The 115343-nt window shown below is 65.8% G+C and carries 100 protein-coding genes, 1 tRNA gene, 1 rRNA gene, 2 pseudogenes and 1 other annotated feature (1 of these 105 running past the window's edge); of the genes and pseudogenes, 57 read left to right on the forward strand and 47 right to left on the reverse strand.

Annotated elements, in window-relative coordinates; all coding sequences use genetic code 11:
- The 5 genes from rrf to U1739_RS17110 form a co-directional block, all read left to right on the forward strand.
- A 5S ribosomal RNA gene (rrf, locus tag U1739_RS17090) occupies positions 1-96 on the forward strand; the annotation flags it as partial.
- An 89-nt stretch (positions 97-185) separates the two neighbouring features.
- Positions 186-262 (forward strand) — tRNA-Met (locus U1739_RS17095).
- 543 nt (positions 263-805) lie between these two features.
- Positions 806-1822, forward strand: coding sequence for an amidohydrolase family protein (locus U1739_RS17100; protein ID WP_332709797.1), 1017 nt, complete (start codon positions 806-808; stop codon positions 1820-1822).
- 126 nt (positions 1823-1948) lie between these two features.
- Positions 1949-4291, forward strand: a complete 2343-nt coding sequence (locus U1739_RS17105; protein ID WP_332709798.1) for a TonB-dependent receptor — start codon at positions 1949-1951, stop codon at positions 4289-4291.
- The gene (locus U1739_RS17110; RefSeq protein WP_332709799.1) at positions 4291-5481 is read left to right on the forward strand and encodes an MFS transporter; all 1191 of its coding nucleotides are present in this window, start codon (positions 4291-4293) and stop codon (positions 5479-5481) included. Before U1739_RS17105 ends, U1739_RS17110 begins: the two co-directional genes overlap by 1 nt.
- Here U1739_RS17110 and U1739_RS17115 read toward each other — a convergent pair.
- Positions 5478-6395 (reverse strand): LysR family transcriptional regulator, encoded by a 918-nt coding sequence (locus tag U1739_RS17115; protein WP_332709800.1) that lies wholly within the window; start codon positions 6393-6395, stop codon positions 5478-5480. The genes U1739_RS17110 and U1739_RS17115 overlap by 4 nt on opposite strands.
- A gap of 155 nt (positions 6396-6550) precedes the next feature.
- Between U1739_RS17115 and U1739_RS17120 the strand changes: the two genes are divergently transcribed.
- Positions 6551-7741, forward strand: coding sequence for an MFS transporter (locus U1739_RS17120; RefSeq protein WP_332709801.1), 1191 nt, complete (start codon positions 6551-6553; stop codon positions 7739-7741).
- Positions 7742-7756: 15 nt separating this feature from the next.
- On the opposite strand, the gene U1739_RS17125 is transcribed toward U1739_RS17120, so the two are convergent.
- The 5 genes from U1739_RS17125 to U1739_RS17145 are packed head-to-tail and all read right to left on the reverse strand — an operon-like array spanning position 7757 to position 12686.
- Positions 7757-8701, reverse strand: a complete 945-nt coding sequence (locus U1739_RS17125) for a fumarylacetoacetate hydrolase family protein (RefSeq protein WP_332709802.1) — start codon at positions 8699-8701, stop codon at positions 7757-7759.
- Positions 8702-8705: 4 nt separating this feature from the next.
- Entirely contained in the window at positions 8706-9485 is a 780-nt protein-coding gene (locus U1739_RS17130) for a cyclase family protein (RefSeq protein ID WP_332709803.1), read from the reverse strand.
- Positions 9482-10639, reverse strand: coding sequence for an alpha/beta hydrolase family protein (locus U1739_RS17135; RefSeq protein ID WP_332709804.1), 1158 nt, complete (start codon positions 10637-10639; stop codon positions 9482-9484). Before U1739_RS17135 ends, U1739_RS17130 begins: the two co-directional genes overlap by 4 nt.
- A gap of 6 nt (positions 10640-10645) precedes the next feature.
- A complete protein-coding gene (locus U1739_RS17140) occupies positions 10646-11548 on the reverse strand; it encodes a VOC family protein (protein ID WP_332709805.1) in 903 nt (300 codons plus the stop codon).
- 22 nt (positions 11549-11570) lie between these two features.
- Positions 11571-12686, reverse strand: a complete 1116-nt coding sequence (locus U1739_RS17145) for an FAD-dependent oxidoreductase (RefSeq protein WP_332709806.1) — start codon at positions 12684-12686, stop codon at positions 11571-11573.
- Between the two features lie 435 nt (positions 12687-13121).
- Between U1739_RS17145 and U1739_RS17150 the strand changes: the two genes are divergently transcribed.
- Together U1739_RS17150 and U1739_RS17155 are read left to right on the forward strand one after the other, a co-directional pair.
- Positions 13122-14249, forward strand: coding sequence for a cobalamin-independent methionine synthase II family protein (locus U1739_RS17150; protein ID WP_332710021.1), 1128 nt, complete (start codon positions 13122-13124; stop codon positions 14247-14249).
- Positions 14246-14638: a nuclear transport factor 2 family protein gene (locus U1739_RS17155; RefSeq protein ID WP_332709807.1), complete on the forward strand. Its 393-nt coding sequence runs from the start codon at positions 14246-14248 to the stop codon at positions 14636-14638. Before U1739_RS17150 ends, U1739_RS17155 begins: the two co-directional genes overlap by 4 nt.
- Before the next feature lie 15 nt (positions 14639-14653).
- On the opposite strand, the gene U1739_RS17160 is transcribed toward U1739_RS17155, so the two are convergent.
- The 5 genes from U1739_RS17160 to U1739_RS17180 are packed head-to-tail and all read right to left on the reverse strand — an operon-like array spanning position 14654 to position 18341.
- Positions 14654-15541: a class III extradiol dioxygenase subunit beta gene (locus tag U1739_RS17160; protein WP_332709808.1), complete on the reverse strand. Its 888-nt coding sequence runs from the start codon at positions 15539-15541 to the stop codon at positions 14654-14656.
- Complete coding sequence (gene ligA / locus U1739_RS17165) at positions 15541-15951, reverse strand: protocatechuate 4,5-dioxygenase subunit alpha (protein WP_332709809.1); 411 nt, start codon at positions 15949-15951, stop codon at positions 15541-15543. The genes U1739_RS17160 and ligA overlap by 1 nt, the downstream gene beginning before the upstream one ends.
- Positions 15948-16568 carry a dihydroneopterin aldolase gene (locus tag U1739_RS17170; RefSeq protein ID WP_332709810.1) on the reverse strand — a complete coding sequence of 207 codons (621 nt, stop codon included), beginning with the start codon at positions 16566-16568 and terminating at the stop codon, positions 15948-15950. The genes ligA and U1739_RS17170 overlap by 4 nt, the downstream gene beginning before the upstream one ends.
- 19 nt (positions 16569-16587) lie before the next feature.
- Complete coding sequence (purU, locus tag U1739_RS17175; RefSeq protein WP_332709811.1) at positions 16588-17439, reverse strand: formyltetrahydrofolate deformylase; 852 nt, start codon at positions 17437-17439, stop codon at positions 16588-16590.
- Entirely contained in the window at positions 17436-18341 is a 906-nt protein-coding gene (locus U1739_RS17180; RefSeq protein WP_332709812.1) for a methylenetetrahydrofolate reductase, read from the reverse strand. The genes purU and U1739_RS17180 overlap by 4 nt, the downstream gene beginning before the upstream one ends.
- Positions 18342-18421: 80 nt before the next feature.
- Here U1739_RS17180 and U1739_RS17185 point away from each other — a divergent pair, with 80 nt between their 5' ends.
- Both U1739_RS17185 and desA read left to right on the forward strand, forming a co-directional pair.
- Entirely contained in the window at positions 18422-19174 is a 753-nt protein-coding gene (locus U1739_RS17185; protein ID WP_332709813.1) for an alpha/beta fold hydrolase, read from the forward strand.
- Positions 19174-20571, forward strand: a complete 1398-nt coding sequence (gene desA, locus U1739_RS17190) for a syringate O-demethylase (RefSeq protein ID WP_332709814.1) — start codon at positions 19174-19176, stop codon at positions 20569-20571. The genes U1739_RS17185 and desA overlap by 1 nt, the downstream gene beginning before the upstream one ends.
- A gap of 55 nt (positions 20572-20626) precedes the next feature.
- Here desA and U1739_RS17195 read toward each other — a convergent pair whose 3' ends face one another.
- Entirely contained in the window at positions 20627-21370 is a 744-nt protein-coding gene (locus U1739_RS17195; RefSeq protein ID WP_332709815.1) for an IclR family transcriptional regulator, read from the reverse strand.
- Between the two features lie 196 nt (positions 21371-21566).
- Between U1739_RS17195 and U1739_RS21255 the strand changes: the two genes are divergently transcribed.
- Positions 21567-21893 (forward strand): hypothetical protein, encoded by a 327-nt coding sequence (locus U1739_RS21255; RefSeq protein WP_443025591.1) that lies wholly within the window; start codon positions 21567-21569, stop codon positions 21891-21893.
- 910 nt (positions 21894-22803) lie between these two features.
- Here U1739_RS21255 and U1739_RS17205 read toward each other — a convergent pair.
- The gene (locus tag U1739_RS17205; RefSeq protein WP_332709816.1) at positions 22804-23760 is read right to left on the reverse strand and encodes a site-specific integrase; all 957 of its coding nucleotides are present in this window, start codon (positions 23758-23760) and stop codon (positions 22804-22806) included.
- 509 nt (positions 23761-24269) lie between these two features.
- Here U1739_RS17205 and U1739_RS17210 point away from each other — a divergent pair.
- Positions 24270-25382, forward strand: a complete 1113-nt coding sequence (locus U1739_RS17210; RefSeq protein ID WP_332709817.1) for an alpha/beta fold hydrolase — start codon at positions 24270-24272, stop codon at positions 25380-25382.
- On the opposite strand, the gene U1739_RS17215 is transcribed toward U1739_RS17210, so the two are convergent.
- Positions 25324-25845 (reverse strand): YybH family protein, encoded by a 522-nt coding sequence (locus tag U1739_RS17215; protein ID WP_332709818.1) that lies wholly within the window; start codon positions 25843-25845, stop codon positions 25324-25326. The two genes, U1739_RS17210 and U1739_RS17215, sit on opposite strands and share 59 nt — an antisense overlap.
- 366 nt (positions 25846-26211) lie before the next feature.
- On the opposite strand from U1739_RS17215, the gene U1739_RS17220 reads away from it, so the two are divergent.
- The gene (locus tag U1739_RS17220) at positions 26212-27054 is read left to right on the forward strand and encodes a formate/nitrite transporter family protein (RefSeq protein WP_332709819.1); all 843 of its coding nucleotides are present in this window, start codon (positions 26212-26214) and stop codon (positions 27052-27054) included.
- A 37-nt stretch (positions 27055-27091) separates the two neighbouring features.
- On the opposite strand, the gene U1739_RS17225 is transcribed toward U1739_RS17220, so the two are convergent.
- A complete protein-coding gene (locus tag U1739_RS17225; protein ID WP_332709820.1) occupies positions 27092-27898 on the reverse strand; it encodes an intradiol ring-cleavage dioxygenase in 807 nt (268 codons plus the stop codon).
- 335 nt (positions 27899-28233) lie between these two features.
- Here U1739_RS17225 and U1739_RS17230 point away from each other — a divergent pair, with 335 nt between their 5' ends.
- The 7 genes from U1739_RS17230 (at position 28234) to U1739_RS17260 (ending at position 37315) form a co-directional block, all read left to right on the forward strand.
- On the forward strand, positions 28234-30633 hold the full coding sequence (locus U1739_RS17230; RefSeq protein ID WP_332709821.1) for a TonB-dependent receptor: 2400 nt from the start codon (positions 28234-28236) through the stop codon (positions 30631-30633).
- 9 nt (positions 30634-30642) lie between these two features.
- Complete coding sequence (locus tag U1739_RS17235) at positions 30643-31872, forward strand: parallel beta-helix domain-containing protein (protein ID WP_332709822.1); 1230 nt, start codon at positions 30643-30645, stop codon at positions 31870-31872.
- Positions 31873-32051: 179 nt separating this feature from the next.
- Entirely contained in the window at positions 32052-33191 is a 1140-nt protein-coding gene (locus tag U1739_RS17240) for an SO2930 family diheme c-type cytochrome (RefSeq protein ID WP_332709823.1), read from the forward strand.
- Complete coding sequence (locus tag U1739_RS17245) at positions 33188-34441, forward strand: D-arabinono-1,4-lactone oxidase (protein WP_332709824.1); 1254 nt, start codon at positions 33188-33190, stop codon at positions 34439-34441. Before U1739_RS17240 ends, U1739_RS17245 begins: the two co-directional genes overlap by 4 nt.
- Entirely contained in the window at positions 34441-35583 is a 1143-nt protein-coding gene (locus tag U1739_RS17250) for a DSD1 family PLP-dependent enzyme (RefSeq protein ID WP_332709825.1), read from the forward strand. The genes U1739_RS17245 and U1739_RS17250 overlap by 1 nt, the downstream gene beginning before the upstream one ends.
- A complete protein-coding gene (locus U1739_RS17255) occupies positions 35550-36701 on the forward strand; it encodes a hypothetical protein (protein ID WP_332709826.1) in 1152 nt (383 codons plus the stop codon). The genes U1739_RS17250 and U1739_RS17255 overlap by 34 nt, the downstream gene beginning before the upstream one ends.
- The gene (locus tag U1739_RS17260) at positions 36698-37315 is read left to right on the forward strand and encodes a TetR/AcrR family transcriptional regulator (RefSeq protein WP_332709827.1); all 618 of its coding nucleotides are present in this window, start codon (positions 36698-36700) and stop codon (positions 37313-37315) included. Before U1739_RS17255 ends, U1739_RS17260 begins: the two co-directional genes overlap by 4 nt.
- A gap of 98 nt (positions 37316-37413) precedes the next feature.
- Here the strand turns inward: U1739_RS17260 and U1739_RS17265 are convergent, their stop codons facing one another.
- The gene (locus U1739_RS17265) at positions 37414-38139 is read right to left on the reverse strand and encodes a FadR/GntR family transcriptional regulator (RefSeq protein ID WP_332709828.1); all 726 of its coding nucleotides are present in this window, start codon (positions 38137-38139) and stop codon (positions 37414-37416) included.
- 151 nt (positions 38140-38290) lie between these two features.
- On the opposite strand from U1739_RS17265, the gene U1739_RS17270 reads away from it, so the two are divergent.
- The 11 genes and pseudogenes from U1739_RS17270 to U1739_RS21265 all read left to right on the forward strand — a co-directional run bounded on the left by U1739_RS17270 (position 38291) and on the right by U1739_RS21265 (position 50668).
- On the forward strand, positions 38291-39277 hold the full coding sequence (locus tag U1739_RS17270) for an aldo/keto reductase (RefSeq protein WP_332709829.1): 987 nt from the start codon (positions 38291-38293) through the stop codon (positions 39275-39277).
- 304 nt (positions 39278-39581) lie between these two features.
- Complete coding sequence (locus tag U1739_RS17275) at positions 39582-40448, forward strand: AfsR/SARP family transcriptional regulator (RefSeq protein ID WP_332709830.1); 867 nt, start codon at positions 39582-39584, stop codon at positions 40446-40448.
- A 197-nt stretch (positions 40449-40645) separates the two neighbouring features.
- Positions 40646-40858, forward strand: a complete 213-nt coding sequence (locus U1739_RS17280; protein WP_332709831.1) for a hypothetical protein — start codon at positions 40646-40648, stop codon at positions 40856-40858.
- Positions 40859-40904: 46 nt separating this feature from the next.
- The gene (locus U1739_RS17285) at positions 40905-41927 is read left to right on the forward strand and encodes a hypothetical protein (protein ID WP_332709832.1); all 1023 of its coding nucleotides are present in this window, start codon (positions 40905-40907) and stop codon (positions 41925-41927) included.
- The gene (locus U1739_RS17290; RefSeq protein ID WP_332709833.1) at positions 41920-42372 is read left to right on the forward strand and encodes a hypothetical protein; all 453 of its coding nucleotides are present in this window, start codon (positions 41920-41922) and stop codon (positions 42370-42372) included. Before U1739_RS17285 ends, U1739_RS17290 begins: the two co-directional genes overlap by 8 nt.
- Before the next feature lie 31 nt (positions 42373-42403).
- Positions 42404-42991 carry a hypothetical protein gene (locus U1739_RS17295; protein WP_332709834.1) on the forward strand — a complete coding sequence of 196 codons (588 nt, stop codon included), beginning with the start codon at positions 42404-42406 and terminating at the stop codon, positions 42989-42991.
- Positions 42992-43022: 31 nt separating this feature from the next.
- Positions 43023-43484, forward strand: coding sequence for a hypothetical protein (locus tag U1739_RS17300; protein WP_332709835.1), 462 nt, complete (start codon positions 43023-43025; stop codon positions 43482-43484).
- Positions 43485-43505: 21 nt separating this feature from the next.
- Entirely contained in the window at positions 43506-47978 is a 4473-nt protein-coding gene (locus U1739_RS17305) for a S8 family serine peptidase (RefSeq protein ID WP_332709836.1), read from the forward strand.
- Position 47979: 1 nt separating this feature from the next.
- Positions 47980-48390: a hypothetical protein gene (locus U1739_RS17310; RefSeq protein WP_332709837.1), complete on the forward strand. Its 411-nt coding sequence runs from the start codon at positions 47980-47982 to the stop codon at positions 48388-48390.
- A gap of 361 nt (positions 48391-48751) precedes the next feature.
- Positions 48752-49063: pseudogene (locus U1739_RS21260) on the forward strand (peptidoglycan-binding domain-containing protein); the annotation flags it as partial.
- 321 nt (positions 49064-49384) lie between these two features.
- Positions 49385-50668, forward strand: coding sequence for a phospholipase D-like domain-containing protein (locus U1739_RS21265; protein WP_443025599.1), 1284 nt, complete (start codon positions 49385-49387; stop codon positions 50666-50668).
- A 40-nt stretch (positions 50669-50708) separates the two neighbouring features.
- On the opposite strand, the gene U1739_RS17320 is transcribed toward U1739_RS21265, so the two are convergent.
- The 10 genes from U1739_RS17320 to U1739_RS17365 form a co-directional block, all read right to left on the reverse strand.
- Positions 50709-51392 (reverse strand): response regulator transcription factor, encoded by a 684-nt coding sequence (locus U1739_RS17320; RefSeq protein ID WP_332709839.1) that lies wholly within the window; start codon positions 51390-51392, stop codon positions 50709-50711.
- Complete coding sequence (locus tag U1739_RS17325; protein WP_332709840.1) at positions 51392-54064, reverse strand: DUF4118 domain-containing protein; 2673 nt, start codon at positions 54062-54064, stop codon at positions 51392-51394. The genes U1739_RS17320 and U1739_RS17325 overlap by 1 nt, the downstream gene beginning before the upstream one ends.
- The gene (gene kdpC, locus U1739_RS17330) at positions 54061-54639 is read right to left on the reverse strand and encodes a potassium-transporting ATPase subunit KdpC (RefSeq protein ID WP_332709841.1); all 579 of its coding nucleotides are present in this window, start codon (positions 54637-54639) and stop codon (positions 54061-54063) included. The genes U1739_RS17325 and kdpC overlap by 4 nt, the downstream gene beginning before the upstream one ends.
- A gap of 69 nt (positions 54640-54708) precedes the next feature.
- Positions 54709-56745, reverse strand: coding sequence for a potassium-transporting ATPase subunit KdpB (kdpB, locus tag U1739_RS17335; protein WP_332709842.1), 2037 nt, complete (start codon positions 56743-56745; stop codon positions 54709-54711).
- Between the two features lie 14 nt (positions 56746-56759).
- Entirely contained in the window at positions 56760-58463 is a 1704-nt protein-coding gene (kdpA, locus tag U1739_RS17340; RefSeq protein WP_332709843.1) for a potassium-transporting ATPase subunit KdpA, read from the reverse strand.
- Positions 58464-58479: 16 nt separating this feature from the next.
- Positions 58480-58569 carry a K(+)-transporting ATPase subunit F gene (kdpF, locus tag U1739_RS17345; RefSeq protein ID WP_039095929.1) on the reverse strand — a complete coding sequence of 30 codons (90 nt, stop codon included), beginning with the start codon at positions 58567-58569 and terminating at the stop codon, positions 58480-58482.
- Between the two features lie 118 nt (positions 58570-58687).
- The gene (locus U1739_RS17350) at positions 58688-59548 is read right to left on the reverse strand and encodes a TorF family putative porin (RefSeq protein ID WP_332709844.1); all 861 of its coding nucleotides are present in this window, start codon (positions 59546-59548) and stop codon (positions 58688-58690) included.
- A 156-nt stretch (positions 59549-59704) separates the two neighbouring features.
- Positions 59705-61087 (reverse strand): PepSY-associated TM helix domain-containing protein, encoded by a 1383-nt coding sequence (locus U1739_RS17355; protein WP_332709845.1) that lies wholly within the window; start codon positions 61085-61087, stop codon positions 59705-59707.
- A 15-nt stretch (positions 61088-61102) separates the two neighbouring features.
- Complete coding sequence (locus tag U1739_RS17360; RefSeq protein ID WP_332709847.1) at positions 61103-63274, reverse strand: TonB-dependent receptor; 2172 nt, start codon at positions 63272-63274, stop codon at positions 61103-61105.
- 135 nt (positions 63275-63409) lie between these two features.
- Entirely contained in the window at positions 63410-63814 is a 405-nt protein-coding gene (locus tag U1739_RS17365) for a DUF2946 family protein (RefSeq protein ID WP_332709848.1), read from the reverse strand.
- 156 nt (positions 63815-63970) lie between these two features.
- Positions 63971-64026: a sequence feature (sul1 is cis-regulatory element that is thought to sense ions involved in sulfur or methionine metabolism; They are found in Alphaproteobacteria), on the forward strand.
- Positions 64027-64092: 66 nt separating this feature from the next.
- Between U1739_RS17365 and U1739_RS17370 the strand changes: the two genes are divergently transcribed.
- Positions 64093-65556, forward strand: a complete 1464-nt coding sequence (locus U1739_RS17370; protein WP_332709850.1) for a SulP family inorganic anion transporter — start codon at positions 64093-64095, stop codon at positions 65554-65556.
- Here the strand turns inward: U1739_RS17370 and dapF are convergent.
- The gene (gene dapF, locus U1739_RS17375; RefSeq protein ID WP_332709851.1) at positions 65503-66480 is read right to left on the reverse strand and encodes a diaminopimelate epimerase; all 978 of its coding nucleotides are present in this window, start codon (positions 66478-66480) and stop codon (positions 65503-65505) included. The genes U1739_RS17370 and dapF overlap by 54 nt on opposite strands.
- A 67-nt stretch (positions 66481-66547) precedes the next feature.
- Entirely contained in the window at positions 66548-67621 is a 1074-nt protein-coding gene (locus tag U1739_RS17380) for a DUF2855 family protein (protein ID WP_332709852.1), read from the reverse strand.
- 237 nt (positions 67622-67858) lie between these two features.
- On the opposite strand from U1739_RS17380, the gene U1739_RS17385 reads away from it, so the two are divergent.
- From U1739_RS17385 to U1739_RS17420, 8 genes and pseudogenes are all read left to right on the forward strand, one after another.
- Positions 67859-68374, forward strand: a complete 516-nt coding sequence (locus U1739_RS17385; protein ID WP_332709853.1) for a hypothetical protein — start codon at positions 67859-67861, stop codon at positions 68372-68374.
- Positions 68371-69691 (forward strand): annotated as a pseudogene (locus U1739_RS17390) (DNA-packaging protein). The gene U1739_RS17385 and the pseudogene U1739_RS17390 overlap by 4 nt, the downstream one beginning before the upstream one ends.
- A 46-nt stretch (positions 69692-69737) precedes the next feature.
- Entirely contained in the window at positions 69738-70019 is a 282-nt protein-coding gene (locus tag U1739_RS17395; protein ID WP_332709854.1) for a hypothetical protein, read from the forward strand.
- Positions 70020-70090: 71 nt separating this feature from the next.
- Complete coding sequence (locus U1739_RS17400) at positions 70091-70774, forward strand: spermidine synthase (protein ID WP_332709855.1); 684 nt, start codon at positions 70091-70093, stop codon at positions 70772-70774.
- Positions 70775-70967: 193 nt separating this feature from the next.
- Positions 70968-71351, forward strand: coding sequence for a hypothetical protein (locus U1739_RS17405; RefSeq protein ID WP_332709856.1), 384 nt, complete (start codon positions 70968-70970; stop codon positions 71349-71351).
- Positions 71257-72042, forward strand: a complete 786-nt coding sequence (locus tag U1739_RS17410) for a GTA baseplate fiber-binding domain-containing protein (protein ID WP_332709857.1) — start codon at positions 71257-71259, stop codon at positions 72040-72042. The genes U1739_RS17405 and U1739_RS17410 overlap by 95 nt, the downstream gene beginning before the upstream one ends.
- 11 nt (positions 72043-72053) lie before the next feature.
- Entirely contained in the window at positions 72054-72554 is a 501-nt protein-coding gene (locus U1739_RS17415) for a DUF2793 domain-containing protein (RefSeq protein WP_332709859.1), read from the forward strand.
- A 119-nt stretch (positions 72555-72673) separates the two neighbouring features.
- Positions 72674-73807 (forward strand): OmpA family protein, encoded by a 1134-nt coding sequence (locus tag U1739_RS17420; RefSeq protein ID WP_332709861.1) that lies wholly within the window; start codon positions 72674-72676, stop codon positions 73805-73807.
- Positions 73808-74081: 274 nt separating this feature from the next.
- Here U1739_RS17420 and U1739_RS17425 read toward each other — a convergent pair whose 3' ends face one another.
- From U1739_RS17425 to U1739_RS17440, 4 genes are all read right to left on the reverse strand, one after another.
- Complete coding sequence (locus U1739_RS17425; protein WP_332709862.1) at positions 74082-74597, reverse strand: phosphoribosyltransferase; 516 nt, start codon at positions 74595-74597, stop codon at positions 74082-74084.
- Complete coding sequence (locus U1739_RS17430; RefSeq protein ID WP_332709863.1) at positions 74594-75607, reverse strand: adenosine deaminase; 1014 nt, start codon at positions 75605-75607, stop codon at positions 74594-74596. The genes U1739_RS17425 and U1739_RS17430 overlap by 4 nt, the downstream gene beginning before the upstream one ends.
- Positions 75608-75646: 39 nt before the next feature.
- Positions 75647-76051 (reverse strand): DUF2147 domain-containing protein, encoded by a 405-nt coding sequence (locus tag U1739_RS17435; protein ID WP_332709865.1) that lies wholly within the window; start codon positions 76049-76051, stop codon positions 75647-75649.
- Between the two features lie 67 nt (positions 76052-76118).
- The gene (locus tag U1739_RS17440) at positions 76119-77444 is read right to left on the reverse strand and encodes a cystathionine gamma-synthase family protein (RefSeq protein WP_332709866.1); all 1326 of its coding nucleotides are present in this window, start codon (positions 77442-77444) and stop codon (positions 76119-76121) included.
- Positions 77445-77641: 197 nt separating this feature from the next.
- Here U1739_RS17440 and U1739_RS17445 point away from each other — a divergent pair, with 197 nt between their 5' ends.
- Positions 77642-78778, forward strand: a complete 1137-nt coding sequence (locus U1739_RS17445; protein ID WP_332709867.1) for an N-acetylmuramoyl-L-alanine amidase — start codon at positions 77642-77644, stop codon at positions 78776-78778.
- An 8-nt stretch (positions 78779-78786) separates the two neighbouring features.
- On the opposite strand, the gene pgeF is transcribed toward U1739_RS17445, so the two are convergent.
- From pgeF to lgt, 4 genes are all read right to left on the reverse strand, one after another.
- Positions 78787-79557 carry a peptidoglycan editing factor PgeF gene (pgeF, locus tag U1739_RS17450; protein WP_332709868.1) on the reverse strand — a complete coding sequence of 257 codons (771 nt, stop codon included), beginning with the start codon at positions 79555-79557 and terminating at the stop codon, positions 78787-78789.
- Positions 79554-80063 carry a GNAT family N-acetyltransferase gene (locus U1739_RS17455; protein ID WP_332709869.1) on the reverse strand — a complete coding sequence of 170 codons (510 nt, stop codon included), beginning with the start codon at positions 80061-80063 and terminating at the stop codon, positions 79554-79556. Before U1739_RS17455 ends, pgeF begins: the two co-directional genes overlap by 4 nt.
- Positions 80060-81166, reverse strand: coding sequence for a class I SAM-dependent methyltransferase (locus tag U1739_RS17460; protein ID WP_443025593.1), 1107 nt, complete (start codon positions 81164-81166; stop codon positions 80060-80062). The genes U1739_RS17455 and U1739_RS17460 overlap by 4 nt, the downstream gene beginning before the upstream one ends.
- 116 nt (positions 81167-81282) lie before the next feature.
- Positions 81283-82182, reverse strand: coding sequence for a prolipoprotein diacylglyceryl transferase (gene lgt / locus U1739_RS17465; RefSeq protein ID WP_443025594.1), 900 nt, complete (start codon positions 82180-82182; stop codon positions 81283-81285).
- 38 nt (positions 82183-82220) lie between these two features.
- On the opposite strand from lgt, the gene U1739_RS17470 reads away from it, so the two are divergent.
- The 4 genes from U1739_RS17470 (at position 82221) to phbB (ending at position 88022) form a co-directional block, all read left to right on the forward strand.
- Positions 82221-83915: a class I adenylate-forming enzyme family protein gene (locus tag U1739_RS17470; protein WP_332709871.1), complete on the forward strand. Its 1695-nt coding sequence runs from the start codon at positions 82221-82223 to the stop codon at positions 83913-83915.
- A gap of 103 nt (positions 83916-84018) precedes the next feature.
- The gene (locus tag U1739_RS17475; protein WP_332709873.1) at positions 84019-86256 is read left to right on the forward strand and encodes a xanthine dehydrogenase family protein molybdopterin-binding subunit; all 2238 of its coding nucleotides are present in this window, start codon (positions 84019-84021) and stop codon (positions 86254-86256) included.
- On the forward strand, positions 86253-87260 hold the full coding sequence (gene hemH / locus U1739_RS17480) for a ferrochelatase (protein ID WP_332709875.1): 1008 nt from the start codon (positions 86253-86255) through the stop codon (positions 87258-87260). Before U1739_RS17475 ends, hemH begins: the two co-directional genes overlap by 4 nt.
- Positions 87261-87299: 39 nt before the next feature.
- Complete coding sequence (phbB, locus tag U1739_RS17485) at positions 87300-88022, forward strand: acetoacetyl-CoA reductase (protein WP_332709876.1); 723 nt, start codon at positions 87300-87302, stop codon at positions 88020-88022.
- Positions 88023-88472: 450 nt separating this feature from the next.
- Here phbB and U1739_RS17490 read toward each other — a convergent pair whose 3' ends face one another.
- Positions 88473-88859, reverse strand: coding sequence for a glycine zipper 2TM domain-containing protein (locus U1739_RS17490; protein ID WP_332709878.1), 387 nt, complete (start codon positions 88857-88859; stop codon positions 88473-88475).
- Positions 88860-89011: 152 nt separating this feature from the next.
- Between U1739_RS17490 and U1739_RS17495 the strand changes: the two genes are divergently transcribed.
- Entirely contained in the window at positions 89012-90004 is a 993-nt protein-coding gene (locus U1739_RS17495) for an esterase-like activity of phytase family protein (protein WP_332709880.1), read from the forward strand.
- 62 nt (positions 90005-90066) lie between these two features.
- Here U1739_RS17495 and rpmB read toward each other — a convergent pair whose 3' ends face one another.
- Positions 90067-90360: a 50S ribosomal protein L28 gene (gene rpmB, locus U1739_RS17500; RefSeq protein ID WP_261293278.1), complete on the reverse strand. Its 294-nt coding sequence runs from the start codon at positions 90358-90360 to the stop codon at positions 90067-90069.
- A gap of 164 nt (positions 90361-90524) precedes the next feature.
- On the opposite strand from rpmB, the gene U1739_RS17505 reads away from it, so the two are divergent.
- Together U1739_RS17505 and U1739_RS17510 are read left to right on the forward strand one after the other, a co-directional pair.
- Positions 90525-90800 (forward strand): hypothetical protein, encoded by a 276-nt coding sequence (locus tag U1739_RS17505; RefSeq protein WP_332709881.1) that lies wholly within the window; start codon positions 90525-90527, stop codon positions 90798-90800.
- A gap of 55 nt (positions 90801-90855) precedes the next feature.
- Positions 90856-91308: a nucleoside deaminase gene (locus U1739_RS17510; protein WP_332709883.1), complete on the forward strand. Its 453-nt coding sequence runs from the start codon at positions 90856-90858 to the stop codon at positions 91306-91308.
- A gap of 136 nt (positions 91309-91444) precedes the next feature.
- Here U1739_RS17510 and U1739_RS17515 read toward each other — a convergent pair whose 3' ends face one another.
- Entirely contained in the window at positions 91445-92116 is a 672-nt protein-coding gene (locus tag U1739_RS17515; protein ID WP_332709884.1) for a YiaD family glycine zipper/OmpA-like lipoprotein, read from the reverse strand.
- 154 nt (positions 92117-92270) lie between these two features.
- On the opposite strand from U1739_RS17515, the gene U1739_RS17520 reads away from it, so the two are divergent.
- Positions 92271-93587 carry a hemolysin family protein gene (locus U1739_RS17520; RefSeq protein WP_332709885.1) on the forward strand — a complete coding sequence of 439 codons (1317 nt, stop codon included), beginning with the start codon at positions 92271-92273 and terminating at the stop codon, positions 93585-93587.
- Positions 93588-93739: 152 nt separating this feature from the next.
- On the opposite strand, the gene U1739_RS17525 is transcribed toward U1739_RS17520, so the two are convergent.
- From U1739_RS17525 to purD, 3 genes are all read right to left on the reverse strand, one after another.
- Positions 93740-94531 (reverse strand): FkbM family methyltransferase, encoded by a 792-nt coding sequence (locus tag U1739_RS17525; RefSeq protein WP_332709886.1) that lies wholly within the window; start codon positions 94529-94531, stop codon positions 93740-93742.
- A 70-nt stretch (positions 94532-94601) separates the two neighbouring features.
- Positions 94602-95189: a helix-hairpin-helix domain-containing protein gene (locus U1739_RS17530; RefSeq protein ID WP_332709887.1), complete on the reverse strand. Its 588-nt coding sequence runs from the start codon at positions 95187-95189 to the stop codon at positions 94602-94604.
- A 114-nt stretch (positions 95190-95303) separates the two neighbouring features.
- A complete protein-coding gene (gene purD, locus U1739_RS17535; RefSeq protein WP_332709888.1) occupies positions 95304-96566 on the reverse strand; it encodes a phosphoribosylamine--glycine ligase in 1263 nt (420 codons plus the stop codon).
- Here purD and xseA point away from each other — a divergent pair.
- Genes xseA through U1739_RS17550 form a run of 3 tightly spaced genes read left to right on the forward strand, consistent with a single transcriptional unit; the run spans position 96565 to position 99042 of the window.
- Positions 96565-97932 carry an exodeoxyribonuclease VII large subunit gene (xseA, locus tag U1739_RS17540; protein ID WP_332709889.1) on the forward strand — a complete coding sequence of 456 codons (1368 nt, stop codon included), beginning with the start codon at positions 96565-96567 and terminating at the stop codon, positions 97930-97932. The genes purD and xseA overlap by 2 nt on opposite strands.
- A 13-nt stretch (positions 97933-97945) precedes the next feature.
- Entirely contained in the window at positions 97946-98149 is a 204-nt protein-coding gene (locus tag U1739_RS17545; RefSeq protein ID WP_332709891.1) for a DUF2093 domain-containing protein, read from the forward strand.
- On the forward strand, positions 98149-99042 hold the full coding sequence (locus U1739_RS17550; RefSeq protein ID WP_332709893.1) for a M23 family metallopeptidase: 894 nt from the start codon (positions 98149-98151) through the stop codon (positions 99040-99042). The genes U1739_RS17545 and U1739_RS17550 overlap by 1 nt, the downstream gene beginning before the upstream one ends.
- Before the next feature lie 12 nt (positions 99043-99054).
- Here U1739_RS17550 and U1739_RS17555 read toward each other — a convergent pair whose 3' ends face one another.
- A complete protein-coding gene (locus U1739_RS17555; RefSeq protein WP_332709895.1) occupies positions 99055-100203 on the reverse strand; it encodes an aspartyl/asparaginyl beta-hydroxylase domain-containing protein in 1149 nt (382 codons plus the stop codon).
- A 6-nt stretch (positions 100204-100209) separates the two neighbouring features.
- Complete coding sequence (locus U1739_RS17560; RefSeq protein WP_332709896.1) at positions 100210-100854, reverse strand: hypothetical protein; 645 nt, start codon at positions 100852-100854, stop codon at positions 100210-100212.
- 62 nt (positions 100855-100916) lie between these two features.
- On the opposite strand from U1739_RS17560, the gene U1739_RS17565 reads away from it, so the two are divergent.
- From U1739_RS17565 to U1739_RS17575, 3 genes are all read left to right on the forward strand, one after another.
- Positions 100917-104030 (forward strand): TonB-dependent receptor domain-containing protein, encoded by a 3114-nt coding sequence (locus tag U1739_RS17565; RefSeq protein ID WP_332709897.1) that lies wholly within the window; start codon positions 100917-100919, stop codon positions 104028-104030.
- Positions 104031-104237: 207 nt separating this feature from the next.
- Positions 104238-105659 (forward strand): putative 2OG-Fe(II) oxygenase, encoded by a 1422-nt coding sequence (locus U1739_RS17570; protein ID WP_332709898.1) that lies wholly within the window; start codon positions 104238-104240, stop codon positions 105657-105659.
- On the forward strand, positions 105656-107539 hold the full coding sequence (locus tag U1739_RS17575; RefSeq protein ID WP_332709899.1) for a tetratricopeptide repeat-containing sulfotransferase family protein: 1884 nt from the start codon (positions 105656-105658) through the stop codon (positions 107537-107539). Before U1739_RS17570 ends, U1739_RS17575 begins: the two co-directional genes overlap by 4 nt.
- A gap of 13 nt (positions 107540-107552) precedes the next feature.
- On the opposite strand, the gene U1739_RS17580 is transcribed toward U1739_RS17575, so the two are convergent.
- Genes U1739_RS17580 through clpB form a run of 3 tightly spaced genes read right to left on the reverse strand, consistent with a single transcriptional unit; the run spans position 107553 to position 110750 of the window.
- Positions 107553-107816 carry a hypothetical protein gene (locus tag U1739_RS17580; RefSeq protein ID WP_332709900.1) on the reverse strand — a complete coding sequence of 88 codons (264 nt, stop codon included), beginning with the start codon at positions 107814-107816 and terminating at the stop codon, positions 107553-107555.
- Between the two features lie 28 nt (positions 107817-107844).
- A complete protein-coding gene (locus U1739_RS17585) occupies positions 107845-108117 on the reverse strand; it encodes a hypothetical protein (protein ID WP_332709901.1) in 273 nt (90 codons plus the stop codon).
- 50 nt (positions 108118-108167) lie between these two features.
- The gene (gene clpB / locus U1739_RS17590; protein WP_332709902.1) at positions 108168-110750 is read right to left on the reverse strand and encodes an ATP-dependent chaperone ClpB; all 2583 of its coding nucleotides are present in this window, start codon (positions 110748-110750) and stop codon (positions 108168-108170) included.
- A 212-nt stretch (positions 110751-110962) separates the two neighbouring features.
- Between clpB and U1739_RS17595 the strand changes: the two genes are divergently transcribed.
- Together U1739_RS17595 and U1739_RS17600 are read left to right on the forward strand one after the other, a co-directional pair.
- Positions 110963-113131 carry a penicillin acylase family protein gene (locus tag U1739_RS17595; protein WP_443025595.1) on the forward strand — a complete coding sequence of 723 codons (2169 nt, stop codon included), beginning with the start codon at positions 110963-110965 and terminating at the stop codon, positions 113129-113131.
- A 211-nt stretch (positions 113132-113342) separates the two neighbouring features.
- Positions 113343-115343 carry the 5' portion of a M16 family metallopeptidase gene (locus U1739_RS17600; protein WP_332709903.1) on the forward strand. Its footprint extends 834 nt past the window's final position, so only the first 2001 of its 2835 coding nucleotides appear in the window; it begins with the start codon at positions 113343-113345; its stop codon lies off the right edge, out of view.

Here is a 115343-nt window from a genome sequence, read left to right on the forward strand (position 1 = left end):
GTGCCCCACCCGATCCCATCTCGAACTCGGCCGTGAAACCTGACTGCGCCAATGGTACTATCGCTTAAGCGATGGAAGAGTAGGTCGTCGCCAGGCATTGTAGCCGGTGCTCGAACAGCATCATGGTTTAGAAGAACCCATTCACATGTCATACCCCCTGCTACCCAGCAGGCGGCGTACCGTGGCGCGGGGTGGAGCAGCCCGGTAGCTCGTCAGGCTCATAACCTGAAGGTCACAGGTTCAAATCCTGTCCCCGCAACCATCGGTATCCCGCTAGTCCAAAGACTTAGCGGGATTTTTTGCGTCTGGGTTCCGCGGTCTGAAATAGCAATGTAAGCACTGCGGAAGCAAGAGGGCGAGTATTCCTGCGTAAATCTTCGCGGAACGCATTTTGCTGGCATCGCGTCGATCACTCGACAATTGCGGCTGCGGCAGGCAGGCGCATCACGCCCAACGCTTGGTTGCCGCCACGCATGTCACACTCGGCTTGGAACATGGCAAGTTCACTCGGAGCAGAGATTGCATATTTGCCCGCCGACGTGGACTTCAAGCCCGATCCCGTGGCGCTGGAATGGACGGACTGAGCGCGGGGCAGTGCAGACCTTCCTGAGGCTTGTTGGACCTGTTTGACTGATCAAAGCGGGACTACCACCGCCGATCTGGCATCGTTTGCGGTGGTCTCGGTCGACGTCAAACGATGAAGCAGGTGTTAATTGAGCGTAATGCGCTTATGATATTCAAAATGGCTGGAGATCAGTAGAGTGACATGGGCCTTGGTGAGATGACGTCCGATCGAGAGCCTCAAGTGCAAGTGGTACACCGCAACGGACGCTACCTTACGCTAGACATGCATTGTCACCTCGGGGTTAGCGCCGCCGATGCGTTGGTTCAGGCAAGCTATCCCGGACCACCCCCCGGCATCCATGATTTCACCAGCCCGCAGACTGGTGCCGTGAACCGCGCGCAGTTCGCGGCGATCAGCTGCAAACTATACGGGGTGGACGAACGCCTTGCCGACATGGACCGGCTAGGCATCGACATGCAGGCGATCTCGCCCAGCCCTGGGCAGTATTTCTATTTCACCGATATCGATGTCGGGCGATCCGCCGCCCGACTGGTCAATGATGGCATCGCCGAGGCAGTCGCGTCCCATCCCGACAGGCTGGTCGGGATGGGCACGGTGCCGTTGCAGGATGTCGATCAGGCGATCGTCGAGATGCGCCGCTGCGTGCGCGAACTCGACCTGCGCGGGATCGAGATCAGTTCCAACGTCAACGGGCGCGATCTGCACGATCCGCTCTTCCGGCCGTTCTTCGCCGCCGCCGAGGAACTCGGCATCCTGCTCTTCCTCCATCCGCTCGGCTTCACGCATGCCAACCGGATGAGCGAATATTACTTTAACAACCTGATTGGCAATCCGCTCGAATCGACGCTGGCGGTCGGGCATCTGATCTTTGGTGGTGTGCTCGATCGCTATCCCGGGCTGCGCATCTGCGTAGCGCATGGCGGTGGCTATCTGCCGAGCTATTGGGGGCGGATGGATCATGGGTGGCGCGCGCGCGCCGATTGCCGCGCCGATTGCCAGCATCCGCCGTCGAGCTATCTGAAGAGATTGTGGTTCGACACGTTGGTGTTCGACCCCGACGAACTCGAATCACTCGCGCGGACGCATGGCGCGGACCGGCTATGCATGGGCAGCGATTATCCGTTCGACATGTCCGAACCCGATCCGATCGGCTTTCACGCTTTGCTCGGCGAGGAAGACCGCGAACGCATCCTCGGGCGCAACGCGGCCGCATTACTAGGGCTCATGGACGGCTGAACACAAACGACGACATTCGCGCAAGCAATCGAGCGCGGTTATCGTTACGGATCAGATATATCGATTTTGCTTAGCTGTCGCCAATGCCTATTCCCTTCTCAAATAATAAGTCCTGGGAGGGGATACATGAAGAAAACTTTGCTCTGCGGCATCGCTGCGACCGCGCTGATCATATCGTCCAACGCTGTCGCGCAGACCGTCGCCGGGGAGCCACCGGTCACTACCGGACAGCCGGCCGCGGATCAGTCGAACGCAGCCGACACGCAATTGTCCGAAGCGGGCATCGGCGACATCGTCGTCACCGCGCAACGTCGCTCCGAAACGCTCCAGCGCGCGGCGATCGCCGCTAATGCGGTAAGCGGTGAGCAACTCGTTCGCGCCGGCGTCTCCGATGCGACACAGCTGACCAAACTGATCCCGGCGTTGACGGTACAGCCGGTCGGCATCTCGTCGAGCTTCTTCATCCGTGGCGTCGGTGCGACGGCGATCAACTCGTTCCAGGAAAACGCCGTGGCCTTCTCGGTCGGCGGCATATTCTACGCGCGTCCCACCGCCCCCGCCGGGTCGTTCTTCGATCTCGACCGGATCGAGGTGCTGAAAGGCCCGCAGGGTACGCTATACGGTCGCAACGCCACCGGCGGCGCGATCAATTTGATCCCGCGTCGTCCGCGGCTTGGCGACTTCAGCGGCGACATGACCGCCGAATATGGCAATTACGATTCCAAGAAGATCCAGGGCGGGGTCAACATCCCGATCGGCAAGATCGCCGCGTTGCGCCTTGCCGGCCAGGTCGTCGATCGCGACGGTTATTATTCCGATGGCTATGACGATGAAAAGGTCGAGACGTTCCGCGGGTCGCTGCTGATCGAACCAAGCGACCGCTTCTCGATGCTGTTTATGGCCGATTATACGCATCAGGGTGGCAAGGGCGTCGGCGCGGCTTTGGTCGCATCACCGGTCACGCCCAACGTCCCCAATCTGCGCGACCGTGTCGGGGGCGCCGATCCCCAGATCACCGCCTTGCTGCAGCAGCTGACGGTCAACACGTTCCGGTTCGTTCCGCCATTCTCGTTCCTGTCGCCCGATGCGCTACGCAACTCTGTGACGGTGCCGCGCGGTGATGGTTTCCAGGACAGCAGCTTCTGGGGTGCCTCGCTCACTACCACCGGCGATCTCGGTTTCGCGTCGCTGACCACGATTCTGGCTTACCGCAAGAGCAAGCCCGACATCCTGACCTACGCACCCGGCTTCCCCGGGCGTTTCACCGAAAATGACGACCAGATGTCGGCCGAGGTGCGGTTGGCGTCGCAGGGCGGCGGCCCGCTGCAATATGTGCTCGGCGGGTTCTTCTTTCACGAGCAGCAGGACGGCTATAACAATTACAACCAGGGCATCCTTGCCAACACCGAATATTTCCCGCGGCTGAAGACCACCAGTCAGGCGGTGTTCGGACAGCTGACCTATTCCGTCGCGGATACGTTCCGGATCGTCGGCGGTGGGCGATATACCAAGGAAATGAAGACGCTGACCGGTTCGACCCGGAATACTAGCTTCTTCGTCCCCAATCCGCCCAGCGTGCCGATCAACGGCGATCTCGATTTCAGCAAATTTACCTGGAAGGCGGGGGTCGAATGGGACGTCGCGCCGCGCTCGCTGATCTACGCGAACGTTGCGACCGGGTTCAAGGCGGGCGGTTTCTACCCTTCCGCCGGTACCAACACCTATCGCCCGGAAACGCTCACCGCCTACACCTTGGGTTCCAAGAACCGCTTCCTGAACAATAAGCTGCAGGTGAATCTCGAGGCGTTCTACTGGAAATACAACGATCAGCAGATCAGCTATGTCGGCCCGATCGAGTCGACCCCGGGCAATTTCGCGCAGGCCGGCGTAACGGTCAATGCGGGCCGTGCGCGGATGTACGGTGCCGAGATCGACCTGTTGTTCCAGCCGACTTCGTCCGACACGTTCGGTGCGACCGTCCAATATCTCAACGCGCGCTATGAAAGCCTGGTCTATAACGCGATCTCGACCAGCGGCGCACCGCTCGTCACGTCGTGCGCAGTACGCAACGACACGCGCACCGCGGCGCCACCGACGCGCTTGTTCGTCGTCGATTGCTCGGGCAAGCCAGGCGTGTTTTCGCCCAAATGGACTGCCAACGTGAATTACGAGCATCGCTTCACGATCGGCAACTATGGACTGACCGCCGGCGCGCGCACGCGCCTCGAAAGCTCGGCCTGGCTCAATCTCGACTATCTCGACTATCAGCGCCGCGACGCGTCGATGACCTCGGATGCGTACATCACGCTAAGCCCGACGGGCGAAAGCTGGTCGCTGACCGGGTTCGTCAACAATATCGAGGATAACGCGGTGTTTGCGGGCGGGCTGACGCGTCCGATCATCAACGCCTCGTTGCTGACGCTGCGTCCGCCGCGCACCTACGGCGCACGGGTCGGCTTCCGCTTCTGATGCGGCAGCCCAGTGAGTTTCGCCGCGGCTGGCCAGTCGTGCTGGTCGCGGCTTCCGGCGTCGGGTTGGGGATTGCGGGCCTGCTGACCTACACGGCGGGGATTTTCGCCAACGATCTGCGCGGCGCGATCGGGCTGTCGCGCACCGATCTCGGCTGGGCATTTTTCCTGTCGACCGTCGCGCTCGCGCTCGCCCTGCCGTTGACCGGCTGGCTGATCGACCGCTTCGGCGCGCGCGGCCCCGCCGCCGCCGGGTCGCTTGCGCTGTCTGCGGGCTTCCTAGCGCTAGGCACGTCTGTCCATTCGGTCGCCGGCTATATCGTGGTGATGGCGGCGATCGGGTTCTTCGCCGCCTGTTCCGCCCCCGTGGCCTATACCCGCGCGATAAGCGGCGCGTTCGATCGCTCGCGTGGTCTCGCCCTCGGCCTCACGCAGCTCGGCATCGGCGTGTCGGCAATGGCGGTGCCACCGATCCTCGCTCAGATCGTCGCCACGCATGGCTGGCAGTCGGGCTATCTCGTCCTGTCCGGGCTTGCGCTGCTCGGGATCATCCCTGCGCTGTCGCTGCCGCCCAAGTCGCGCGATCCGATCCGGCCCCAGGGCGCCGACGTCGCCGGCACGCTCCGGTCGCGCGAGTTCATCCTGTTGCTCGCCGCGTTCGGGATGATGGCGCTGGCCTTTGCCGGATTGTTGCCGCACTTCGTGCCGATGCTGCGCGATGCCGGGGTCGATGCGCAACGCGCCGGGCTGATCGCCGGCGTGATCGGCGCTTCGGTGATCGTCAGCCGGGTGATCGTCGGCTGGCTTGCCGACCGGATCGAGGCCGCCTGGCTCGCCGCGGTCTGTTGCTGTATCTGCGCGCTCGGTTGCCTGACGCTCGCCTCGCAAGGCGCGACCTTCGCGTGGCTCGGTGCGATCGCGCTCGGCACCGCGATGGGCGCGGAGGCCGACCTGATCGGCTATATGACCGCGCGGCGCTTCGGCGTGGCGGGCTATGGTCGGCTCTATGCCGTGCAATATGCCAGCTTCATGCTGATGGCCGGGCTCAGCCCGTTATGGGTCGGCGCGCTGGCGGACAATAAAGGCGGTTACGCAACCGCGTTGGTCGTTGCGGCGATCGGCCTTGTGCTCGCGGCCGTAATCTTCCTGTACCTGCCCGCCTCGAAGCCCCGCGCCGCACCCGCTAATTAGGCCGTTCCGGTCGGCACCGCCGCCACGCTCCTGAATTCGCCGACGAGCCAGGCGATCCCGGCATCGTTGGCGCGCGCTGCATGATATTGCACCATTTCATGCAGCACTGGCATGTCGAACGGCAACGGCTGCAGTTTCAGATCGAACGGCGCGGAGTATGCCACCGCCAGCCGTTCCTGCAGTACTGCGATCCGGTTGGTATGCTGCAGCATCATCGGCACGCCGGAAAAGGTCGACGACGTCACCTCGATCCGCCGTCGATCCCGAAACGGCAGCAAGTGTCGCTCGGCAAACGCGATCGCCCGGCCTGCGCCGATGCTCACTGCAATATGCCCCAGCGACAGGAAGGTATCGAGGTCGATCGGCATATTCATCGCCGGGTTGCCGCTCCAGCCGACCACCACATGTCGTTCGTCCAGCAACGGGAAAGACGGGTGAGACGGGGAAACATATTCCTCCGGGCTCACGATCAGGTCTATTTCGCCGGATTCAAACTGAGCAATGCTTTGTGGCCCCGTCGGCCCAACATCCATGCTGATATGCGGCGCCCGCTCGTGCAGGTTGCGCAGCACCGGCGCGATCAGCACCGATTGGATGTAATCCGATGCGTTGACGCGAAATCGTCGTCGCGAGGTCGCCGGGTCGAAACCGCTCGATGTGTCGATCAGCAACTCCGCTTTGTCGAGCAACGCGCGTGCGATCGGCCAAAGCGTCTCGGCATAGGCGGTGGGTATCATCCGGCGACCGACTAGGACGAGCAACTCGTCGCCAAAATAGTCGCGCAACCGTGCCAAGGCCGCGCTCACCGCCGGCTGGCTCAGGTTCAGCCGCAGCGCGGTTCGCGATACGCTGCGTTCGTCGAGCAGCGTATCAAGCGCAACGACCAAGTTGAGATCGAGACCCTTGAACCGCATGGTACGCCTTGAATAACTTCTGGTGATAGATCGTGATCAGTCTAATCGATTTCACTGACCAGTGGCAAGATTCTAGTTATGGGATGACCGAGCAGGTCAAATCACAAGATCGCCCGACAGAGACGGCGACGCGTTCGACACAGGGGATAGGCATCGTGGATATCGCAGCATCTCGGGACGGCACTGCCACTAGCCAGGCGGGAACGCGCCATGGCGTGATCCTGATGGCGGCGGCGATCATGCCCGCCATGGCGATCATCTCGCTTGTCCCGGTCCTGCCGCTGCTGCTGCGCGAATTCGCCGCTGTTCCCGGATCGTCCGTGCTGGTGCCGATCGCGATGACCGTGCCGGCCTTGTGCGTTGCGATCTTCTCTCCCGCTGCCGGGTGGCTGGCCGATCGTGTCGGGCGCAAATGGCTGCTCGTTACGGCATTGCTGCTGTACAGCGTGATCGGCGTGGTCCCGTTCTTCCTTCACGATCTGCACTGGATCGTCGCGTTTCGGGTGTTGCTCGGGCTGACCGAGGCCGCGATCACCACCGTGGCTACGACCTTGCTTGGCGATTATTACACCGGCGAGCGGCGCGAACGATGGATCGCGATCCAGACGGCGGTGGTCAGTTTCAGTGCGATCGTGCTGATCGCCGCCGGTGGCGTCTTGGGAGAAATCTTCGCGTCGCGCGGACCGTTCCTGTTGTATCTGCTCGCGCTCCCGATCGCCGTGGCATCCGCGATATCGTTGTTCGAGCCCGCGCTGCCAAAGTCATCGTCGGACGACAGCGCCTTTCCGTTCGCGCGCGTCATGCCGATCGTGGCGATCACGCTCGGCGCCGCCTTGCTGTTCTACACGATGCTGATCGAACTCGGACCGATCCTTGAAACCGCCGGCACGGTTTCGCCGGCGGCGATCGGCGGGGCAGGGGCGGCGGCCAATCTTGGCGTCGTAGTCGGCTCTCTGTTGTTTCGTCGCTATGCCTCGGCGAACCGCATGACCTTGCTCGCTGGCGGATTCGGACTAGCGGCGATCGGCTATCTCGGCGTGTCGCAAGCCGCAGGGCTCTGGACGATCGCATCGTTCGCCGTCGTCAGCTGCGTCGGCGGCGGCATCCTGCTGCCGACTTTGCTCACTTGGGTGTTGCAGATCTTGCCGCCCAATTGCCGTGGTCGCGGCACCGGCCTGTGGAGCGGGACCTTTTTCCTCGCGCAGTTTCTCGCTCCGTTGATCGCAGTCGCCTTGTCGCAGGCGACCGGTGGGCTGAAACCGGCATTGGCGATATTGGGGTTGGGTGCCGCCTGCGCGGTGCTCGCCGCGATCCTGTCCCGCCGCCGGTCGGCCGTTACCGGCTGAACCGCAGGCAGGGCGTCAGGCGCGTACGACGCGTTGTTCGATCACACCGAACGGCGCGCTGCCATCGGATCGCCGGCCTTCCATGCGGACGGTATCGCCGAAGCGCATGAATTCCGTCTTAGGTGCGCCGCCATCGACGATCTCGATCCCGCGCCGCTCGGCGATGCAGGTCGATCCGATCTCGCGGTAATTGGAATTCGATACGGTGCCCGATCCGATGATCGTCCCCGCCGGCAGGGCACGCGTGCGTGCGGCGTGCGCGATCAGCCGGTGGAACCCGAACGACATGCTCGTGCCGTTGGGCGCGCCGAAACGTTCGCCGTTCCAATCGACCAGCAGGTCTAGGCATACGCGCCCGTCGCGCCATTGATCGCCCAGTTCGTCCGGGGTCACCGCGATCGGCGCCATGCTGCAGGCGGGCTTGGCCTGCACCCAGCCGAACCCGGTCTTCATCTCCGGCCCGGCCAACGCGCGCAGCGACCAGTCGTTGATCTGCACGATCAGCCGGATATGCCCCAGCGCGTCCTCGGGCGAGGTGCCCATCGGTACCGCATCGACCACCACCCCGAACTCGCCTTCGAAATCGACCCCGAGATCCTCGGACGGTACCGGGATATCGTCATGCGGGCCGTAGAACCGATCAGACATGCCCTGGTACATCAACGGCACGTCCGAATGGTCCGGCGCGTTGCCGAACACCTGTTTCATCAGCTCGCCGTGGCTTTCAAACGCCGATCCATCGAGCCATTGCCACGCGCGCGGCAACGGTGCCGCCAGCATCGTGCTGTCCAGCGTATCGGGAAACTCGTTCTGCGCGCGGCAGACGTCGGCCAGCGCATCCCATCGTTCGATCAGCTCTTGCAGCGTGGCGGCGGGGGCCGCCGCGCACCGCGTGCCGTCTGGGGAGACGAGCACCAGCCGACCATCGGGCGTGCCGTCGCGCAGCGTGGCGAACTTCATCGTGTCAGTCCTCGAAAATGGCGACGGCGCGCGTCCAGCCGGCTGATCCGCGCTTCACCTTGGCGGGGAAGCACGACACGGTGAACCCGAAGTCGGGCAACTGCTCCAAATTGGTCAGCTTTTCCATGTGGCAGTAACCGATCTCGCGACCGGCCTTGTGGCCTTCCCAGATCAGCGACGTATCGCCCGTCTCGGCGACCTTGCGTGCGGTGTGCGCGAACGGCGCATCCCAGCTCCATGCGTCCGTGCCGGTCACGCGGATGCCGCGTGTCGTCAGGTACATCGTCGCTTCATACCCCATGCCGCAGCCCGACCCCAGAAAGTCAGGGCCGCCCATCGCCGCGCCCGCCGCGGTGTTGACCAGCACGATATCCAGCGGTTGCAGGGTGTAGCCGATCCGCGTGAGCTCGGCCTCGATATCCGCCGCGGTCGCGACATAGCCGTTCGGCAGATGCCGGAAATCCAGCTTCACGCCGGGGCGGAAGCACCAGTCGAGCGGCACTTCCTCGATCGTCATGGCCGGTTCGCCATTGTTCATCGTCGGATGATAATGCCACGGCGCATCCAGGTGCGTCCCGTTATGCGTCGTCAGCGTCAGCGTCTCTGACGCCGCGAACCCCAGCCCGCCGGGCAGTTCCTCGGCCTTGAGGCCGGGGAAGAAGCTGTGCATCTCCGCCACCGTCTCGGCATGGTTCTGATACGAAATCGTCGGCCGCATGAACGGCGGATCGGTGACGATGTCGGGATCGATCGTGATCGACAGGTCGAGGAAGCGGCGCGTCACTGGCTGCGCCCGCCCAGGGTGTCGGCGAACCAGTCGGCGATGTAATCGCGGCCAAAGCTCATATTGTCCGCCCCGACATGCTCGACACCGCCTTCGCGATCGGTGAACAGCTTGAGTTCGCGGCGCGGCGAATTGACCAGCTGATCGTAGCAATCGTGCGCGTAGTTGACGCCGATCTGGCGATCGTTCGCGCCGTGGGTAACCAGGAAGGGCACCTTGATCCGGTCCATATGGCCGTTCAGGTTCATATCAGCCGATTTCTCGAGGAAATCCGCCATGTCCGTCGCGCCGAACGCCCAGGTAACGTGCGCCCAGTAATGCGGGATGGGGTTCTCCCCCTCGCGCTTCATGCGCTTGTCCTGCACTTCGCGCCAATTGTGATTGGCACCCCACACCGCGCCACTGGCGAAGCGCGGTTCGTAGGCGACCGCGCGCGGCGCGAAATGCCCGCCGAGCGATATCCCGGTCATGCCGATGCGCGCGGCATCGACCTCGGGGCGCGCTTCCAGCCAGTCGACCGCTTTCGACGCCCAATGCTCGCTATGCGGATCGACCGGCAGGTCCTGCAATCGCAGCGCTTCGCCCGATCCCGGCTGATCGACGCACAATGTCGATATGCCGCGTCGTGCCAGCGCTTCGGGCAGGCGCGACCAGAACAGCAGTTCCTTGCAGCTGTCGAGGCCGTTGCAATAGACCACCACGGGGTGCGGGCCATCGCCCGGCGCTTGCGTGTACAGCGCGGGCATGGTGCCTGCATTCAACGGAATGTCGACGCGTTGCCGCGGCAGGCTGCCGAGAAAAGTCGACTTCTCGAACGTAGCCAGTGCCTTGGCATAGGTATCTTTGCGGCCGGGATGGCCGTGACCCTGCATGCGTTCCGCCACGAGCAGGTACAACGCCGCGCGCTCCAGCTTGTCCGACGCCGAAAAGCCCCGGCCGCGCGCCTCGTCCTCCTCGGCCAGGCCGATCAACTGGTCCGCCTTGGCGACCCACTGCGCCATGAATTGCGGCGTCCCGGTATCCGCGCCGCTTGCGGCGGCCTCGCGGATCGGCTGACACATATCGACGATCTCGCCGATCTGCGCGCCGCTTTCGAGCGCCATCGCGACCGACAGGTTCCAGATATAATTCGGGAAATATTCGAAAAGTGCCACGTGCTGTTACACCTTTGCCGCCTGGAAGAGACCCGGATCGGCGGCGGGATGCGGCATCGTCTGCGGTCCACCGACCCCGACGCCCCATTGGTCCATCACTTGCGGGCCGGGAATATGCACTTGCGCTTCGTGCGTATCGAAGTCGACGTCCTCCAGTTCGGAGGTATACTCCACCGCAAAGCCGCCGGGCGTGGTGAAATAGCTGAACGTGTTGTTGCCCGCGGTGTGCCGTCCCGGACCCCATAGGATATTGGTGCCCTGTTTGCGCAGCCGGTTGATCCCGCGCATCATGTCGTCGACCGTCAGCACGTCGTAGGCGACATGGTTGAGGCAAGGCGGCCCCGGCAGGAAAGCGATGCGATGATGCGCTTCGTTACAGCGCAGGAACGCCATGAAATCACCGAGCCAGTCGCTCAGCTTGAACCCCAGCACATCGATGAAGAACTGCACCATCGCCTTGTGATCGGGCGAGTGCAGCACGATGTGGCTGATCTTCTGCGGTACTGCATCCCACCGCGCCATGTCGCGACGGTCGCCGCTGGCTACATCGCTCGATACCTCGAAGGGTAGGCCGTCGGGGGAGAAGAAGCGGAAACCATAGCCACCACCCGCCGTCGCCAGGTCGCGCGGTGCGAAGATCACCCGGCATCCCGCGGCGACGACATTGTCGTGCAGGGCATCGACGCTCGATCGGCTGTCGGTGGCAAGCCCGATCACATCGATACGCATCGTCTCGTCCTGGCGCAGGCGGACCACGTGGTGCTCGTCATCGCCCTGCGCCTTGAAATAGACCATGCCGTCCTGCGACGGCACCGGCTGCAGGCCCCACACGTCGCTGTAGAACCGCGCCTCGGCCTCCAGATCCGGCATTGCGTAGCCAATGTAGCGGATGTCAGTAACTCTACTCATTACATATCCTCGTTTTGATGGCTCAAATCGGCTGCGAGACGATCGCGAACATTTCGCGCGTTGCCGTGGCGTTATCGACGGGTGCGGATTTGCCGAGCTGTCCATGGCAGATCGCCAGACTCGACCGGACGATATAGGCGCACCGATCGCAGCGCCGATCGCGGTACGCGGTGAACGCCTGCTCGGGCGTGTCGTGCCGCGCGAGTTCTGCCGCCAGTACGATCGAATCCTCGATCGCCATGCCCGCCCCCTGCCCGAGATGCGGCGTGGTGGCATGGACGGCATCGCCGAGCAGTACGACCCGACCACGATGCCATGGCCCCTCCAGCATCAGGGTCTCGAGCGGGCGGTACACCACGCCGTCGTCATCGGTGATCGCCTCGGCGAGATCGCGAACGGTCTGCGGTGCCTGCGCGAGCGTGGCACGCATCCGCGCCGCCAATCCCGCGCGGGCGTAACGGGGATTATCCGGCTCCGCGGTGGTAACGAACATGTAGATCTGGTCTTCGCTCATCGGCACGAGCCCGATCCCGATCGGGCCGTTATAGGCTTGCAGCGCATCATGACCGGCAGGGCGCGGCAGATTGTAGCGCCATACGGCCTGGCCGGTGAACGCCGGTCTTGCCGCATCGGGAAACAGGGTTGCCCGCGTCTGGGAATGGACACCGTCGGCGGCGACCACGATGTCGAACGTGCGTCGTGTCCCGTCGGACAGGGTCACTTCGACGCAATCGCCGCGGTCCTCTATGGCGGAAGCGGTGACGCCGAGCAAGATCTCCACCCCGTCGGTCCGTACGCGGTCGGCCAAGACCTTGTGTAGCGCCGGACGTGCGATACCGACATTGGCGGGATAGCCCTCGACCAGGTTCGGCGACGGGACGCGCGCCACCTTGATGCCATCGGGCGTGAAGATCTCCACGTGATCGAAGCCGCATGCAGCGCCGAGATACGTGTCGATCAGGTCGAGATCGCTCATCGCACGGATCACGTTGGACTGTTGGATGATCCCAACGCCGTAGACCGACCAAGACGGATCGCGTTCGATCACCGTTACGGCAAACCCCTCGCGCCGTAGCGCGATCGCCGCGGTCAGCCCTCCGATACCGCCGCCAATAACGAGGGTCGCGAGCTCCTTCATCTTCCCAAAAGTCCCGTCGCGCTAAGCGAAACCGCGTCGATCGGCATCCGGCATCCCCTTACAAATCTAGCACTCTGGTGCTGTTCGGCATCTTTCTACGCGTGCTTGAGCGATACAGGAAATGAGTTTATCTGATGCCGTTCTATCAGGTTTTATAATCCAAAACGATCGTGGCACGATGTGGAATCAAGCCGCATCACGGTGCAAGGGGGTCGGGGAATGGTCTCCGATCGGTGTTCGAGCGCCAAGGAGTTTCGAAGCTTGGTCGATCGGTCGGCGCGGCCATTTCCCGGGTCTGCTGCCGAACCCCACGGCAGAGACGTCGGAAGCGTCGCGCACTTGATGGTTGCCCGCGCCCTGCGGGCAATACCAGCTTTCCAAAATCTATGTCTGCTGTGCTAGGCAGATGATCCGCCGATCCACGGAGTTGACATGATCCCAATCGCTACGACCCATGTCGGCAGTTTGCCGCGCGGTAACGAATTGACGCCGCTTTTGCGCGCACGCGACCAGGGGGAGCCCTATGACGTGGAGGCATTCGATCGGATCGTGCAGACGGCCGTGAACGACGCGGTCGCCGCGCAAATCGCCGCGGGCGTCACCGTGGTGAGCGACGGCGAACTCGGCAAGATCGGCTATTCCACCTACATGATCGAGCGGCTCTCGGGCTTTGGCGGCCATGTCGATCGCAAGCCGGCGCTCGATCTAGCGCCGCTCCCCGAGCTCCGTGCCAAACTTGCCCACATCATGGGCGACCAGGATTTCGTCCGCGCATCCTGTATCGGCGCGGTGAAGCTGGTGAGCCTGCAGCCGCTGGAAGACGACATCCGACGCTTCCGAACCGCGCTCGATCGGCACGGCGAGGCGCCGCGCGGCTTCATGAATTCGGCCTCGCCCGGGTTAATCACCGCCTTTCAGAAGAATGCGTATTACCCCAATCACGAAGCATATCTCGCTGACCTGGTAACGGCGATGCGCCCGGAGTACGAAACGATCGTCGCTGCCGGCTTCGAACTGCAACTCGATTGCCCCGACTTGGCGATGTCGCGCCACACCGGTTATCAGGAGATGGACGATCCCGAGTTCCTCGCCACGATTGAAGCCAATGTCGAGGCACTCAACGCCGCCACGGCAGGGATCGCGCCGGAGCGGATGCGGATGCATGTGTGCTGGGGCAATTACGAGGGGCCGCACGATCACGACGTTCCGTTAGAAAAGATCATTCAGATCGTGCTGAAGGCGAAGCCCAGGACGATCCTATTTGAGGCCGCGAACCCCCGGCATGAGCATGAATGGAAGGTGTGGCGCGACGCCGGCGTGCCCGACGACAAGATCCTCGCGCCAGGGATGATCGACACCTGTTCGAACTATCTCGAGCATCCCGAACTGGTGGCGCAACGGATCGAGCGCTTTGCCGCGATCGTCGGGGCAGACCGCGTGATCGCCAGCACCGACTGCGGGTTTGGTACGTTTGCGGGATACGGCAAGATCGATCCCGCCGTCGCCTGGGCCAAGCTGCGCGCGCTGCGGGACGGTGCGGACATCGCCGGCGCGCGGTTGTGACGCCAGACGCCCTGCGTGCGGCCGAATGGGATTGCACCCGACTGGTGCATCTCTACGCCAATCTCGTTGATCAGGCGCGTTGGGCGGAGGTGGCCGCGCTCTATGTGGCCGATGGCCGGATGACGCGTCCTACGGCGCCGGACCTCCCCGTCGTCGGCCGTGACGCGATCCTCGCCGCGTTCGAGGCGCGACCGCCGCGCGTGACGCGGCATATTTGCTCGAACGTGGTCATCGAACTGGTGAGCGACCGCAGTGCGCGCGGCAACAGCGCAATGCTGTTGTTCAGTGCTGCCGACAAACCGCCGTTGGTCGGCGGCTTCGAGGATTCCTTTGTCCGGGTCGACGAAGGCTGGCGTTTCGCCGAGCGGCGGGGAACGCTGACCTTCTGATCTCGACCCGGCCGGCTATGCGACTGCCGTGGCGCCGCTGCCAACCATGTCGTACCCCTCGCCATTGTCCGGTCGCAGCACCATGTGGCCGATCGCCGTATTGCTGCAGGGCACGTGGTAATGGCGATGCAGCGCACGAGCGCGCTTGCCCAGTGCGCCGCGCATGACCAGCCACATCACCATCTCGATCCCTTCGGAGCCGGTTTCCTGCAGATATTCCAGGTGCGGAATGTGGCGCAGCGCATCGGTATCGCCGGACAGCCGATCGAGAAAGCCATTGTCCCATTCCTGGTTGATCAGTCCCGCGCGCGGCCCCTGCAACTGGTGGCTCATGCCGCCCGTGCCCCACACCTGGACGTTGAGGTCTTCCTCGAAGCTCTCCACCGCACGCGCGATCGCTTCGCCCAGCGCCCAGCAGCGATTGCCCGACGGCGGCGGGTAGGTGACGACGTTGACGGCGACGGGAATTACCTTGACCGGCCAGGCATCGGGCCGGCCGTACATCATCGACAAGGGCACGGTGAGGCCGTGATCGACATCCATCTCGTTGATGATGGTCATGTCGAATTCGTCAAGGATCAGGCTCTGCGCGATGTGCCAGGCGAGATCGGGATGGCCGACGACATCGGGCACGGGGCGGGGGCCCCAGCCTTCGTCGGCCGATTTGTAGCTTTCGCCGCAGCCGATCGCGAAGGTCGGAATGATCTTCATGTCGAACGCCGAGGCATGGTCGTTATAGACCAGGATCACGACATCCGGTTTCTCGCGCTGTTCCCAGGCGCGCGTCCATTCATAGCCGGCGAAGATCGGGCCGAAATAGGAGTCGGTATCCTTGTGCTGGTCGGTGGCGACACCGAGCAGGGGCACGTGGCTGGAGGCCACACCGGCAGTGATACGAGCCATCAGCGTTTGTCCTTGATCGAGCGGAGACCCACCGGGCTACGGCCGCCGGCGAGCATCATCTGGGTATATTCGTCGAAATTCATGTCGGTCATCGTCGATACCGCGCGGGCGAAAGGGATGCCGTCGGTCGAGAACAGCTTGGCGAGGAAATAGACGTTGCCGCCGAGATCGAGGCAGCGATTGTATTCGCGCGCCAGCACGGCCTGTTTCTGATCCTCGGTCATCGGCCATCGATCGAGATAGGCGCGCTCGTCGGCCTTGAAGCTTTCGCGGTTCTCGGCCTTCATCAGGCTCATAGCGAACTGGTTGAGATGATAGCCGGCGCGGGCGCGTTTGGCGGTGAACACGCGCGTGCCCGGGATATCGTCGAACGCCGCGAGATAGGCCTTCATGTCGATCGGCTGCGTCATCCGGTTTCTCCCTGCATCATACTGATCTTGTCGAAGCGCGGCGCGGTTCGCCGATCCAGCGTCAATTCGGCGGTCCATTCGCCCGAGCCGGAGTCCAGCGCGACGCTGGATGCCTCCACCCCGCGCAGCGTTTGTACGAACTGATCGACCATGCCGGCGAGCACCCGCTGCGCGGCCGGGTTTATGCCCGGCTGGAAGGCGAAGCGAAAGGTGCCGAGGCTGTCTGTCGCCAATACCGTCCTGAACGGCAGGATCTGTGCGCTGGGTTGCCGCTGGACGACGACCGTGGTGACCGCCGTCCCCGCCGCCAGCGCCTGTGGCTTGACGACCTCGACGCTCACGCTGGCGACCGCGCCCAGCGTAAGACAGGCGAGGCCAAGCTGCCGGGCATAGTCCTCGATCAGATCGATATGGCTGTCCGCGAGCCGCTGGGCGGCGCTGGCGATGCGACGATAATCAACCGTATCTTCGAGCCGATCCGCCCTGCTGGCATCAAGCCGGGCTTCGACGCAGACGATCAGCGGCTGGCGCCGTCCATATTCGTGTGGCTCGACACCGATCAGCGCATCGATGGCCAGATCGCGAACGGCGACGAGGATGGTCGTAGGGGTGGTCATGCCGCGGCGTGGATCGCGGTCATCGGAACACGACGGTACGCGTGCCGTTCAGCAGCACGCGGTCATCGACATGCCAGGCGACCGCCGCCGCCAGCACGCGCCGCTCGATATCGCGGCCCTTGCGCACCAGATCCTCTGCGCTGTCGGCATGGCTGATCGGCTCGACATCCTGCGCGATGATCGGCCCTTCGTCGAGATCGCCGGTGACGTAATGCGCGGTCGCGCCGATCATCTTCACGCCGCGATCATAGGCCTGGTGATACGGCTTGGCGCCCTTGAAGCCGGGCAGGAAGCTGTGATGGATGTTGATGCAGCGGCCCGACAGGAAGCCCGCGAGATCGTCCGACAGGATCTGCATGTAGCGCGCGAGCACCACGAGGTCGGCGCGCGTATCGGTCACCAGGGCCTTGATCGCGGCCTCCTGCTCGGCCTTGATATCGCGCGTGACGGGCAGATAATGATAGGGGATGTCGCCGATCATCGTGGTGCGCAGCGCTTCCGGCGGGTGGTTGGAGACGATGCCGACCACGTCCATCGGCAGCTCTCCGATGCGGTGGCGATAAAGCAGATCGCCGAGGCAATGATCGAACCGCGAGACCATCAGCAGCACGCGCTTGCGGGCGGCGGCTTCGCGCAGCGTCCAGGCGTGGCCGATCTGGTCGGCCGATCCGGCAAGCGCCGCGCGCAACGCTTCGCCACGCGCGCTATCGGCCAGGTCGAACGCGACGCGCATGAAGAAGCGGTCGGTCTGCGGGTCGTTGAACTGCTGCGCGTCGGTGATGTTCCCGCCATGCTCGGCGATCATCCCGGCGACCAGAGCAACCAGCCCGGGCCGGTCGTCGCAGGCGAGTTTTAGAACATGGCCGGTCATTGCGACACTCCTGGATGCAGCGTGGTGCCGGGACGGTGGGTGTCGGCATAGCCGTTGATCCACCCGACCGTCTTGTCGAGCCCGCCAAAGGGATAGAAATGCAGCCGTACGGGGCCGTGCGCGCGGGTCAATCCGCGGGCAAGCGCATCAACCAATCTGTCCGGCCCGGCCGACCCGAGCAATTGGCCGATCGACAGGCCGTAGCGTGCCATCACCGCGGCCGACGCGCCGACCCCGCAACGCGCGGCATAGCGCAGCAGCGTCTTGATGCCGGCCGGCCCGGGCACGCCGATGCGCACCGGCACATCGATGCCGCGCGCGCGTAGCTCGGTCAGCCAGCGCAGGAACGGGGCGGCGTCGAAGCCGAACTGGGTGACGATCAGCGTCGCCATGCCGCGCGCGGTAAGCTCGTCACGCTTGCGCTCCAGCGCGGCCCAGCGTGCGGCTTCGTCCATCGCCGGATGATCTTCGGGATGGCCGGCAATGCCGATCGCGCGAATCCCGTGGCGCTCGAATATCCCGGTCTGCAGCAGCGACAGCGTATCGGCGAAGGGCCCGGCGGGCGTCGGTGTATCGCCGGCGACCAGGAACATGCGCGTCACCTTGGCCTCGGCGACGGTGCGCGCGACGATCTGTTCCAGCTCGTCATGCGAGCCGATCCGGCGGGCGGAGAGATGCGGCATCGGCTCGAAACCGAGCGCGCGCACTTCAGCCGCGGCGGCGATTCGGTTGTTCATCGATTCGCCGGGCAAGAAGGTAATGGCGATCGGCGTTTCCGGCGCGATGCGCGCTGCCGCGCTGCGCAGGGCGAGGCGATCCTTCGCCGTCATCTCGAGCGAATAGCCATCGGCCATGTCGGTCGCCACCGTGTCCCAGCGAGGGTGGATGATCGGCAATTCCATGGAATCCTCCCGTGGCCTTATCGACCTAGCTCCCGCTTTTCCTCTAGCCCCGATCGCTCAATTCACATAGACGAAAATTCATGTACAAGAATATCGCAACAGGAGCAGCCCCGGAGCCGATCGTTTTGCTCCCTGGCCTGCTGTGCGATGCGCGCATTTTCCGTGGGCAGCTTGCCGCATTCGACACGGCGGTGATGGCACCGGATTATGGCGATCTCGACGATCTCGGGGCGATGGCGGAACGGGTATTGGCGCACGCCCCGGGGCGCTTCGCGATGCTGGGTCATTCGATGGGGGGGCGCGTCGCGCTGGAGGTGTGGCGTCGTGCGCCGCAGCGGGTCGGGCGGCTCGCGTTGGTCAGCACCGGCGTACACCCGCGCCGCGCGGGCGAGCAGGAAAAGCGCCACGCATTGCGCGATCTCGGGCGGACGCAGGGCATTGCCGCGCTGGTCGATGCCTGGTTGCCGCCGATGCTTGGCATGGCGACCGCGCAAGATGCCGGGCTGGTCGCGCGACTGGCCGACATGTGCCGCGCTGCCGGCATGGCACGGTACGAAGCGCAGGAAGCGGCGTTGCTTGCCCGGCCCGAGGTGCTGCACCTGCTGCCGACGATCGATTGCCCGGTGCTGGTGATGGTCGGTAGCGAGGATCGCTGGAGTCCGCCGGAACAGCATCGCGCGATCGCTGCCGCGATCCCTCACGCGGCACTGGTGGTGATCGACGGCGCCGGCCACATGGTGCCGGCCGAAGCGCCGATTGCCGTCAACGACGCCCTTGGCGACTGGCTCGAACGGCCAACGGCCAAGATCAATAATACGCAAAGGAGAGCATGATGACCGATACGAGCCTGCAATCGCTTCTCGACCAAAGCGGCAATATCGTCGAGCTGCTGCGCAATCAGCAGACCGGCCCCAACGTCTACCCCGGCGTGCCGGCGGAATATTCCAATTGGCGCGACGAGCAGATGGCCTGGGCGAACAAGGCGGTGCTGTTCAACCAGTCCTTCCATATGGTCGATCTGCTGGTCGAGGGGCTGGATGCGTTCGCCATGCTCAACCATCTGGGCGTCAACAGCTTCAAGAATTTCGTGCCCGATCGCGCCAAGCAGTTCGTCCCGGTGACGCCCGACGGCTATGTCATCGGCGACGTGATCCTGTTCTATCTTGACGAGAACCGCTTCAACCTGGTCGGCCGCGCGCCGGTGATCGAATGGGTCGAATTTCACGCGGCGACCGGCGACTGGAACGTGACGGTGTCGCGCGACGAGCGCACCGCGGTGCGCCCCGATCCGGAAAATCGTCGCTCGTATCGCTTCCAGTTGCAGGGGCCGAACGCGATGGCGGTGCTGGAAGCGGCGATGGGCGAGACGCCGCCGGACCTGAAATTCTTCCACATGACGCGCCTCACGATCGCCGGTCGCGAAGTACGCGCGCTGCGCCACGGCATGGCGGGGCAGCCGGGCTACGAGCTGTTCGGGCCTTGGGCGGATTACGATATCGTGCGAGACGCGCTGATCGCGGCAGGCAAGGATCACGGGCTGACGTTGGTCGGTGGCCGCACCTATTCGTCGAACACGATCGAATCAGGCTGGATTCCGTCGCCGCTGCCGGCGACCTATACCGGTGAGGGGACACGCGCATTTCGCGAATGGCTCGGCGTCAACAGCTATGAAGCCAGGGCCTCGATCGGCGGCAGCTATGTCCCGAACAGCGTCGAGGGCTATTACCTGACGCCGTGGGATCTGGGCTACGGCCCGTTCGTCAAGTTCGACCACGACTTTATCGGTCGCGAGGCGCTGGAGCGGATGGCGGGCGAGCCGCATCGCAAGAAGGTGACGCTGGCGCTCGACAACGAGGATCTGCTGCGCGTTCTCTCGTCGCAATATACCAAGCAGGATCGCGCCAAATATATGGAGTTCCCGTCGGCGGTCTATTCGATGCACCCGTTCGACCGGGTGGAAAAGGATGGTGGACTGGTCGGTGTATCAACGTGGATCTCCTATAGCGCCAATGAAGGCCGCATGTTGACGCTTGCGATGCTTGATGCGGACCATGCCGAACCCGGCACGGAAGTGACCTTGGTATGGGGCGAGCCGAATGGCGGTACGCGGAAGCCGACGGTCGAACGTCACGTCCAGACCACGATCCGCGCGGTGGTCGCCTCGGTGCCCTATTCTGAAGTTGCCCGTGACAGCTACGCAGACAGCTGGCGCAACCGCCAGCCCGCTTGATCACACCGACGCCGGGTGGTCGAGGCCACCCGGCGCCTGGCGACCATTGGCGGTGCTAGCGCGCGAGCAATCCGGCAGTGGTGATCAACAACTCCGCGACCCGCTGCTCGACCACTGAATTGAAACGTGCACTGGGAATGGCTACGGCGAGCGCGCCGACCGTTTCGCCGTCGATCGCAACGGCGCGAGCTACACCCTGAATGCCCGGCGTACTTTCTTCGCGGGTCCGGGCGATCCCGGCCGTGCGAATGACGGCTATTTCTCGACGTAGCGCGGCCGCGTCCGTGATTGTCGCGGCCGTGTAACGCGGAAGATCGGAGGTGGCGAGAAACGCTTCGACACTCTCATCTGGCATATTCGCAAGCATCGCCTTGCCAGCCGAAAAGCAATGTAGCGGCGTGCGGCTACCAGTCTGAACTGCATAGCGCAGTGCATGGTCGCTGGTCTCCGTAACGATCGCCTCCATCTCCCAGCCTCGTTGCACGAAGAACGATACCGTCTCGTTCAGCTGTAGGCGCAGCGAGCGGACGAGTGGCGCAACGCGCTCAGCCACAGGAAAGGCGCGGCTGCGCGCGCGCAGCCGGTCGAGGCCAGGGCCAGCGACGTGCAACCGTCCGTCGCGCGACAAGTAGCCACGATCCACCAGCGTCGTAAGCAGGTAAGACAAGCTGCTCACAGGAATCGCAAGTGCGGCGGATATCTCCTGCGCTGTCACTGCCTGATCGCGAGCGACGACAAATTCAATGATATCGAGTGTGCGCGTTGCTGACTTGACGTGCGGGGAGCTAATATCGGCCATACGCCCAAGCTTAGCGCAAAAGCGGCGTTTGGCGCCATCATGGCTTCGTCAAAGAAAATGCCGCCGTCGTGAGGGGTGTGTCAGACCAAATGCACCGGACGTTAGGCGGGCCCGAGTAGGTATCAGCATGCCCCGTCCCCGCAAGCCCGCCAGCTCGTTCCGCTGCTACAGCTCGTCGCCCTAGGCGATCCGGATCGTGGTGATGCTGAATGTTCGTTTCCCACTGTCGCTGGGCAACGTGGAGGACCTGCTGTTTGAGCGCGGCATCGACATTTGCCATGAGACGGTGCGGATGGGCCAACAACCGGATCGAGAACAGTCACCTGCCGTTCCGACGACGAGAGGGGGCAATGATCAGGTTAGGTGTTTGAAGTTGTTACAGAAGTTCGCCAGCGTCCACGCCAACGTACACAATAACTTCAATCGCGAACGCCATCTCGTCGACCGCCAGACCTACAAGGAACACCGCTCAGCTGCGCTGCCTAAGCGGGGTCAGATCGCGCAGCTAGGCGGCTGCACTTAACGAACGAAATGCATCGTGAGGAGCGGTTCGCTTTAGGCTAACAGCCCCATTGCTGCGAGGCTGACCCATCTAGTTTCGATAGCTTGGGACGCGTCCCCGTCGGATCGATCATAACCCCATATGTCGTCCCACTCACACTCGAGATAATGGCAAACGGCCGCGAGGGTCTAGTCCCGTTCGCCACCTTTCATATGGAGGGGCTGTGGGATTCGGAGGGTACGCAGATGACCGATGCGTTCTGCCGCGCGCTGGGCGATCCGGCGATGCCGGTCCGCGGGACACCGTGGTAGATCATCCGGCTGATGTCGGCGTTCGTGCCGACGATCCGCGAGGTGCTGGAAATGAAGTATCTGGGGGATCAGCCGGTTAGACTGTCGAATGACCGTCTCGAGGCCGTGCTAGGGCACCAACCGCGCACCCCATTGAATAATGCCGTTCGCACGACGCTCGAGGGTAGTCCAGCGCCGACCGAGCCTCCCAACCACGGAAGCGATAAACCACCCCGGTGCTTACTCACCTTTTCGAAGCATTGCGCTGAACCGCCTGGTTACGGTATGTTCTTTGTATGTTCCAATCCGTGCGTCTTTCCTTGGCTTTGGAGTTCGTCGCGACCCCGGCCGAGTGGCAGTGGTTCGGCCCGATGGTCGCGCGGGGAACGTATCACTACGATATCGATGGCTGGCCTGCTTTTTCAGTAGGTCAGATCCAACAGTACAAATCACTGTGGAACGAGTTGGCTGGGCGCGCTCTCGTAAAGCTTCAGGATGGCGATTGGACCGCTGAGGGCGTCAGTCCGGCCCACGGCGTTCTGCCTGTCCCGATCCATACCAGCTTGTGGGACTACCTACGGATCGTAGACCGCATGGACGAGGCCGGAGGCAGCGGGTTTCGCTTTATCGCGCTCACCGTCTCAAGCAGTGCGACAACAAAGGTCGCCGTGAGTCAGGCTTCTAAAGCGACGCTGCGGCGCCAACTCACCGACTGGATACGCGAGTACGCAAAAAAAGCATGCGGTCCGGTTCTGAGTGATGAAATGAAGGCCGCAGCTCGCGCGGCGTTCGTCGGGTGCTTTATGCCCAAGGAGCTTGCCGATCATCGGCAAGCTCTGTCCGGCAGCCACGGCAACTGATGCATAGGTATGGCGCAGGTCATGGAGGCGCACATCGTTAAGACCAGCACGAGCGCGAACACGTCGCCAGAACGGCTGCAGATCCGACAGCGGTTTGCCGGGAAGGGTGCCCTGGATCACGTGCGGATTGAATGGGTCGCGGCTGAGTGCGGCAAGAGCATCAACTGCGGCCTTTCCAAGATGTACGGCCTTCGCGCCGGTCTTGGAATCTGGTAATCTAAGCACGCAGGCAGAAAGATCGACATACTCCCAGCGCAACTTCATGATCTCGTTAAGGCGGCAGCCCGTCAGCACGAGCAGACGAACCGCGGCAATGACCTCCTCGACGCGCAGGCGGCCAAGGGCGGGGAGAATGAAGCGTTTGAGGTTGCGCCGATACTCCTTTGCGGTGCTTTCCTTCACCCGTACCGATATGTGCTCGCGATCGAAGCGTTCGGACAATTCGCGCAGGGTGATTGCCTCCCGCCGGTGCTTGCGGTCTTCAGCAGGGTCGCTGCCTGCCCGCACTGCGGCAAGCGCCTGAACCGCAAGATGACGCGCCTGTTCGGGAGTCAGGATGCCGTGTGCGCCGAGCGTCACACGACGGGATCGCGTGCCGACGCGGTATTGTATTAGGTAGCTTCGCCGTCCTGACGGCAGGATTCTGATGCCGAACCCCGCTATGTCGCCATCCCAGATCATGTACTCGGTCGCACGAACGTCCGCGCTCTCCACCAGCCGCTTCGACAATTTAGCCATCGTGATCTCCTGCTACCGTGCATCACAGCCCCCCCGGCTCCGGCAGCATGGCGGAAGCAAGAGGGCGCGCGTCGCAGCGAAATGCTGCGCGGGTCAGTCAGGCCCTGATCGCGCCGACAGTCAACTAAGTCTCTGAAAACGCGAGAAACAAGGAACGTCTGCGTAGTTGAGGGTACTCGCTGCAACAGCACTCATAACCTGAAGGTCACAGGTTCAAATCCTGTCCCCGCAACCATCGATACACACACAACAACCGTCTCAGGAAAACCTGCGACGGTTTTTTTGTGCACTTTTTGCGCAGCTCTAGAGCGGCATTGCGCTTGATGTCCGCTGCTTCGCGGCAGTGGTAACGACCTGTCCGGCATTGGTCTGCGGACCGTCAGCGCCACCCGAGGCATGCGTGATCGCTGCAATACCGTGCGCTTTGATAATCAATCGCGTTGATAGAAGTTGCTCAAGCAGTGCGAAGGCCGCTTGGCAGTGTAATCGCGACCGGGCACAACGCGGCCATGATTTCATTACTTATCCTGCTGGCAGCCCAGGCCACGGCGCCGGCATCGCCGACACCACTTGCCGCCTCTGTACCGCAGCCTATGGCGAAACGGCGCTGGCCGACGCGCGAAGGCAATTTCGAGATCCGGGACTTTCGCTTCGCCTCGGGCGAGACGCTGCAACGGCTTCGCCTCCATTATACGACGCTGGGCCGGCCACACCGCAACGCCCGCGGGGAGATCGACAATGCCGTGATGGTGCTTCACGGCACCGGCGGAAGCGGCAAGCAGTTCCTCGTGCCGCAATTTGCCGACGAGCTGTACGGCCCGGGACAACCGCTCGACATCCGCCGCTATTGGATCATCCTGCCCGACGGGATCGGCCACGGCCAGTCTTCCAAGCCGTCGGACGGGCTACGCATGAAATTCCCGCGCTACGATTATGCCGACATGGTCGAGGCGCAATATCGCTTGTTGCACGACGGGCTCGGCATTCGCCAGATGCGCCTGATCATGGGTACGTCGATGGGCTGCATGCACGGGCTGATGTGGGGGGAAACATATCCTGATTTCGCCCGCGCGCTGATGCCGCTCGCCTGCGAACCGCTGCCGATTGCCGGACTCAACCGCATGTGGCGGCAGCTGCTGATCGACGGGATCAAGGCTGATCCGGCCTGGGCCGGCGGCGACTACAAAGCGCAGCCGCTGCAGGGGCTGCGCACGGCGCAGACCGCATTGTTCATCGCCGGCGCCGCGCCGCTCAACCTGCAGGCGCTCTATCCGACGCGCGACGGAGCGGCCGCGTTCGTCCAGGATCGCGTTGCCAAGGCATTGCCAACGCTCGATGCCAACGACCTGATCTACCAGGTAGACGCGTCGCGCACCTATGACCCGTCACAACGGCTCGGCGCGATCACCGCGCCGGTCGTGTGGATCAATTCCGCAGACGATTTCATCAACCCGCGCAATCTCGACTATCCGGCGCAGGCGGTGCGACGCATGAAGAATGCACGGTTCCGGCTCATCCCCGAGACGCCCGACACGCACGGCCATGGCACGCACACCTGGGCGGTCAATTGGAAAGCGGATCTTGCCGATCTGTTGGCGCGGACGGCGACGCCGGAGGGGTAGGCGCGACCGGCTTGCTTGGTACGTCATACGCGGAGACATGGTTGAGGGTGATCAGCCAGCGCCCCTTGATCTTGCGGAACAGTCGCGTGTTGACGCCCTCTGCTGCATGTCCCGGCCGTTCGAGATGGTAGCGACCGACCAGCATCGCGGCGTCGGCGGACAGCAAGTCCACTTTCATGTCGTAGAAATGCAGCGTGCCGCGGGTCTCGGGCGATGCGCCATAGTCGCGCACATAATGATCGAGCGTGCCTTGCCAGCCATCCTGGAATTTGCCGCCAGAGGCGAAGACCACATCGGGATTGCGGAACCCCGCCATGTAGCCGCGGAAGTCGCCGCGATTCCAGGCTTGCTCCATCTTCGCAATGACCGACAGGATGGCAGCACGATCTTGCACGGCCCCGGCGGATGCAGGCGCTGCCAGGCACAGCGCGGCGGGGGCAACGAAAAGCTGGAGCATTTTCATCCAGGCATCAAACGCGAGGGGCGGCGGCAGATCAAGCGCATTGTAGGAAAAGCAGAAGAGGAGCTCGGGCTGCGCCCGGCGGCTCGAATGCGGCCGCCATTCTTACTCCATGTTAACAATGGTCTCGAGCGCACGTCTAGGGTGCGAACAGCAGGCGTTGAGTCGCTTCTAGAGCGTTCTGCTGAGTAATGGCGGCCCGCCTGGTATGGCTCGATCCGGGCGGGCCGTTTCATCGCGGGCTTGGGCGTACAACGTCGCGCGCGATATGACACGATATGTCCGGCCTTTGGCGCGAGGGTATCGATGCGCCGTGCGCCCATGAGCCGCCATACTGCGTTGTCCGCGCGAATTGCCCGGGGATGATTGATGGTCGACGACACGAATAAAGAAGCCAAGCCGGTCGACGGCTTGTCCGCTGACGAGATCGACGCCGTGGCCCAGCGCAAGGCCGGATCCGCAAAAGTCGTCCACGAAGTCATTCGCCTCCAGGGTGACGAAGAGCTTGATCGGCCGCTCGCATCGCTGATCTTTTCCGGCTTTGCGGCGGGCGTTGCGATCAGTGCCTCAATTCTGACGGAGGCAGCGATCGCCGCGCGGCTGCCGGATGCCCCGTGGCGCGAGCTCGTCGTCGGGTTCGGCTATACGGTCGGTTTCGTGCTGGTCATCCTGGGCAACCTGCAGCTGTTCACCGAGACGACGGTCACCGCCGTGCTGCCGGTCGCCACGCATCCGACGCGGCGCAATGTAGGGCGCATGCTGCGGTTATGGGCGGCCGTGCTCGTGGCCAACATGGCGGGCACGTTCCTGGTGGCGGTGCTCATGGCGCATCAATTGATCCTCTCCGCCGACCATCTGAAGGCGGCGATCGAACTGTCGCGAACCGCGCTCGACCATCCCCCCATGGAGGTGCTGCTGCTGGGCATGCCGGCCGGGTTTCTCGTCGCGACGATCGCGTGGATATTGCCGAATGCGCGCGGCGGCGAGTTTTGGATCGTGGTGCTTATTACCTATGCCATCGCGATCGGTGGATTCAGCCATGTCGTGGCCGGTTCGGGCGAGGCGTGGCTGCTCGCCTTGTCGGGTGGGACGAGCTTTGCCTCCGCCATCGGCGGCTTCATTCTTCCGGCCTTGCTCGGCAACATCATTGGCGGCACCGGCCTGTTCACCGTCCTGGCGCATGGCCAGGTGCGCCCAGAGATCGAGGAGTAGCGGCAAATCCGCGGCCCGGAACTAATCTCCCCGCCGGTCACATCGACGTTGGGCGTGGCGGGCCGCCGGGGCCCATCGGATGATCGGCCCGCACCGCATCGGACAGTAGCGCCACTACCCGCTTTTCCCCTTGCAAGGCTTGCGGCACCGGTGGCGGCCCATGTCGTCCTCCCGGACCTCCGGCAAAACCGTCGGGGCCATGCCTGGGGCCAGCGCCCGCTTGTCCTGGCGGCCCTGGGGGTGGCCCTCCGGGACCGCCGAAATGATCGCGTGGCGGCGTGGCGGCGCGATCCACCCGAACGGTGAGCGTCACCAGATACCGGCCCTTGGCTTCACGGACGCTTCCCTCGACGGTGTCGCCGGCTGCAATGGCGATGCCGTCGCTCGAGTTGAGCGTGTCGCGCAGTTCGTCGCGACGATAGGCCGACACCTGGCTGTACAGGAACTCGCTCAGCGTATCGGGAAGGAAGAATTGCGAGGTTAGGTTGGTTCGCGCACCGTGCCTGACCTTGAAATGGATATGCGTGGTGCGGCCCCGATACCAGCCGGGATAGATGCTGTGGAACAGCGCGACACCGTCCGCATCGACCGGCTGCACACCGCGCAGGAACGTCGCTTCCTGCAGCTTTGTCATGGCCTGCGTGCCGGGCTGGTCGAACCCGGAATAGGCACCTTGAGCGTTGCAATGCCAGATATCGACCAGGGCATCGATGTAGGGCCGACCCGCCTCGTCGATCACGCTGAAGCGAATGTCGACGGGAATGCCGGGCAGGCCCTCGGTAATGTCGGCGCGCAACAGGTTCAGCGGAAGATAATAGGGACCTTCGGTGGCCTGCGCCGTCATCGGCGGCAGCGGTCCGACGACACATTCTGGCCCAGGAGACGCAGCGGACGTCCGGGCCGGCAACGACGCCATACCGGCGCCGACCATAGCGGAAGCGAGCAGGCGCCGGCGGTCGAGATTCGGCGGAAAGGAGGATGTGGAATCGCTCATGGCGTCGCTTAACGAGATGCCGATTGCAGGTAGATTTCGGGAATTTTTCAATTGGCCGCATTGCCGGTTGTGAAATGCGCCTGGCAACCCCTTTTTGCGGGTTGAAGACCGTTCCTAAAAAAAAGATAGCATCCGCTATTTTTGATGATAGCTTCTCCCATCGTTACTGCGGTGGGGAGCAGGAAATGGCGAAACTATATGCGGGGTTGATGGCCGGAACGGCCGTTTTGTGGAGCGTGCCGGCAGCGGCGCAGGTCGCCGCGGCGGGGGCACCGGCGGAAACCGATGCGGCGCCCGATCCGGGCCAATTGACCGAAATCGTCGTCACTGCGCAGCGCCGGGAACAATCGCTGCAGCAGGTGCCGATCAGCGTTACCGCCTTCAACGCCGCCAGCATCGCCGCGCTGAGCGCCGAGACGATCGGCGATCTCGACACTTTCACGCCGGGGCTGACGATCACCGATACGTCGGTGACGCAGCCCTCGTTTACAATCCGCGGCGTGCAGACCGACGATTTCGGCATCGGCACCGATCCGTCGGTCGGCATTTTCGTCGATGGCATCTATTCCGGGCGATCGGGATCGTCGCTGATCTTCTTCAACGATGTGCAGCGGGTGGAAGTGCTCAAAGGGCCACAGGGCACTTTGTTCGGCCGCAACACATCGGGCGGGGCGATCTCGATCATCACCAACAAGCCGACCGACACGCGCTCGCTCAGCGGCACGATCCAGGTCGGCAATTACAAAAAGGTGCGCGCCGACGCGACCGTCAACCTGCCGCTTACCGATACGTTATACCTGCGGCTGAACGGTGTTTCCAATTACCGCGACGGCTATCTGAAGGATGCGCTGACCGGCGAACGGCGCGAGCGCGAGAACAACAAGTCCGCGCGTGCGGCGCTGCGTTGGGCACCGACCGACGCGACCGATTTCGTGCTCGCTTATGATCATGACGATACCAACAAGGACGGCCCGTTCGCGATCGGCATCAGCGATTTCGCGCTGAGCAACGATCCGCGCGGGCCATTCACCAACGACGTGATCGACGACAAGGAAACGCGCGTGTTGAACGCGGTATCGTTCACCGCGACGCATCACACGGGCCCGCTGACCTTCACCAGCATCAGTTCGTTCAAGCGTTTCGAGACGCACAATCGCGAGGATGAGGACGGGACGTCCGATCCGACGCGCTATTTCGATACCGAGAATATCGAGCGCAACAGCAGCGTGTATCAGGAACTGCGGGTCGGCTTCGACGATGATCGTTTGAGCGCGATCGCCGGCGCGAGCTATTTCCACGAGCGTGGGCGGCAGACCAGTGCGGTGACGTTTCTGAGCGATTCGGTTGATCGGTTGCTCGGCGTGGTGGCCGATTTTCCGGTGTTCACGATCCTGAACACGTTCGGCGGGCTGCCGGTATTCGGGCAGACCTTTCGCGAGGACATGAACAACCGCGCTGCCAACGATTCCTACGCGGTGTTCGGCGACGCGACCTACAAGATCACCGATCAGCTGAGCCTGACCGCCGGCATCCGCTACACGCATGATCGCAAGGTGTTCACCTGGACCAATGGCGGGTTCATCTCGCCGGGGCTCGATGCGATCGTCGCGCCCGGCGGCCTGTATAACGCGATCATCGGCGTCGATGCCTTTCCCGCCGATGCGGGGATCAGCGTCGGCGATTTCCTGCGCCAGGATTTCATCATCGGGCCCAACGGGCTGGTCTTCGATGTCGGCGCGCTGGAGAACGTGCCGTTCACCAGGCGGGAAACATTCAAGGACGTCTCGCCGCGCTTCGTCGTCCAATATGATCTGAACAGCGACACGCATCTCTATGCCTCCGCGTCGCGCGGCTACAAGGCGGGCGGGTTCAATTCGACCGAGATCAACTCGTTCTTCGCGCCGGAGAATGTGTGGAATTTCGAGGGCGGCTTCAAATCGGAACTGTTCGATCGCCGCGTGCGGTTCAACGCCTCGGGCTATTATTTCAAGTATAAGAACCGGCAGTCGATCAGCCTCGAACAGGTTGGCAGCGAGCTGCCGCAATATGTCACCCGATCGGGGGATTCGAAGGCCTACGGCGTCGATCTGGAAACGCAGTTCGTCGTGTCGCCCGATCTTACGCTCGGGCTGACCGCCGGAGCGATCGATTCGACCTGGGTGAAGCGGATCGAACAGGAACGGAATCTGGCGGGACAACCGACCGGCGAGCCCAAGTTCCGCGGCGTGGCCAGCGGGCATTACAAGCATGATATCGGCGCCGGCAGCATCTTCGCGGATGCGAGCTACAGCTATACGACCAAGCAGCGCATCAACGACGCGACGCGCTTCACCGATGCCGCGATCGCGCCGTTCGTCGATTTCTCGAAGCTCGATCGGCTGCGCTCGGCGCGCAACATCGTCAATGCGCGGATCGGCTGGCGCTCGCCGGGCGATCATGTGTCGATCGCCGCTTATGCCGAGAACCTACTCAACAACAAATATTACCGTACGCTCAACACGATTTCGGCCGATATCTTCCAGACGCCCTATGTGCGCGCGGAGCGGCCGGGGTTCTACGGGGTGGAACTGGGCTTTCGTTTCTAGGAGAGACAAATGCGCAAGATACTTGCCACAATGAGCTGTGTCGCCGGGATGGCCTTGCTTGCCGGCTGCGGGCCGAAGACCGATGCGCAGGGCTTCGTGATCGATCCCGAATTCGAGAAAAACCTGCAAGCCAAGCTGCTCGATGCGAAGCCCGGCAGCGTGGTCGAGATTCCGGCGGGCAAATACGCGCTGAGCCGCAGCCTCAGCCTGACCGCCAATGGCGTGACGGTGAAGGGCGCGGGCATGGACAAGACCATCCTGTCCTTTGCCAAGGCCACGTCGGGGGCGGAGGGCATGCTCGTCACTGGCGATGATTTCACCATCCAGGATCTGGCGTTCGAGGACACCAAGGGCGATGCGCTGAAGATCAACGGCACCAAGAATGCAGTGATGCGCCGCGTGCGGGCGGAATGGACCGGCGGCTCGAAGACCAGCAACGGCGCTTACGGCCTGTATCCGGTGCAGGTCACCAACGTGCTGATCGAGGGCGCGGTGGTGAAGGGCGCGTCGGATGCCGGCATCTATGTCGGCCAATCGCGCAACATCATCGTCCGCGACAATCGCGCCGAGGGCAATGTCGCCGGGATCGAGATCGAGAATTCGAGCGATGCCGACGTCTATGGCAACACCACCACCGGCAATACCGGCGGGATCCTGGTGTTCAACATGCCCAACCTGCCGGTGCCGGGCAGCAAGACGCGGGTCTACAAGAACAACGTCACGGCCAACAACCACGCCAATTTCGGCGCCAAGGGTAGCGCGGTCAGCTCGGTGCCGCCGGGCTCCGGGGTGATCGTCAATTCCAACGACCAAGTCGAGATTTTCGACAATGACGTGAAGGACAACAAGACCGGCAACGTGCTCATTTCGAGCTATTACTCGACCGGCTTCGACACCAAGAAGGGCATCGCCGACGCCTATGATCCGTATCCTGAAAATATCTACGTTACGGGCAATCGCTTTGCGGGCGGCGGTGACGATCCGGGCGGCCGGTTTGAACCGCTGAAAGCGCTGGGCGGCGGGCGCTTGCCGGATGTGCTGTGGGATGGCTTCACCAATCCAAAGCTGAAGAGCGCCGGCATCTGCGTGCAGAACGGCGTGGCCAAGCTGCTCAATGTCGATGGGCCAGGCAAGTTCGCCAAGGCGCGGATCGACACGACGGTGAATTGCGCGCCGGCCACGCGCCTGCCGCCGATCGTGCTGCCAGCGGCGATGACCAAGGATAGCGGCACATCGTGAGCCAGATTGTGTGTGCGTACTGCCCCTCTTCGGACTACCCCGGCGCACGCCGGGGCCCAGTCGCGAAGGTCGCCGTAACAAGGCGCAGCGGTCGTTACCGGCTGGTCCGCGACTGGGCCCCGGCGTTCGCCGGGGAAGCAAGTAGATTTGCTAGGCTGCTGTTTGCGGCGATACTTGCCGTGCTCGTGACAGCCTGCAGCACCGCGCCCCGCGACGTCACGTTCCACGCCGAAGACAATCCCGCCAAGCTCTCCGATTGGGGCCTGTTCACACTCTCTGCCGGCCGCATGGTGCCGCAGGCGGGCATGGTCACCTATGAACTGAACGCACCCTTGTTCAGCGATTACGCGCAAAAATGGCGCACCATCTGGATGCCCAAGGGGGTTGCGGCGCACTATGATCCGGACAGCTGGTTCGATTTCCCGGTCGGTACGATCGTCACCAAGACCTTCTATTATTCCACCCCTGCCGGCATCGCCGGACCGCAAACCAGCAGCGCCGTGCTCAAGGTAACGCCCGCCACCTACCAGACCGGCGTGACTGGGCTCGACCTCTCCCATGTTCGCCTGATCGAAACGCGCTTGCTGGTGAAGCGCGCCAGCGGCTGGATCGCGCTGCCTTATGTGTGGAATGCCGAGGGCACCGAGGCCACGCTGGAGCGCACCGGTGCCGATATCCCGCTGACCCTTGTCGACGGCACACAAAAGAGCGCCTTCAACTATGCCGTGCCCAATCAGAACCAGTGTGCTGGTTGTCACGCGCAGGATTATCGCACCCGTGCGATCAATCCGATCGGCCTCAAGGCACGCCATCTCAACCGCGATTTCCCCGGCGAAGGCGGCGAGATCAATCAACTGCGTCGGCTGGTGGCGCTTAACTATCTGACCAGCGCGCCGGGGCAGGGCGCGCCCCGCAATGCCGATTGGCATGACAACACGGCCGGCACCGCCGGCACTGCCGCCGAAGCGCGCTCGTACCTCGATATAAATTGCAGCCATTGCCATAACCAGGAGGGCGCGGCGCGCACCTCGGGACTGTGGCTCGACGCCAAGACGATCGACCCGCGCGTGCTCGGCATGTGCAAGCCGCCGGTCGCCGCCGGGCGTGGCACCGGGGATCGTCCGTTCGATGTCGTGCCCGGTCAGCCGGATCGCTCGATCCTGCCGTACCGGATGGCCAGCACCGATCCCGGCGTGATGATGCCCGAGCTCGGCCGTGCCCTCGCGCATCGCGAGGGGGTCGATCTGGTGATCCGCTACATCACCACGCTGAAGGGCGCGTGCAATGCGGATGACGGTACGCAGGTAGCGCTACGATGAGCTGGTCGAACTGGTCCGGCAGCGTGCGAACAGCAGCGCCCGTGCTGCGCCCGGCAACCGAGGAAGCGCTGGCCGCTACCATCCGCAGCGCCTCCAGCGTCCGCGCGGTCGGGGCCGGCCATTCCTTCATGCCGCTTGGCGAGTCCGACGGGATCATCGTCAGCCTGGAGGACATGGCCGGCACGCTGACCGTCGCGCCTGATCGGCGCACTGCGCGTATTCCGGCCGGCTGGAGCATCAAGAAGCTCACCGCCGCCTTGTTCGAGGAGGGACTGGCGCTATCCAATCAGGGGGACGTTAATCCGCAGTCGTTGGCCGGCGCGATGGCCACGGGCACGCATGGCACGGGCAAGGATCTGGGCAATCTTTCGACTTTCGCGCGGGGCTTCCGCCTGATCGGCGCGGATGGAACCGCCACTTGGTGCGACACGGAGACCAACGCCGATCTGTTCCAGGCACAACGCCTGTCGCTCGGCCTGTTCGGGGTGGCGACCGAGATCATTGCCGAAGTGGTGCCGGCTTTTCATCTGTCCGAACGGATCGAAAAGAAGCCGTGGGGCGAGATCCGCGAACGCTATGACGAGCTGGTGCGCCAGCAACGCCATGTCGAATTCTGGTTCTTTCCGCATGCCGACAGCGTGATTCTGAAGACGCTGGAGTTGACCGACCCGTGCGATCCGCCGCTCTCCACCACCGATCTCGAGGAAGCGACGTTTCGCCGCCTGCTCAATGTCGGCGCGCTGATCCCACCGCTCGTGCCGACTCTGCAACGGCTGATGATGAAGACCGAGATGAACGGCCGCCGCCGCGGGCCCGCGCACGCCATCTTCCCGTCCGATCGCACGATCCGCTTCGAGGAGATGGAATATGAAATGCCCCGCGCGGTCGGGCTCGACACGTTGGACGAACTGGTCGGCTGGATCCGCCGCAAGCGCCTGCCGGTATCTTTCCCGTTCGAGTTTCGCATCGTCGCGCCTGATGATATCTGGATCAGCCCGATGAACGCCGGGCCGGTCGCGGCGATTTCGATGCACCAATATGCCAAGATGCCGTGGCGCAAATTGTTCGTGGAAGCGGAAGCGATCTTCCGTGCCGCCGGCGGTCGCCCGCATTGGGCCAAGCGCCACACGTTGACGCGTGCCGATGTCGATACGCTGTATCCGATGGCCGAACGCTATCGCGACGTGCGGCGCGTGGCTGACCCGGCAGGCAAGTTCCTCAACCCCCATTTGGCGGAGCTGTTTTCCTGATGGACGATCTCGAATTGCACGCGCACATGATCGGCCAGCAGGGCTCGCGCGCCGCGCTCAACACGCCGGTGCTGGTGGTGGATCTCGACCAACTCGATCGCAATATCGCCGCGATGCAGGCGCTGGTTGCCGCCCGCGGCGTGGCGCTGCGCCCGCATGGCAAGACGCACAAGAGCGTCGATATCGCCCGGCGGCAGATCGCCGCTGGCGCGGTCGGCCTGTGCTGCGCCAAGATCGGCGAGGCGGAAGTGTTTGCCGATGGCGGCATCTCCGGCCTGTTGATTACCTCGCCCGTCGCCGCCCCGGCAGCGATCGTCCGACTGGCCGCGCTTGCCGGCCGGAGCCCGGGCTTGATGGCGGCGGTCGACAATCCCGATGTGGTGGCCCGCCTTCAGCAGGCCTTGGCCGAGGCCGGCACCTCGCTCGACGTGGTGATCGATGTCGATCCCGGCATCCGCCGCACCGGCGTCGCATCCCCGCAGGCGGCGGTCGAACTGGCCGAGGCGATTGGCGTCGCCGACAATATCACGCTGCGCGGCGTGCAATATTATTGTGGCATACAGCAGCATGTCGAGGATTATGCCGCCCGCCATGCTGCGATCGTCGAGCGTACCGCCTATCTGCGCAGCGTGATCGACGCGCTGACCGTCGCCGGCTTCGCACCGGACATCGTCACCGGATCGGGCACCGGCACGCACCATATCGATCTTGAGCTCGGCCTGTTCACGGAGCTGCAGGCCGGCTCCTATGTTTTCATGGACAAGCAATATCTCGATTGTGACCTGACCGGCGGTGGCGTGACCCCGTTCGAACCGTCGTTGGCGGTCGATGCCCGTGTGGTCAGCGCCAATCACGATGGCCTGGTGACGATCGACGCCGGCTTCAAATCGCTGTCGACCGATGGCGGTGCGGCGCAGGTAAGCGCTGGGGCGGCGGCGGCGACGATGTTCATGTTCATGGGCGACGAGCACGCCGCGCTGATCGCGCCCGGCATCGGCAATGCGCTCCGCCCTGGGGACCCCATCAGCTTGACGGTGCCGCACTGCGACCCGACGGTGAACCTGTACGACCATTACCATATCGTGCGCGACGGTACCTTGGTCGAGATATGGCCGGTCAGCGCGCGCGGACGCGCCCGTTGAGCCTGCGCGCCGGTCAGGTCGCGGCCGTTCTGGTCGTCGGCGTGATCGGCGTGCTGATCCCGGGGCTGCAGCCGCAATTGCTCGGTGCGCTGGCAGTGGAGGGCAAGCTTTCGGTGGCGGCGTTGGGTGGGCTCGCCACGGTCGAGCTGCTGGCCATGGGCATCGCCGCGGGGGCGGCGGGGTTCGTTCTGCCAGTCACGCGTTTGCGCGCCATCGCCGTGGTGGCGTTGCTGGCGACGGGGCTGCTCGATCTGGCCACGCCACAGGTCGGCGGCGGGGGCATCTTCGCCGCGCGGGTCGGCGCGGGCCTGGGGGAGGGAGTGCTGATCTGGATCGCGATCGGCTTCATCGTGCGGACGACGCGGCCCGAACGTTGGTCGGGCATCTATCTCGCGGTGCAAACGCTGGCGCAGTTCGCCTTGGCGAGCCTGATCGGTTTCTACGCCGCCGGCAGTCTCGGGGGTTTCACGGCGCTCGGCGTCGTGACGCTGGCCGGCATTGCCGCCGTCCGTTGGCTACCTACTGCTTATGCACCACTCACCGGTGATGCCGACACTGGCGGCAGGCCCGCCCCGCGTGGCCTGCTCGCTCTGGCCGGCGTGTTGTTGTATCTCGCGTTCATCGTCGCCGTCTGGGTCTATGTCGAACCGCTGGGCTTGCAGCGTGGCCTGTCCCCCGCAACCGTTCACTTGATCGCGCCCTTGTCACTGGCGATGCAAGTACTGGGCGCTGGCGCTGCGACCTTGCTTGCGGGGCGTTTGCCGCCGCGGCTGACGATCATCGTCGTCGGCCTGATCAATCTGGCTTTGCTCGCGGTCATGGCGACGCCGCCCTCGCCCGCCTTGTTCGTCGCGGCGACCGCGCTGTTCGGCTTCCTGTGGCTGTTCGCCATGCCGTTCCAGGTGCCCGTGCTGATCGCAGCCGATCCCACGCGCCGTGCGGCGTCGCTGATCGGCGGCGCGCAATTGGTCGGCTCGGGTCTTGGCCCGGTGCTCGCGGGCCTGCTGGTCGGGGAGGGGGATATCGCATCGGTGCTCGGCTTCGGCGCCGTGAGTCTTGTGCTTGGCGTGTTGGCGCTGGTCGTCGCGGGGTCGCTGCGCCATAGCCCCCGCGCATGACCACCGCCCTCGCCCTCAAACGCTCGCAGCCGAAGCAGGAGCGCGCCCAGGCCACCTATGAACGGCTGCTCGATGTGGCCGGCGCGTTGCTGGGCGAGGTCGGGCTCGACCGGATAACGACCAATCTGATCTGCGCGCGCGCCGGGCTCACCCCGCCGGCGCTCTACCGCTATTTCGACGACAAATATGCCGTGCTCGAAGCGCTCGGCCGGCGCCTGATGATGCGGCAGAACGCCGTGCTCGAGCAATGGATCGCGCGCCATGTCGATCACGGCCTTGCTGCGCTGCGCGACGGGATCGAGCAATTGCTGCGCGAGACGGCGGCGGTCACGCAGTCCGAACCGGGCGCGGTGTGGATCCTGCGCGCGCTGCACGCGACTCCGCAACTGGTCCATGTCCGGCTGGAGTCGCACCGTCACGTCACCGATAAACTGGTCGCCGCTTATGCGCGGCATCTGCCTGAGGTCGATCGCGTCGAGCTATGGCAGCGGCTGCGCCTGTCGGTCGAGCTCGGCTTTGCCGCCGACGAAATGCTGCAGGAGGAGACGCGTATCTCGCCGGAATTCGCGATGCGCCGCGTCGCCGCGCTGCTTCGCGCGGACCTGACCGACTGACCGTGGCGATGCGCCTGGCGCAAGTGGCGCCGGTTCCTCCGACCGGCACGAAGGGCTGCCGTCACGTCAGGGCAATAGCTTGGGTCGGGGGCGGGTGGCTACTCGCCTGCAATCAATTCCAGCACGTCACCAATAATCCGCCGCATGGCAACCCGCGCACCCGCCATGTCACGCGCGGCAATGGCATCCGCCACGGCAGCGTGGTGGGGGATGTTGGCGTTGCGGCCTTTGATGCGGTTGGTGAAGCGGATCGACGTGCGCAGCGCCGTGGACACCACCGACTGGAATTGCCCGTAAAACGGATTTTTCGACGCGCGCAGGATGGCGAGGTGGAAGGCAATATCGGCATCCAGCGGATCATCCTCGCCAGCTTCCGCCGCCGCCATCCGCGCCAGTCCGGCCTGGATCGCGGCAATATCCGCGGCATCATGGAACTGCGCCGCCAACGCCGCCGCCTCGGGCTCGATGGCGATGCGCAACTGATTGAACTGGCGCAGTAATTCGACCGAGAACTTGCGTTCGAGCAGCCAACGCAGCACATCCGGATCGAACAGGTTCCAATTGCCCGCCGGCTGCACGATAGTGCCCTGGCGCGGTCGCGCGCTAACCAGGCCCTTGGCAGTAAGCATCTTGACCGCTTCACGCGTCACCGACCGGCTGACGCCATAGGCCTTGGCGATCTCCGCCTCGGTCGGGAACGGTCGCTGTTCGTAGCGCCCGGTGACGATCGCGCGGCCCAACGTATCGAGCATGCCGTGGGTCAGATTTCGCCCCAGATCGGCCGGGTTGGGGGTCGGTTCGGTATCGCGGATCGGGCTCGCCATGGCCCCGTCTGGCGCAAAGCCGCGGCGCTGTCACGCGGCGCGACACGCGCGGCGAGCGTTTCTGACGCACGATCCGGCGCGGGCGTGCAACTCTTCCCGCGACGAGACATTGGGGCGTGATGAGCGCGTTCGCGCCGCACAGGAGACACAGATGAAGATGCGAAAACTCGGCTCGCAAGGGCTTGAAGTGTCCGCCCTTGGCCTTGGTTGCATGGGCATGTCGGAATTCTATGCCGGCCGCGACGACGTGGAATCCGCCGCGACGATCAACCGGGCGATCGATCTGGGGATCACCTTCCTCGACACGGCTGATATGTACGGCGTCGGCAAGAATGAGGAACTGGTCGGCCGCGTGGTGCGCGAGCGCCGCGAATGGGTGGTGGTGGCGACCAAGTTCGGCAATGTGCGCGGCGCGGATGGCAGCTTTCAGGGCGTCAACGGGCGGCCGGACTATGTCCGTGCGGCCTGCGATGCGAGCCTCAAACGTACCGGGCTCGATGTAATCGATCTCTATTATCAGCACCGCGTCGATCCGCAGGTGCCGATCGAGGAGACGGTCGGCGCGATGGCCGAGCTCGTCGCGGCGGGCAAGGTCAAGTATCTCGGCCTGTCGGAGGCCGCGCCGGCGACGATCCGCCGCGCCCATGCGGTCCATCCGATCACCGCGCTGCAGACCGAATATTCGCTGTGGACGCGCGATCCGGAGGACGCGATCCTGCCCACGTTGCGCGAACTCGGCATCGGCTTCGTGCCTTATTCGCCGCTCGGTCGGGGCTTCCTGACCGGCCAGTTCAAGACCCTTGAGGATCTGCCGGCGGACGATTACCGGCGCAACAATCCGCGCTTTCAGGGCGAGGCCTTCGCCAAGAATCTCGCCTTGGTCGCGGAGATCGAGCGCATGGCGCAGGACAAGGGGTGCACCCCGGCGCAGCTCGCTTTGGCCTGGGTGATGGCGCAGGGCGAGGATATCGTGCCCATCCCTGGGACCAAGCGGCGCACCTATCTCGAGAACAATCTGGGTGCGCTGAATGTCTCGTTGGATGATGCGGAACGCGCACGGATCGACGAGATCTTGCCGCCGGGCGCGGCGACCGGGCTGCGTTATGCTGCGCCACAAATGGCAGCGCTCGATCACTGAGGGCGGGGCGGTACCTTCGCCGTATAGGCCAGGCCCGCACCCTTGGTGCCGTCATGCTGAGGTTGGTTTATCGTTCATCGTTCTACAAGGTCGGGCTGATTTTGCGGCACAATGGATTCTGAATCGACTTTAGGATGAAGGGTCTGGGTGGGGCTTTCCCACCTGTTTACCGTTGACTGGGCGTTTACCAGCCCGGCGGGACAACCGGGGAAAAAGCTAGTATAGCAAGCGCGACGACTCCGCCGCAGCGGAGCGTCCAATCGCATCAGGGTCGCGAACGCAGCGTGGGACCTGGGGATGTGACATGACCGAATTGGCACTGCACCTGCTAGGGGCGAAGCTCGCACTCGGCCCGGCCAAGGCGGCGATCGTGCTGCCGACGATAGGTTGGGCATTGATCGGATCGGTCCTGGCCGCGCCCCAGCGACGGATCGCGCGCGGGCGACTCGCCGCGGCCTTGTGGCCCGATCAGGACGACGAGGCGGCGCGGCGCTTCCTGGCGACCGCCTTGTGGCGCCTCAAGCGACAACTCGGCGCGCTGCGCACGCCGCTCCAGGCAGGCAAGGAAACGATCGCGCTGGCCGACGATGACGACACCTGGATCGATGCCATCGCGTTCGAGCGCGGTGTCGAGGTGGTGCTCGCCGATCCCGCGAAACTGGATCATGCGGCGGATCGCGAAACGCTGAAACATGCGCTGGGCCATTACCGCGGCGATTTCCTCGAATTCAGCGACATCGACGCCATCGTGATCGAGCGCGAGCGGCTGCGCGCGCTGTATCTGGATGCGGCGTTGGAGCTGGCCCGCGCCTGCAAACGACATGGCGACTGGCGCACAGCATGCGAGCTGGGCCGCACGATCTGCACCGTCGAGCCGTTGCGCGAGGATGCGCAGCGTTTGTTGATGGAGGCGATGGTGGCGTGCGGCAATCGCGCCCAGGCCGTGCAGCATTATCGCGAGTTCGAACGGCTGCTGGCTGAGGAACTGGCGGTGCGCCCGATGCGCGAAACGCGCGACCTGGCCGCGTCGATCGCCCAGGCGCCGGCGGCGCACGAACAGGCGCCGGACAAACCGGCGCGGGGCGACACGCCGCACCGCGAGACGCTGCTGCGCGCGCGGCAACAATTGGCCGAAAGCCTGTCGTTGCTCGACCGCGCCCTGTCGCAATGAAGCGCGGCGATTCGCGCGCCCCCTGCCGCGGCAAACGGCGCGATTTGAGCTGACGGCGACAACCTTTCTCTGCCGTTCGTCACAATATCGGCAGTGGTGATGCGGCGGTGATCCGGGCGTGATCAATCGGTGATCTGGCACTGCCACACCATCCTCCAGAACATCCCGCTTGCGACTCTCAGGATTTGGAGGAGGCGTTGAATGAGGAGGATCGGCCCCGCAGCGACGTGCGCGCCACGACGCTCGTCATCCGCTGCTGGTACGAGCGCGGCGATGGCGATGCGCTGTGGCTGCGCGGCACGGTCCGCGATCTCGCGCGCGGCCGATCGCTCGCTTTCGAGGGGATCGACTCTCTGTTGGTGAAATTGCCAACCTTGGTTGGCGACGGTGTTTCGGCGCGAGGCGGATGACCGCGGCGCTACCTGATATTTTCGATGGTTTGGTGGGAGAGGATCGATGACGGACTATCCGCTGCTGCGCGCCAGTTTGGCGCCGCAATATGCGCAACTGCCGCCCGCGCAACTGAACGACCTGGTGCGGTCGATCTACGGCCCCAATGCCTCGGCCGAGGATGTCGAGGGGCTGTTCGACGATATCGGTAGCGGCTTGCGCCATGCCGCTGGCGCGGTCGGCGGCTTCGCGAAAAAGGCCGCGCCGGCGCTCGCCCGCGCCTTGCCGGCGGTGGCGAGCGGCGCCGCGGCGGGATCGGTGGCGGGGCCGTGGGGAACGCTGATCGGCGCCGGCGCCGGGCTGGCCGGTGGCCTGTTGTCGCAATCGGGCAATCGTACCGCGCGTGGCATTGGCGGCGCGATCGGCAGCGCCAGCGGACTAGTCTCCACGGTACGCGGCGGCGGGGCCACGGGCGCGCTCGGCTCGCTGGCCTCGGTGGCGAGCGGCGCGCTGGGCAATACCCCGGCCGGACGGAGCGCCTTGAACGGTATTCGCGGCGCGCGCGGCGGCGCGTCGGGCGGCGCGTCGAACATGCTCGCCGGCTTGCTCGCCCGGCCCGAACTGACGCAATCCTTGATGTCGTCGCTGATGGGCGCCGCGGGGCGCCAATCGCTGTCGGTCGGTGGACAACGCGTACCGGTCAGCCAGATGCTGTCTGCCCTCAGCAATATCGCTGGGCGCGCGGCGCACGAGGCGGCCGAAGCGGAGGGTTCGGCCGAGGACACGCCCGAATATGCCAGCGTGACGGCAGAGGCGTTCGGCATCGATCCGGAGGATTCGGAAGGCCGCACCGATGCGCTGCTGACCCTACTCGCACTGACGCCGTCGATCTGGATGAACCGGCCCGCGCCGATCAATGTCCAGGTCAACCCCGCCGACCCCTATTTCCCGGCCGGCGAAAACGCCTGGGCCGAATGGGACGCCGAGGCCTCGTTCGACGAGAATTGGGGGCAGGAGGATTGGGGCGGGGAAGACTGGAGCGAGGATTACGCCGAGAGCGACGAGGCGGTGGAGCTGGAAGATGTTTGACGCGGCCGCCCGCGCGACGCTGGATCCCGCGGCGATGATGCAGGACATCGCTGGCGGCGACCCGCGCATGGCGGCGCTGATCGAGATGATGCAGGCGCAGCGCGCGCCGCCCGGCGCCTCGCCCAGCAACGATGTCGACGCGCCGGACGAGCGCGACGAGCTGATCGTGGAGCTCAGCGCGCGGCTGGATGCGGCGGAGGCGCGGCTGACCAAGATGACGCGCATTGCCCGGCAACTGCACGAAGCGGGCCGTGCCGCATCGCAGCGCTTGAGCGGTCTGGCGGCGGCGCTTGGCGCCTGCGGACTATGCTGGGGCGATGACCCGGCCTGTCTCGGCTGCCGCGGTCGGGGCCGGCCCGGCATGGTCCGGCCCGACCCGGCCGCCCGCGCCGACCTGTTCGGATCATCGCCGCCGCCACGCGACACAGCAACGCTAAAACACTGATTTAAATGGTCTTTTTGGTAGGAGAGATGTGATGTTGGAGACCGCCTTTGAGAGCGACTTCGAGGGACTCGTGGAGAGTGATTTCGAATTCGATACCGAGAGTTACGACGAGGATTATGGCGAATCGTTCGATGAATCGTTCGACGAAGCCGCGCGCCGCAAGGCGCGTGCGCGAGGCGCTCGGCCGCCGCGGCCGGGGATCAAGCTGCCGCCGCGCGGCAATGTGACGCCGCGGCCGCCGGCGAGCGGCTATGCCACCAAGGCGGAACTGAGCGCGACGGCCAAGCGGCTCGACCAGCGCATCCACACCACGGCGGCCGCGCTGAAGACGGTCGACACCCGGGCCCGCGCGGCAGAGCGCGAGATCGGCGCGATCGGCCACGCGCTGCGCAAGGAGATCGCGCTGCGCAAGAAGGAGACGGCCGAGCTGAAGAAGGGCCTGGATGAATCGCGACAGATTGCGATGATCCTGCCGTTGATCGGCGGCGGCAGCGACAAATTCTCCAAGATGCTGCCGGTGCTGATGTACGGCGGCGGGCTTGGTGGGACGAGCGCGTCGAGCGACGGCAATAACGGCATGATGACGACGATGATGATGGCCATGGCACTGTCGGCCTGACCCGTCCGCCGCCCTCCAGAAGGAATGCGATATGTCACAGCAACAGTTGAACGCGCTCATGCTCGGGCGCGCGGCGGGGACGTCGTTCGGCGTCCCCGAGCAGGATCTCGGCCGGCTGAGCCTGATTGCCTATACGATCGGCAATCCGGTGCTGGCGATCGCTGCGGCGCGATCGATGGCGCGCAGCGATACCAAGCCGGGCGAGTCGGACCAGACCGAGAAGGACCCGGCGGAGAAGGATGGCGCGATCGAATCCGCGCAATCGGCGGCCGATTATGCCGAAGACGCCAAGGCGGCGGCCGAGCAATCGGAACAGGCCGCGGCGGATTCGCGACGCTATGCCGACACCGCGGCGATCGACGCGCGCAACGCCGCCGATGTCGCGCAGAAGGCGGCGGCGGTAGCGCAACAGGCGGCAAGCGAGGCGCAGAAAGCGCTCGAGGCGCTGAACGCCGCCAAATCGGGCGTGCCCGCCATGGCGACCAAGAAGTAGCGGCCGGGCAGGAACGCGATCATGGACCCCGGGCTGCAGGAGTTGATTGCCGGTGGCGGGCCCGACGAGATCGTCGCGGTGATCGTCCGGCTGCAGCCCGGCAGCCCGCCGCCGCCGGGGCTGCGGCTGATCGCCCTGTTCGGCGATGTCGCCACCGGGCGCGCGCCGCGCGGTGCACTGGCGGCGATCCATGCCCATCCCGCGGTCGCCAGCCTGAAGGCGCCGCGCGTCTATGCCGGCGAGATGGACGGCGCCCCGCATCCATTTGCCGATCGCCCGATGCCCAGCGAACCGGGCTTGAGCGAAGCCGACCCGAGCGAGATCGACAGCGACGTGCGGCGCCCGGCTGGGCTGGCCGAAACGGGGCGCGGCGTGGTCGTGGCGGTGATCGACTGGGGGCTCGACTTCGCGCATCCCGATTTCCGCAACGCCGATGGCAGCACGCGGCTGATCGGCCTGTGGGACCAGCGCGCCGATGGCGTGCCGCAGCCTTATGGCTATGGCCGGATCCATCGCCGCGCCGCGATCGACCATGCGCTGAGCAGCGACGATCCGTTTGCAGCGTTGGACTATCGCCCGGCGGCGGCGTCGCATGGCACGCATGTGCTGGGCATCGCCGCAGGCAATGGCCGCGCCGGGGGACCGTGCGGCATCGCGCCGGAAGCCGATCTGGTGTTCGTCCATCTCGGCCCGGGCGTTGGCGATCTCGGCAATTCGATCGACCTGCTCGAGGCGATCGACTTCGTCGTGCGCACGGCGGAAGGGCGGCCGATCGCGCTCAATATGAGCATCGGGCGGCATGCCGGGCCGCATGACGGCACCCTGCTGGTGGAACGCGCGATCGACTGGCTGATCGTCAACCGCCCGGGCACTGTGGTGGTACAAAGCACGGGCAATTATTATTCGCGCAACGTGCATATGGAGGGGCGGCTGCGCGAGGGGCAGAGCGCGCACCTGCCGTTCGAGCTGCCGCGCAGCGACGCGCATCCGGCCACGGTGGAGATCTGGTATGAGGGCACCGACCGGTTCGGCGCGCGCATCGTCGCACCGGGCGGTGGCGTGGCGACGGCTGAACTGGGCGCCAGCGCGGTGGTGCGGGATCGCGACGGGGCGGAACTTGCGCGGCTCTATCATCGCGGGCTCGACCCCAATAATGGCGATAACCTGATCGCGTTGGTGCTGCGCCCGATGGCGCCGGCCGGGCGGTGGGAGATCGAGATTCGCGGGCGCGACGTCGCCGACGGGCGCTGGCATGCCTGGATCGAGCGCAACGCCGCCTGCCCGGCCTGCCAGGCAGTGTTCGCGCCGGGCAGCGCCTCGCCCATGGCCACCACCGGGAGCATCTGCAACGCGCTGCGCACGATCGCGGTCGGCGCGTATGACGGACACGATCCCGATCAGGCGATGGCGCCGTTTTCGAGCACCGGGCCGACCCGCGACGGGCGGCGCAAGCCGCTGCTGGTCGCGCCGGGGGTGCGCATCCTTTCGGTCCGCTCGCGGCTGTCGCCGCATGAGCCGCCCAGCTATGTGCGGATGAGCGGCACCAGCATGGCCGCGCCGCATGTCACCGGCACGGTCGCGCTGATGCTGCAGGCAGCGCAGCACGTGCCGATCGCGGCGCTGCGCAACGCCTTGTTCGCCGCACTCGGCCCGTCGGCGCCGGCCGATCCCGAGCAGCGCGACCGCTGGGGCTACGGCGTACTCGATATCGCCGCCGCGGTCGCCGCGGCACGGCAGTTGCGCGATGATCCATCAGTCACCCCCGCGCGCGCGCCGGCGCCGGCAGCAGAGGAGCTATGCGTCATGGAACGGGACCAGGTCGAAGCCGCCGAATCGGTCACCGTCGGCCCGCCGGTGAGCGACGACGAGCGGCGCTGGACCAAGGGGCGCCGCACCAGCCGGCCGACCCCCGAGCAATTGATCCTGTCGCAATTCAGCGACGCCGAATTGCGCGAGATGCTGGATCTGCCGCCGCAACCGCCGATTTCGGTGGCGCAGCGCGAGAGCATTGAGGCGGATGTGGCGACCACCGACCCAGCTGCAGAACCAGCGGCGCCAGATCCCGCCGCAGCGCCCGACCCGGCACCCGGATACGACCCGACGACAGGGTATGACCCGACGCCCGGTTTCGAGCCCGGCAGCGAGCCTGCCGCCACGGCGCCGCCGCAGGCGCCCGTGCCGCCAGTGCCCGCCGTGGATCCCAAGGCGCTGGTCAACGTGGCGGTCAATCCGCAAGTGCCGTCGACGCAGATCGTGGGCTTTCCCGGCACGCGGCTGGTCGCGCCCTTGCTGGCCGGCGACGTGATCCTGCGTGGCAAGCATCGCCGCCGGGCCAAGCTGGTCACGCGGCCGGGACTGCACCGCGCCGGCGCGCTCAAGCGGGCCTCGGGACGCGGGCGTGGTCGCGCGCGCGAAGGCGGTTTCTATGCCGAAGTGATCGGCGAGGACGGGTTCGAACGGATCGCCGGGCCCGACGGGCTGTTGCTCGACGATGTGCTGATCGTGCGCTCGCGCGCTGAGTCTGATCCGGGCGAAAGCGACCCGCCGATCGTGCCGCGGCCGACGATCCGCCAAGGCTCGCGCGGGCCCGCGGTGACCGAGGCGCAGACCCGGCTCAACACGGTGCACGCGACGCGCATCGCCGGTGGGCAGGGGGGGCTGGAGCGGTGCCCGCTGAGCGTCGACGGCGTGTTCGGCGGCAATACCCGCGCCGCGACGGTGGCGTTCCAGCGCACCGCCTTTCCCGGCCAGCCGGGCGAGTGGGACGGGGTGATCGGCCCGCGCAGCTGGGCGGCGTTGATCACTGCCAGCGGCGCCGAGGTTCACCAGATCGTGCTGCCGACGCGCTGCCCGGGCCTGCCGCGCGAGCAGCAGATCGATCATTTCGAGTTTGGTTCGGCCGACATCCTGCCCCGCCACCAGCCGCAGATCATCGGCATCGCGCGCTGCATCAGCGAGAGCCAGAGCAGCGCGACGCCGGTCAGGCATCTCGAACTGATCGGCCATACCGATGCGGTCGGTTCGGAGGCGGAAAATATCGCGCTCGGCACGCGCCGCGCCGGAGCGGTGCGGCGCGAAATCCTGGCGGCGATCCTGCGCATGACCGGGCGGCCGGCGCCGGCGAGCTTGGTGATCGATGTCGCCAGCCGCGGCGAAAGCGAACCGCTGGCCGATGCCGAGCAGAGCCGGCGCGTGCAGGTGCTGAGCGATTTCGCGTTCGTCGTGCCGGTGCCGCCGCGGCCGCAACCGGTGGCCGCCGCGACGATCGAGTTCGTGCTCGACGATGACGGCGATCACCGCGTCGATGGGCGCGCGCCCGTCGCCACCGCGTTGATGTTCGGGATTTGGGACCGGGCCTATACCGCCGCCGGAGCGGTCCGCAACGATGCGGCCGAGGCGAACAATTTCGTCGGTGCCGACCGTCGCCGCTTCTACCTAAGGGTGAGCGATCGCAGCGCGACCGGATCGACCGTCACGGCGCGCTGGCGCACGTTGACGGCGGCCGGCGCGGATGACGATGCCCCGGCCTCGCAGAACGTGACGCTGACCGAGACCGCGCCAGGATCGAAGATCTTCGTGTCGCGCGCGCTGATGCTGGTGACCGACGATACCGATGCCGCGCAGGCGACCGATTCGGGGCTGACCGCGGGGCCGGATACCGGCCTGCGCAACCGCGGGCAGAGCAACCACCGGCTGCGCCGCACGACGCTCGACGGCTCGGTGGGCGCGGACTATACCGCCGCGGCGGGCGGCGCCGTCGCGGTGACGCTGCCGGTGTTCCGGCGCAATCCCGAGAGCCGGCGGCGCGTGGCGCTGCGCGTCGTGCACCTCGGCCTGACGGCGACGCCGGCCGTGCGCGCGCTGATCGACGCGCAATTCGTCCACGCCAATCGGCGCTGGGCGCAGACCGGGTTGCGGATCGACCGGGGGCCGACGAGCGATCTTGCGCTGCCGGCGGGCGCCAGGGACGCGAACGGCGACTATACCGGCGACCTCGACACTCCCGCCGAGCGTCTGGTGCTCGACCTGCTGATCCCGACCACGCCCGACGACACGATTACCGTGTGCTTCTGCCGGATCCAGCGCGATGCGAGCGGGGACCCGGCGTTCAACGCCTATGCCGCCCTGACCCAGACGCAGGCGGCGCTGCACGGCAACCGTATGTTCATCTTCCAGCACATCGATCTCAACCCCGATCTCGAGACGCTGGCGCACGAACTCAATCACGTGCTGGCCAATCGGGAAGACAGTCCGCAGGACATGCGGTTCTTCACGTTCAATACCAACGCGCCGGGCGGGATTGCGCCCAATGTCAGTACCTATCGGCGGATCCAAACGCTGTTCACTGCCGATCCCGACACCGATCCGAACGATGAGAATACCTTCAACTGGATGCGCCGCCGCCGCGTGGGGCGGCTGCCAATGGTGCGGGATCCGGTGACGATCAATCCCGCCAGCGCAACCACCGGCAACACATCGGTAGGGACATTTTGATATGACCGAGCCCGCAAGCCTGACGCCCCGCCAACGCGTGATGATGTTCGTCGGCGGCAATTTCAGCCGCGCCGCGCTCGGCCCGCGCTACCAGCAGATCCTCGACGCGATCGACGCCGATCCGCGCGCGCATCTGGCCGCGTTCGACCAGATGTTTCTGTCACGGCCGGCAAACCGGCTGCAATTGACCGACCTGCATCTCGACAGCTTCGTAGCGCGGATGAACCGACATTTGCCACAGGAGGCCCGCGCGGTGGCGCGGCGGCTGTTGGCGCGGATGGCATCGCTGGCGCGCGCGCAATCCCACGAGATGACCGAAGCCGACGAAAGCGCGTCGGTCGAGCTTGGCCGGCAACAGCGCGAGCTGGTCGCGCGGCGCGACGTGCTGGCGCAGGTCGCCCGCGCGGCATGAGGAGGATGCGATGACCGATACTCGTTTCCCGCTGGCCCCCGGTGCCGGCGCCCCCGGCGGTGCCGACACCCCCAGCAGTGCCGCGGGCGGCGCGGCTCCGGCCACGCTGCACGATTATCTCGCCGATCCATCGATGCAGGTGGTGGCGTGGCCCGGGCGGCGGCTCGACCGGCCCTTGCTCCGCGGCGACGTGATCGTACGGCAGGGGCTTGGCGGTGTGCGGCGCTCGTTCATCCTTACCGCGCCGGTCGCGCTCGGCGCGCGCGCGGCGGAGGCGATCGATGTCGAGGCGCTGGCCGCGGGCCGGCCGGGCAGCGTCTCGCTCGGCCTGGTCGGTCCCGACCGGCTGCTGCACCCCGACATGACCGTGATCCGCCCGCTCGGCGCGGCCGAACTGGGGGCGGGACTCGATACCGAGACGGTGGCGCCACCGGGTGCCGCGCGTCCGACGATCCGCAGCGGATCGCGCGGGCCGGCGGTGATCGATGCGCAACAGCGGCTCAACCAGGTCCATGCCGACCGCCGCGCGCGGGGCGAGAGCGGCATCGCCGATTGCCCGCTGGCCACCGACGGCCTGTTCGGCCCGCACACCCGCGCGGCGACGGTGTCGTTCCAGCGCGTGGCCTTTCCCGGGCTGCCGTCGGAATGGGACGGCGTGATCGGCCCGCGCACCTGGACCGCCCTGCTCGCGCAGAGCGGGCGGCGCCCGCCGCGGCCGCAGGTGGGGCAGGTCGATCCCAGCCGCTGGGCGAGGATCCTGCGCCCGCTGGCCACCGGGCGCACCGTGCTGCGCACCGGCAATGCCGTGGCGGCGTTGGTCGACGGCATGGCCACGTTCAACGCGATGGCGGCGGACATGAGCGCGACCAGCGGCGAGCGCGACTTCATCTATCTGCTTGGCTGGGACAATTTCGATACGTTTCCGCTCGGCGCGGCGAGCAGCTTCCGCGACATCTATACCGCCGCGGCGGGGCGCGGGGTGGAGGTGGCCGCGATGCTGTGGGACCAGTTCGGCATCGTCACCGATGCCGATCTGAGCGCCACCGAGACGGTCAACCACATCAATGCGCTGCGCGGCGGCAAGGCGGTCAAGGACGATCTGACGACCAACAATACCACCGCCTCGCGGGTCCGGCTGGCGGTGGGCGCGGCGCTGGTCGGGCTCAATCCGCGGCTCATCTCGGTGATCCTGCGCATCATCGAACCGGATATCGCGCGGCTCGGCGGATCGCATCACCAGAAAGTGCTGGTGGTCAGACGCGGCGCTCTGCTGGTGGCCTATTGCGGCGGGATCGACATGAATCCCAACCGCGTCCGCGTGGTCGAGCCGGGCGCCGGGCACCCGCATCACGACACGCATTGCCGCATCGTCGGGCCAAGCGCGCACGACCTGCTATCGACCTTCCTGTCGCGCTGGCAGCATTATCCCGGGCGCAGCCGGTTCGGCGCGTTGCGCGGCGACGGGCTCGGCGTGCCCGCCGCCATCGCCAGCCCGGGCCCGGTCGATGCGCCGTTCGGCGGGCCGGTGTCGGTAATGATCGCGCGCACGTTCAACCCGGTCAACCTGGCGCCGCCGCTGGTCGTCGCCGAACGCGCCATCAAGCCGGCCTTGCTCGCAGCGATCGCCAGTGCGCAGCGCTTCATCTATTGCGAGGACCAATATCTGTTCGACCTGGATACCGCGCGCGCGCTGATCGCCCGGCTTCCGCAACTCGACCATGTGACGATCCTGATTCCGGGCAATCCGCTCGCCGACGCGCCCTTCTCGAAGGAATATCGCCGCGATTTCGTGGCCTTGATCGATGCCGCGCGGTCCGGGGCCGATCGCGCCAAGCTCGGCGTGTTCCAGCTCACCACCAGCCAGAGCGCGCCGACCTTCGGCGACCATACCTATGTCCATTCGAAGAGCTGGGTGTTCGACGACGAACTGGCGGTGATCGGCACGGCCAATTGCAACCGCCGCAGCTATACGTTCGACAGCGAGGTCGACGCGTTCATCTTCGAGGACGACCGGCGCGCGGGCGACGCGCGGGAGACGTTCGCGCAACGCTATCGCATGGCATTGTGGCAGCACCATTTGGGCGTGTCGGCCGCAGCGGTCAGCGACGGGGTGCGCAGCGCGCAGCTGTGGCGCGCCGGTACGCGCCCGGCGAGCGCGCGGGTGATCGAATTCGATCATACCCTGCCGACCGGATTCACCTCGACGGCGGGCTTGCGGCAGGCGGTGATGGACCGCGCCGCGGAACGGCTGCGCGGCGTCGTCGACCCGACGATCTGATGGCGCGCGATTTGTCGGGCGCGCGCGACGGGTGGGTCGCTCAGGGCTCGGCGCGCAGGCGGTAGCCGATGCCGAGTTCATTGGCGATCACGCTGCCCACGGGCCCGGGAAATTCGAGCTTCTGGCGCAGATTGCGGATGACGATGCGCAGATAATCGATGCGCGGATCCTCGTCGCTGCCCCAGGCGGCGGCGATGATCCGGTCATGCGTCACGACCCGGCCGATATGACGCGCGAGCACGGCGAGCACGTCATATTCCTTCCGCGTGAGATGGACCTCGGCGCCGTCGCGCAGCACGTTGCGACGATCCAGGTCGATGGTCAGCGCGCCGGTGCGGAGGCGTTGCGGCGTGGCCGACCCGATGCGGTGGCGCAGCGCGACGCGCAGCCGGGCGAGCAATTCCTCGCTGTCGAACGGCTTGGTGACGAAATCGTCCGCGCCGAGATCGAGCGCGGCGACTTTCTCGTCGGTAGCGTCGCGCGCCGAGACGATCAGGATCACCACGTCGCCATGCTGGCGCAGCAGCGGGATCAGGCTCAGGCCGTCGCGATCGGGCAGGCCGAGATCGAGCAGGATCGCATCGGGCTGCTCGGCCGCGGCGCCGGACAGCGCCTCGCGACCGTTGATCGCTTCGACCACGGCATAACCGGCGCGTTCGAGCGTGTTGCGCAACAGCCGGCGGATCGACATCTCGTCGTCGATCACGAGGATCTTGGCGGGCATCAGACGGCGCTTTCGGGTGCGCTGGCGCGCACGATCAGGGGAGAGGGGAAGACGAGCGTGAAGGCGGCGCCGGGCTGGTCGCCGCGATTGCCGGCCTCGACCGTCATGCCCATCGCCTCGGCAAAGGCCTTGACGATGGCCAGGCCAAGCCCGGTGCCGCCGATCGCGCGGTCCGATCCTTCGAGCCGGCGGAACGTCTCGAACACTTCCGCCTCGCGGCCCGGCGGCAGGCCGGGGCCGTGATCGACGATCGCCAGCCGGATTTCGCCATACAGGTGACGACCTTCGATGATCACCGGCGTGCCGGGATCGCCATAGCGCCCGGCATTGTCGAGCAGGTTGAGCAGGCAATGGTGGAGCAATTGCGCATCGACCCGCACCAGCGGCAGATCGGGCGGTACATCGAGCTGGAGGGGATGGCCGTCGAGGTTGCGGCGGGCATCGTGCGCGGCGCCGGCGACAGCGTCGCTGAGATCGGTCGCCTCGAGCTTGAGCTTGAGTGCGCCGGCCTCGACCCGGGCCATGTCGAGCAGATTGCCGACGAAGCGGTTGAGCCGCGCGGCTTCGTTCTTGATCGTATCGATCAAGGCGGGCGTGGCGCCGTGCTCCAATTGGTCGGCGGCGGCGATCACGGCGGTGAGCGGGGTGCGCAGATCGTGGCTGACCGAGGAGAGCAAGGCGGCGCGCAGCCGATCGCGGGTGCGCACGGCATCGACATCGCGCATCTCGGTTTCGAGCCGCAGGCGCTCCAGCACCAAGGCGGACTGGTCAACCAGGCTGGTGAGCAAGGGCAGTTGATCGGCCCGCACCGGATCGCCGGCATCGTCGCGCGCGATGCCGAGCACGGCGAGCGTGCGATCACCGGCGCGGATCGGGGTGAACAGCCATTCCGAGGCGGCCAGCGTGCCCGATCCCTTGCCCGCCGCGCTGCCCGCGTCGAACGCCCAATTGGCCGCGGCGAGATCCATCGTGTCGAGCCGATAGGCCGGGTTGCTTGCCGCCTGAACGGTGAGGCCGGCACCCGGCATCGCGCCGAGCAATACGGTCTGCACGGCGAACAGCTGGGCGATATCCTCGCAGATCATGCGCGCGGCGTCGGACGGATCGTTGACGCTGCTTAATTGCCGCAGGAAGCCGGCGAGCGCGGCATTGGTGCGCGCGCTGGCGGCGGCCATGTCGGCCTGGGCGCGGACCCGGGCGGTAAGCTGGCTGGTGGCGAAGGCGACGCCGAGCAAGACGAGCACCGAAATGACGTTTTCGGGATTGCTGATGGTCAGCGTGCCGGTCGGCGGCAGGAAGAAGAAATTGTACGCGAGGCTGGAGGCGATACCGGCGAACAATCCGGTGCGCAGGCCGAACAGGCTGGCCGCGGCCATCACCGGCAGCAGGTACAATAAGGCGACGTTGCCAAGATCGAGGATGTGGAACACAGCGCTGGCCAGGCCGGTGACGGCGGCGACCATCAGGCTGGTCCAGGCATAGCCCGCCTTGCTGCCCCAGGCGCCGGCGCGCCGGCGGGGGCGCGACGGCGCGGCGCCGCGCCGGTCGAGCGGCAAGACGTGCACCGCGATGCCGGGCGTGTCGCGCACCAGGCGATCGACGACCGAGCCATGGCGCAGTTCGAACAGCCGCGAACGGGCGGATTTGCCGACCACCAATTGCGTTGCGCGCGCGTCGCTGGCGAAGGTCTGCAACCCCTCGACGACCTGCGCCGCGGGCACGGTGGCGACGGCGCCGCCGAGTTGCGTGGCGAGGTTAAAGACCGCAGCCAGCCGGCGGTGTTCGGCATCGCCGAAGTTCCGCGCGCGCGGCGTCTCGATATAGACGGCGGTCCACGGCGCGTGCAGCGCATCGGCGATGCGCTTGGTGGCGCGCACCAACCCGTCCGCGCCGGGCAGTTCGCTGACCGCGACGACGATGCGCTCGCCGCCTGCCCAGGTGCCGCCGACGCCGAGCGCGCGGACATGCTCCAGCATCTGCGCATCGACCGCCTGGGCGGCGCGGCGCAAAGCCAGTTCGCGCAATGCCGACAGGTTTGACTTGGAGAAGAAGTGGGAGAGCGCGCGGGTCGCTTCGTGCGGCAGATAGACCTTGCCGGCCTTGAGGCGCTCGATCAGTTCGTCGGGCGGGATATCGACGACTTCGATCTCGGCCTGTTCGAGAATGCTGTCGGGCACCGTTTCGCGCACGCGGACGCGGGTGAACGAGGCGACGACGTCGTTGAGGCTTTCGACATGCTGGATGTTGACCGTGGAATAGACGTCGATCCCGGCGGCGAGCAACTCCTCGACATCCTGATAGCGTTTGGGGTGACGGCTGCCGGGGGCGTTGGTGTGGGCGAGCTCGTCGACCAGCACGAGGCGCGGCGCGCGCTCGAGGATCGCGTCGAGATCCATCTCGTCGATGCTATGGCCTTCATAGGCCACTGCGCGGCGGGGCACGATCTCGTAATTGCGCGTCAGCGCCTCGGTCTCGGCGCGGCCGTGCGTTTCGACCACGCCGATCACCGTATCGACGCCTGCGCGCCGCCGCTCGGCGCCTTCGGACAGCATCTCGAACGTCTTACCAACGCCGGGGGCGGCGCCGAGGAAGATCTTCAAACGCCCGAGGCCCTCCTGCGACGCCTGTCGCAGAAGGGCCTCGGGCGATGGTCGGTCGGAGGGCTCGTTCATCCGGCGCTGGCATCCAGCGCGCGGTTGAGCGCGAACACGTTGACGGTGGGATCACCGAGAATGCCGAACAAGGACGTTTCGGTATGCGCCTGGACGAGCGCATCGACCCGCGCCACCGATAGGTGTCGTACACGCGCGACGCGCGCGACCTGTGCCATTGCGGCAGCGGGGGACAGATCGGGATCGAGGCCGGAGCCCGAGGCGGTGGCGAGATCGGCGGGCAGCGGGCCGGTGACGCCTTCGTCGCGGCGCTTGGCGACGTCCGGCATGATGCGATCGACCAGGGCTTGTGACGTCGGCCCGAGATTGGAGCCGGACGAGGCCAGCCCGTCATAGCCTTTGCCGGCGGCCGAAGGGCGGGTCTGGAAGTAGCGATCGGAGGTGAAGGCCTGGCCGATCACGGTCGAGCCGACGACCTTGCCGTCCTGCGTGACCAGGCTGCCATTGGCCTGGTGCGGGAAGATAACCTGTCCGACGCCCGTCATGGCGAGGGGATAAGCGATCCCGAGCAGGATGGCGAACAGGATCGTCATGACGAGGGCGGGGCGGAGAGCGGAAGTGAAATCGGACGTCATTGTGTAACTCCTTGTGTCCCCGCGAAGGCGGGGACCCAGTCTGGGCACCCGCCTTCGCGGGTGAACACTTCAGGCAAGACCAAGGCCGCCAACGGCCAGGTCGATGATCTTGATGCCGACGAACGGGGCGATCAGGCCGCCCAGGCCGTAGACGGTGAGGTTGCGCGCGAGCAGCGGGCCGGCCGCCATCGGCGTGTATTTCACGCCCTTCAGCGCGAGCGGCACGAGCAAGGGGATGATCACCGCGTTGAAGATGATCGCCGAGAGGATCGCGCTTTGCGGGCTCGACAGCCCCATCACGTTGAGCACGGCGAGCCCCGGATAGAGCGCCACGAAGATCGCCGGGATGATGGCGAAATATTTCGCCACGTCGTTCGCCACCGAGAACGTGGTGAGCGCGCCGCGCGTCATCAGCAACTGTTTGCCTAGCCCTACGATCTCGATCAGCTTGGTCGGGTCGCTGTCGAGATCGACCATGTTGCCCGCCTCGCGCGCCGCCTGCGTGCCGGTGTTCATCGCCACGCCGACATCGGACTGGGCGAGCGCCGGCGCGTCGTTGGTGCCGTCACCACACATCGCGACGAGCTTGCCGCCTTCCTGCTCCTTGCGGATCAGCGCCAATTTGTCCTCGGGCGTGGCTTGCGCCAGGAAATCGTCCACCCCGGCCTCGGCGGCAATCGCCGCGGCGGTGAGCGGATTGTCGCCGGTGATCATTACCGTGCGGATGCCCATGGTGCGCAATTCGCCGAAGCGCTCGCGAATGCCCGCTTTCACCACGTCCTTGAGGAAGATCGCGCCAAGCAACCGGCCATCCTTGGCCACCGCCAGCGGCGTGCCGCCGGCGCGGGCGATCTCGTCGGTGACGCGGCGCAGTTCGGTTGCCGCCGCCGTTTGCCCCGCACCGGGATTGGCCCTGAGGATCGAATCGACCGCGCCCTTCTGGATCAGCGCGCTGTTGGCGCGGACCCCGGAGATGCGCGTCTGCGCGGTGAACGGAACGACTTCCGCGCCGACAGGCAGCTCGGCCAGCGTGACGGCGAACTTGTCCCGCGCGAGCACGACGATCGAGCGGCCTTCGGGGGTTTCGTCGGCCAGGCTGGCGAGCAACGCCGCTTCGGCCAGTTCGCCATCGCCGACGCCGCCGACGGGACGGAATTCGCTCGCCTGGCGATCGCCGATGGTGATCGTGCCGGTCTTGTCGAGCAACAGCACGTCGATATCGCCTGCCGCCTCCACCGCGCGGCCGGATTTGGCCAGCACATTGTAGCGCACCAACCGGTCCATGCCGGCGATGCCGATCGCCGACAGCAGAGCGGCGATGGTGGTGGGGATCAGCGTGATGAGCAACGCGGCAAGCATCGCCACCGGCACGCTGCCGCCGGCATAAGCGGCGAAGCCCGGGATCGTGCCGACCGCGATCAGGAAGATGATCGTCAGGCCGACGAGCAGCAGGGTTAGCGCGATCTCGTTGGGGGTCTTCTGACGCTCGGCGCCTTCGACCAAGGCGATCATGCGATCGAGAAAGCCCTCGCCGGGATTGGCCGTCACGCGCACGCGGATCTCATCGGAAATGACGCGCGTGCCCGCGGTCACTGCGGAGCGATCGCCGCCCGCCTCGCGGATCACCGGCGCGCTTTCGCCGGTGATTGCCGCTTCGTTGACCGAGGCGACACCGCCGAAGACTTCGCCGTCGGCCGGGATCAGATCGCCGGTTTGCACAAGCACTTCGTCCCCGGCGCGGAGCCGGCTGGCGGGCACCATTTCCCAGGTATCGGCGACCCCCGAGAGCAGTTTGGCGCGCAGATCGGCCTTGGTATCGCGCAAAGATGCCGCCTGCGCCTTGCCGCGGCCCTCGGCCAGCGCCTCGGCGAAGGTGCCGAACAGCACGGTCAGCCACAGCCAGACGACCAATTGGAGTTTGAAGCCGGTGCTTAGCCCATCCTGCCCGATCACGAGCAGGACGGTCATCAGCGCGGCGACGACGGCGGTGACGAACATCACTGGGTTGCGGATCAATTGCCGCGGATCGAGTTTGCGGAAGGCGTCGCCGATCGCCGGAACGATCAGGTCTGCGGTGAACAGGGATTTTGTTGCGGTGCGTGCCATGTGGCCAGGTCCCGTCAGAAGGTTTTGCCGCTGATCATCGCGAGATGATCGGCGATCGGACCGAGCGCGAGGCTCGGGAGGAAGGTGAGGCCGCCCAGGATCAGGATCGTGCCGACCAGCAGGCCGACCCACAGGCCGCCTGTCGTCGGGAACGAGCCGGCGCTTTCCGGGGTGTATTTCTTCGCCGCGAGGCTGCCGGCGATGGCCAGCATCGGCACGATGATGAAGAAGCGCCCGAGCCACATCGCCACGCCGAGCAGGCCGTTATAATAAGGCGTGTTGGCGGTCAGGCCGGCAAAGGCCGAGCCGTTATTGGCGACTCCGCTGGTGAAGGCGTATAGCAGCTCCGAAAAGCCGTGCGGGCCCTTGTTGAGCGGCCCGGCCAGCCCGGCGGGCAGCACCGCGCTGATCGCGGTGAAGCCAAGGATGATCAGCGGCAGGATGGCGATCGCCAGCACGGCCAGTTTCACCTCCCGGCTTTCGATCTTCTTGCCGACATATTCGGGCGTGCGGCCAACCATCAGCCCGGCGACGAACACCGCCAGGATGGCGAACAGCAGGAAGCCGTAAATGCCTGCGCCGACGCCGCCGATCACGACCTCGCCCAACTGCATGTTGATCAGCGGGACCATGCCGCCAAGCGCGGTGAAGCTGTCATGCATGGCGTTGACCGCGCCGCACGAGGCCGCCGTGGTGATGACCGAGAACAAGGCGCTGGCGGCGATGCCGAAGCGGACTTCCTTGCCCTCCATATTGCCACCGGCCACGCCCAATTGGTGGACGATCGGGTTGCCCGCGGCCTCTTGGGCATAGGTCACGCCGACGCCGACCAGGAACAGGATCAGCATGGCGGAGAGGATCGCCCAGCCTTGCCGGGTGTTGCCGACCGCCTTGCCGAACGTCCAGGTCAGTCCGAAGCCGATCAGGAAGATCGACAGCATCTGCACCAGGTTGGTCAGCGCCGTCGGGTTTTCGAACGGGTGGGCGCTATTGGCGTTGAAGAAGCCGCCACCATTGGTGCCGAGCATCTTGATCGCTTCCTGGCTCGCCACCGGGCCGAGTGCGAGCGTCTGCTTGACCCCTTCGAGCGTGGTGACTTCGACCGTGCCGGCCAGCGTCTGCGGCACGCCGCTGGCGATGTAGAATATGGTCAGGGCAACGCAGAGCGGGAGCAGCACGTACAGCGTTACGCGCGTCATATCGGCCCAGAAATTGCCGATCGTCGCGCTCGAGCGCCGCGCGAAACCGCGGAACAATGCGAAGGCCAAGGCGATGCCGGTGGCGGCGGAGAGAAAGTTGTGGATCGTCAGGCCGAACATCTGGCTGAAGTTCGACATGGTCGATTCGCCGCCATAGCTCTGCCAATTGGTGTTGGTGGTGAAGCTGGCCGCGGTGTTGAACGCGAGATGCCCGCTCAGGCCCGGCAGGCCCTGCGGGTTGCCCGGCAACACGCCCTGCAGGCGCAGCACGGCATAGGTCAGCGCCATCAGCGCGACGTTGAACAGCAGCATGTGCAGCGCGTAACGCCGCCAGCCCCGCTCGGCCTGCGGGTCGATCCCCGACAGCTTGTAGAAACCGCGCTCGACGGGGCCGAGCACGATATGGAGGGGCGTGCGCCGCCCCTCATAGAGGGCGAACAGCCAGGTCCCCATCGGCTTGGTCAGCGCGAGGAGAATGGCGACGAAGCCGAGGATCAGGATCCATCCCTGGATAGTCATGTGAAGGCGCTCCTTTCTAGAAGCGTTCGGGGCGGATCAGGACCGCCACGAGATAGAGAAGCAGCCCGAGCGCGGTGATCGCGGCGAGCCAGAGGTCAAGCGTCATGGGCGTGTCCTAAAGCTTGGGGGTCAGGCGTTGTCGCACAGCCGGACATAGGCGAGCGTCAGCGCCACCAGCCCGACCATCACGGCGATCCACAGAAGGTCTTCCATCGGTCAATTCCTCAGAAAGCGGCGGTCAGCGACACGACGGCGGTGCCGCCGGCGATGTTGCCGGTGCCGTCCTGGCCCTTGCTGAAGCTCGGGCGGAGATAGGCGGCGTCACGGTTCGAAATGTCGGTGCCGACGTACGAGACGTTGAGCGTGAGGTTGTGCCAGGTGGCGTCCGCGCCGAGCGACCAGTCCCAGTACTTGCCCGTCGGCGAAACAGCAGTGGCGTTGGGGCCGAGACCGTCCTGGCCCCAGCTATGGCCGATATGCGCCTTGGCGGTGAGCGGCGTGCCGGCGATGGCCAGCGCGCCGTCGCCGGCGACGTAGAGATTGTCGTCCTTGGCGCCGGGATTGGTATAGATGCCGGCGGCGGCATCGGCGCCGGTGCGGTACCAGCGGCCGAGCGCCTGCTGCTTGGGCGCATAGGCCACGCTGGCGGTGAGCGTGGCGGGGCCGGTCGTGCCGCTTAGCTTGACATAGGGTTCAGCAAAGTCGGTCTTGTCGGCGCCGCCGGGATAGACATACCAGGTGAGCCCGGCATCTAGCGTGGCATTGTCGGCCAGCTTGGCCTTGTAGCCGCCGATCAGATCGAGCTCCATATTGGCGCCGCCGAACGTGCCCCAGCCGGCCAGGTTGGAGGCCCAGGTGCCGATATAGAAGCCGCTATCGTGGGCGATGGTGATGCCGCCTTGCACCGCCATTTCCCGATCGGACTGCGACACGCCGCGGAAGCGATAGTCGGAAGCGATCGCGGCCGAGCCGGTGACGGTGATCGCCGGCGGCGGTGCGGTCTCGCCCGGCGCGGCGGTTTGAGCGTGCGCGGCGATCGGCAGCGCGAGGAAAGCTGCGGCGATGACCGGATAACGGAAGTTCATGTCTGCCCCCAACGGAGTGACGGCCGCGGAAAGGTGCGGCGCCTTGAGGGTGGGCAATTAGGCGGTCACCGCGTTTGAATTCGAGAGCGATTCCGGCCTTTCGCATAGTGCCGGCATATAGTTGGCGGATTGGCAGCCGAGCCGGTGACCTTTCGGCTAGGCTGGTACGCGGCGTCGTCGCACGGTTTCGACCACGTGATCGATCGCCCATACGGCCAAGAGCGAGGCGCCGAGCAACGGCAGCAGCAGCGCCGCGACGAGCAGGATGACGAGCGCGCCGCGTACCGGCGCGGCGGCGACTTTGGGCGGGGCGGCGAGCCGGCCGGCGGGGCGGTGCTTCCACCACATCACCACGCCGCTGAACACCAGCAGCACGATCGCCAGGCAGGTGGCGAGCATGACCAATTGGTTGGCCAGGCCGAAATAATTGCCCATGTGGAGCTGGACGCCCAGTTCGATCGCCTTGGCCGCCCAGCCATAATCGCCATAGCCGATCTCGCGGATCAGCGTGCCGCTCCAGCGATCAAAATACAGCGTGCGCTGCCCCTGCGGGCGATCGGGATAGGTATAAGCGGTGTAGACGCCGGTCGAGCCGTTGGGCAGGAACAGGCGGTAATCGCCCGTCAGGCCATGATTGCGGGCGAGCGCGGCCGCGATCCGGTCGCTTCCGGCGACCGCGGCATCGTCGCGGCCGCCCCGCGGCTGGTCGTGCCCGGCATGGCCGCCATGGGCCGGCGTCGAGGCCGGCATCGGCGCCTGTTCCATCGTCCAGGGCGCGTCGCCGAGCGCCGCCTTCATCGGCTGGCTGACCGGGGCAGCATAGGTTCGGTTGGACTGCGGATAGCCGATGCCGAGCGCGGCGGTGCCGCGCTTGAGCAGATCGCCTTCGATCCCGGCCCAGGGCAGACCGGTGACGATCAGGAAGGCGATCAAGGCGAGCGCCCAGGCGCCGGTCACGGCGTGCAGATCGCGCCAGAACAGCCGCCCGCCGGCGCGCAGGCGGGGATAGGCGATCCCGGCCAGGCCGCGCCGCCCGCGCGGCCACCACAGATAGAGGCCGGTGGCGATCAGCACGAGCGCCCAGCAGGCGGCCAGTTCGACAATGCGGTCGCCCAGCGTGCCGATGGTTAGCGAGCCGTGCATCTCATCGGCGAAACCGACCAGCGTATGGCTATAGACGGTCGCGCCGAGCACGCGGCCGCTGCCCGGATCGACCGCGACGCGCAGCGCATCGCCGCGCACTGGCGTGACGAACACGATTGCCGAGCGGGTGCCGGCCGGGGGGAGATCGATGCGCGTCGCGCTGCCCGGATGCGCGTGCAGTGCGGCCCCGATCAGGCGCGACGGCGGCAGGCCGATGCCGTGCGGGGCGACGAAGCGCTGTGCGGGGTACAGCGCATCGTTGATCTCGTCGTTGAACAGATAGATTGCGCCGGTGATGCTGAGGATGAGCAGGAACGGCGCGACGATCAGGCCGGCATAGAAATGCCAGCGCCAGATCGCGCGATACGCCCGGGAGGCGGGCAAGCGGGTGGCCATCGGTTCGGCTCCCGATCAGAAGCGGGTGGACAAGGTGACATCGACGCTGCGCGGCGCGCCGATATAGACTTGGCGGTCGCTATAGCCCGACCAATAGGCGTAGAAGGCATTGGCCAGGTTGCGGCCGCGCAGCATTATCGTGGCCCGGGGCAGGCGGTAGCTAAGCGCCGCCTCGAACAGGGTATAGCCGGCCACCGCCACGTCGTTGGCCGCGCTGGTATAGATGCGGCCGACGTGGCGCACGGTGCCGCTGACGGTCAGCGGTGTCGCCGCGACGGTGTAGAACAGCGTCACGTTGGCGAGCCGCTGCGGCACGTTGACGGGCCGGTTGCCCGACAGATCGACGCCGCCGGCGCCGGTCAGATCGTCGTAGCGCGCCTTGAGCAACGCGCCATTGGCGTCGATCGTCAGGTGGCGTGTGAGGGCACCGGTCAGCGCCAGTTCGACCCCGCGCGACGATTGCGCGCCACCCTGGAGCTGTACGCTCGGCTGGTTCGGATCGCGCGTGAGAATGCCGCTCTGCCGGAGCCAATAGCCGGCCGCGGTCAGCGTCACGCGGTCGCCGAACAGATCGGCCTTGAACCCGGCTTCGACCGCGTCGCCCTTGGTCAGATCGACGCTGGCGCGCAGCACGTTAGACAATAAGAGCGATCCGACCGGCGTGACGGCGTGGCTGTATTGCGCGTAGAGCTGCGTCTTGGACGCCACGTCATAGACCGTGCCGACCCTGCCGGAGACGGCATCGAAGGTGCGACCGAAGGTTTGGCGGGTGCCGACATTGAGATCGTCGATGCGCCGATCGAGCACGATATGATCGACGCGCAGCCCGGCGAGCAGCAGCCACTTGTCCGTCAAGTTGAGCGCGTCGTCGCCGAACAGCGCCCAGCTTTTCACCGTCGACGCGAAATCGGCGCGGTTGCCGGCGCCAGGGAAGTTCGCCGCGACATCGGCGGGGAAAGTGCCGCGTGCCGGATCGATCAGGCTGACGGAGATGGTGTCGCCGAAGCGCCGGATGGTGGCGAAGCTAGTCTGGTTATATTCGGCGCCGATGTTGATGCGGTTGCGCCGTCCGGCGAGCTGGACATCGCCCGTCAGATAGGCGCGGTTCGACCAAAAATCGTGATCGTGATAGATTTTGGTGGTGCTGCGATCGAGCCGCCCGCTCATCTCATTATAAGAAAAGTCCTCGGAATTCTCCCACTCGCGTGTGCCGTGATTGATGTTGGCCTCGTCGGTCAGCGTCCAGGCTTCGGTCAGCGCATAGGCGATGCGGGCACGGCCCCATGATGAGTCCGAATCCATGCGACCATCGGCGACATTGTAATTCTCGTCGCGCATCGCCCGATCGAGAACATAGCCATTGCTGGTCTGCACGACGCTCGAGGGACTGCGGGCGATGCTGCCGGGGACGAGCGGCGTGCCTTGATAGGGCGTCCGGTTGCGATCCTGGAAATAGTCGAACGCCAGCAGCACGGTCAGCCGGTCGCTGGGCGTGAGCACCAGGCTGGAGGTCGATTGGATCGTGCGCGTGTCGGTATCGTCGACATAGCCGGCGCTGCGGGCCATGCTGAGATCGGTGCGGAAGGCCGCGGTGGAGGACAGTGGCTGGTTGATGCCCAGGCCGAGCCGCATCGTATCGAAGCTGCCGTAACTCGCCAGCGCATCGACCTGGGTGGCGTCGACATTGGGCTTTTTGGGCACGAAATTGATCGCGCCGGCCAGCGCGCCATCGCCATAGAGGATCGACGCCGGGCCCTTGAGCACCTCGATCCGGGCGAAATTGAAGCTGTCGTAATTGCGGTTGAGGATGGTGGAATCGGCCACGCGCATGCCATCGAACAGATAGGACACCGCGCCGGTCGAGAAACCGCGGATCGTGGCGCTGGCCGGTTCGCCGGGCAGCAGGCCAGCCACCACGCCGGGCACGCTATCGAATATTTCGACCGCCGTGCGCAGGCCCTTGGCCTGCATCATGGCCTGGGTGACGACGTCGATGGTCGCCGGAGTCTCGCGATCGGTCAGGCCGAGGCGGCTGCCGGTTGCGCTCGGTTGATCGCGCTGGCGCGGATCGCGCTGCCCGGTGACGACGATATCGGAGGGCCCCGCCGCATCGTCCTGGTCGGCCGCCCCGGCGGGGGCGGCGAGCGCAAGGATCGACGCCGAGGCGGCGACGAGATGGTTGAGCATGATAGTCCCTGTCGGTCTGGCCGGCACGCGCGACGCGGGCCGGCACGAATGCCGTTATCGACGCGGCGGGGCCGCGCACGGAGGCCGCCGCGCATCGGCGGCGCCAGCGTGATCGACCGGCCGAAGCCGGTCAGGTCACGACGTCAGGGACACGGGCGGCCCGCGCAACGGCGGTCGCAGAAAGGCGGGCAGCGATACCCGCGCGCTGGCCATGACGCGAAAGACCGTGGCGAGGATGAAGGCCAGGGCGATGGCCAGCAGCAGCGGGTCGGTCGCCGCCATGGACGGCGTCGACAGGCCGGAAAAGGCGCAGGGCAGGTCCTTGCCTTGCGCCGGCTTGTCCTGATGATGCGTCATGCCGGGCATCGCCATGACCATCTTGGTGGGGGCGAAGCCCGAGCAGAGTTCGATGGTGATGCCGTTCGCCGACACGATTGGCATGAAGCCGGCGGGCACGATGACCTTCATGAGCAACGCCGCGGCAATCAGCCACATCGCCAGCAGACGGTGATCGCGGAGGTGGTGGCGGAGCGAGGTCACGCAGGCGGCCTAGGCCTCGATCAGGCCGATGTCACCCGGACATAATGCCCATGGGGCGGCGCGATGGTGGCGGCCGCCGAGCGGCACGACGGCCATCGGATCCGGGCGGACGACGCTTGCCCGTTCCCCGCGCCCGCGCTAGGGGCGGCGCATTCGCCAGGACCCGGTGCAATTCCGGGTGGCTCTTCCGGCCGCCGATCCGCCGGACAACGCACTTCGCATGCCACCGACGCCGCGCCGCACCGCCGGCGCCCATGCGACCTTTGCGGACATCTGCTATGACCATCCTCTCCCGTTACGCCCGGCAATGGGCCGACAGCCCCGCCGCTGCGCGCCGCGACGTCCTAGCCGGCATGGTCGGCACCTTCGCCCTGATCCCCGAAGTGATCGCCTTTTCCGCCGTGGCCGGGATCGACCCCGAGGTCGGCCTGTTCGCCTCGTTCGTGATCGGCATCGTCATCGCCGTGTCCGGCGGGCGCCCGGCGATGATCTCGGGCGCCGCCGGCTCGGTCGCGTTGGTCGCTGCCGCCCTGGTGCACAGCCATGGCCTGTCCTATCTGCTCGCCGCGACGATCCTCGCCGGGCTGCTGCAGATCCTGTTCGGGCTGTTGAAGCTCGACGTGCTGATGCGCTTCGTGTCGCGCTCGGTGCGCACCGGTTTCGTCAACGCGCTCGCCATCCTGATCTTCTCGGCGCAGGTGCCGCAGATGCTCGGCGTGACCTGGCACAGCTATGCGATGATCGCCGCGGGGCTGGCGATCATCTACCTGCTGCCGCGGGTCTCCACGGCGATTCCCTCGCCGCTGATCTGCATTATCGTGCTCACCGCGATCAGCATCGCTTTTCCGATGCCGCTCGCTACGATCGCCGATCTCGGCCGACTGCCCTCGGCGCTGCCTGTGCTGGCGTTTCCCGGCGTGCCGCTGGCCTGGGACACCGTGCGCATCGTCGCGCCCTATGCGCTGGCCATGGCTGCTGTGGGGCTGCTCGAATCGATGATGACCGCGCGCGTGGTCGACGATCTTACCGACACCACCAGTTCCAAGGCGCGCGAATGCACCGGGCTCGGCCTGGCCAACATCGCGGCGGGGCTGTTTGGCGGGATCGCCGGCTGCGGCATGATCGGCCAGACCGTCGGCAATGTCCGTTATGGCGGGAGGGGGCGGCTTTCGACCTTGGTCGCCGGCGTGTTCCTGCTCGTCGTGATGGTGCCGCTCCGGCCATGGGTGGCGCAGGTACCGGTGGCGGCGTTGGTGGCGATCATGATCATGGTCTCGGTCAGCACCTTCTCCTGGGCCTCGCTCGGCGATCTCGCGCGCCATCCCAAAGTGTCCGGCGCGGTGATGCTGGCAACGGTGGCGGTGACCGTGGCGACGCACGATCTGTCCGCCGGCGTGGGCGTCGGGGTGTTGCTCAGCGGCGTGTTCTTCGCCTTCAAGGTGACCAGGCTGATGGACGTGACCGTGGATTATGACGCGGCCAGCGATACGCGGTGTTATACCGTCAGCGGGCAGATCTTCTTCGCCAGCGCGGAGATTTTCGCCGACCGTTTCGCGCTCGGCGACACCGCGCGCCACGTCCGCATCGACCTCACGGCAGCGCATCTATGGGACATCACAGCGGTCGGCGCGCTGGAGGAGGTGGTGACCAAGATGCGCCGCCACGGGACCGAGGTCGCGCTGATCGGGCTAAACGCCGCCAGTGCCGTGCTCGTCGATCGCCATGCCCCCGGCATGTCCTGACAGCGCGGCCCAGGCGGCGATCTCTTGCGGGTAGCGCCGCGTGATCAGCAGATCGCTGGCCAGGCCGGTCGCGAGATCGACCTCGACCGTGCCGGCGAATTCCCAGGTGGCATTGCCCGACAGCCGCACCATGCCGTCGCTCTCGGCCTGCGCGCGCACCAGCCCCCCGCGGTTGAACACGGCGATCTCGGTCCCGAACGGTACCCGGCCGGTGAGGCATGCGGCAAAAGTCGACGCGGCCATGGCGCTGCCGCAACTGTCGGTCAGGCCGACGCCGCGTTCGTGCGTGCGCACGAACAGGTCGCCGCCGCGCTGCTCGACGAACGACACGTTGGCGCGGTTGGGCAACCAATAAGGCGCCGCTTCGCAGACCTCGCCCACGCGGACCAGTTCCGCCTCGTCGATCTGCTCGACGAAGCTGACCAGATGCGGGTTGGGCATGGCTACGGCAGTGAAGGTGCGCAAACTGGGCAGCATGGGGATGGTCTGCTCGACGATCTCCGGCCCCATGCCGGTCAGCGGCCAGACGGCGACATCGAGCGACGCAGGTCCGGCGACCTCGCGCACGGTATACACGCCGGGGGCCAGCGGCGCGTCCAATTCGGCCTGCGCGACCGACGTCTGCAGGCGCACCGCGGCGCGCGTCAGGCCGAGCGCCTCGAACCCGGCGCGCGCCACGCAGCGCACGCCGTTGAGGCAGGTCTCCGCCTCCGAGCCATCGGTGTTGAGCATGGTCATGCCGAACGGATGGCTCTTGTCGCCGGCGGTTAGGAGCAAGATGCCGTCGCCGCCGAGCACGCCGTTGCGATCGGCCAACGCGCGCGCCACGCTGGCCCAGGCGGCGGCATCCAGCGCGCTGCCGCGCGCGTCGATCAGCGGGAAATCGTTGCCCGAGCCGTGGCATTTGACGAAGTCGAAGTTCATGCCGCTGTCCCTATGCGCGCGCCGCGACGCCCGCAACTAGGGCACGGACGCACGGCTTGGATCAATGCTACCAGCGCAGCACATGTCCCGCATCGGGCTTGGCCTTGCCCGCGACCAGGTCGCGCCACACGCGCTGGTTCTGGTCGCTGCCGCGCGCCTGCTCGATCGTCACCCAGCCTTCCGCCTCGGCGACGAAGCCGCTCCAGCGCAACGCCACTGCGGCCTGGAACGCGTCCGCGCCGCCGTCCGCAATCATCGCCGCGGCGGCGTCCGGCGCGAAGAACCATAGCGGCTTGGGCCCCGCCACCATGGCGGCAGGCTCGGCATCGTGATGCGTCACGCCGACCTTGAGCACATGGGCCAGCGCCGCGCCCAGCCGCGCCGCCACCCCGGCCAGTACAGCGGCGTCGCCGGCAAAATCGACCAGCACCGCGGGCGCCACCGCCAACTCGTCCAGCGCATCATAGGCCAGGACCTGATCGTACAGCCCGGTGCGCTCGACAAAGGCGACATTGCCGGCGCTGGTCAGCCCCACGCGGCGCACCGCACGACTCGCCGCGCGCGCGACATGCGCCAGTCCGAGCGCGGTCTTGCTCGACGCGCTGGTCACGATCAGCGTCTCCGCGCCGTGCCAGGCGGCGCGGCGCAGCTGGTCCTCGATCAGGAAGCTCGTCAGGAACAGCGGCTCGAACAGCATCCGCGCGTCCTCACGCGCCGGATCATGCGCCGGATCGTGCGCCAGCCGGCGATACTGGTTGTAGACCGTGGCCATCGGCTGGCGATGCGCCGCCAGGTCGCGGAACAGCCCGGCGGAGATTTTGCCCGGCGCGACGATCAGATGCGTGGCGATGGGCAGATAGCCGTAGACCCGCTCGCCCACCGCGATCTCGGCATGGCGCGAGGCGGTCACGCGGGCATGGCCCCAGACCGGCACGATGCCCCAGCCCTCGGGTGCGGGGAAGAAGTCCCAATAGCGCATCGTCTCGCCGACTACGGCATAGGTAACGTTGTTGGCGGTCAGCGCGAACGCCTCGATCTCGAGCAGCACCTCGCCCTCGCCGGGCTCCGGCGCCAGCGTCTCGTTGATCGCGATCTGCGCCAGGGCGTCGCGCCGCACCATCATCTCGCGCTTTACCGGCATAGCTTGCTCCCCCCGGCGATTTGCCGCTGCGGCATCTTGCGACCGGCGCGCGCGCTTTGCAAACGATGCCGCAGGCCAGCATACGATAACCAAATGGGATAATTCAGCTTGAAATCGCCACGCTCATCAGGTACATATCAGGAACGATGAAGAATTGCGAGTCGGGCGCTGCGGCGTTCGGTGACGGGCCGGGGCGGTGACGCCTGCCGGCCCTTTTGCGTGTCAGGGGAGCGGACGATGGCCGATATCGGGGGCAGCAACAGGCGGTCGATGCAGGTGCGCGCGGTGCGCAAGGATGGGTGGACCAAGGCCAAGCGCACCATTTTCCTGTCGACGCTGGCGGCAAGCTGCAACGTGGTGGCGGCGGCACGGGCGGCGGGCATGGCGACCTGGTCGGTGCACAAATTGCGCAAGCGCGATGGCGAATTCGCGGTGCTGTGGCACGAGGCACTGGAGGCGGGGTACGAGCGGCTGGAAAGCGAATTGCTGGCGCGCGCGCTGGGGCAGGCGTCGAGCGGCGACAATCCGAGCCGCGACGAGATCGCTGTGCCGCCGGACGATTTGGCACCGTTCGACCTCGCGCTGGCCATCCAAGTGCTCAAGCTACGCGCCGATCTGGGGCGGGATCGCCGCAAGACCAAAGCGCGCCAGCCGGTGGCCAAGACGCAAGCCGAGGTCGATGCCGCCTTGCTCAAGCGGCTGGATGCCCTGGCGGCGCAGCGACGCCGCGAGCGCGGAGAGGGAGACGCATGAGCGAGGAGCGGCCGCTGGGACGGCGTGCGCTGATCGAACGGCTGAGCGCGCTCGACGCGCGGGATCGGTATCTCGAGGTGATGAAACTGCCCGAGCGCGACCGGCGCAACTTGTTCGACGACTGGATCAATTGGGCACAGGCCAAGCAACTCGCCCCGGTCGGCGACTGGCGCGTCTGGGTGATCCGCGCCGGGCGTGGCTTCGGCAAGACGCTGGCCGGCGCGCAGTGGGTGAGCGAGGTGGCGCGCACCACACCGGAGGCGAAAATCGCGCTGATCGGCGCGACGATGGACGAGGTGTGGCGCGTGATGATCGAAGGCGAGGCCGGGCTACAGGCGGCGGCGCGGTCGGACGAGCCAATGGGTGGCGCAAGACGGCGGGAGTGATAGAATTCGCCTCCGGCGCGACGGGCTATATCTATTCCGCGGCCGCGCCGGGTAAATTGCGTGGGCCCGAGCACCATGTCGCCTGGTGCGACGAACTGGCCAAGTGGCGCTATGGCGACGCGGCGTGGGACAATATGGTGTTGGGCTTGCGCGGCGGCGAGCGCCCGCGCGTGCTGGTGACGACCACGCCCCGGCCGACCGACCTGATGCGTCGGGTGGAATCAGGCAAAGGCGTGGTGGTGCAGATCGGCAGGACGGCGGACAATCCGCATCTGCCGGAAAGCTACATCGCCGCGGTGACTGACCTGTATGGCGGCACGCGGCTCGGGCGGCAGGAGCTGGAAGGCGAATTGCTCGACGATATCGAGGGCGCGCTGTGGACGCGGGCGATGATCGACGCGGCCCGGGTCGAGGCCGCGCCGGCGCTGCGCCGCGTGGTGGTGGCGGTGGATCCGCCGGCGGGAAGCGACGGCGATGCGTGCGGCATCGTGTGCGTGGCGCTGGGCGAGGATGGGCGCGGCTATGTGATTGCCGACGCCAGCGTGGCGGGCAAATCGCCCGAGGGCTGGGCGCGGGCGGTCGCCGATTGCGCCGCGCTGCACGGCGCGGACCGGGTGGTGGCGGAGAAGAACCAGGGCGGCGAGATGGTGGCCGCGGTGTTGCACGCGGCGGATGCGGTGCTGCCGCTGACGTTGGTCCAAGCGTCGCGTGGCAAAATCGCCCGCGCGGAACCGGTGGCGGCGCTCTATGGGCGCGGGCGCATCAGCCATGTCGGGGCGCTCGACGCCCTGGAGAAGGAATTGTGCGGGATGGTGGTGGGCGGGTCTATCGCGGGCCGGGGCGCTCGCCGGATCGCGCCGATGCCTTGGTGTGGGGGCTGAGCGAATTGATGCTGCGCAAGAAGGGCGCGGCGGCGGTGCGGGGCTTGTGATCTTCCCGCGCGGTGGTGCGTTGTCGGGTCAGCAAGGAGATGCGTGATGACCGACGAAACACCCGATATCGGCCCCGACAACGGCCAACGGCCACCCTTCGCCAAGCCGATCGACAAGAGCCTTGGCGCGATCGGCACCGGCGGCGGCTATTCGGGGCAGGAATATGATTCCGCCGGGCAGGAGGATTGGCGGCGGCGGCAGGATAAGCTGGCGGTCGATCCGGGCGGCAAGGTCGAGGGATCGGGGGCCGGGGCCGGCGGCGCGCCGGGCGAGGATTATGACGATGACACGAGCAACGGGGCAGGGCCGCCGCCGACAGGCACGTGAGGGGCGGGTACGTGACGGTGGCGCCAGCGCCGTGATCTGCGTATCGCGGCGGCCACAGATGAGGGAAGCCGATGGTACCGCGTGAATTGATCGATGTGGCCGAGGTGCCGGGCGGGGAACCGCTGCGGCTGTTCCGGCGGGGCGCGGATCATATGATCGTGCTCGAGCGCAACGAATTGATGAACAGCCGGATGAGCGGGTCGGAAGAGGCGCTCGCCGTGATGACGTGCGAGCGGTTGCGCGCAAGGGCCGGCGGGCTGGCAGGTTTGCGCATGCTGATCGGCGGGTACGGCATGGGCTTTACGCTGCGCGCGGCCTTGGCCGAGGTCGGGCCGGATGCGCGGATCGAAGTGGCCGAGCTGGTGCCCAAGATCATCGAATGGGCCGAGGGGCCGATGGCGGATCTTACGGCTGGGTGTCTGGACGATCCTCGCGTGAGCCTGGTGATGGAGGATGTCGCGGCGCCGATCTTCGACGGGACGGAGACGTATGACGCGATCCTGCTGGATGTCGATAACGGGCCCGACGGGCTGGTGCGGCCGAGCAACGGGCGGTTGTATTCGGCGCGTGGGCTGGCGGCGGCGAAGAATGCGTTGTCGCCGGGCGGCGTGCTGGCGGTGTGGTCGGCGGCGTCGGATCCGAAGTTTCTCAAGCGGCTCGGCGATGCCGGGTTTGCGGTGGACGAGGTGGCGGTCAAGGCGCGGAGCAACGGCAAGGGGCCGCGGCACGTAATCTGGTTCGCGACCAAGGGGTAAGGCTTCCAGCTGCCGTCATCCTGAACTCGTTTCATGATCCATCGGGCGGCTAAGTCCCAGACAAGAGGGTGAGCGTCGCCATACTGGCACAATGGATCCTGAAACGAGTTCAGGATGACGGCGCTTTTGGAGGCGAGCCGTGTCCGACATGGTCGGGCGGCTTGTGCTGACTTGCGCTTTTCAGGAGCACAACATGAAACTTTTCGGCCGGAAATCGGCCGGGCGCGATGACTCGCGCCCGGTTTTGTCGCGTGTCGGCGCCTCTCGCGTAATGGCGGATTGGCCGGTGAGTTACGAGGCGCAGGTGCGCGAGGCGTATCTCGGCAATGCCATTGCGCAGCGCGCGGTACGGGTGGTGGCGGATGGGCTGGGCGAGGCGCCGCTCACTGTGTCGTCGCCCGAGCTGGAGGTGTTGGTGCGGGCGCGGTCGGGGGGGCAGGCTCTGCTCGCGACGGTGGCGGCACACTTGCTGTTGCACGGCAATGCCTGGCGGCACGCATTGGGTGCCGGCGGGCGCGACGATGGGCGTGGCGACATTGGGCGTGCTGGCGAGCGTGCCGGGGCTGGGGTCGGCTGAACTGGTCGATCGGATCAACGCGTTCGAGGTCGATCTGGCGCACACGGCGATGACGTTGGTTAGCGTCGATGACGCGGCGTTGGATGCGGGCGCAAATATCGCGCTGGTAGGGGGCGAGCTGCTGCAGTTTGGATCGGCGACGCAGATCAGCGCGACCCGCTGGCGGCTGTCGATCTTGCTGCGCGGACGGCGCGGAACGGAGGCGGCGATCGGCATGCAGATGCCGGGAGACCGCTTCGCGCTGATCGAAGCGGCGGCAGCGAGCGGGATCGACCTGCCGCTGGCGAGCATCGGATCGGTCGCGACCGTGCTTGCCTCAAGCGTCGGCGACGTGGCCGGGCCGGTGATGCTGGCGACAACGGTGGCGGGGCGCCCGGTGCTGCCGCCCGCGCCGGTGCATCTCGTCGCGACCTTATTGGCTGGGGGCGACATGCGACTCGACTGGGTGCGGCGCAGCCGCGCGGGCTGGCGCTGGATCGACGGCGCCGACTCGCCGCTTGGCGAGGAACGCGAAGCCTACCGGGTGACGCTGCTGCCGACTGCCGGCGCCGTGCGGACGATCGAGACGCTGGTCGCGGCGGTGATCATTCCGGCGAGCGACCGGGCGGGCGGGCCGGTGACCGTGCAGGTCCGCCAGGCTGGCGCGCACGGCGAATCGCCGCCGGCCGAGATCGTGCTGTCAGCTTTGTAAGGAGAGATGCCATGAGCGACACCACCGCGCGGCTGGGCCTGCCGATGATCCGGCCGGGCCAGGCGCAAAAAGAACTTTCGCATAATGAAGCATTGGCAGTGATCGATCTGCTGATCGGCGCGCAGGCGAGCGCCTTTGGGCTTAATACACCGCCGACTGCGCCGGCGCCGGGCGCCGCCTGGGTGGTCGGATCGGCACCGCTCGGCGCCTGGGCGGGCAAGGCCGGGCAGGTCGCCGGCTGGACCGAGGGCGGCTGGCGGTTCGTCGCCCCAGTCGAAAGTCTTGTCGTATGGATCGTCGAAGCGGCTGTGATCGCCCGCTTTTCGGGTGGCGCCTGGGTGGTGGGCGAGCTGACCGGGAGTCGGGTGGTGATCGATGGAGTGCGCGTGGTGGGGGCGCGGCAACCGGCGGTGGCCAGTCCCAGCGGTGGCACGACGGTCGATACGCAGGCGCGCGCCGCACTGGCCGCGCTGCTCACTGCGGTGCGTGCGCATGGCCTGATTGCGCCCTGATTCCACCCGAATCTGTTGCGCTTCGGCAACAGCACGCAGAATAGTTCCACTTGCGTGGAAACCAAGTGTTGGGTAGTGAGTTTGCGCTGTCCGAGTGACACTGACGAAAGGGGATTTTTATGCGGAAGCTTGCCATCGCAATGGCGCTTGCCTCCACTGCACTAGCCACACCTGCCCTCGCACGCGACGATTCGTGGTACGTGGGCGTCGAGGGTGGCGCAATGATCGTGGAAGACATCGATTTTGATATCGCCGGTTCGACGGCGGCATCGACCGGCGTCGGTACGGTCAACAGTGACTATGGTTACGACGTTGACGGCCTGATCGGTTATGATTTCGGCGGGTTCCGTCTTGAAGCCGAAGTCGGCTACAAGTCGGCTACGCTCGATGATTATGCATCGACGGCGCGGACGCCGGTTTATGGTGACAATGGCGCACTGACGTCCACCACGGCTGGAACGTTCAACTATGCTGGCGGTCGCACTTCGGCGCTCAGCTTCATGGTCAATGGCCTGCTCGACTTCGGCGACGATGACGGCATCCAGGGCTTTGTCGGCGGCGGCGTCGGCGTCGCTCGCGTCAAGGCGAGCGGCTATGCGCTCAACACCAATGGCGACTTCCTCGACGACTCCGACACGCGCTTCGCGTGGCAGGGCCTGGCAGGCGTTCGCGCTCCGCTGAGCAGCCATCTCGACGCAACGCTGAAGTATCGCTTCTTCAACGTCGACGATGTTCGTTTGGTCGACGTTGCCGGCAGCCAGTATGAGGGCCGGTTCCGGTCGCACAGCATCCTGGGTGGCCTGACCTACAACTTCGGCGAACCGGCAGCTCCGCCGCCGCCGCCGCCTCCGCCCCCGCCGCCTCCTCCCCCGCCGCCGCCAGCTGTTGAGCCGGTTGTGGTCTGCTCGCCAGGACCGTATATCGTGTTCTTCGAGTGGGATAAGTCGGACATCACGCCGCAGGCAGCCTCGCTGCTCGACGGTGCGATCTCGCAGTACCAGAATTGCGGCAACACGCAGGTCATGCTGGCCGGCCACGCCGATAAGTCGGGTTCGGCGAGCTACAACGTCGGTCTGTCGCAGCGTCGCGCAGATGCGGTGAAGTCGTACCTCACGTCGCGTTCGGTTCCGGAAGCAGTGATCACGTCTTCGGCATTCGGCGAAAGCCGTCCGCGCGTCGAGACCGCCGATGGCGTTCGCGAGCTGGAAAACCGTCGCGTGGAAATCCAGTATGGACCTGGTTCGGGGCAGTAAGCTTCAAACCAGTTTCTACGGACTACAGGAAGGAGGTCAGCGTTGCTGGCCTCCTTTTTGTTTGTGCGGCGGAGATGGGCACCGCGGCTATGCTGCCGTCGGCGCAGAAACGTCGATGAGCGGGTCGTCCCGCAAGTATCGCCGTCATCCTGAACGGGGTTCAGGATCCGCTGGGCGGCTAAGTTCGGAGTAGAGGCCCGAGCATTGTTCGGCCGGCGCAATGGATCCTAAATCGAGTTTAGGATGGCGGTGTTTGGGCGCCCGTCAGGCTAGCTCAGGCGATGCGCTCCGGGACCGCGGCGGCGTCTTGCGCGATCGCCAAATCGGGGGCGACGGCTTCCCAGGGGAAGATAAACCAGTCCTTGGTGTCGCGGCGATCGATCGTGCGGGCGCGATAGTCGACCGTCTGCGTCGAACTGACATTGTCGATCAGCGTGGCGAAGCGGATCGCGCCGGGCGCGGCGCCGCCGGCCGCCAGTTTCTCGCGCAGATGCCCGATCGTGCGGCCCGAATCGTTGATATCGTCGAGGAACAGCAGTTGCTCGCCAGCTTGGCTACGCTGGGCCAGCTTGGCCAATGGCGCGTCGGCGAAATCCTTCACCTGGCTGGAATAGTCGACCGACAGCATGGGCAGGCCAGTGGCGTGACTTAGGAACACCGCGGGAACGAGGCCACCGCGCCCGACGCCGATAATGAAATCGGGCTTCCAGCTATCGCTATCGAGCAACGCGGCCAAGGTGCGGATCGCGGCGACGAAATCGTCCTGCGGGATCGGCGTGAAGATCGTCATGCGGCCTGCGCCACATAGGCGTCGAGCGTGGCAAGGTGCGCGGCGACGGCGTCGTCGGCCAGGAAGCTGCCGAGGAACGAGTTGCGCGCGAGCAAGGCGAGATCGTCGCGGTCGAGCGCGCGACCGGAGGCAGCGGCGCGGTAATTATCGGCGATATAGCCGCCGAAATAGGCTGGATCGTCGGAATTGATCGTCGCGCGCAGGCCTTCGCGGAGCATGCGGTCGATCGGATGATCGTTCATGTCGCCGACCACGCAAAGCTTCAGGTTGGACAGCGGACAGACGGTCAGCGTCATCGCCGTGCGCGCGAGGCGGGCGGTGAGCACCGGATCCTCAAGACTGCGATTGCCATGATCGAGCCGGTCGATATCGAGCAGGTCGAGCGCTTCATAGACATATTCCGGCGGGCCTTCCTCACCGGCATGAGCAACGAGCTTGAGCCCTTCGGCGCGGGCGGCGGCGAAGACACGGGCGAATTTGCTTGGCGGGTGGCCCAGTTCCGAGGAATCGAGCCCGACGGCGTCGATCTGGCCGAGCCAGGGCCGCGCCGCCTCCAGCGTGGCGAAGGCGTCGTCCTCGTCGAGATGGCGCAGGAACGACATGATCAGCTTGGTAGTCATACCGTGGCGCGCTTGTGCCTCGGCCATGCCGGCGAGCAGGCCTTCGATTACCGTGCCGAAGGGGATGTCGCGGGCGGTGTGCGTTTGCGGATCGAACATGATTTCGGCATGGACGACGCCGTCGGCGGCCGCGCGATCGAAATAGGCCACGGCCAGATCGTGGAAATCCTGTTCGGTGCGCAGCACGTCGGCACCGGCATAATAGATGTCCAGGAAATCCTGCAGGTTGGAGAAGTCGTACGCCGCGCGGACTTCTTCGACGCTGGCATAGGGGATGGCGACCTGGTTGCGCTCGGCCAGCGCGAACATCAGTTCGGGTTCGAGGCTGCCCTCGATGTGCAGGTGAAGTTCGGCCTTGGGCAGGCCGGCGATGAAATCGGTGTCGGTCATGTGCGCATCATCGCCCGATCGCCGCTGGCGGGCAAGCATTCAGCGTATCCGCGTCCAGGTCTGACTCTTGCAGCCGATCCCGGCAAACACGCAGCCTTCGCCGACGAGCGTGTTGGGGCCGGTCTGTTCGATCGTGCCCGAGACGGTCTGGCCGATATCGGGGATCAACACGCTACCGCTCCACAGGCCGCGTTGCTCCTCGATGAAATTCCGGAACAGCATCGCGCCGACCAGCGGCCCGCCGCCGCCCGCCGCGGCGTCGTCCTGCGCCTTGGGGCTCGCCCAGACGACCTTGCCGCACATCGCCTGGCCGCAGCGCTGGAAAACGACGCGTACCGACTTGTGCGGGTTGGTCCATACGCCCTTGGGGGGTGCGGCCAGCGCCGCCACCGCCGGGAGCAGCGCCAGCGGGGCGGCGGCCATCGCCATCATTATGCGTGTCATCGGCTTACCTGCGGGCCAGAGGGGGGCTTCGTCATCGCACGACGAAGCTGTTCCCCTGCTGAACGCGTCAGATCGAATCGAGTGCCTGGGTGAAATCGGCGATGAGATCGTCGGCATCCTCCACGCCGATCGAGATGCGCACCAGATTGTCGGTGATGCCCAGCGCCTGTTTGCGCGCATCGGGCACCGACAAATGGGTCATCGCCGCGGGGTGGGAGGCGAGCGTTTCGGTGCCGCCGAGGCTGACTGCGAGCTTGGCGATCTTGAGCGCGTCCAGGAAGGCGAAGGCTTCCGTCTCGCCGCCCTTGACGATCAGCGAGAAGGTGCTGCCGGCGCCGGTGCAGTGGCGGCGGTAAATGTCGGCCTGGCGCTCCATGCCGGGCGTATCGGCGAGGAAGCCGAGATAGCCGACGCGCTCGACCTTGGGATGGGTGCGGAGATATTCGCAGACCTTGACGGCATTCTCGCCGGCACGGCTCATGCGCAGCTCCAGCGTCTCGAGGCTGCGCATCAGCATCCACGCGGTGTTGGGATCGCAGATCGTGCCGATCGTGTTGCGCATCGAGCGGATCGTGTTGATATGCTCCTTCGAGCCGAGCACGCCGCCGGCGACGAGATCGCTATGCCCGCCGGCATATTTGGTCAGGCTGTAGACGACGATATCGGCGCCATGCTTGAGCGGCTGCAGCCACAGCGGCCCGAGAAAGGTGTTGTCGATGGCGATCGGCGGTTTGCTGTCGCCGGCGAAGATCGCGTCGCGGCTGGCCGCCACCGCTTCGATATCGACCAAGGCGTTGGTTGGGTTGGCGGGGCTTTCGAGATAGATCAACGCGACAGTGCCGGCCGTGGAGGCCTGGGTCAGCACGGCATCGATTTCCGCGCGCGTCGCACCGGCGGGGAAATCGAGATAGTTGACGCCAAACTTGCCGAGGATGCGGGCGATCAGCGTTTCGGTCGCCGCATAAAGCGGGCCGGAATGAACGATCGTGTCGCCGGGCTTGACCATCGACAGGAACAAAGTGGCGATCGCCGACATCCCGCTGGAGAAGACCAAGGCGTCCTCGGCCTCTTCCCACACGCCGAGGCGATCTTCGAGAATCTCCTGATTGGGGCCGTTGAAGCGCGAATAGACCAGGCCGGCCGCGCCGCCTGGGCGCTTGCCGGTAACGCCTTCGAAATGGCGCTTGCCGGCTGCGGCATTGGGGAAGACGTAAGTCGAGGTGGCGAAGATCGGCGGCTTCAGCGCGCCTTCCGACAGCATCGGATCATAACCGTGGCCCATCATCATCGTGGCGGGCTTGAGCTTGCGGTCGCCGATCTTTTCGACCGTCTTGCGCGGGGCGGGGACGGGCGCGCCGCCGGTGAGATCGGCTTCGGTGGGGTGGTCGGGCATGTCTCTCTCCTGATGCGCGCTGCGCGGCTATCGTATCTATTGTAACGATCCGGCGCCAGAAAGGGCACCCCGCCAGCAGCGCGCCGATCCACGCCCGCCTGCAGGGCGTGCCGCGTCGCGCAGCGATTGCTTATTTGCAGAAACAGTGAAGAATAGATGCAATAGCGGTAAGAACATATTGCGCAGGGGGCGGGCAAATGGCGGAATCCAAACTAATCAATCGCTTGGCATTGATCTATGCGGGCGTACCGATTCGCCATTCGCATCTGAAATCGGTCACCTTGGCGCAGTGGATGCTGGAAAGTGGGCGCGGTCAGTCCGATCTGGCGCAATTACACTATAATTTCGGCGGTTTGAAATGGCCGCCGGAAATGGCCTTGTTCGCGACCAAGGTGATGTACCAGGCGCATGACGGGCTGGAGGCCTATTGCAAGTTCGCCACGCTGGAGCATTTCATCGCCGGCTATTGGGCCTTTATCGGGCGTGCGCCCTATTCCGGCTGGGAAACGCATATCGCCACGCCGGAAGACTATATCCGCTTCATCGGCCCGATCTACACGCCCAAGCCGAGCTATGCCGCCGACGTCATCAGGCTGATGCCCGAGGCCGCCACCCTGCTCGATGCGCCGCCGCCGGCCCTTACCGCGAGCGCCAATGGAGCGGTCGATATCGGGACGATCGTGCTTGATCCCGGCCATGGCGGCGAAGCCAAACTGGGCGGCAGTTCGCCCAACAATGCGATCAGCGTGTGCGGCGTAAAGGAGAAGAAGCTGGCGCTCGATTTCTGCTTCATCCTGCGCGATCAATTGCTCGCTCAGGCGCGCGCTGCCGGGCAGAAGATCGACGTGGTAATGACGCGGACGACCGATGTGAATGTCGGCATTGCCGATCGCGCGGCGTTGGCCGGCAGAAACAAGGCCAAGGCATTCGTCTGCCTGCATTTCAACGGTGGCCCGCCCCAGGCCAAAGGCGCCGAGACCTATTATGCCGCGGCGGCCAACGGCAACCTCAACGAGGCCGAGGACAAGGCCTTTGCCAATATCGTGCATAGCGGGCTGATGACGGGGATGCGCGCGATCAACCCGGCGGCGGTGGATCGCGGCGTGAAGCCCGATACCGTCTCCGGCCCCGGGGTCATGGGGGTGCTGCGCGATACCGCGCTTGGCAATACGGCGCGGCCGAAGAAATGCGTCGCCGCCTATATCGAGGCCGAGTTTATTACCAATCCGACGATCGACAAATTGCTCGTCTGCGGCCCGGAAGCGATCCTCAATCGCACCAAGGTGCTGAGCGCCGTGGCGAAGGCGATCCGCACGCATATGGCAGCGCATTGACCGGCAGGTTAACCTGATGGCAGGGCGATGATCGAGATCTGGCGACCGTAATCGGGTTCGCGGCGATGGGTGGCGCGGCGAAAGCTGTAGAAGCGTTCGTCGTCGGCATAGGTATCGAGACCGAGCGCCTCGATTCGCGCCAGGCCGGCGGCGGCGAGGCGGTGGACGACATAGGCTTCGAGATCGAACTGGTGATGGCCGGGCTTGCCGGGGGCGAAGAAGCGTTCGTTGCTGGGATCGTGTTGGCCGAAGGTGCGTGCGAAGGCGTCGTCGACTTCGTAGCTGGCGCGGGCGATGCACGGGCCAGTCGCGGCGGCGATTCGGTCGCGCCGGGCGCCGAGTTGTTCCATCGCCGCGATCGTCGCATCGGTGACGCCGCCAAGCGCGCCTTTCCAGCCGGCATGCGCCGCGCCGACCACGCCGGCGGCGATATCGGCAAACAGCACCGGCGCGCAGTCCGCGGTGAGGATGCCGAGCGCGAGACCGGGGCGGTCGGTGACCATGGCGTCGGCATGCGGGCGATGATCGTCGTCATAAGCGTCGGTGACGGTGACGACGTCGGCGGAATGGACCTGATGAACGGTCAACAAGCGCGCGCCGGGCAGCACGGCGGCGATCGCGCGGGCGCGATTCTCGATCAGTTCGGGCGTCGGCTGCTGCCCGCGCCGGCCCAGATCGAGCCCGTTCACAACCCCGGTCGAGACGCCACCGCTCCGGCCGAGAAAGCCGTGCGGCACATCGCGCAGCGTCCGCGCGCGAATCGCTTCAACCCCGTTCACAGCACCAGCCGCATCAAATTGTCGTCATCGACCGTCTCGCCGACGCGGAAGGCAATGCGGCCGATGTCGCGGAAGCCGTAGCGCTCGTAGAAACGGTGCGCGCGGTGATTGTCGACATAGACGCTGAGGATCACTTCCTTGGCGCCGTGCGCGCGGCTGTGCTCGAGCGCCCAGGCCATCAATTCCTGCGCCACGCCATGGCCCTGCCACGGCCCCAGCACGTAGAATTGGTACAATTCGATCGCATCGGGGCGCCATTCGCCGGGGAAGGTGACCGGGCCCATCTTGACGAAGCCGATAATCTGCTCGTCGTCGAGCGCGAGGCGGACGGCGAAATCAGGCTCGGAAAGTTGCGCGGCAAGGCCGTTGGCACCGAACGCATCGTCAAGAAATGCGGCGAGATCGGACTGGCGATAGAGCGTGCCGAAGGTTTCGGTGAAGCTGCGCCGCGCCATCGCCGACAGCGCGGGGCCGTCGATCGCGCGGGCATCGCGATAAGTAATCATGTCAGGCCTTCCGGTTGCGGCCAAGTGGGGGCGGTGATGGCGACGACCTTGAACAATTCGCCCATCGCCTCGGCCAACCGCGCGCGATCGGCGGCAATGCCGTCGGCGCGTTCCGGCGCAGCCGCGGTGAGCGCGGTGGCGCGGGCGGCAATGCCCAACGTGTTCAGGAACGCACCTTGAGTGACGGGGCCGTACGGCTTGGCGCCTTCGGTGATGGCGGCGGCGAGCAACGTCGCCATGTCGACATGGGCGGTGAGATCGTGTTCGCCGGGATTTTCGAACGGATTGACGAAAGCGTGCGCGCGCATCGCCTGGAACGTGTCGCCGATCGCCGGACCGGCATAGCCATAATCGATCGCCAAGGCCGCGCCGCCCTGGGCGACGATGCGGGCGGCGAGATCGCGCATGATGGCGACGCTGGCGGGCGAGGTCTCGATGATCGATCCTGGCGGCGCTTTTTGCAACCGTGGCGGCAGCACGCTCTCCGGCACCGCCTTGCCGGCGATCGGCAGGAACAAGGTATCCTGACAGGCGACGAGCCGTTCGTGCCAGCCGTCGATCGTGCGCACCAACTGCCGGATCGGCAGCGCATCGAAGAATTCGTTGGCGACGATCAGCAGCGGCCGATCGGTCGGCAGGCTGGTGGTCTCGTCGTGCCAAACGGCGTGCGGCACGCGTTCGGCCTGCGCAGCGCGCAGCGTCGGGCTGGTCTCGACGAAATGAACCTGGGGCGTGAGACCGCCCTTGGCCATTGCGCGCAGCGCATCGGCGGCAAGCGTGCCGCGGCCGGGTCCGAGCTCGACCCAGGCCAGTTCCGGTCGGCCGGCGCGGTCCCACAGATCGGCGCACCACAGGCCGACCAGTTCGCCGAACATCTGGCTGATTTCGGGGCTGGTGGTGAAATCACCGGCAGCGCCGAGCGGATCGCGCGTGGCATAATAATGCGCGTTGGCCGCGGCCATATAGGGCGCGATCGGGATCGGCCCGGCCAGCGTGATGGCGCGCGCCAGGCGATCGGCGAGCGGGGGGACGCTATCGCCCTCCGACTTGCGGGAGGGGTTAGCAGAGGGCGTGTTGGAACGGTTCGGATCGGTGTCGGTCATCGGCGGTGCCCACATGCCCTCCCCTGACCCCTCCCGCAAGCGGGAGGGGAGAGTTTAGGCGCCCTCACGCAAGCGGGAGGGGAGAAGTTAGGCGTCCCTCCCGCGACGGGAGAGTGTCAGGCCACGCTTTCCGAGCCGGCAATCGGCTCGATGCGCTGGCGGCGGCCGGCCGAGGTGGCGATCAGGTAGGCACCGCCGAGAATCATCGGCACGCACAGCCATTGGCCCATGTGCAGCCCGGTAGCCTGAGCGAATTCGACCAGCTGCGCGTCCGGCTCGCGGAAGAATTCTACGATGAAGCGCGCCACGCCGTAGCCGAGCACGAAGATGCCGACCAAGCGGCCCGGCGCATAACGCGCCTTGGTCTTCCAAAAGGCGAACCACAGGATCGCGAACAGCAGCACGCCTTCGAGCCCGGCTTCGTACAACTGGCTCGGGTGGCGCGCGACATCCTCGCCGGTGCGCGGGAAGATGATGGCCCAGGCGACGTTGCTCGGCTTGCCCCACAGCTCGCCATTGACGAAGTTGGCGAGCCGCCCGAAGAGCAGGCCGAACGGCACCACGCAAGCGACATAATCGTGGATCCGCAGCCAGTTGAGCTGGTGCTTGCGGGCGAACAGGATCAGCGCGATGCTAGTGCCGATGACCCCGCCATGGAACGACATACCGCCATCCCACAGGCGCAGGATGCGCCACGGACTGGTTAGCATGTCCGTGGCGTAGAACAACACATAGCCGAGCCGGCCGCCCAGGATGATGCCGAGCGTGACGTAGAATACCAGATCGTCGGCATGGCGCCGGGCCATCGGCGCCCCCGGCTGCGCGAGCAGCTTTAGCAGATACCACCAGCCAAGCAGGATGCCGGTGATATAGGCGAGCGAATACCATTTGATCTGGAAGAAACCCAGATCGAGCGCGACCGGATCGAGCCCGAGATCGCTAAAACGAAGGTGCGGCGTTGCGGCCGTGATGGCGGACAGGATCAAAGGCTTTTCCCCGGGCTTTGTCGCCTCCATAAGGGGGACAAGGCACAAGACCAAGCGGAGAGAGATAAATGCGCACCAAGCTCGACCAGCGGATGGATGACGGCCTCGCCGCGCTTGCCGGCACCGCGCTGCCGATGGGCTCGATCGAGCTGGGCGGTGTGACGCTGCCGATGATCGCCGCGGCGCCACCGAGCCTGCCGGGCTATTTCGCGCATTACAGCGCAGAGCATCGCGACAAGACCTTCCTGGTAGCCGGCGACGAACGGCTGACCTTTGCCGAAGTCTATGCGCAGGCGGTGAAAGTCGCCCAGGCGCTGGTCGGCGACAAGCTGGCCAAGGGCGACCGCGTCGGCATCGCGATGCGCAATTCGCCGAGTTGGATCACCTTGTACATGGGCATCACGATGGCCGGCGGGATCGCCTGTCTGCTCAACGGCTGGTGGCAATCGGACGAGATGAAGGACGCGGTGGCCGAGGTCGATTGCGCGCTGATCTTCGCCGACCCGCCGCGCACCAGGCGACTGGCGGCGATCGAGGGCTTTGCGGTGCGGGTGGTGGAGATCGACGATACCGCGCCGCTGGGGCAGGCGCTGTCCGCGCTGACCGATCGCGCAAGCGAGGTCGCGCTGCCCGCGATCGGCGCCGACGATGCGGCGACGATCCTGTTCACCAGCGGCTCGACCGGCCAATCGAAGGGCGCGCTGAGCGATCACCGCGCGGTGCTGCAGGCGGTGTTCAACTATCTGGCGCAAGCCCTGGTGATGCTCGGCATCTCCACCGAGGACGGCAACCCGCCGACCACGCAGCCGGCGACCTTGCTCAACGTGCCGCTGTTCCACGTCACCGCCGAAGTGCCGGTGTTCCTGCAGAGCTTCGCGATGGGGCGGAAGCTGGTGCTGATGCCGAAATGGGATGCGGAGGAAGCGATGCGGCTGATTCAGGCCGAGGGCGTGACCTATTTCGTCGGCGTGCCGCTGATGAGCTTCGAGATTTTGACCCACCCCAACCGCGCGCACTACGATCTGTCCAGCGTGACCGATTTCGCCGCCGGCGGTGCGCCGCGCCCGGTCGAGCATGTTCGCCGGCTCAACGAGGAGATGGGCGGTGGCGCGCCTTTGCTGGGCTACGGGCTGACCGAGACCAATGGCGTCGGCTGCGGCAATTGGCGCGGCAATTATCTCGCCAAGCCCAATTCGACTGGCCGCGCGTCCGCGCCGTTGGTCGATCTCGCGATCCTGGATGCGTTCGGCCACCCGGTCGAGGCTGGGCATCGCGGCGAGGTCGGCATCCGCTCGGTGTGCAACTTCAAGGAATATTGGGGCCGGCCTGAGGCCACCGCCGCGGCGTTTACGCCCGATCGCTACTTCCTCACCGGCGATATCGGCTATCTCGATGAGGATGGCTACCTGTTCATCGTCGACCGCAAGAAGGACATCATCATCCGCGGCGGCGAGAATATCTCGTGCCTTGAAGTGGAGGCGGCGATCTACCAGAATCCGCGCGTCGCTGAGGCCGCGGTGTTTGGCCTGGCCGACGAGCGACTGGGCGAAGTGCCGGGCGCGGTGGTGGTGTTCCGGCCAGGCGAGGAAATGACCTCGGACGAATTGTCCGCCTATCTCTTCGCGCATATCGCCGCGTTCAAGGTGCCGCAGCGCATCTGGATGTCGACCGAGCCGTTGCCGCGGCTGGGCACCGAGAAGATCGACAAGGTGACGCTGAAGGCCAAGTATCGCGCGCTGGCCGACCAACCGATACATTCTTGAGGCTTGGCACTTTCCCCGGCGGAGGCCGGGGAAAGTGCCGAGGGGCGCATTCGGAAAGGGCAAAGCCTTCCCCCACTCCGCGCCGCGCGATAGAGCACGGAGCATGGCGGCGCGCGACACTCTGAACATCGATCGGCGCACGCTCCTTATCGGCGGTGGCGCGGGGATAGGGCTGATCGTCGCGCTGGCGGTGTGGCCGCGCGATTATGCGCCCAATCTTACCGCGGCGTCGGGCGAGACGGTGTTCGGCGCGTGGCTCAAGATCGGCGATGACGGGCATGTCACCGTCGCCGTGCCGCAGTCCGAGCACGGGCAGGGCGTCTATACCACGCTGCCGCAAATCCTGGCCGACGAATTGGGCGCGGACTGGCGCACGATCGCGGTGCAGCCGGCGCCGCTCAACCCGCTCTATGCCAATACGCTGGCGCTCGACGAACTGTTCGAAGGCGCGTTTGCGGCGCTGCCTGCGCCCTGGCGCGCCGGCCATGCGCAGCGCAGCGCGCTGCTGCTGACCGGCGGCTCGACCTCGGTGCGCGCGTTCGAGGCGCCGCTTCGCGCGGCGGGGGCGGCGGCGCGGATCCTGCTGACCAAGGCTGCGGCGGCGCGCTGGGGCGTCGACTGGCAGAGCTGCGGTGCGGCCGGCGGGTTCGTCACCCACGGCGACAAGAAGCTGCGCTTCGCCGCTTTGGCGGCGGAATCGGTGGGCGGCGACGTGCCGCACCCCATTCCGCTGCGCGCCAATGACGGCAGCCGGCTCTACGGCCAGTCGCTGCCGCGGCTCGACGTGCCCGCCAAGGTCGATGGCTCGGCCAATTTCGCCGGCGATATCCGTCTGCCCGACATGGTCTATGCCAGTATCCGGCAGGGGCCGACCGGTGATTCGCGGCTGATCCGCGTCAACCACGCCGCCGCCGATCGCTTGCGCGGGGTGATGCAGGTGGTGACCAACGAGCGCTGGGTCGCCGCGATCGCCAATAGCTGGTGGGCGGCGAACAAAGCGCTCGATGCGTTGGCGCCGCGCTTTGCCACCACCGGCGCGATCATCAACAGCGATTCGATCCAGGCCGCGCTCGCCGCGGCGTTGGATGGGCCGGGCAAGCGGCTGGCGGCACAAGGCGATTTGTCTGCGGTGTTCAAGGGCGCGAGCGTCGTCACCGCCGATTATCGCGCCGGGCTCGCCGTCCATGCCGCGATCGAGACGACCACCGCCACGGCGCAGTTCAAGCACGGCAAGCTCGAATTGTGGTTGCCGACTCAGGCGCCCGGCGTGGCGCGCGCCGCCGCCGCCGCGGTGCTCGGCATCGCGGCGGGCGATGTGACGATCTATCCAATGCTCGCCGGCGGGTCGTTCGGCGCCAATCTTGAACCTTTGGTAGCGGAACAGGCGGCGTTGATCGCGCGCGAGATCAAGCGCCCGGTGCAACTCGTCTGGTCGCGCAGCGAGGATCTGCTGCACGATCGCTTTCGCCCGCCGGCCGCGGCGCGGATGGCTGCCCGGCTCGGGACCAACGGCCAGATTCAGGGCTGGCTGGCCAAGATCGCCGCGCCGGCGACCGGGCACGATCTCGCCGCACGGTTGCTCGCCAACGATCCCGTCGCGATGGCCGCGCTCGCTGCGCGCGGCGGCGGTGACCGTTATGCCGTCGCCGGTGCGCGACCCTTCTACACCATCCCCAATTTCGCGGTCGATCATCATGCTGCCGAGATCGGGGTGCCGACCGGCCATTGGCGCTCGGGCGCGCACAGCTACACCTGCTTCTTTACCGAGAGCTTTCTCGACGAGCTCGCCCATGTCGCCGGCACCGAGCCTCTGTCGTACCGCATCGGCATGCTCGGCGGCAACGCGCGGCTGGCCCGCTGCCTGTCTACAGCGGCGTCGCTGGGGGGGTGGGAAGGCGGCGTGCCGGGCAGCGGGCAGGGCATAGCCTGCCATGCTTTCCGTGGCAGTTACATCGCGGTGCTGGCCGAGGCGAGCATCGGCGCGGGGCAGCGGCCGCAGGTCGATCGCTTGGTCGCCGCGGTCGATTGCGGGCGGCAGGTCAATCCCGACGTGGTGCGCCAGGCGATCGAGGGCGGGCTGATCTTCGGCATGGCGCAGGCGCTCGGGGCGTCGACCGGTTTCACCGAGAATTTGGCCGATGCGCGCGGTTTTGGCGATCTGGGCCTTCCGCGATTGTCCGACACACCCGATATCACCGTAGAACTCATCCGCAGCGAAGCCGAACCCGGCGGGGTCAGCGAACTTGCCGTGCCGCCGGTTGCGCCGGCCATTGCGAACGCGCTGCAATCCGCTACCGGCATGAGACTGCGCAGCCTGCCGCTCAGGCCAGGAGATCAATGATGTTGCCCGCTGGCCATCCGGCCATTCCCCGTCCCAAGATCGGCGTCCTGCTGACCAACCTCGGCACGCCCGATGGCCCCGACGTCAAATCGGTGAAGCGCTATCTCGGCGAATTCCTGTCCGATCGCCGCGTGGTGGAGATCCCGCCGATCGCCTGGCAGCCGATCCTGCGCGGCATCATTCTCAATACGCGGCCGAAGAAATCGGCGCATGCCTATGGCCTGGTGTGGCGCGAGGATGGCTCGCCGCTGGCCGCGATCACGCGGCTGCAGGCGGCGGCACTGAAGGATGCCTTTGGGCCGACGGTGCTGGTCGATTGGGCGATGCGCTACGGCAATCCGTCGATTCCCCAGCAGCTGGCGGCGATGAAGGCGGCCGGGTGCGAGCGCATTTTGGTCGCGCCGCTCTACCCACAATATTGCGCCGCGACGACCGCGACCGCTAATGACAAGGCGTTCGCTGCGCTGGCCGCCATGCGCTGGCAACCGGCGCTGCGCACCCTGCCGCCTTATCATGACGATCCCGCCTATATCGGCGCGCTGGCCACAACGATCGAAGAGGGGCTGGCGGCACTCGATTTCGTGCCCGACACGATCGTCGCCAGCTTCCACGGCATGCCCGAACGGACGCTGGAACTGGGCGATCCTTATCACTGCCACTGCCAGAAGACCGCGCGGCTGCTGTCCGAAGCGCTCGGGCGGGAGGTGATCATCTCGTTCCAATCGCGCTTCGGGCGCGCCAAATGGCTCGGGCCGGCGACCGATACGACGCTCGAGGAATTGCCGGGGCAGGGCGTGAAAAAGGTGGCAATCCTGGCGCCCGGCTTCTCCGCCGATTGCCTGGAGACGTTGGAAGAACTGGCGATTCGCGGGCGCGAAAGCTTTGTCGAGGCCGGTGGCACGCACTTTGCCTATCTGCCGTGCCTCAACTACAGCGCCGTTGGCATTGAAATGTTACGCACGCTGCTCGCCCGGGAGCTTGAAGGCTGGGTCGCCAAGCCGTAGCGTCACCGCTCAAGAAACGGCAGAATGCAGGAGAGAGCTATGGCACGCGTCGCGATCGTCACCGGGGGTACGCGCGGAATCGGCGAGGCGATCAGCCTTGCGCTGCAGGATATGGGCATCACCGTGGCGGCCAGCTATGCCGGCAATGCGCAACGCGCGGCCGAGTTCACCGAACGGACCGGTATTCCGGCCTATCAATGGGATGTCGGTGATTATGACGCCTGCCAGGCCGGCTGCGCGCAGGTCGCCGCCGATTTCGGTGATGTCGATATCGTGGTCAACAATGCCGGGATCACGCGCGACGGGACGATCCTGAAAATGTCCTATGCCGATTGGAAAGAGGTCATCGACACCAATCTCGGCGGCTGCTTCAACATGGCCAAGGCGGTGTTCCCGGGCATGCGGACGCGCAAATGGGGGCGCATCGTCAATATCGGCTCGATCAACGGGCAGGCCGGGCAGTACGGCCAGGTCAATTATGCGGCGGCGAAATCCGGCATTCACGGCTTCACCAAGGCGCTGGCGCAGGAAGGCGCGCGCGCCGGGGTGACGGTCAACGCGATCGCGCCGGGCTATATCGATACCGACATGGTGGCGGCGGTGCCGGCCGACGTGCTGGAGAAGATCGTCGCCAAGATCCCGGTCGGGCGGCTGGGCCAGGCGAGCGAGATCGCGCGCGGGGTGGCGTTCCTGGTCTCGGAAGAGGGCGGGTTCGTGACCGGATCAACGCTGAGCATCAATGGCGGGCAGCATATGTACTGACGGGTGCATGGGCGACGACGTTCGCTCCGGTGCGCAGCCATGCTGCGCGGCGCCCGGCACGGCCGGCGGACGGGGCCTGGTGCCCCGATCCGGCCGACGGCTTTGCCGTCGGCGCCGCGTTTACCTTACCCGTAAGCCCTTCCCCGGCGAAAGCCGGGGCCCAGTCACGAAGGTGGATGTAACAGCGCGCCGCGCCAGCCAATTTCTGTTCCGCGACTGGGCCCCGGCCTTCGCCGGGCAACTAGTCGGGGGAATGGCGTAAAAAAGCGGGCCGACCCCCGAAGGAGCCGGCCCTACCCGCTGTACGCAACAGGCGGGATCTCGTGAAACTGGTGCGCGCGCTGGCGGTGGACGGCGGCAAAGCCGCCGTCGGACGGGGTCGCCTAGACAGGCGACCCCGCCGGCCGTGCCGGGCTATGCTCTTCGAGCATCGCGCGGGCGTCGCCGCGCTTAGCGCCGGCAGTAGCGGGGATCGTCCGACCGATCGATCGCGCGACCGGCCAAGGCGCCTGCGCCGGCCCCGAGCACCGCACCCAGGGTGCGGTCGCCTCGTCCGGCGACCGAGTTGCCGAGCAAGCCACCGGCGATCGCGCCTATCACCGTGCCGCCGACGGCATCGCAGCGATCGTTGCGGTTGCGGCGGCTGTTATTGCGATAGCGACGGTCATCATTGTTGTAGCGACGGTCATCGCGATAGTTGCGATTGTCATAGCCGCGGTCGCCGCGATCATATTGGCTATAGCCACGATCATAACGCTGGGCCGATGCCGGCGTCGCGACGATGGCGGTGGAGCCCATGGCGAGTGCGGTCAGGGCGAGCATTGCTTTGTTGAACATGGCGTATCTCCTTAAATAACTGGGGAGCGGCTTCACTCCCTTGTTGATGCCGTTCTAGGGGCGCGGCATTGAGCCGAGCCTGAATGCCTCCGTTATCCTGCGTTCATCGCGCGCCGGGCTGGCGGTCAGCGCGCGGGCCGCTAAGAGGGCGCGTGCGCGCCTGGCTTTCCATCCTATCCTTGTTGATCATTGCGCCCGATTGGGACGGGCCGCAGCGGCTTGGCCTGCTCGATCCCGACGCGCAGATCACTGCGACGCGCGTCGGGATCGATCCCGCCCAGCCACGCCATGTCCGGCTCGGCCGGCTGACCTATCTGGGCGGCGTCGAGCTGCGCAGTCCGGACCCGGTGTTCGGCGGCTTTTCCGCCATGCAGCTGACCGGCGATCGCTTCACCCTGCTCAGCGACGGCGGCGGCATCGTCCGCTTCCGGCTCGATGCGCAGGGGCGGATCAGCGATCAGCAGATCGCCGAACTCCCCGCCGGCCCAGCCACCGGCTGGGAGAAGCGCGACCGTGACAGCGAATCGCTAATCGTCGATGCTGCGACCGGCGACGTGTTGATCGGGTTCGAGCGGGTCAATGAAATCTGGCGCTATGATGCGCTGCTGACTCGCGCGATCCGCCACGCGGCGCCCAAGACGATGCATGATTGGGATGAAAATGGCGGGCCCGAGGCGATGGTCCGCCTGGCCGATGGCCGCACCATCGTGTTGGCTGAATCGAGCGGCCCGAAAAAGAAGCCGGGTCGTTACGCGCTGAGCTTTGCCGGCGATCCGACGCGCAGCGGCCAGCGCGCCGTACGCTTCCTTTATATGCCGCCCGCCGGGTTCGATCCGAGCGATGCCGCGGCGCTGCCCGATGGCCGCATTCTTGTGCTCAATCGCCGATTCGCCACGCCGTTCGATTTCGCCGCCAAGCTGACCATCGTGGATCCGCGTACGATTCGCGCCGGCGCGATGGTCAGGGGCCAGGAGGTGGCAACGATCGACACCCCGCTGACGCGCGACAATTTCGAAGGGCTCGTGGTGACCAAGGAAGGGCAGGCCACGGTGATCTGGCTGATCTCCGACGACAATCAGTTCTTCCTGGAACGCACACTGCTGATGAAGTTCCGGCTCGAGCCCGCACCGCACGCCAAGCAGTAGAAACGCCGACGGCCCGCACTTCGCATGAAGTGCGGGCCGATCAAGCCATCATCTCAACGGGATCAGGCGGCGACGGGAACCAGCTTCTTGCGCACGTCGCGCTTCAAGCGGCGCGCCTTCAACGACAGCTTGTCGTCGCCGGTCTTGACCAGCCAATTGTCCAGCCCGCCGACATGCTCGACCGAGCGCAGGCCGTGCGTCGAGACGCGCAGCTTGACGCTGGTGCCCAGCGCTTCCGACATCAGCGTCACGTTCTGCAGATTCGGCAGGAACGTCCGCTTGGTCTTGTTGTTCGCGTGGGAAACGTTGTTACCCACCATCCGGCCCTTGCCGGTCAGTTCGCAAATGCGCGACATGTTGCTAATCCTGAATTTCGGACCCCTGTTGGGTGTCCCGTAAAGGCGGCGCGGATAGCCCGCTCTGCGCTGGGCGTCAACCGATTCAGCCGCTAGGATGCAACCCAGCGCGGTAATGTAACGTTATTACGCTATCGATTCGACTTTTCCCCGGAGTATTGCTGATGCGCGCACTGTTGATCCTGATCGGGCTCGTCGCCCTTGTCGTTGTCGGCCTGATGTCGGTCGGTCTGCTCAAGCTGAACACCACTGCGGGATCGCTGCCGAGCGTCAGCGTGCAGGGCGGCGAAGCGCCCAAGGTCAAGGCGGACATGGCGACCTTGTCGGTCGGAACCGAGAATAAGACGGTCGACGTGCCGACCATGGGCACAACCCAGAAGACGATCAGCGTGCCCACCGTGCAGCTCAACCGCCCAGAGGGCAATTCCACCGCTGAGTAAGAGAGAGGGGCGCCCGGGCTGGCCCGGGCCGCCCCGGGCGGGCATAGCAGGTGCGATGTTTCCGATGCCCGCCCCGATGCGCGCTGCGCTCGACGCCGCACGTGACGCCGCTACTGCCGGTGAAGTGCCGGTCGGTGCGGTGGTGGTGCGTCACGGCGCGATCATCGCGGTGGCGGCCAATGCCCCGCGCACGCTGCACGATCCCACCGCACATGCCGAGATCCGGGCGATTCGCGCCGCCGCCGCAACGCTGGGCAGCGACCGTCTGGAAGACTGCGATCTATGGGTAACGCTGGAGCCGTGCGCGATGTGCGCCGGGGCGATCGCTCATGCGCGGATCGCGCGGCTTTACTACGGGGCGGAGGATGCCAAGGGCGGCGCGGTGGCGCACGGGGCCCGCTTCTTCACGCAGCCGACCTGCCATCATCGGCCGGAGGTGTATTCGGGGATTGGTGAGGACGAGGCAGGGGCGTTGCTGCGGGCGTTCTTCGCGGCGCGGCGCCTATAACCTCAAAGCCACCGTCATCCTGAATTTGTTTCAGGATCCAGGCGCGGTCAGCACCCATACGGACAGTGTCAGTAAGGCGGACGACCGCGCCTGGATCACGGATCAAGTCCGGGATGACGGCAGGTATTTGTTTAGATCAGCGCACATCATCCTGCGAAATCGGCACGATCTTAATCTCTACGCGGCGATTCGCTGCCTGGCCTTCGGGCGTGTCGTTCGACGCGATTGGCTGCGATTCGCCGAAGCCGCGCGTGGCGATGCGCGCCGCCTGCACGCCGTGCCCGGACAGATAGTCAGCGACCGAGACGGCACGCCGCTCCGACAAACCCTGGTTGTAATCGTCCGAGCCGGTCGAATCGGTATGGCCGTACACGTCGACATAGGTTTCGCGATACTGGCCGAGCACGCTGCCGACCTGATCCAGCGTGCGCTGGAACTGTGGCGCGACAGCCGCGCTGTTATAGGCGAAGTTGATGCCCGACGGGATGTTGAGGATCAGATCGTCGCCTTGGCGTATCACCTGCACGTCGGTGCCCGCGGTGCGCGCGCGCAGATCGCGCTCCTGCTTGTCCATATAGGCGCCAATGCCGGCACCGGCGATGCCGCCCAGCCCGGCGCCGACGATCTTGGCAGTGCGATCGTTGCGCCCGCCGACGATGTCGCCCAGCAGATAGCCGCCGAGCACGCCGCCCAGGCCACCGATCGCCGCCTTGGAAATCGTCCGCTGCCCGGTTTCCGGATCGGTGACGCAGGCGCTGGTGGTGACGAGTGCGGCAAGCGCCGCGCCGAGCATGAATTTCGATCGCATCATGATACTCCTTACGTAGCGGCGCACAGCTGCGCCCCCTCTTATCGTGCTCCAACCAGCCCGTGCAAAGATTGTTCCGGCTGCGATTTGACCGGTCATTTGCGCATGCGCGGTTGTGAAGCGCGGCGATGTGCGGCAAGGACACTCCAGCGACATGGCACCGCTTCCCCCCTTTCCCTGGATCGACGTGGCGATCATCTTCGCGCTGATCGCGTTGAACGGCGTCTTTGCGATGTCCGAACTGGCCATCGTGTCGGCGCGCAAGGCGCGGCTCGAGGCGATGGCGCGTGCCGGCAAGCGCGGTGCACGTGCGGCGTTGCTGCTTGGCGCCGATCCCGGCAAGTTCCTGTCCACGGTGCAGATCGGCATCACGCTGATCGGCATTCTCGCCGGTGCCTATTCCGGCGCGAGCCTGGGCGGTCCGGTCGCGGCGCGGCTGGGCTGGCTCGGGCTGGCGGCGGATACCACGCAGACGGTCGGCTTCATCCTGGTGATCAGCATCACCACGTATGCCTCGCTGATCGTCGGCGAACTGGTGCCCAAGCAGATCGCGCTGCGCGCGCCCGAGCCGATCGCCGCGTTCATGGCCGCGCCGATGCGCTGGCTCGCCTGGGGCACCGCCCCGGTCGTGTGGCTGCTCGATTCGACCAGCGCTTTGCTGTTCAAGCTGATGCGGTTGCAGCGCGAGACCGAGGATCACGTGACGGCGGAGGAATTGCACCTGATCGTCGCCGAGGCGAGCAAATCGGGCGTGATCGAGGAGCATGAACGCTCGATCATTTCCGGCGTGGTGCGGCTGGCCGATCGCCCGGTGCGCGAAGTGATGACGCCGCGGACGGACATTATCTGGATCGATGTCGGGCTCGATGCCGATGGCATCCGCGCCGCCCTGCTTGCCGCGCCGCATAGCCGCCTGCCGGTGGCCGAAGGCTCGGTCGATGCGGTAATCGGCGTGGTGCAGGCGCGCGACATCGCTGCGGCGTTGCTCGGCGGGCACGAACTCGATCTGCGCACGCTGATGCGTCAGGCGCCGGTGGTGCTCGACCAGCTCGACGCGCTCGATGCGCTGGTCGCGCTGCGCGAAGCGGAAGTGCCGATGGCGCTGCTGCACGACGAATATGGCCATTTCGAAGGCATCGTCACGCCGACCGACCTGCTCGCGGCAATCGCCGGCGAGTTCGCGTCGGACAGCAACCCCGAGGACAGCCCTTCGGTGGTCGAGCGCGACGACGGCTCGCTGCTCGTTTCGGGGCAGATGGCGGTCGATGCCTTAGCCGAACGGCTTGGGCTCGATCTGCCTGAGGATCGCGATTACGCCACTGTCGCGGGGCTAGCGCTGGCCGTGTTTCGCCATCTGCCGGGCGAGGGCGAAAGCTTCGTGCAGCAGGGCTGGAAGTTCGAAGTGGTGGATCTGGACGGGCGGCGGATCGACAAATTGCTGGTCAGCACGGTGGGCAAGAAGGCGGGCTGAGGACGGCGCTTGCGTACCACATTCTCACCTTACCTTCCCCGGCGAAGGCCGGGGCCAATGGCGAGACGTACATTGGCGGATGCTGCGCGTTGTTACCGCCACCTATCTGCTGGCACCGGCCTTCGCCGGGGATCGGCCAACGTTGATCGATATCACCGCGGCGTGGCGATCCATTCGGTCTGCTCGCGATTGAGCGGCTCGGCGCGATAGCCATAGTCGCCCAGGAACGCCTCCGCGGCATCCGCGGCCAGGCCGAGATCGCGCATCCGGGTCGGGTTGCTCTCGTAGAACACGGTGCCGATGCGTCGTTCGGCCAACAGCCCGGCGCAGCCGCGCAACACCAGCATGTCGGCGCCCTCGACGTCGATCTTGAGCACCGCCACCGCACGATCCCCCAAGGTTTCGTCGAGCCGCACCGCGGGCACCGCGATGCCCGTTGCCCCGTCCGCGGCAAGGCCGCCCCAGCCGGTCTGCCCGGCCGCGCCTGTGTCGAACACGATCTCGCCGCTGCGGTCGAGCGCCGCCTTGGGCACCGCCTCGATGCGTGCGTCGAGATTGTTGGCGGCGACGTTGCGCGCGAGCCGGGCATAGACCGGCGGCGAGGCTTCGAACGCGACGACGCGATTGTCGGGGCGCGCAGCAGCCCATAGCAGGGTAAAATAGCCCATATTGGCGCCGACATCGACCAGCAGGCCGCCGTCCAGCGCCAAGGCAGCGATGCGGCGCGACAGCTCCGGCTCATATTCGCCGGTGAAGGCGATGTGCCCGGAAATGACGTCGCCAGGCAGCAGATCGACCATGGCCAGCGCCGGCGCATGGCGCAGTGGCGCGCGGGCGAACGGCTGCGGCCAGCGTGCCGCGCGCGCGGCATAAAAAAAACGGCTGTATAACGAGTTGCGCCCGCGTTCGGGCAACGACATCAAGATTGGCCGGCGCGCACTCATGTCGCTCTCCCCCGCAAGCGCAAAGTCTGCGACGGCGGGGCGGCTGTGTCCAGTGCGATCGTGGGGCGGATCAGCCGCCGAGTTTGCCGAACTGCGCTTCGTAGCCGGCCTTGTCGCCCGCGCTCAACAACTTGGCCTGCTCGGCCCAGCGATCGCGCGCCGGCCGACCACGGAACGTGCCTAGCCGCGCGTCGAGCGCGTCCAGTTCCACGGGGCTCATCGCCGCAATCTGATCGACGCGGGTGATGCCGAGTTCAGCCAAGGTGGCGGCGAGCTTGGGGCCCAGGCCCTTCAATTGCCGGATATCGCCCGTCGCTGCCGCGGCGACGGGCGCAGTGTTAGCCTGCGCTTGGTCGACGATCGGGGGCGGGGCCGTAGGCATGTCGAGCGGATCGGCCAGCGGCGGCGGGGCCGGGGCGACAGGCGGCGGCGTCGCCAGTACCGGGCGTTCGTCGAGCGTCTCGACCGGCGCATCCGCGGTCGCATCGGGCACGCCGGCGGCTTCGCGGTTGTCCTCAGCCTCGCGCTGTGCGGCAAGCCGGCGGCGCTTAAGCCGCATGCCGAACAGAATGCCCGCCACGGCGAGCAAGGCGAAAATGCCCATCACCATGAATTGCGCGACGGTGAAGGACGTCATGTCCGTGGGCGTGGCCGTCATCAAATGCTCCAATTACGCGTACAGGCGACTATCGCGAGGAATGCGGGTCGCGTCCATCAACTATCGGGGGTCGTTTTGGTCCCGCTGCCGTAGCGGCATTTTTGCCATTTCGGCTCAGCCTTGGCGTTCGATCTCGCGCCAGCCGATATCGCTGCGGTTGAAGCCGCTGGAGAAGTCGATCTTGGCCACCGCGTCATAGGCCAAGGTGCGTGCCGCGGCGATGGTCGGGGCCAGCGCCGTCACCGCCAGCACGCGCCCGCCGCTGGCCACCAGGGTCGCACCGTCGCGCCTGGTGCCGGCCTGGAACACGCGCGCGCCGCCCGCCTCCGCGGCGTCGACTCCGGCGATGCTGCCGCCCGCCGCCGGCGTGCCGGGATAGCCGTTCGCCGCCATCACCACGGTCAGCGCGGTGTCCGGCGCGAAGTCGGGCGCAGGCTGATCGGCCAGCGTGCCGTTGGCGACGGCGAGCAGCAATGCGAGCAGGTCGCCCTGGTAGCGCAGCATCAGCACCTGGCATTCGGGATCGCCGAACCGCGCATTATATTCGATCAGCTTGGGCCCTTCGGGGGTCAGCATCAGCCCGGCATAAAGCACGCCCGAAAACGGCGCGCCTGCCGCGGCCATCGCCGCGACGGTCGGCGCGACGATTTCCCGCAGGGCCCGCTCTTCGAGTTCTGGCGTCAGCACTGGCGCGGGGCTGTATGCGCCCATGCCGCCGGTGTTCGGCCCGGTATCGCCATCGCCGACGCGCTTATGATCCTGCGCGGTGCCGAACGGCATCAAAGCGGCGCCGTCGGTCAGCACGAACAGGCTGACTTCCTCGCCCTCGAGGAATTCCTCGATCACCGCCTCAGCCTTGGGTACCGAGAACAGATCGACGATGGCCGCTTCCGCGTCGTCGCGGGTCATCGCCACGGTCACGCCCTTGCCCGCGGCGAGCCCGTCGGCCTTGATCACCACGGGCAATCCGAAGTCGCCGAGCGCGGCCATTCCACCGTCCCTGGAAGTTACGCGAGCGTAGCGAGCGGTCGGGATGTCGGCGCGCTTGCACAGCTCCTTGGTGTAACCTTTGGACCCTTCCAGTTGCGCCGCCGCCTTGTTCGGCCCGAACACCGGCACGCCCATCATGCGGATATTGTCGGCCAGGCCATCGACCAATGGCGCTTCCGGCCCGATCACCACCAGGCCGATCGAGTGGCGATGGCAGAAATCGATTACCGCGCGGTGGTCCGCCGGATCGAGCGTGACCAGCGTGGCATGCTCGGCGATGCCGGGATTTCCGGGCGCCGCATACAGCGTGCTGATCCCTTTCGATTGCGCCAGCCGCCAGGCAAGCGCATGTTCACGGCCCCCGGAGCCGATCAGCAGGACATTCATGGCCGACCCCTTTTTCGATACCAACCACCGGCTGGTAGCCGAGGAGACTCCCGGCGACAACGCCGCCGCGATGGGCGTCGGCGAACTCGCGCAGAAACTGAAACGCGTGGTCGAAGGCGAGTTCGGCCATGTGCGGCTGCGCGGCGAGATTTCGGGCTATAAGCGCGTCGCCTCCGGCCATGCCTATCTGTCGCTGAAGGATGATAGCGCAGTGTTGGACGGCGTGATCTGGAAGGGCCAGGTCAACATGCTGCCGTTCCAGCCGCAGGACGGGATCGAGGTGATCGCCACCGGCAAGATCACCACCTATCCCGGCCGCTCGAAATACCAGATCATCATCGATCGCATGGAACTGGCCGGCGAGGGCGCGCTGATGGCGCTGCTCGAGAAGCTCAAGGCCAAGCTAGCGGGCGAAGGGCTGTTCGAGGGTGCGCGCAAGAAGCGCTTGCCATTCCTGCCGGCGCGCATTGGCGTGGTGACCTCACCGACCGGCGCGGTGATCCGCGATATCCTGCACCGGCTGGCCGATCGCTGCCCCAGCCATGTGCTGGTCTGGCCGGTCAAGGTGCAGGGCGACGGCGCGGCGCAGGAAGTGGCGCGCGCCATCGCCGGGTTCGATGCGATGCCGGCCGAGACGCGCCCCGATCTGGTCATTGTCGCGCGCGGCGGCGGCTCGATCGAGGATCTGTGGGCGTTCAACGAGGAAGTCGTGGTGCGCGCGGTGGCGGCCTGCAGCATTCCGATCATCTCGGCCGTCGGCCACGAGACCGACACCACCTTATGCGACTTCGCCGCCGATCTGCGCGCGCCGACGCCGACCGCCGCGGCGGAAATGGCCGTGCCGGTGCTGGCCGATCTGCGCCTGACGCTCGACGCGCATGCCGGGCGCACCGAACGGTGCGCGCGGCGCTATTACGATCGCGGGCGCGAGCGGCTCGAGGCGCTGGTCCGCGTGCTGCCCAAGCGCGATGCTTTGCTCGGGCCGCAGCGCCAGCGCGCCGACGATGCCGGGGCGCGGCTCGATCGCGGGCTGGAACGGCGCATCGGCAGCGCGCGCAGCCAGCTCGATCGCGCCGGCGGCGCACTCAGGCCGGCTATCCTCGAACAACGTCTGCTCCGCGCCACCGAGCGGTTGGAAGGCGTGCGGCGGTTGCTCGATTCGGTCCATCCCAACCGGCCGCTGCAGCGCGGCTATGCCTGGGTCGAGGGGCGGCCCGGCGGCAAGGTGATCTCTACCGCCGCGGCGGCGCGGGCGGCAGGGGCCGTCACGCTGCACTTCCGTGACGGAGCCGTCGACGCGCGGGTTGAGCGCGCGGGCGCCAAGGCATATGACAAGCCGACGGCTGACCAGCCGACCCTGTTATAGTCCGGATCCCCCCATGTTGATGTCGAACACCGATCGCCCCGCGCGGCTCCATTATATGGCCAATGGCTTTCGCGTGCTCGCGCCGGGTGACCACGTGGTGTGCGCGGTATCGGGCGAGCGCATCGCGCTGGAGGATCTGCGCTACTGGAGCGTGGCCGCGCAACAGGCCTATGCGTCGGCCGAAATCGCTACCGGCGCGATGAGCCCGGGTCGCTGATGGCGCGTGACGCGCGCCGGCGGCAACGCGGCCGCCAATGGGCGCTGACCGTCGCCGGTATCCTGCTGGGCAGTTGCGCCACTGCGTCGCAGCTCGCGCCGCTGGCGTCGAGCCACACGGCGGGCGCGGCCACTTTCGGCTATAGCGGCGCGCGCATCCAGGGCGGCGTGGTGATCGGCACGGCGCCGGCCGGCACCAGCCTGCTGACGCTCGATGGCGCGCCGGTCCCCGTGGCGCGCGACGGCCGTTTCCTGATCGCGTTCGACCGCGATGCCGGCCCGTCGGCGACGCTCGTCGCGACGCTCGACGACGGTCGCCAGGTGCGCGACACGCTGGCCATCGCGCCGCGCGCGTGGAACATCTCGCGGCTCGGCACCTTGCCCAAATATCCCGTGCCCGCAGCGGAATTTGCCCGCATCCGGCCAGGTGAACTGGCGCAGATCGCCGCCGCGCGCGGTATGCCGGTGGAGTCGGTGGGCTGGCGGCAGGCGTTCCTGTGGCCGACCACCGGGCGCATTTCGACCCTGTTCGGATCGCAGCGTATCTACCAAAATGGCGAGGCCGGCTCGTACCATTCGGGCATCGACATCGCGCGGGCCAGCGGCACGCCGGTGCTGGCCCCGGCGGACGGCGTGGTGATCCTGGCGGCGGACCACCCCTTCACGCTGGAGGGCAATCTGCTGATGATCGACCACGGCATGGGGCTGAGCAGCGCGTTCCTGCATCTGTCGCGGATCGACGTGCCGGTCGGCGCGCGCGTGACGCGCGGGCAGGTGGTCGGCGCGGTCGGCCGGAGCGGACGGGCGACCGGCGCGCATCTGCACTGGGGCGTGAAATGGCGCGAGGCGCGGATCGATCCGCTGCTGCTGGCGGGGCCGATGCCGGTCGAATAGCGCCCACGGCTGTTAAAGCGGCGCGCCTTCAGCGTCGTCGGCCTCCATTAGCCGCGCGACCGCGCGTCGCTCGGCGGGCGCCAAGCCCGGATGCCAGAGATCGAAGATCAGTACGACGCGCGGCGCATCGCTGTCATTGGCGGCCTCATGCTCGATCGTGTCGTCGAACACGAATGCCTCGCCGACGCGCCACTGGCGCGTTTCGGCGCCGACGCGGAACCAGCATCCATCCGGCACGATCAGCGGCAGATGGCAGACCAATCGGGTGTTGGCGACACCAGTATGCGGTGGGATGCGCGTATGCGGCTTGAGCAGCGAGAACATCGCGTTGGGCGAGCGGCCTGCGATGCTAGGCTGGCCAATGGGACCAAGCGCCGCGATTGTTTGCGGGCAAGATGCCGCATTGGATCCGACTGGCGCACCATTCTGCAGCAGATGAAATGCCGTCCAATCGAGCGAATGGTTGAGCGCCGCCCATTGCCGCACCGGCAGCCCCGGGTCATATTGCACATAAGGTTCGGCGCGTGCGCCACGCTGTCGCTGCAATGCGACATATTCGTCACGAATTGCCGCGGTTTGCGCTTCGAGCGCGGCAAGCCAGGGAAAGGCGCTGCGATCGTGAAATTCACGTTCGACGAGCCCAGGATAGTGATAGTGTGTCGGCTCGCAATGATAGACGCGCGTGCGATGAAGCGCGTTGCTGGCAAGGCGCGTGACGCGGCGCCGCATCCCGTCGTCGAGATCGGCTTGGTCGGCCGCAATGGCAGCCCAACGCGCGGCGATCTCATCTTGATAGGCGGTGCCGACGCGCCGGCCATGATCGATCATCGCCGTCAGGTGCGGCGGCACCGGCTGATCGGCCGGTAGTTGCGCTAAGGCGCGATTGTAGAAGCGCGCCGCATCGGCCGCATTGCCCTGCATTTCGTGCAAACGGGCGCGGCTCAGCAACGCCATGAAATGAAGCGGATCGATCCGTAGCACGGCAGTGATCGCGTCCTGCGCGCCCGGCAGATTTCCCGTCACACGGCGTAGCGCGGCCAGTTTCATCCAGGCTTCGGCGTGATCAGGTGCGGCGGCGACGACCTGCTCGAGCAGCGCCAGCGCGCCGACGACGTCGCCGCGTGCGGCCAGAGCATCGGCGTCGCGCTCGCGAGCGTCCATCTGTGCTTAGCGCAACCGCTTCGCGCGCACGGTCACTGCTTTTTCAAAGTCGGCGAAGAACGAACTCAGCGCACCCCGCTTTAACGTCACTTTCTGCCCTGCTTTGACCGAATAAAAGACCGGAAAATCGTCGGTCTGCGCCCACACAGCGCCATCCTCTAACGTGAAGACGATCCGGCCGCCTTCGCCTTGCCGGGTCGATTTGATCGTCGCGGTCAGCTCTTTGATCTCGGGTTCGCCGCTATTGTCGAACAGCTTGATGCTTGGCAGGGCAATGCCGAACAAGGTACGCCGCGTTTTGCGGATCTCGGCCTGATCAACCACTGCGATGCGCCGTTCCCGCACCGCAATGTCAAACGCTCCGACTTCGCGGTCGAAGCAGGCGAGTCGCGCCGCATCGTCAGCGATCGCCCGGCACGCTGCCATTTTGCCGATCGCCGCCGTGGTCGGTGGCTTTTCGTCGGCCCGAGCCGGCTGCACCGCAACAGCCAGCAACATCGCTGCCGTCACCCCGGCAACCCCGCGTGCGATCATCGTCATTTCTCCGCCCCGATTACGCCCCTGTTGCAATTCTGCTACACGATGTTGCGAACTGCAACCGGACCGTCGATCTGCGTTTACAACTCTCGGGGAGCGTTGCAAGCTTGCCATAGTCTGAACGACCGCCGGGCATGGGGTGCTCCGGCGTTCAGAAAAGGGAAGGAATCATAATAGTGATCAGCAAAACGAAGAGCGCGTTGTTGCGTAGTGTTGCGCCGATGTTCATCGGTGCTGCCGTATTTGCCGCGCCGTCCTATGCGCAGACCGCGCCGGATCCAGGTGCGGGCCCAGTTGAAGGCCAGGTTACACAGGCCGGCGCCGACGGCGAGACTGAGGCTGGCGGCGACATCGTCGTCACAGGTTCGCGTCTGCGTTCGCCCAACCTCGAAGGCGCCAGCCCGGTCACCGTGCTTAGCCAGGTCGAGCTGAAGCAGACCGGCACGACGCGCGTTGAGGATCTGCTAAACGCGCTGCCGCAGGTATTCGCTGGTCAGAACTCGGGCTATTCCAACGGTTCGACGGGTACTTCCACGGTCAACCTTCGTGGTCTTGGTTCGGAGCGCAACCTCGTGCTGGTAAACGGCCGTCGCTTGCTGCCAGGAGATCCTGGTTCGTCGGCTGCTGATATCAATGCCATCCCGGGCGCGATCGTCAAACGCATCGACGTACTGACTGGCGGTGCATCGTCCGTGTACGGTGCCGATGCCGTCACGGGCGTCGTTAACTTCGTTTTGGATACCGATTTTGAAGGAATGCGCCTCGACGGCCAGTATTCGTTCTACAACCACAACAATCGTGCTAATTCTAACGTCACCGATGCGCTTGATGCGCGTAATTTCGGCTTTCCGGATGGCCAAACCGCAGATGGCGGCACGATCGACGTAACCGCGGCGTTCGGCACCAAGTTCGGCGACGATCGTGGTCACCTGACCGCTTATGTCGGGTATCGCAAGATCAACGAAGTCACTCAGGATCGTCGTGATTATTCCTCGTGCTCGCTGAGCGCGAACACGGCGGCTCAGACGACGGCGCAGGGTCGCGAATATTCCTGCGGCGGCTCGGCCACTTCGGCGAACGGTACGTTCTTCACCAACGACGCCACGCTGCAGCTCGGGCCAGGCAATACGTTCATTCCTGGTTCTACGGCGTACAATTTCGCACCGACCAACTATTATCAGCGTCCCGACGAGCGTTACACTGCTGGTTTCTTCGCCAACTATGAAATTTCGGACGCGATCAAGCCGTATGCCGAGTTCATGTTCATGGATGATCGCACGGTGGCCCAGATCGCGCCATCGGGCATCTTCGGCGGCCCGACCTTTGGCGACACTTTCTCGATCAACTGCGACAACCCGCTCCTGTCGGCGCAGCAGCTCGGGATCGTCTGCGCTCCGACGAACCTGTTGACGTCTGCTGCTGGCGACGTCACGGCGGGTGCGGCACCGTTCAACTTCACCGATCCGGTTACGGGGCTGACCTATCAGCGTGGCCTGCTTCAGACGTTGCGTCGCAACGTAGAAGGCGGTCCGCGTCGGGACGACCTGCAGCACACCAGCTATCGTTTCGTTGGTGGCGTGAAGGGCGATCTGAGCCCCGTGTGGAACTATGATGCGTTCTACCAATATGGCCGGACGATCTTCGCCGAGACGTATTTCAACGATTTCTCGACTCGCCGCACGCAGAATGCATTCGACGTGATCGCAGGTCCGAATGGAACGCCGATTTGCCGGTCCGCTCAGGTCGGCGGCAGCGATGCCGACTGCGTTCCCTACGATATCTTCTCGACTGGCGGCGTTACGGCGGAAGCGCTGAACTATCTGCAGGTTCCAGGCTTCCAGCGTGGGATCAACACCGAGACGGTGATCAACGGCTCGCTCTCCGGGCAACTTGGCGCCTATGGCATCAAGTCGCCTTGGGCATCCGAAGGTCTCGGGCTCGTCATCGGGGGCGAATATCGTAAGGAAACTCTCGATTTTTCTTCGGACATCTCGTTCCAGACCGGCGATCTCGCCGGCCAAGGCGCGCCGACCCTGCCTGTGGCTGGCAGCTTCGACGTGAAGGAAGTGTTTACTGAAGCCCGTTTGCCGATCGTCAGCCAAAGCTTCTTCTACGATCTCACGCTGACTGGTGGATATCGTTACTCGTCATACAAGAACTCGTCTGGCGGAACATTCAACACCGATACGTACAAGCTCGAGGGCGAGTTCGCCCCAATCCGCGATATCCGTTTCCGTGGCGGATATAACCGTGCCGTGCGCGCACCGACGGTACAGGATCTGTTCGCACCCAACCGCGTTGCATTGAACGGTTCGAACGATCCGTGTGCTGGCTTCGCGATCACCGCGGCGGACGTGGGCTGTCTTGCTCAAGGTCTGACTGTCGGTCAGGTCGTTGCAGTCAACCCGGCGGGTCAGTATAACGGTCAGATCGGCGGTAACGCGAGCCTAGCGCCTGAAGTCGCTGATACCTACACTGCCGGCGTCGTTCTCCAACCGTCGTTCATCCGCGGTCTGGCGATCTCGGTTGATTACTTCAACATCAAACTCGACGGCGCGATCCAGGGAATTGGGCAGGATACCATCCTGCAGCAGTGCACCGACTCGGCCAATCCGTTCTTCTGCGGTTTGGTCAATCGCGACCAGTTTGGTTCGCTTTGGCGTTCGGACTCAGGCTTTGTGGTTGATACGACGCAGAATATCGGTGGCGTTTCCACTAGCGGTATTGACGTCAACGCAAGCTACACGGTCGGCCTTGGATCGGCTGGCAGCGTCGGCCTAAGCTTTGTCGGGACGTATCTGGACAAGCTCGTGACCGACACCGGCATCAGCAGCCCAGGAAACAACGGCAAGTTCGATTGCGTTGGCCTGTACGGCAACGTTTGCGGCACTCCGAACCCCGAGTGGCGTCATCAGGCTCGTGTTAGCTACACGGCGCCGATGGGACTGGGAGCCTCGCTGCGCTGGCGTTATTTCTCGTCCTCGTCGATCGATGCGCTGGATAGCAACCCGAACCTGAACAATGATTCGGCAGCCGGTCCGGCTCCTGGCGGGGTTGCTCGTCCTGGATTGGATAAGCTGGACGCGGTCAACTACTTCGATCTTGCGCTTACTGCGCGGATCGCAGAGAACTACAACTTCCGCATTGGTGCGAATAACCTGCTCGACAAGCAGCCGCAGCTTACGGGGTCGCAGTCCTGCCCGGCCGGTCCGTGCAACGGCAACACCTTCCCCGGCGTGTACGATGCGATCGGTCGTTATATCTACGCAGGTGTAACGCTTGAGTTCTAAGCTGAACGCTCGGCGAGAATACTGAAACGGCGGGCGGCAACGCCCGCCGTTTTTCTTTTGTGCAAGGCTACGGTAGGGAAGGCTATGTCCGTGACGGTGCCCCGCCCGATGTCCCGATCGACCCCCGACCCGACGGATATCATTGCCACATTGCGTCGGGCTGTGAAGGCCGACCCCGATGCGGCGACGCGGTGCGGGATCCTCGCAATGCGCGCGTATCTGGAGGAAGATGCGATCGATTTGCTGCGCGCGGCCGCAGAACGCCATCGCGGCCACGCTGCCTTATCGCAGGTATACGGACTGGTGGCGCGCAACCTCGGGGATATGACAACTGCTTGCGCGGCTCTTTCACGTGCTCACCAGCGTGCGCCAGCCGACGCGCTGATTGCGCATGGCTTGGCACGGGCGCGGATCGAAGCGGGCCTGCCCGCGATCGACGCTTATCAACGCGCGCTGCAGCTTGCACCGGCGGATGGTGCAGTGATCCTCGGCTTTGCGGCAGCACGTTTCGCGGAACGCGACGTGGACGGGGCGATCGATAACATCGCGGCGATCGTCGAGCGACAGCCGCTATGGCTCGATGGCCATGCCACGCTCGCGCGGTTACGGGGGATGGCGGCGCGCGACGACGATATGGGCAGTTATCGTAGAGCGCTGGCGCAAATGCCCCAAGCCGCAGCCCTGTGGCAAGCGTGGCTCGCCACATTGGTTGCCGCGGAACGGTTTACGGAGATACCCGCGGTTATCGCCGCCGCGCGGCAGGCCGCCCCAGCCACGCCGGGGCTCGACCTTTACGAAGCGGTGGCGGCCGACGAGACCGGCGATATCGACCGTGCCGGCGGCATATTCGATCGCCTGCCGTACGACGACAACATCGCGGTCATCATTCGCAAGGTCCGCTCGTTACTGCGGCGCGACCGCATCGTTGAAGCCGCCGCGCTGGCGGAACGCAGCACGACGCTGGCGGGCGGTAACGGATTGTGGCCGTATCTTGCGCTGGCCTGGCGGCTATTGGGCGATCCGCGGTGGGCGTGGTTGGAGGGCGATGCAGCGTTTGTACAGGTCCACGATCTCGGCGACACGATCGGCGATCTCGAGGCGCTGGCAGCCAGGCTTCGATCGCTGCACATTGCTAGCGCGCAGCCGCTCGACCAATCGGTGCGCGGCGGCACGCAAACCGACGGGGCGCTGTTCTTGCGCATCGACCCGGAAATTCGCCGGCTGCGCTCGGCTGTGGACAAGGCGGTGGCAGCCTATATCGCCGCCCTGCCACCGCCTGATCCCACGCATCCGTTACTTGGGGTACGGCGCCGGCCAGTCCGCTTCGCCGGCAGTTGGTCGGTACGGCTGACCGATGGTGGGCATCATACCGATCATGTTCACGGGCAGGGCTGGATCAGTTCGGCCTTTTACGTGGCCCTGCCTCCCGGGGTGGGCGCGGATGATGATGCCGGCTGGCTGACGCTTGGCGCGTCGCGAGCGCTGTTGCCCGACCTCCAGCCGCTGCGTCGGATCGAGCCGAAGCCTGGCCGGCTGGTGCTTTTCCCGTCGACCATGTGGCACGGCACCAACCGGTTCGCGGCCGGCGAACGCTTGACCGTCGCTTTTGATATGGCGCGGCTGATATGACAACGACACCCGAAGGTATCGCGCGGAGCGACGCAACACTGCGCATGATCGGTGCGCTGATGCGCGCCGGACGACTGGCGGAGGCGCGTGCGGCCAGCGAGGCTGAATTGGCCGAGGGCGATCATTCCGATGCAATGCTGGGGCTGGCGGCGATGTTGGCCGCGCAAAGCAACGATCCCGCGGCGGCGGCGGTGCATCTCGAACAGATGGTGGCGCGTCGACCGAATGATCGCGCCGCGCGGATCAATCTCGCGCAGGCGCTGCTCGCGCTGGGCCAATTCGACCGCATCGAGCCGCTATGTGCACCACTGGCCGGGGATCCCGGCGTCGATCGCTTGATCGCGTTCGCAGTACATCAATTAGGCGATCTGGGCCGGGCGCGACGATTATACCGAGAAGTGGTCAACCGGTTCGCGGATGATGTGGACAGCTGGGCCAATTTAGGAAAAGTCCACGATGCGTTGGGCGAGGCGGATGCGGCGATCGCGGCGTTCGAGCGGGCGATCTCGCTACGCCCAAGCGACGTGCGGCTACATCTCACCTTGGCCGGAATTCTCGAACGGAACGATCGCGGTGCCGCACGGCAGCGCGTGATGCGCGATGCGGCTAAAATGCGTCCGGACGATGCGGAGGTGCAGCTTGCGCTGGGGCTGGCTGAGGCGTCACTGGAAAACACGGTACCGGCCGAAGCCGCGTTACGACGCGCGGTCGCGTTGGCGCCAGACCATTGCGCGGCGTGGCTGGAACTCGGGCTGTGGCTAGAGAACAATAATCGGATCGACGACCTTGAGGCGCTGATCGCGAATGGCCCGCGGGGCGTGGCCGAGATGGCGTTGCTCGACGCCTGGGTGGCGTTCCGGCGGCATCGATTTGCCGAGGCGCGGCAGATCGCCGCGACATTGCCCGAAACGCTCAATCCGATCCGGCGCTTTCACTTACAGGGCGAAGCTGCCGATCGTTGCGGGGATTCTGCCGCGGCGTTCGACGCCTTCCGCCAGATGAATGCCGCATCTTTGGCCGCAGCCCCCGCTTTCCCCGCCGGACCGACTTATCGCGAAAAGGTGGTCGATGGGATTGCCGCGCTTCGTCAGTCGCCGAGCGCCCCGCGTGCCGTGCCAATGTCGGATGAAATGCCAACCCCGGTCTTCATCGTCGGGTTTCCTCGCTCCGGAACGACACTGCTCGACACGATTTTCGGACGGTTGCCGAACACATTCATCTTGGAAGAACAGCCGCTCATACCCAATATCGAGCAACGGGTCGGCGCGCCATCGCGGCTTGCCGCGCTCGACGCCGCGACCATCGCCAGGCACCGCCGGACATATCTGGCTGGCTTGCGGGCCATGGCGCCCGAGGCGGACGGTAAGCGCATCGTCGACAAGCATCCGCTGCATATGGCGCGCATGCCGCTGGTGCACGCCTTGTTTCCCGACGCCCGCATATTGTTTGTCGAGCGGCATCCCTTCGACGTCGTGCTCAGCTGTTTTGCATCGAATTTTCGTCTCAACCAAGCGATGCGTAGTTTCACCGAGATCAAGGAGGCGGCGCTCACCTATGATGCGGTGTTGACCGCGTGGACGGCGGCGCGCGAAACGCTCGACCTGAAGGTGCATGCGGTCCGCTACGAGCGGCTGGTGTCGTCTCCCGAAGCTGAGATACGGCCGGCGCTCGCTTTTATCGGCGCCGACTACGATCCCGCGATCCTGGATACCGTGGCTGCGGCCAAAGCGCGCGGTCACGTCCGCACGGCGAGTTATGCCCAGGTATCCGAACCGATCTACCAGCGTTCGGTGGCGCGGTGGGAACGCTATCGTGACCAATTGGAACCCGTACGGTCGATCCTTGCGCCGTGGGCGGAGCACTTCGGCTACCGTTGCTGATCGTCGTGCTGGATCAGGGAGTGTAGCGGTTCATTTGCAGTCGCTCGATATCACGTCGATCCAGCGCCTGATCATCGGACCATTTTTGCGCCGTGCGACAATCCCGATTGGGCTTCAGACGGCTGCCAAGTGTGGGCAAGGTCTTGCAGATGATGCGGTCGGGATCGCCTTTTACGGGCCTATGCGCCGTCTGAACGCGGGTGTCCGGGACTTGGGCTCCGACCGACACGGGTGACGTCAGCATCGCACCTAAGACGAACAAGCCCGGAAACCGCATCGGTCATCCCCTCAAGCCCATAGTTACATCAGATACCGCTATTACCCTTGTATCGGTTGGACTGCAGACGATCGAGATCGCGCCGCTCCATGGCTTGATCGTCCGACCATTGCTTCGCGGTACGGCAGTCCTTGTTCGGTTTCAGGCGGCTGCCGGTCGTGGCCAAGGTCTTGCAGACGATACGGTTGGGGTCGCCCTTTACCGCCTTTGTCGCGGGGGTAGGGGCCACGGTAGACTGCGCCTGAGCCGTCACCGGACCAGCACACAAGGCGGTGGCAAGCAATATCATGGACAAGCGCATCGATAAATCCTCAAGCAACACCATGGTGATCCAAAGTATATGGCATAATATCAGCCGCCTATTGTCAAGACAAGCTTCCCATCGCCCTCCTCGACTCGCACCGTGGCGCCATCCTTCACGTCGCCGCGCAGGATCAGGTCCGCCAGCGGGTCCTGCAGATAACGCTGCACCGCGCGTTTCAGGGGCCGTGCGCCGTACACCGGATCATACCCCACTCGGCCCAGCCAGGTCCGCGCGCCGTCGGTAAGGTCCAGCGTGATCTTGCGATCGGCGAGCAGCTTGCCGATGCGGCCGACCTGAATGTCGACGATCGGCGCCATCTCGCTCTGTCCCAGGCGGTGGAACAGGATGATTTCGTCCAGCCGGTTGAGGAATTCCGGGCGGAAATGGCCGCGCACGATCTCCATCACCTGCGGCTCGACCGTCGAGACATCCGCACCGTCGGGCATGGCGGTGAGATACTGGCTCCCCAGGTTCGAGGTCAGGATGATCAGCGTGTTGCTGAAATCGACCGTGCGGCCCTGGCCGTCGGTCAGCCGACCATCGTCGAGCACCTGCAGCAGGATGTTGAACACATCGCCGTGCGCCTTCTCGACCTCGTCGAACAGGATCACCTGATACGGCCGCCGCCGGACAGCTTCGGTCAGCACGCCGCCTTCTTCATAGCCGACATAGCCGGGAGGCGCGCCGATCAGCCGGGCGACGGCGTGCTTCTCCATGAATTCGCTCATGTCGATGCGCACCATCGCGCTCGGATCATCGAACAGGAATTCGGCCAGAGCCTTGGTCAGTTCGGTCTTGCCGACGCCGGTGGGGCCGAGGAACAGGAACGAGCCCAATGGCCGATTGGCTTCCTGCAAGCCCGCGCGTGAACGCCGCACGGCGGTGGAAACGGCGCGCACGGCCTGTTGCTGGCCGATCACGCGCTTGCCGATCGCCTCTTCCATGCCGAGCAATTTGGCGCGCTCGCCCTCCAACATGCGATCGACCGGGATGCCGGTCCAGCGGCTGACCACGCCGGCAATATCGTCGGCGGTGACTTCCTCGCGCAGCATGGCGCCCTTGGCCGCGCCGGCGGCGTCATCGAGCTGGCGCTGCAGATCGGGGATGCGGCCATAGGAAAGCTCGCCCGCCTTGGCGAGATCGCCGGCGCGCTGCGCCTGCTCCAGTTCGAGCCGCGCGGCATCGAGCTGCTCCTTGAGCTTCCCTTCGGCAGCGATCTTGTCCTTTTCCGCCTGCCAGCGCGTGGTCAGTTCGGCGGAGGATTGTTCGAGATTGGCGAGTTCGCCTTCCAGCGTGGTCAGCCGGTCGCGCGAGGCCTGGTCGCTTTCGCGCTTCAGCGCCTCGCGTTCGATCTTGAGCTGGATGATGCGGCGGTCGAGATTTTCGATCTCTTCGGGCTTGCTCTCCACCTCCATGCGGATGCGGCTCGCCGCCTCGTCCATCAGGTCGATCGCCTTGTCGGGCAGGAAGCGATCGGTGATGTAGCGATTCGACAAGGTCGCCGAGGCGACGATCGCGCCGTCGGTGATGCGCACGCCGTGGTGCAGCTCGTATTTCTCCTTCAGGCCGCGCAGGATCGAAATCGTATCCTCGACCGTCGGCTCGTCGGCAAACACCGGCTGGAAGCGCCGCTGCAGCGCCGGATCCTTTTCGACATGCTTGCGATATTCATCGAGCGTGGTCGCGCCGATGCAATGCAGTTCGCCGCGCGCCAGCGCGGGTTTCAATAGGTTGGACGCGTCCATCGCGCCTTCTCCTTTGCCCGCGCCGACCAATGTGTGCATCTCGTCGATGAACAAAATGATGTCGCCCTCGGCGGCCTTCACCTCATCGAGCACGCCTTTGAGGCGCTCCTCGAATTCGCCGCGATATTTGGCGCCGGCGATCAGCGAGCCCATGTCGAGCGACATGAGTTTGCGGCCCTTGAGCGTATCGGGCACGTCGCCATTGGCGATGCGGATCGCCAGGCCCTCGGCGATGGCGGTCTTGCCGACGCCGGGTTCGCCGATCAGCACGGGATTGTTCTTGGTTCGTCGAGCGAGGATCTGGATCGTGCGGCGGATTTCCTCGTCACGGCCGATCACGGGATCGAGTTTGCCGTCGCGCGCCGCCTGCGTAAGATCGCGGGCGAACTTTTTCAGCGCGTCGAACTTGTCCTCGGCGCCCGCGCTGTCGGCGGTGCGGCCGTTGCGGACTTCATTGATCGCGCTGTTGAGCGCCTCGGGCGTCACGCCGGCGGTCTTCAGCGCCTTGCCGGCGACGGTGTTGAGCGAAAGGGCGAGCGCGACCAGCAGGCGCTCGACAGTGACGAAACTGTCGCCAGCCTTGGTCGCGATCTGCTCGGCGGAATCGAGCACGCGCACGGCATCGTTGTCGAGGCCGGGCGTCTGCTGCGCGCCGCCGCCGGAGACGGCAGGGATCTTCGACAAAGCGAGATCGGTTTCTGTAACCGCTTTCTTCGGGTCGCCGCCGGCGGCGGTGATCAGCCCCGCGGCCATGCCTTGTTCGTCTTCGAGCAACGCCTTGAGGATATGCTCGGGAGCGATGCGCTGATGGCTCATGCGGATCGCGACAGTTTGCGCGGATTGCAGGAAGCCCTTCGCGCGGTCGGTGAATTTCTCGATGTTCATGGGTGTTCCGCCCTGTTGAATGCCCATGCGATGTAGTGTGGTATTCAGCCACACAAGCGTTTCGGTAGCGGCGAATGTTGAGAATGTTGACTCGATCGCGCTTTTTTTCCGACGTCTCAACATTCGCGATTCTCGGCGACTTGCGACGCGACGCGGGATGGTAACCCGGCAAGGTTCGTGTAGGACAGCAGAAAATATATAGGGGGGTGAGGATGATGCGAAAGCTTGGCAAGGCCTTGATTGCATTGCTTGTTCTGGTGGCAGCGATCGCCATCGGGCTGATCGTGTGGGAGCCGCTGTCCGCCAGCGCCGCCGCGCCGCCGCCGCCTCATAAATATGACAGCGTGATCGCGCGGGACAAATTCGGCGTGCCGCATATCTTCGGCAAGACCGATCCGGATGTCGCTTATGGCGTGGCCTATGCCCATGCCGAGGACGATTTCTCGACATTGCAGGAAGCGGTGGCAATGGCGCGCGGGCGTTTGGGGGCGATGACCGGCGCGGATGGCGCGAAGGTCGATTATGCGCTGCACCTGCTCGGCGCGCGCGCGACGGTGGACCGCGATTATCTGAAGCAGCCCGCGGATGTGCGGGCGTTGCTCGATGGCTATGCCACCGGGCTCAACACCTATGCTGCGCGGCATCCGGGCGAAGTGCGGTTGGCCAAGCTGTTCCCGGTCAACGGCCAGGATATCGCCACTGGCTTCGTGCTGCGCACGCCGTTCTTCTTCGGGCTGGATCAGGTGCTCGGCGCACTCTCCGGCGATACGCCGCTGCCGCGTGAAACGGCAGGGCCGACGCCGGATGCGCCGGGGCCGCTGGCCGTGCCGGCCGGGCAGGACGCTGCCCGGCAATCGGTCGGCGAAGGCAATATGAATGGCTCCAATGCGTTCGTCGTCGCGCCGTCCCGCTCGGCCGATGGCTTTACCCGCGTCGTGTCCAATTCGCATCAGCCCTGGGCCGGGCCGGTGGCGTGGTACGAACTGGTGGTCCATTCGGGCACCGGCTGGAACTTTGCCGGTGCGACCTTCCCCGGCGTGCCCTATCCGGTGCTCGGGCATAACGAGCATCTCGGCTGGACCAACACGGTCAACCGGCCCGATCTGGTCGATGTCTACAAGCTCAAGCTGGGGCAGGGGGGCGACACCTATCTGTTCGATGGCAAGCAGGTGTCGCTACAGGCGACGCGCATCTGGCTGCACGTGAAGATGGGGCCGTTCGTGCTGCCCATACCCAAGACGGTGTATCGTTCGGTCCACGGGCCGGTGATCGTCAACAAGAGCGGCGCGTTCGCGATGCGCTATGGCGGCGCTGACCAATTGCGCATGGTCGAGCAATATTACCGCATCACGCGCGCGCAGAATTTTGCCGAATGGCAGAAGGCGATGAGCCTGCAGGGCGTATCGGCGACCAATTTCCTCTATGGCGATGCCGCCGGGAATATCGCCTATTTCTACAATGCCGCTTTCCCCAACCGCAAACCCGGCTTTGATTACCGAACCGTGTTGCCGGGCGACACGTCGCGCGATCTGGCGGCGGGAACGGTACCCTGGAGCCAGATACCGCGTAACGTGAACCCGGCATCTGGCTTCCTCGCCAATGCCAATAATACGCCGTTCCAGGCGGCGGGGGCGGGATCGGAGCTGAAACCAGGCGATTATTCCCCGTTGCTGGGCATCGAGACCGACACGACCAATCGCGGCACGCGATCGGTGGAGCTGATGGGGCAGGACGGCTCGATCAGCGCGGCCGATCTGGAGCGCATCAAATATGATACCGGGGTGAGCAAGCTGAGTTGGGCGGCGCGCTGGTATGAGGCTGTCGCGGCGGTGGATGCCAAGGGCGACCGGCAACTGATTGCGGCCAAGGCGTTGATGGCAAAATGGAACTGGCGCTTCGATGGCACCAACCCGGCCGAGGCGCTGGCGGCGATCCTGCTGCGCGCCGGCCAAGCATGGCATTATCCGCGCAAGGACCCGAAGGATCCGCGCGCCGAACTGGCCACCGCGGCGGCGTATCTGACCAAGCATTTCGGGCGCATCGATCCGCCGCTGGGGGTCGTGCTGCGGTTGCGCCATGGCAAGGTCGATCTGCCGCTCGACGGCGCGCCGGACGTGCTGCGCGCGGCCTCGACCTGGGTCGAGGCGGATGACGGGCGGCTGGTGGTCAATCATGGCGACAGCTTCATCATGTTCATGGCGTGGGACAAAGCGGGGCGCGTGTCGTCGACCTCGATCCAGCCATATGGCGCGGCGACGACGCGGCCGGGCTCGCCGCATTATGCCGACCAGGCGGCCTTGTTCGTGGCGCACAAGACCAAGCCGGTGAATTTCTGGCCGGTGGATTTGCGGCGGAATGTCGAGCGGGTTTATCGGCCTTAGCCATTCTTCCTAGCCTTTCCCCGGCGAAGGCGGGGGCCCAGGGTAATTGCCGCTGCGTTCGTTACCACCGCCTTCGCGGCTGGGCCCCGGCCTTCGCCGGGGAAGCGTAAAGGTGGGAAGGGCTAATTCCCTTTTTTCGCTGCCCGTTGCACGCCGGTCTTCTGGTGCTACGTTGAGGCATAACTCTGCGTCTCAAGGATATTTTCCACACATGACCAAGATCCTCGCTTTGTCCGGCGTGGCGCTGCTTGCGCTCGCGACGCCCGCTATTGCCGCCCCCAAGGCTGCGGCCCCCGCGCCGGTGTCCGCGCTCGTCAAGCAGGTCGACATTCCCTACGAGACGTTCACGCTGCCCAACGGCCTGCGCGTCATCGTCCATACCGATCGCAAGGCGCCGGTCGTGGCGGTGTCCGTCTGGTACGATGTCGGCTCGAAGCACGAGCCCAAGGGCAAATCGGGCTTTGCCCATCTGTTCGAGCATCTGATGTTCAACGGCAGCGAAAACGCCCCGAACGATTTCTTCGAGCCCCTGAAGCAGGTCGGCGCGACCGATTTCAATGGCACGACCTATTTCGATCGCACCAACTATTTCGAGACCGTGCCGACCGCCGCGCTGGACCGGGCATTGTTCCTCGAATCCGATCGCATGGGCTATCTCACCGGCGCGATCACGCAGAGCGTGCTCGATGAGCAGCGCGGTGTGGTGCAGAATGAGAAACGCTCGGGCGACAACCAGCCTTACGGGCTGATCGAATATAAGATGAACGAGGGTCTGTTCCCGGCCGATCACCCGTACGGCCACACCACGATCGGGTCGATGGCCGATCTCGATCAGGCCAAGCTGGCCGACGTGAAGGCGTGGTTCAAAGATCATTACGGGCCCAATAACGCCGTGCTGGTGCTGGCCGGCGATGTCGATCTTGCCACCGCCAAGCGACTGGTGGACAAGAATTTCGCGGTCATTCCGCGCGGGCCGCAGTCCAAGCTGCCGACCGTATCGATACCGCTGTTGAGTGCGCCGAAGCGCGAGGAAATGAAGGATCGTGTCGCCGCCACCTTGCTGGTGCGCTCCTGGCCGGTGCCGGGGCTGAACGATCCGGATGCGACGGCGCTCGACGTGGCCGCCGGCGCGCTCGGCGGCCTGTCCAGCTCGCGGCTGCAGAACATCCTGGTGCGGCAGGAAAAGCTCGCCGTGCAGGTCAGCGTGGGCAATTCGAGCTATGCGCAGGTCGGCACGTTCGACATCTATACCGTGGTGCGCCCCGGCGTTGACGCGGCGGTGGTGGCCAAGCGCGTCGACGAGATCGTCGCCGATTTCATCAAGACCGGCCCGACCGAAGACGAGGTGCGGCGCTATGTGACCAAGACCACGGTCGATCGCATCGAGGGGCTGGAATCGGTCGGCGGGTTCGGCGGCAAGGCGGTCGCCTTGGCCGAAGGCGCGCTCTATTCGAACGATCCCGGTTTCTACAAGAAGCAGCTTGCCGAGCTTGCCGCGCAAACCCCGGCGAGCGTCAAGGCGGCGATCGCCAAATGGCTAACCAAGCCGTCCTACAGCCTGTCGGTGGTGAACGGCCCGCGCGACGCTTATGCCGAGGCGGAAGTGCCAGCCGAGGTCAAGATCGTCGAAGCGGCAGTGGCCAAGCCCAAGGGCACGCGCGGCGCCTTGCCCGCGGTCGGCGATGTCGCCGGGCTGACCTTCCCCAAGGTCGAGCGCACGCGGCTGCGGAACGGCATCGAACTGGTCTATGCGCAGCGTGGCGCGGTGCCGATCACCCAGGCGGTGATCAGCTTCGACGCCGGCGTCGCCGCCGATGTGGCGGGCAAGCTCGGCACGCAGCAATTGACGCTCGGCATGATGGACGAAGGCACGACGACGCTCGATTCGACCAAGCTGGCCGAAGCGCGCGAGCGGTTGGGCGTGGATATCGGCACCGGCGCGAGCCTCGACCGTACCTATGTCTCGATGGCGGCGCCAAGCGCCAATCTCGGCGCGGCCAGCGACCTGTTCGCCGACGTGACGCGCAACCCGGCATTCGCGCCGGCGGAAGTCGCGCGCGTCAAGAACCAGCAACTGGCCGGCATTGCGCAGGAGCTGACCAGCCCCGGCGGTCTGGCCAACCGCGTGCTGCCCAAATTGATCTACGGGCCGGCTTCGCCCTACGCCAAATCGTCGGGCGGCGGCGATCCGGTGGCGGTGGAGACGTTGACG

This window comes from Parasphingomonas puruogangriensis (assembly GCF_036663635.1).
Classification (GTDB): Bacteria; Pseudomonadota; Alphaproteobacteria; order Sphingomonadales; family Sphingomonadaceae; genus Sphingomonas.

Coding starts and splice junctions, on each gene's coding strand:
- U1739_RS17505 (WP_332709881.1), top strand. CDS start 90,525: ATGCGCGCACTGTTGATCCTGATCGGGCTCGTCGCCCTTGTCGTTGTC.
- phbB (WP_332709876.1), top strand. CDS start 87,300: ATGGCACGCGTCGCGATCGTCACCGGGGGTACGCGCGGAATCGGCGAG.
- U1739_RS17205 (WP_332709816.1), bottom strand. CDS start 23,760: ATGGCTAAATTGTCGAAGCGGCTGGTGGAGAGCGCGGACGTTCGTGCG.
- U1739_RS17270 (WP_332709829.1), top strand. CDS start 38,291: ATGAAGATGCGAAAACTCGGCTCGCAAGGGCTTGAAGTGTCCGCCCTT.
- U1739_RS17405 (WP_332709856.1), top strand. CDS start 70,968: ATGAAACTTTTCGGCCGGAAATCGGCCGGGCGCGATGACTCGCGCCCG.
- U1739_RS17555 (WP_332709895.1), bottom strand. CDS start 100,203: ATGGACGCTCGCGAGCGCGACGCCGATGCTCTGGCCGCACGCGGCGAC.
- U1739_RS17530 (WP_332709887.1), bottom strand. CDS start 95,189: ATGACGGCCACGCCCACGGACATGACGTCCTTCACCGTCGCGCAATTC.
- U1739_RS17230 (WP_332709821.1), top strand. CDS start 28,234: ATGGCGAAACTATATGCGGGGTTGATGGCCGGAACGGCCGTTTTGTGG.
- U1739_RS17260 (WP_332709827.1), top strand. CDS start 36,698: ATGACCACCGCCCTCGCCCTCAAACGCTCGCAGCCGAAGCAGGAGCGC.
- U1739_RS17275 (WP_332709830.1), top strand. CDS start 39,582: ATGACCGAATTGGCACTGCACCTGCTAGGGGCGAAGCTCGCACTCGGC.
- purU (WP_332709811.1), bottom strand. CDS start 17,439: ATGACCGGCCATGTTCTAAAACTCGCCTGCGACGACCGGCCCGGGCTG.
- U1739_RS17245 (WP_332709824.1), top strand. CDS start 33,188: ATGAGCTGGTCGAACTGGTCCGGCAGCGTGCGAACAGCAGCGCCCGTG.
- U1739_RS17140 (WP_332709805.1), bottom strand. CDS start 11,548: ATGAGTAGAGTTACTGACATCCGCTACATTGGCTACGCAATGCCGGAT.
- U1739_RS17575 (WP_332709899.1), top strand. CDS start 105,656: ATGACAACGACACCCGAAGGTATCGCGCGGAGCGACGCAACACTGCGC.
- U1739_RS17385 (WP_332709853.1), top strand. CDS start 67,859: ATGGCCGATATCGGGGGCAGCAACAGGCGGTCGATGCAGGTGCGCGCG.
- U1739_RS17310 (WP_332709837.1), top strand. CDS start 47,980: ATGACCGAGCCCGCAAGCCTGACGCCCCGCCAACGCGTGATGATGTTC.
- U1739_RS17520 (WP_332709885.1), top strand. CDS start 92,271: ATGGCACCGCTTCCCCCCTTTCCCTGGATCGACGTGGCGATCATCTTC.
- U1739_RS17320 (WP_332709839.1), bottom strand. CDS start 51,392: ATGCCCGCCAAGATCCTCGTGATCGACGACGAGATGTCGATCCGCCGG.
- rpmB (WP_261293278.1), bottom strand. CDS start 90,360: ATGTCGCGCATTTGCGAACTGACCGGCAAGGGCCGGATGGTGGGTAAC.
- U1739_RS17180 (WP_332709812.1), bottom strand. CDS start 18,341: ATGGAATTGCCGATCATCCACCCTCGCTGGGACACGGTGGCGACCGAC.
- U1739_RS17370 (WP_332709850.1), top strand. CDS start 64,093: ATGACCATCCTCTCCCGTTACGCCCGGCAATGGGCCGACAGCCCCGCC.
- dapF (WP_332709851.1), bottom strand. CDS start 66,480: ATGAACTTCGACTTCGTCAAATGCCACGGCTCGGGCAACGATTTCCCG.
- U1739_RS17160 (WP_332709808.1), bottom strand. CDS start 15,541: ATGGCTCGTATCACTGCCGGTGTGGCCTCCAGCCACGTGCCCCTGCTC.
- U1739_RS17580 (WP_332709900.1), bottom strand. CDS start 107,816: ATGCGGTTTCCGGGCTTGTTCGTCTTAGGTGCGATGCTGACGTCACCC.
- kdpF (WP_039095929.1), bottom strand. CDS start 58,569: ATGACGCTTGACCTCTGGCTCGCCGCGATCACCGCGCTCGGGCTGCTT.
- U1739_RS17110 (WP_332709799.1), top strand. CDS start 4,291: ATGCGGCAGCCCAGTGAGTTTCGCCGCGGCTGGCCAGTCGTGCTGGTC.
- U1739_RS17290 (WP_332709833.1), top strand. CDS start 41,920: ATGTTTGACGCGGCCGCCCGCGCGACGCTGGATCCCGCGGCGATGATG.
- U1739_RS17570 (WP_332709898.1), top strand. CDS start 104,238: ATGCGCGCGTATCTGGAGGAAGATGCGATCGATTTGCTGCGCGCGGCC.
- U1739_RS17515 (WP_332709884.1), bottom strand. CDS start 92,116: ATGCGATCGAAATTCATGCTCGGCGCGGCGCTTGCCGCACTCGTCACC.
- U1739_RS17455 (WP_332709869.1), bottom strand. CDS start 80,063: ATGATTACTTATCGCGATGCCCGCGCGATCGACGGCCCCGCGCTGTCG.
- U1739_RS17145 (WP_332709806.1), bottom strand. CDS start 12,686: ATGAAGGAGCTCGCGACCCTCGTTATTGGCGGCGGTATCGGAGGGCTG.
- desA (WP_332709814.1), top strand. CDS start 19,174: ATGACCGATACGAGCCTGCAATCGCTTCTCGACCAAAGCGGCAATATC.
- U1739_RS17560 (WP_332709896.1), bottom strand. CDS start 100,854: ATGGCAAGCTTGCAACGCTCCCCGAGAGTTGTAAACGCAGATCGACGG.
- U1739_RS17295 (WP_332709834.1), top strand. CDS start 42,404: ATGTTGGAGACCGCCTTTGAGAGCGACTTCGAGGGACTCGTGGAGAGT.
- U1739_RS17445 (WP_332709867.1), top strand. CDS start 77,642: ATGGCGGAATCCAAACTAATCAATCGCTTGGCATTGATCTATGCGGGC.
- U1739_RS17475 (WP_332709873.1), top strand. CDS start 84,019: ATGGCGGCGCGCGACACTCTGAACATCGATCGGCGCACGCTCCTTATC.
- U1739_RS17425 (WP_332709862.1), bottom strand. CDS start 74,597: ATGACGATCTTCACGCCGATCCCGCAGGACGATTTCGTCGCCGCGATC.
- purD (WP_332709888.1), bottom strand. CDS start 96,566: ATGAATGTCCTGCTGATCGGCTCCGGGGGCCGTGAACATGCGCTTGCC.
- U1739_RS17125 (WP_332709802.1), bottom strand. CDS start 8,701: ATGAAGTTCGCCACGCTGCGCGACGGCACGCCCGATGGTCGGCTGGTG.
- U1739_RS17305 (WP_332709836.1), top strand. CDS start 43,506: ATGGACCCCGGGCTGCAGGAGTTGATTGCCGGTGGCGGGCCCGACGAG.
- U1739_RS17350 (WP_332709844.1), bottom strand. CDS start 59,548: ATGAACTTCCGTTATCCGGTCATCGCCGCAGCTTTCCTCGCGCTGCCG.
- U1739_RS17430 (WP_332709863.1), bottom strand. CDS start 75,607: ATGACCGACACCGATTTCATCGCCGGCCTGCCCAAGGCCGAACTTCAC.
- U1739_RS17255 (WP_332709826.1), top strand. CDS start 35,550: ATGGCCGGTCAGCGCGCGCGGACGCGCCCGTTGAGCCTGCGCGCCGGT.
- U1739_RS17440 (WP_332709866.1), bottom strand. CDS start 77,444: ATGCCCGACCACCCCACCGAAGCCGATCTCACCGGCGGCGCGCCCGTC.
- U1739_RS17395 (WP_332709854.1), top strand. CDS start 69,738: ATGACCGACGAAACACCCGATATCGGCCCCGACAACGGCCAACGGCCA.
- U1739_RS17400 (WP_332709855.1), top strand. CDS start 70,091: ATGGTACCGCGTGAATTGATCGATGTGGCCGAGGTGCCGGGCGGGGAA.
- clpB (WP_332709902.1), bottom strand. CDS start 110,750: ATGAACATCGAGAAATTCACCGACCGCGCGAAGGGCTTCCTGCAATCC.
- xseA (WP_332709889.1), top strand. CDS start 96,565: ATGGCCGACCCCTTTTTCGATACCAACCACCGGCTGGTAGCCGAGGAG.
- U1739_RS17585 (WP_332709901.1), bottom strand. CDS start 108,117: ATGCGCTTGTCCATGATATTGCTTGCCACCGCCTTGTGTGCTGGTCCG.
- U1739_RS17490 (WP_332709878.1), bottom strand. CDS start 88,859: ATGTTCAACAAAGCAATGCTCGCCCTGACCGCACTCGCCATGGGCTCC.
- U1739_RS17215 (WP_332709818.1), bottom strand. CDS start 25,845: ATGAAAATGCTCCAGCTTTTCGTTGCCCCCGCCGCGCTGTGCCTGGCA.
- kdpB (WP_332709842.1), bottom strand. CDS start 56,745: ATGGCACGCACCGCAACAAAATCCCTGTTCACCGCAGACCTGATCGTT.
- U1739_RS17460 (WP_443025593.1), bottom strand. CDS start 81,166: ATGACCGACACCGATCCGAACCGTTCCAACACGCCCTCTGCTAACCCC.
- U1739_RS17105 (WP_332709798.1), top strand. CDS start 1,949: ATGAAGAAAACTTTGCTCTGCGGCATCGCTGCGACCGCGCTGATCATA.
- U1739_RS17235 (WP_332709822.1), top strand. CDS start 30,643: ATGCGCAAGATACTTGCCACAATGAGCTGTGTCGCCGGGATGGCCTTG.
- U1739_RS17510 (WP_332709883.1), top strand. CDS start 90,856: ATGTTTCCGATGCCCGCCCCGATGCGCGCTGCGCTCGACGCCGCACGT.
- U1739_RS17380 (WP_332709852.1), bottom strand. CDS start 67,621: ATGCCGGTAAAGCGCGAGATGATGGTGCGGCGCGACGCCCTGGCGCAG.
- U1739_RS21265 (WP_443025599.1), top strand. CDS start 49,385: ATGCTGTGGGACCAGTTCGGCATCGTCACCGATGCCGATCTGAGCGCC.
- U1739_RS17250 (WP_332709825.1), top strand. CDS start 34,441: ATGGACGATCTCGAATTGCACGCGCACATGATCGGCCAGCAGGGCTCG.
- U1739_RS17525 (WP_332709886.1), bottom strand. CDS start 94,531: ATGAGTGCGCGCCGGCCAATCTTGATGTCGTTGCCCGAACGCGGGCGC.
- U1739_RS17285 (WP_332709832.1), top strand. CDS start 40,905: ATGACGGACTATCCGCTGCTGCGCGCCAGTTTGGCGCCGCAATATGCG.
- kdpA (WP_332709843.1), bottom strand. CDS start 58,463: ATGACTATCCAGGGATGGATCCTGATCCTCGGCTTCGTCGCCATTCTC.
- U1739_RS17115 (WP_332709800.1), bottom strand. CDS start 6,395: ATGCGGTTCAAGGGTCTCGATCTCAACTTGGTCGTTGCGCTTGATACG.
- U1739_RS17185 (WP_332709813.1), top strand. CDS start 18,422: ATGTACAAGAATATCGCAACAGGAGCAGCCCCGGAGCCGATCGTTTTG.
- U1739_RS17225 (WP_332709820.1), bottom strand. CDS start 27,898: ATGACGGCGCAGGCCACCGAAGGTCCCTATTATCTTCCGCTGAACCTG.
- U1739_RS17410 (WP_332709857.1), top strand. CDS start 71,257: ATGCCTGGCGGCACGCATTGGGTGCCGGCGGGCGCGACGATGGGCGTG.
- U1739_RS17170 (WP_332709810.1), bottom strand. CDS start 16,568: ATGACCACCCCTACGACCATCCTCGTCGCCGTTCGCGATCTGGCCATC.
- ligA (WP_332709809.1), bottom strand. CDS start 15,951: ATGACGCAGCCGATCGACATGAAGGCCTATCTCGCGGCGTTCGACGAT.
- U1739_RS17550 (WP_332709893.1), top strand. CDS start 98,149: ATGGCGCGTGACGCGCGCCGGCGGCAACGCGGCCGCCAATGGGCGCTG.
- U1739_RS17355 (WP_332709845.1), bottom strand. CDS start 61,087: ATGGCCACCCGCTTGCCCGCCTCCCGGGCGTATCGCGCGATCTGGCGC.
- U1739_RS17435 (WP_332709865.1), bottom strand. CDS start 76,051: ATGACACGCATAATGATGGCGATGGCCGCCGCCCCGCTGGCGCTGCTC.
- U1739_RS17415 (WP_332709859.1), top strand. CDS start 72,054: ATGAGCGACACCACCGCGCGGCTGGGCCTGCCGATGATCCGGCCGGGC.
- U1739_RS17265 (WP_332709828.1), bottom strand. CDS start 38,139: ATGGCGAGCCCGATCCGCGATACCGAACCGACCCCCAACCCGGCCGAT.
- kdpC (WP_332709841.1), bottom strand. CDS start 54,639: ATGACGTCCGATTTCACTTCCGCTCTCCGCCCCGCCCTCGTCATGACG.
- U1739_RS17470 (WP_332709871.1), top strand. CDS start 82,221: ATGCGCACCAAGCTCGACCAGCGGATGGATGACGGCCTCGCCGCGCTT.
- U1739_RS17195 (WP_332709815.1), bottom strand. CDS start 21,370: ATGGCCGATATTAGCTCCCCGCACGTCAAGTCAGCAACGCGCACACTC.
- U1739_RS17360 (WP_332709847.1), bottom strand. CDS start 63,274: ATGCTCAACCATCTCGTCGCCGCCTCGGCGTCGATCCTTGCGCTCGCC.
- U1739_RS17210 (WP_332709817.1), top strand. CDS start 24,270: ATGATTTCATTACTTATCCTGCTGGCAGCCCAGGCCACGGCGCCGGCA.
- lgt (WP_443025594.1), bottom strand. CDS start 82,182: ATGGAGGCGACAAAGCCCGGGGAAAAGCCTTTGATCCTGTCCGCCATC.
- U1739_RS17300 (WP_332709835.1), top strand. CDS start 43,023: ATGTCACAGCAACAGTTGAACGCGCTCATGCTCGGGCGCGCGGCGGGG.
- U1739_RS17420 (WP_332709861.1), top strand. CDS start 72,674: ATGCGGAAGCTTGCCATCGCAATGGCGCTTGCCTCCACTGCACTAGCC.
- U1739_RS17545 (WP_332709891.1), top strand. CDS start 97,946: ATGTTGATGTCGAACACCGATCGCCCCGCGCGGCTCCATTATATGGCC.
- U1739_RS17595 (WP_443025595.1), top strand. CDS start 110,963: ATGATGCGAAAGCTTGGCAAGGCCTTGATTGCATTGCTTGTTCTGGTG.
- U1739_RS17220 (WP_332709819.1), top strand. CDS start 26,212: ATGGTCGACGACACGAATAAAGAAGCCAAGCCGGTCGACGGCTTGTCC.
- U1739_RS17325 (WP_332709840.1), bottom strand. CDS start 54,064: ATGAACGAGCCCTCCGACCGACCATCGCCCGAGGCCCTTCTGCGACAG.
- hemH (WP_332709875.1), top strand. CDS start 86,253: ATGATGTTGCCCGCTGGCCATCCGGCCATTCCCCGTCCCAAGATCGGC.